Source organism: Acidovorax sp. BL-A-41-H1, from assembly GCF_051942715.1.
Genome location: NZ_JBPVJQ010000009.1, coordinates 1 through 114319, shown reverse-complemented (window position 1 = coordinate 114319; position 114319 = coordinate 1). Strand labels below are relative to the sequence as shown.

The following is a 114319-nucleotide window of genomic DNA, read 5'->3' as shown; positions in this document are numbered from 1 at the left end:
CCACCCCCTCCGCCACCACCTCCAGGTCCAGGCTCTTGGCCAGCGCCAGGATGGTCCGCACGATCGCCGCGTCGTTCGGGTCCGAGAGCACGTCCCGCACGAAGCTCTGGTCGATCTTCACCTGGTCCAGCGGCAGCCGCTTGAGGTAGGAGAGAGACGAGTACCCGGTGCCGAAGTCGTCCAGCGCAAAGCCCACGCCTTCGCTTTTGAGCTGCACCATGCGGGCGATGGTGTCTTCGATGTCTCCCAAGAGCAGGCTTTCGGTGAGTTCGAGTTTGAGTTTGCGGGGGTCGGCGTTGTGGTTCTTGAGGGTTTGCAGCACTTCGGCCACGAAGCCGGGCTGGCGGAATTGGCGTGCGCTGACGTTCACCGAGATGGACAGGTGGGCGGTGTTGTCGTGCTGGCTCCAGCGCTGCAGTTGTTCGCAGGCGGTTTGCAGCACGTATTGGCCTAAAGGGAGGATGAGGCCGGTCTGTTCTGCCAGGGGGATGAAGTCGCCGGGGCTGATCATGCCGCGCTGGGGGTGGCGCCAGCGCACCAGGGCTTCTGCGCCCATGAGGCGGGCGTGGTGGTCTACCACGGGCTGGTAGTGCACGAGCAACTCGCCCCGGGCCAGGCCCTGGCGCAGGTCGGCTTCGAGGTTGGAGCGGGCGTTGACCGCTGCCTGCATGTCGGGGTCGAAGAAGCGCTGGGTGTTGCGCCCTGCGGCTTTGGCCTGGTACATGGCCAGGTCGGCGCGTTTGAGGAGTTCGTCCACGGTGAGGCGTTCGTCGCCAAACAGGGTGATGCCGATGCTGGGGGTGCTGTAGTGCTGTGCGCCATCCAGGTCGAAGGGCTGGTTCAGGTTGGCCAGGAGTTTCTCGGCCACGGTTTCTGCCTGGGTGGCGGCGTTTTGCAGGTCGGGGGCCAGGGCTTCGAGCATGACGACGAATTCGTCGCCGCCAAAGCGGGCCACGGTGTCGGCTTCGCGCACGCTGCCCACCAGGCGGGCAGCCACTTGCGACAAGAGCTGGTCGCCCATGTCGTGGCCCAGGGTGTCGTTGAGGTCTTTGAAGTTGTCGAGGTCGATGAACAGCAAGGCGCCCAGGCTTTTGGTGCGCTGGCAGGCGGCGATGGAGCGTTGCAGGCGGTCCAGCAGCAGGCGCCGGTTGGGCAGGCCGGTGAGCGCGTCGTAGAAAGCCAGGCGTTCGATTTCCTGCTCTGCACGTTTGCGGTCGGTGATGTCGCGGCACACGCCCAGCACACCGGTCACGCGGCCGTGCAGGTCGCGGATGGGGGTCTTGATGGTTTCGAACTGGCCCTGGTAGCCGTCTTCGGCAAAGGTGAGCGTTTCTTCATACACCAGCGGCTGCCAGGCCTGCATGGCACGCTGGTCGTACTTGCGAAAGCGCTCGGCCTCGGCCGGGTTGGTCAGGTCGTAGTCGTTGCGGCCCACCACATCGCGTTCGGGCCGGCCCGCAAAGCGCTCGAACACGGGGTTGACCGACAGGTACACGCCCTCGGCATCCTTGAGAAACACCATGTCGGGCATGGCGTTGACCACGCGGGCCAAGTGTGCCTTCTGGTGCGCCAGCTCCTGCTCGATGCGCTTGAGCGCCGTGAGGTCGTAGGCGAAAACCACCACTGCCGATGCGCCTTGCTCCGTGACGGCCTCGGGCGCGATGGTGGTGTGGCGGTACTGCATGCCGTCGGGCCCGTCGATGCGGTTTTCAAACACTGCTGTCTCGCCCGCAAAAGCCTTGTCGAGGTGGGGCTGCATGCGCACAAACACCTCGGGCGGGATCACGTCCTGCAGCAGCCGGCCCAGCAGGTCCTGCGGGGTCTTGTACAGCCAGCGTGCCTGTTGCTCGTTGACATACAGAACCCGCAGGTCGCGGTCGAGCCGGGCCACCCCGCCCGGCACCAAGCGCAGCATGTTGGCCATGAGCGCATCCTTGGCGCGCGCGGCCTCTTCGGCCTGGTGGTGCGCCGTGATGTCGGTCTGCACCCCGTCCCACAGCACACGACCGTCGTCGAGCAGGCGGGGCGAGGAATTCAGGTGCATCCAGCGCACCTGGCCATCGGTGCGGCGCACGCGAAAAACCGCCTCCAGGCTGGTCATCGACAGGAATGAATGCCGCTCTGCCTCGCGCAGGCGGCCCATGTCTTCCTCCAGGATCTGGCGATACAACACGCCGGGGTCGTCAAGCACCTCTTGCACGCGCACGCCATTGAGGCGCTCGATGGCTTCGCCCATGTGCACAAAGTGCACACGGCCATCGAGTTCACGCACCACCTGAAACAACACGCTGTGGGGCAGATTGCGGCCCAGCAGCGACAGGCGGCCTTCGCTTTCGCGCAGGCGGCTCTCGGCGGTCTGGATGCGGGCAAAGGGCCGGCGGATGCCCGCATCGAACACCGCCTGGTACAGCAGCGCATAGGCCACCACCCGCAGGGCATGGGCCAGTGGCCCACCGACGGGGGAATGGCCGCCCAGCACCCCCACGGTGATTTCGCCACACACAAACGCCATGGCCGCCCAGGCAAACAGGCGGTCACGGGGCCGGTTTTCGTCCTCCGGGACCGCCTGGCCATCGCGGCGGCTCCGGCGGTACAGCACCCCGGCAATCACGGCCAGCGCCAGCGCCAACCCCGCCGCCAGCGCCTGGCGCAGCACCCCGCCAGCGGCCTGGGCAAACCAGCCCGGCAAGGGGCCCATGGCCGCCCCCACCACCAGCAGCGTGATCCCCCCGGAAACCGCCAGCCAGGCCTGGGGCGCCCCCGGCGCCGCCAGCCGCGTGGCCACGAGCCCCAGGGTGAGCACCTCGGCCAGACGCGCCCAACTGCTGAGCCACAGGGAGATATGGGCAGTACCCACCGGCATGTGCACCGGGCCGGAGTGCACCAGCACGCCATGCAGAAAATTGCAGGCCGCCGCAACCCCCACCCCCACCACCAGCACGTTGGCCCGCGCCTGTTCATGCGCTTCGAGCGCGTGCAGCGACACCGACACCACCAGCAGCCCCAGCAACACCGCCGCCATCTCCAGCAGCGGCTCCAGCCCGTGCTGCGCCCCGGCGCCGTCCCCCAGCAGCTGCACCAGCGGCAGGATCACCAGAGCCAGCACCGCCACCACCAGCACCACCGTGACAGCGGGCGCGTCCGACAGGTAGGAGCGCGCGGTCAGGGGGGGTGGGGAAGGGGCCATGGGCAGCGTGGAGAAGCGGTGCAGAAACGGGGCGGGGTGTGATTCCGGAAGTACGTCACAAGTGTATCGAGGCGTAAGGAAATGACCAGACCGCCGCCACCGGTCGCACCCTCCTGGGTCACCCAAGAAAAACGGGGCCGAAGCCCCGTTGTGCAGTCAATCTCTCAACCCTCCAGCAACTGCCGCAGCACAAAGGGCAGGATGCCCCCGGCGCGGTAGTAGTCCACCTCGATGGGCGTGTCGATGCGCAGCGTGACCACCACCTCGCGCACCGTGCCGTCGGCGCGGTGGATGACCAGCCGGGCATCGCTCTGGGGGGTGAGCGCGGGGTCGGGCAGCACGTCGATGACTTCGTTGCCCGTGAGGCCCAGCGTCTCCCACGAGTCGCCCGCCTTGAACTGCAGCGGCAGCACGCCCATGCCCACCAGGTTGGAGCGGTGGATGCGCTCAAAGCTGCGCGCCACCACGGCCTTGATGCCCAGCAGCTGCGTGCCCTTGGCGGCCCAGTCGCGGCTGGAGCCGGTGCCGTACTCCTCACCCGCAAAAATCACGGTGGGGGTGCCCTGGGCCATGTACTGCATGGCAGCGTCGAAGATGAACATCTTCTCGCCCTGCAAGGCACCCTCGTTCTGGAACACCGTCACCCCACCCTCCTCGCGCGAGCCGTCGGCCGTGGGCGGAATCATCAGGTTCTTGATGCGCACGTTGGCAAAGGTGCCGCGCACCATCACGTCGTGGTTGCCGCGCCGCGCCCCATAGCTGTTGAAGTCGGCCTTCTGCACGCCGTGCTGCCGCAGCCACTGGCCTGCGGGCGAGCTTTCCTTGATGGAGCCTGCGGGTGAGATGTGGTCGGTGGTGATGGAGTCGCCAAACAGCGCCATGATGCGGGCACCCAGCACCGACGGAAGTTGGGCATCATTTTGGCCTTCTCCGCCCGTCCCACTTGCCTTGTTAGCTCCTTTTTCAAGAGAAAACTGGGCAAAAAACGGCGGCTCGGCAATGTAGGTGCTGGCGGGCCAGGTGTAGGCCGTGCCGCTCACGCCCTGGATCTTCTCCCACAGCTTGCCGGGGTCGGTCGCTACCTTGGCGTAGTTGTCGCGGAAGGCCTTGCCCTTCATGGCGAATTTCAGCAGCGCGTGCACTTCCTCGCTGCTGGGCCAGATGTCGCCCAGGTACACGTCGCGCCCCCCCTTGCCTTTGCCCACGGGCTCGGTCATCAGGTCCTTGAGCACCGTGCCCGCAATGGCGTAGGCCACCACCAGCGGCGGGCTGGCCAGAAAGTTGGCCTTGAGGTTGGGGTGGATGCGCGCCTCGAAGTTGCGGTTGCCCGACAGCACTGCCGCGCAGACCAGATCGTTGCTGGTGATGGCCTCGTTCAGCTCGGGCGTGAGGTCGCCCGCATTGCCGATACAGGTGGTGCAGCCATAGCCCGCAATCGAAAAACCCAGCTTTTCCAGGTAGGGCAGCAGGCCGGTTTCAGTGAGGTACTCGGTCACGATGCGCGAGCCAGGCGCCAGCGAAGTCTTGATGTGCGGCTGCACCTTGAGCCCCGCCTCCACCGCCTTCTTGGCCAAAAGGCCCGCTGCCAGCAGCACGCTGGGGTTGCTGGTGTTGGTGCAGCTGGTGATGGCGGCAATCAGCACATCGCCATTGCCCACTGTGGGGTCGGCGCCCTTGGCGGGCAACGTGGCACTGCGGGCCTCGGCATGCGCGGTGGCCAGGGCCGGTTTGTTGGCCTCCATCTCCACCACCGAACGCGGTGCACCCGCCGGGGTGGGCTTGCCGTCGGGTGCTACCTCAGCTACCACCTCTGCCGCGCGGTGAATGTGGAAACGGGTGTGCAGCAGTTCGGCCGGGCGGTTAAAGCCGTTGTGCGCGGCGGGCTGGCTGAACAGGTCGGCAAACTGGCGGCTGACCTGGCCCAGCTCGATGCGGTCCTGCGGGCGCTTGGGACCAGCCAGGCTGGGGGTGACGCTGCCCAGATCCAGCTTCACTACCTGCGAGTAGTCCACCTCGCCCGCCAGCGGCACGCCGAACAGACCCTGGGCCTTGAAGTAGGCTTCAAAGGCTTCGATCTCGGCCTTGGTGCGGCCCGTGCCCTGGAAGTAGTCGATGGTCTTTTCATCGACCGGGAAGAAGCCCATGGTGGCGCCGTACTCGGGCGCCATGTTGCCGATGGTGGCGCGGTCGGGCAGCGCCAGGGTGCGGGTGCCTTCACCGAAAAATTCGACAAACTTGCCCACCACCTTGTGCTTGCGCAGCAGCTCGGTCACGGTGAGCACCAGGTCGGTGGCCGTCACGCCTTCGCGCAGCCGCCCCGTCATCTCGAAGCCCACCACATCGGGCGTGAGGAAGTACACGGGCTGGCCCAGCATGGCGGCCTCGGCCTCAATGCCGCCCACGCCCCAGCCCACCACGCCAATGCCGTTGATCATGGTGGTGTGGCTGTCGGTGCCCACCAGGGTGTCGGGGTAGTAAACGTTGTCCTTGCGCTTGTGCACGCCACGCGCCAGGTATTCGAGGTTGACCTGGTGCACGATGCCGAAGCCCGGGGGCACCACGCCAAAGGTGTCAAAGGCCTGCATGCCCCACTTCATGAACTCGTAGCGCTCGCGGTTGCGCTGGAATTCGAGCTTCATGTTCAGGTCGAGCGAATTCTTCTTGCCGTAGTGGTCGATCATGATGGAGTGGTCCACCACCAGGTCCACGGGCACCAGCGGCTCGATCTTCTTGGGGTTCTTGCCCAGTTTCGCGGCCACGCTGCGCATGGCGGCCAGGTCGGCCAGCAGCGGCACGCCGGTAAAGTCCTGCAGTACCACGCGGGAGACGACAAACGGAATCTCGTCGGTACGCGCGGCATTGGGCGCCCAGTGCGCAAGCTGTTGCACATGCTCGGCGGTCACCTTGCGGCCATCGCAATTGCGCAGCACCGATTCCAGCACGATGCGGATCGACACCGGCAGGCGCTTGATCTCTGGAAACTGTTTGGCCAGCGCGGGCAGCGAGTAGAACTGGCCTTCTTTGCCGGACGCTGTCCTGAAGCTCTTGAGGGTGTTGGCAAACGCGTGGCGGGCGGGCTGGGGCGACGACTTGCGTGAAGTGGCCATGGCGGACTCCTGTGAAAGGCAACACGACCTATTCTGGCAGTCCTGCAAGGCGGTGCAATCGTGGGGCCTTAGCGCCCCGGGGTGTGGCGGCGGCCTCCCGCCATGGGGCGGGGGGCATTTCTCAAGCAAAAAAGGCCGTTTCCGCCTGATAGACAAGCAAAGTTAGCTATATTTTGTATAGCAAACAAAGATGCGCCATCATGCTGCTGCCCACACACGCAAACGGCGCACGCCCCACCACTGCAGCTCGGCCAGCAGAGCCACCGACACCACATGCACCAGCAGATAGGCCTGGCCCAGCAGCGTGGGCGTGTGCGTGGAGCCCAGCAGCAGGGCCAGGCTGGCCACTGCCCAAGCAAAGTTGCCCGCGATCAGCACCCACAGCCAGCCCCGGGGCATGGGCTCGGACCGAGCAATCGCAATGGCCAGGGCGGCGTAGCCCAGCAGCATCACACCCGTGACCTGCAGCAGCCCAGCAGGCAGACCCAGCCATTCGGCCAGCGGCGCCGTGAGCAACAGGTGCAACGCGCCCAGCAAAACCCCCGTGGAGGCATCGAACCAGACCACGGCACGCAGGAATCGGGGGGAGGACATCAGGTTGGTGAACATGGAAAGCTCCTTGGTGGATGAAACAACGGTTGAAAGAGGGCTCCATCGTTCCCGCCCCGGCGCATGCCGTCGATGACCTGGCAGGTAATGGCCCGTGCGCGGTTTGCACCTAGGATGCGGCACATGACCTCCACCAACTCCACACCGCACCGCCCCCCGCGCCATCCACTGCCGCACCGTGTGGCAACGGCGGGGCCCGCCTCGTTTGGCGACCACCTGCGCACCTGGCGCCAGCAACGGCACCTGAGCCAGCTGGAGCTGGCCGACGAGGCAGACATCTCCACCCGGCATGTGAGCTTCATGGAAACCGGCCGCACCAACCCCAGCCGCGACATGGTGCTGCGCCTGTGCGAGCGCCTGGCCATCCCGCTGCGCGAGCGCAACGCCTTGCTGGTGGCCGCAGGCTACGCCCCCATGTACCGCGAACGCGCGCTGGACGACCCGGCCCTGGCCGCCGCCCGCCAGGCGGTGGAGCTGGTGCTCAAGGGCCACGAGCCCTGCCCCGCCATCGCGCTCGACCGCTGCTGGAACGTGGTGGCCACCAACCGCGCCGCGCTGGCGCTGCTGTCTGCCCATGTCAGCCCCGAGCTGCTGGCCCCACCCATCAACGTGTTTCGCCTGAGCCTGCACCCAAAGGGCCTGGCACCTCGCATTGCCAACCTGGCGCAATGGCGCGCGCATCTGTTCGAGCGCCTGCGCCAGCAAATCCAGGCCACGGCCGACCCCACCCTGATCGCCTTGCAGGCCGAGTTGCAGCAATACCCCGCCCCCGAAGAAACCACGCCGCTAGTATTGGCCGGCGAAATGCTGGGCGTGGTCATGCCGTTTTGTTTTGAGAGCGTGCACGGCATGCTGTCGCTTATCAGCACCACCACGATATTCGGCACCCCAGTGGATGTGACATTGCAGGAGTTGGCCGTGGAGTCGTTCTTTCCGGCCGACGATTTCACCGCCAACGCACTGCGCGAACTGGCCCGGCAGCAAAATACTGGTGGCTGAAGCCCACAAACCCGCAGATACAGATCTGCAGATACAGGCAGATCGCAGCTATGCACGCCTTGGGGACGGCGGCTTGAGGCCATGCCTTAACCCTCTGCGCACACCCATAAAAAAAGCCCGCATCAGCGGGCTTTTTTGTGGTGGGAGTTGTAGCCCATCAAATGGCGAACTTCTCGCGGTTTTCATTTTGAATCCACTTGGGCGCCTTGCCACGGCCGGTCCAGGTCTGGCCGGTTGCGGGATCGCGGTACTTAGGTGCCACCTTGGAGCCTGCCGTGGAGCTGCGGCCGGTTTTGCCTGCGGCCTTGCCGGCAGGGAATACATCCTGGGCGGTCAAACCATATTCGGCGACCAGTGCACGAACCTGGGACACAGCATCCGACAACTCCCGGCGCCGTGCTTCGCTGATTTGTTGCTCAAGGGCTTCACGCTGCTTCAAAAGTTCTTTGTAGCTGGTCATGGTGTCAGAATAAGGAGTGTGAGGTTGGTGACGGACCGATTATAGGAATAATCCCCCAACATGGAAGCAAGGCCTGCAAATTTTCCCCGAGAAAACCACAAATAACAGGGGTCTATATTCATCCAGCGCGAATACCAAGGCCTCGCATTGGGGAGTGTTTGCCTTTTTCAAGTCCCTGGGACGGGTACTACGGCACCTTTTCATGAATATCCCCAGCACCAAACTGGGGCCTCGCACGGACAAGGGCGCCAAGAGACGCGTGCCGACTTGTAGGGCCCTGCTGCGCCCCTGGTGTAATCCTCCACCGTCTCGGCAGAAAATCCACGCTCCATCCCACCCACACCACACCATGGCTATTTATTGCATCGGCGATATCCAGGGCTGCGACAGCGCCCTGGGCCGCCTGCTGGACACCATCGGCTTTTCCGCCAGCCGCGACACCGTCTACCTGCTGGGCGACCTGGTCAACCGGGGGCCCGATTCAGCCGCCGTGCTGCGCCGCAGCATGCGCCATGGCGACGCCATCCGCTGCCTGCTGGGCAACCACGACCTGCACCTGCTGGCCGCCGCCGCAGGGGCGCGCAAGCCTTCGCGGCGCGATACGCTGGCCTCCGTGCTGGACGCCCCCGACCGCGAGGCCCTGCTCGCCTGGGTACGCCAGCAGCCCCTGGCCCGCGCGCACACACATGCCGGGCAGACCTTGCTGATGGTGCACGCCGGTGTCTTGCCCGCCTGGTCGGTGGCCGACACGCTGGCCTATGCCGATGAGGTGCAGGCCGTGTTGCTCAGCCCCGAGCTGCCCGCCTTCTTACAGGCCATGTATGGCAACACCCCCGACCGCTGGAGCGACCCACTCACCGGCACCGACCGGCTGCGCGTGATCGTGAACGCCCTCACCCGGCTGCGCTTTTGCTCGGCCGACGGGGTGATGGATTTTGAAAGCACTGAAAGCGCCAGCGCCGCCCCGCCCGGGCTCATGCCCTGGTTCGACGTACCAGGGCGCCGCACAGCAGGCACCGTGATGGCCTTTGGGCACTGGTCCACATTGGGCTGGCTCAACCGCAGTGACCTGCTGGGGCTGGACACCGGCTGCGTCTGGGGTGGCTGCCTGAGCGCCGTGCGTTTTGGCTCCACGCTGGCCGAGCGGGAATTGCTGCAAGTGCACTGCGAACAGGCGCAACAGCCCGGCGGGTAAATCCGGGCTACGCCTGCTGGCAATAATTTGCTATCTTCTCGATAGCTTGCAGCGCTTAATCAGAAGGCGCTAGAGCGCAATTTGGCTCCAAAAAAATCCAATCAGGACTGTGCCGTCGTCTCTGGCTGGGCTGCGGCTTTGAACAGTGCGGCCACCTTGCGCTTGGGCTTGATGTTGGCCGAGATGCTGCTGCGCGGCGCAGACTTGGTGGCGGCCTCCCAGGCGGGGGCGGCATCGGAGGCCGCGCTGGCCTCGTAGGGTTTCTCGAAGAACGGGTCGCGCGAGATTGCGGCGGGACGGAAGCCCCGGTGCTGATCGCGCGGATCGCGGGACTCACGCCCCCCCCGGTAGTCACGATCACGTTCGCGGCGGGGAGCCGATGCACCCAAGGCATCGCGGCCATCGCCCGTCTCACCCGCTTCGCGCCAGGCGCGGCGGCCGTCGTTGATGCGGCCCCGGGGCTGGTCTTCGTCGTACTCGACGGCTTCCAGCTCGATCTTCTTCTTGATGAGCTTCTCGATGTCCGCCACCAGGCGGGCATCGCTGCCCGACACCAGCGTGACGGCCAGGCCGGAGGCGCCTGCACGGCCCGTGCGGCCGATGCGGTGCACATAGTCTTCGGCGTTGAAAGGCACGTCGAAGTTGAACACAGCGGGCACGTCCTTGATGTCCAGGCCGCGCGCGGCCACGTCGGTACACACCAGCAGGTCCACTTCGCCCTTCTTGAAGGCTTCGAGCGCCTTGAGGCGCTCGTCCTGGCTCTTGTCTCCGTGCAGGGCCGCCGTCTTGAGGCCTTCGCGCTCCAGGCTGCGCGCCAGGCGGGCGCAGCCGAGCTTGCTGTTCACGAAGATGAAGGCCTGCTTGATGCCGCGCGTCTTGAGCACCTGGTGGATGGCGCGGCGCTTGTCGTCGTCATTGGCGCTGTAGAAGCGCTGCTCCACCGTGGAGGCCGTCTCGTTCGGGCGGGCCACCTCGATGGTGATGGGGTTCTGCAGGTAGCTGCTGGCCAGGCGCTTGATCTCGGGCGAGAACGTGGCGCTGAAGAGCAGCGTGGTGCGCTGCTTGGGCAGGTAGCTCAGGATGCGCTGCAGGTCGGGCAAAAAGCCGATGTCCAGCATGCGGTCGGCCTCGTCGAGCACCACGTACTCGACCTGGTTGAGCACCGCGTTCTTGGCCTCGATGTGGTCCAGCAGGCGGCCCGGCGTGGCCACCAGCACCTCGACGCCTTTTTTCAGCTCGATGGTCTGGGGCTTCATGTCCATGCCGCCAAACACCACGGTGCTGCGCAGCTTGGTGTGTTTGGCGTACAGCGCGATCTGCTGCGCCACCTGGTCGGCCAGTTCGCGCGTGGGCAGCAGCACCAGGGCGCGCACCGGGTGGCGCGCGGGCGAGGTGGAGCTGTTTTCGTGCTTGAGCAGGCGCTGCAGCAGGGGCAGCGAGAAGGCGGCGGTCTTGCCGGTGCCGGTCTGGGCGGCACCCATCACGTCCTGGCCGGTAAGCACGACCGGAATGGCCTGCTGCTGGATGGGCGTCATGGACTCGTAGCCCATTTCGGCCACGGCACGTGCCAGCGGCTCGGCCAGCGATAGATTGGAGAAGGAACTAGTCATTAAAAGCGTGTTTGTAGGCGACGCTGAATTTATGTCTGAGCAATGTGGCACGCCCTTGGGAGGGGGCTGGCTGCAAGGCGCAAACCGCAGCCGGGCTGGTGGCCCGGCGAGGAGTGCAACGCCGCAGAGAGGGCCCCAGCGGGCAATGTGCCGTGCGCCGGGGACTGTTGGGGCGTTGCGCTAGAACCTGCTCACGATCTCCCGCGGCATCGGGGGCCGCGCGAGGTCATGAACAGGCTCGCAGCCCTCTATTGTCGCACCGGTGGCCCAAAAAGCGATTTTTTGCGGTACGGAGCGGCACGCCACACCGGCCCGCGGGCGGTGCGGGGTACATATTTACTACTCTTTTGATAGCTAAAAAGACTTATCCATTGCGCGCAGAGGCCGATTATTGTTTATAAAAATCATTCCAGCACGGCCCGCAGCTGGCGCGTGGTCACCGCCAGCCGCCTCGCCCCGATCTGCGCGAGGTTATTCATCACCGTGAGCGCGGCCTCGGGGTATTGCCGGGCCCAGGCGTCAAAGTGCGCGCGCGACAGCCGCACCAGGTGTGCGGGGCCGCGCTCGGCCCCGGCGCAGGCGCTGCGGGCCGCGCCGTTGAGGAAAGCCATCTCGCCAAAGGCCATGCCCGGCCCCACGGTGGCCAGGCGCAGGCCCTTGTCGGGCGGCCACAAGGTCACCAGGGTGATGTGGCCCGACTTGACCACCAGCAGGTCGTGGTCGGTGTCGCCCGCGCGGAAGACCACGCCGTGGGCGGGCACGTCCAGCGGCTCCAGCAGGGCCATGAGCGCGTCGGCGGCGGCGCGGGGCACGCCTTCGCCGATTTCGCCCAGCAGGTCGCGCTCGGGGCGCGCGGGGCGCTGCTCAATGGGGCGTTGCGCCAGGATGCCGGCCTCGGCCCATTCCAGCGCACGGTCCAGGTCGGCAAAGGCGCGCACCTGTTCGCCCGCGTGTTCGGCGGCCAGGGGGTCGAGCGCTGCCACGGCGGCGGCAATGCCCTGCTGGCCCAGGTCGCGCACCAGGGCGCGCAGCTGGGCCAACGCCGTGCTGTCCCAGGCGGGCACACGGCCCGCGTCCAGAATCACCCAGCGGTGGCGCGGCTGCAGCAGCATGCGCACCTGCTCGGCCAGATGGGCCGCCACACCAAACGACATCACGCCCTGCAGCTCGAACACGGCCACCTGGTTCATGCGCGGCGCCAGCCAGGTGTCTGACCCCGCCCGGCGCAGGCGCCGCGAACGCAGCTCGCCATCCAGCCGCACATGGCGCAGCACCGTGGCGGCCGAGTCGTGCAGCAGCACAAAAGTGGCCACCACCAGGCCCGCCACCAGCGCACCCACACCACCCATCACCGCAAACACCAGGGCCACCAGCCAGCTCTGCGCCCAGGTCACGCGCGAGCGGCGCGCGTAGCCCAGCGACCACATCAGCCCCGGCACCTGCATCAGCCCGGCCAGCACCAGCCCCCCCGCCAGACAGGCCATGGGCACCCAGTGCAACCACCACGGCCCTGTGACGGCCACGCCCAGCATGATGGCGGCGTGCCAGCGCGGGGCGTCGCGCGATGCACCAGCCTGCGCCAGCACGATGCGCGAGCGCGACGCGCTGGTCGATGCCGGGATCATGCCCGCCAGGCCACACAGCGCGCCCAGCAGGCTTTCGCGGCGCAGGGCCAGGTTGGCGTCGCCACGCAGGCCGTGGTCCAGCTCCAGCTCCTGGTTGAAGACCAGGATTTCCAGGCTGTTGACCAGCGCCATCAGGAGCGCGAGCACCACCAGGGCCGAGCCCTGCTGCTGCGCCAGGGCCATCCAGGGGATGCCGCTCCAGTCGGGCAGCGGCGGCCAGGCGAATGCGCTGGGCTGCACGGCGGGCACAAAAACGGCCCCCAGCCCGGCGCCCCAGAAGCCCGCCAAAGCCACGGCCAGCGCCACCACGGCCACCGCCGTCAGCAGGCCGGGCATGCGGGGCCAGCGGCCCCGCAGCCACCAGGCCAGCCCCACCACGGCCCCGGCCGCCAGCGCATGCCAGCCCAGCTGGGCATCCCAGGGTGCGGCCGCCCCCGCGCCAAAGCCGTTGCGCACCTGGCCCAGCACCATCGACAGGCCCACGCCCGCCGCAAACCCGTGGGTGACTGAAATGGGCAGGAACCGAGCCACCGAAGCCAGCCGCAGCACACCCAGCAGCCACTGGAAGACAAACGCCAGCGCCACTGTGGCCCCGCTCACGGCCAGCACCTGCCGCGCGCTCAACCCCAGCGCGGGTGCCGCACCATGGGCAGTGGCCAGCACCGCAGCAAACAGCAGCGCCACCACCGTGGTAGGCGCATACACCACGCCCGCGCGGGGCGCCAGCAGGGTGAGCAGCAGGCCCGGCAGCGCAGCCGACCACAGGGCCAGCGCCGCCAAGGAGTAGTCGCCCGCCAGGGGCGCAAAGGCCAGCAGCCCCAGGCCCACCGCATGGGGCACGGTGACCGCCGCCGCCGACCACGCCGCCGCAGTGCCCGAGGGCTGCGTTGCCGGGTCAGGCGCCCGCTGGGAAGGCGCCGCCAGGGGCGCTGCGGAGGACATGGGCCGTGGCTTTCAAAACCCGTGCGGGCTGCGGTGGCCTGCAGCCTACAGGCTGCGCGCAGCGAAGGTGTCGCAGGCCTTCACGCTGCCGTTCTGCAGGCCGTTGTGGAACCAGCGCTGGCGCTGGGCGCTGGTGCCATGGGTGAAGCTCTCGGGCACCACGGCGCCGCCCTGGGCGCGCTGCAGCGCGTCGTCGCCAATCTTGGCGGCCGCGTTCATGGCCTCTTCCACATCACCCTGCTCCAGGATCTGGCGCGCATTCTGCGCATGGTGGGCCCACACGCCCGCAAAACAGTCGGCCTGCAGCTCCAGCCGAACTGACAGTGCGTTGTATTCGGCCTTGCTCACGCGGCCACGCATCTGGTCCACCTTGCCGCTGATGCCCAGCTGGTTCTGCACATGGTGGCCCACCTCGTGGGCAATCACATAGGCCTGTGCAAAGTCGCCAGGTGCGCCCAGTCGGTTCTTGAGGGTTTCGTAAAAGCCCAGGTCGATGTAGACCTTCTGGTCGGCCGGGCAGTAGAACGGGCCCATCGCCGCCTGGCCTGTGCCACAGGCCGTGGGCGTGGCACCCCGGAACAGCACCAGGCGCGGCTCCTGGTAGCGGCCGCCCCCCTGGCGGAACACCTGGCCCCACACGTCCTCGGTGTCAGCCAGCACGGTGGACACAAACCGGGCCATGGTGTCGTCTGCGGGCGGGCGCTGCGCAGGCCCCGGCTGCTGCACATGGGCCGGTGGCCCGCCACCGCTGAGCAGCCCCAGAATCGTCAACGGATTGATGCCCAGCACCCATCCCCCCAGCAGGGCGATGACGATGGTGCCGATGCCAATGCTGCGCCCGCCGAATACCGGCGATCCGCCCCCTCCACCGCCGCCATCGCTGCGGCGGTCTTCCACGTTGTCGGATTCGCGATTGCCTTCCCATTTCATGCCAGATCTCCTGGGCCCTCCTGCGGGTGGAAGGCCAATGCTGGATATTACGCGCCGTGCAGGCGCAGCCCGGGCGAACTACGATGCACGCCTGCCACAGGTCCGCCCCCACCGCCCATGATCAACGACACCCGCCACCTCACGCCCGCACCCGACCAGGTGATCCTGCTCACCGGCTTCGACCCCTTCGGCGGTGATCCGCTCAACCCCAGCTGGCTGATTGCCCAGGCACTGCACGGCCAGCGGATTGGCGGCCACCGGGTGGTGGCTGCGCAGCTGCCCACGGTGTTTGGGCTGTCGCTGCAGCGGCTGGCTGCGCTGGTGCACACGCACCAGCCTGCACTGACCGTGTGCCTGGGCCTGGCGGGCGGTCGCAGTGCGCTGTCGCTGGAGCGCATCGGCATCAACATCAACGACGCCCGCATCCCCGACAACACCGGTGCCCAGCCCATCGACACCCCTGTGGCGACCGAGGGGCCCGCCGCCTACTTTGCCAGCCTGCCCATCAAGGCCATGCTGCGCGCCGTGCAGCGGGCGGGCCTGCCCTGCGAGGTGTCGCAGACGGCTGGCACCTTCGTATGCAACCATGTGCTGTATGGCCTGCTGCACCTGCTGGCCCAGGGTGCGGGCCCTGCCGGGGCAAGGGGAGGCTTTGTGCATGTGCCCTGGCTCACCGGGCAGGGCGCGCCCCACCTGCCGCTGCGCGACATGGTGCGCGGCATCCACGCCGCGCTGTGGGCCGCTGTGCTGGCGCCCCAGGACATCAGCTTGCAGGCTGGCGCCACGCACTGAGCCAACCCGGGATCCAGCGCCCCGGGAATGCCCTGAAAAACGGGGAAATGCACCCGCCAAACAGCCCGGAAACGCTGGCCGCTGTGTACAGTCAGGCCATGTCTTTTGCCCCCTCTACCCTGGTCGCTGGCACCCTGGATGCCGCCGCCACCGCGCAGCGCTTGCCCTGGTCGGCCCTGGCCGACGAAATTGCCAAGCTGCTGCACGACAGCACCGTCTCGGTGCCTGCCCGCAGCGTGCTGCCCCTGGCCCAGGGCGGCAGCCTGTTCCTGATGCCTGCCACCGACCGCAGCGTGGCCATGACCAAGCTCATCACCTTCACGCCCGCCAACGCGGGCACCGGACGCCCCTCGATCCAGGGCGACGTGGTGGTGTTCGACATTGCCACCGGCGCACGCCAGCTGGTGCTCGACGGCCCCACCGTCACGGCCCGGCGCACGGCTGCAGTCTCTCTGCTGGCGGCGCGGCACCTGGCACCCGCACCGCAAGGCCCGTTGCTCATCGTGGGCGCCGGGGTGCAGGGCCTGGCCCATGCCGAAGCCTTTGTGCTCGGGCTCGGTGTGAAGGAGGTCTGGATCGCCTCGCGCAGCGCCGCCAGCGCCAACACCCTGGCCGAGCAGGTGCGTTCACTGGGCGCCCAGGTGCGCGTGGTGGCCGACGCCGATGCCGCCCTGCCCCACTGCCCCCTGGTGGCCGTCTGCACCACGGCCAGCAGCCTGGTGCTGCACGCCACGCCCCGGGCCGATGCGTTCATCACGGCGGTGGGCGCCTTCACCCCCGCCATGGCCGAGCTGGCGCCCGCGCTGTGCCAGCACGTGGCAGGGCACGGCAGCATCGTGGTGGACACGGCCGACGCCAGCCACGAGGCGGGCGATCTGCTGCAAGCGGGGCTGGACGTGGCAGCACTGCCCGTGCTGCGGGACGTGGTCTGCGGCCCCTGGACGCCCCGTGCCCCCTCCGGGCCGGTGCTGTTCAAGAGCTGTGGCTGGGCCGGCTGGGACCTGGCCGCCGCACGCCTGGCCCTGCGCCAGGGCGCTGCACAGCCCCCCGCCACCTGAGAGGCCCGCCCATGGCCCTGCTCGCACGCTTTTCCGACCACAGCCTGCGCATGCAGATTGCGCTGGTGTTCGGCACGCTGGTCATCCTGCTGGCGGTGCTGCTGTCGCTGGGTTTTGGCGAGCTGCTCAAACACCACATCCGGCGTGACGCGGGGCTGTCGCTTCAGACCGTGGCCGACAACGCGAGCAAGCTGCTGGCCAATGGTCTGATGCAGCGCAGCCTGGAGGCCGAGGTGCTGGCCAGCGCCGCAACGATCTGGTCCGCAGGACTGGATTCGCCCGAGGCCCAGCACATGCTGGCGCGCAGCCAGGCCATGGAGCCGAGCAACCTCTGGATCGGCGTGGCCGACGCTCAAGGTGTGGTGCGCAACGCCACGGGCGGCCTGCTGCAGGGCCATAGCGTGGCGCAGCGCCCCTGGTTCCAGCGCGGCTTGCAGGAGGTACATGTGGGCGATGTGCACCCTGCCCAGTTGCTGGAGAGCCTGCTGCCTCCCACCGCTTCGGGCGAGCCGCACCGGTTTGTCGATTTCGCAGCCCCCATCCGCATCGGTCCGACCACCGTGGGCGTGCTGGGCATCCACGGCAGCTGGGAATGGACGCGCGAGGTGCTGGAAGGTCTCGCGCCGTCCACCTCGGCAGAAAACGCGGTGGAACTTTTCATCTTCGACCGCCAGGGCCAGCTGATCCTGGCCCCCCGGCGGCACAGCACCACGCTGCAAGCCACTGGCCAGCGCCTGCCCGAAGGCGTCCACGTCAACAACAACCGCGATGGCGGACGCCTGCAGACTGCCGTGGTGCCCTGGCTGGACGGCAAGCAATACCTCACGGCCGCCACGCAGCTGCAGGCCCGCAATGCTGCCAGCGACCTGGGCTGGCGCATCGTGGCGCGCCAGCCGGTCGAGCTGGCGTTTGCCGAGGCCGACGGCACCGTGCGCCTGGCCCTGGCCATCGGCCTGGCCGCAGCGCTCATGGCGTCGGGCCTGGCCTGGATGGCCGCACGCCGCCTGAGCGAGGACCTGTATGCGCTGGCCGACGCCGCCAGCGCCGTGGAGGCGGGCCGCCCCGGCAGCAACATCCCGGCCATGGACAGCAACCGCGAGGTGCACCAGCTCTCCCAGGCGCTGGGCCGAATGACCCACCGGCTGCTGGCCGCGCGCGAGGCCATGGAAGAAAAGGTGCGCCTGCGCACCCTGGAGCTGGAGGCCGCCAACCGCGCCCTCGACTTGCAGGCCCGCACCGACGCCCTCACCGGGCTGCTGAACCGGCGTGGTTTTGAATCGCAGATGGCGTTTGCACTGGCGCTGGCCCGGCGCAGCACCCGGCCATTGAGCGTGATCGCCGTGGACGTGGACCATTTCAAGCGCGTGAACGACACCTACGGCCACGAGGCCGGGGACGAGGTCTTGCGCCAGCTGGCGCGCACGCTCGAAACCCGGCTGCGCGGCTCGGACGTGATCGCCCGGCTGGGGGGCGAGGAATTTGTGGCGCTGCTGCCCGACACCGATCTGGAAGGCGCACGCGCGATTGCCCAAACCCTGGTCACCGCCATGGCCCAGCAGCAGGACCCGGTGGTGGGCACCATCACCGTGAGTGCTGGCGTGGCCAGCATGCGGGGCGCCGACGACAGCGGCGCGGCCATCCTGCGGCGCAGCGACATGGCGCTCTATGAAGCCAAGGGCCAGGGCCGCAACCGGGTGTGTGTGGAGGCCTGAGTACCCTCAGCCGCTTGGCTAAATAGCAGGCCATCGGCCCCCAGCTACCCCGGCCGGGGGCTGTCGAAGTAGGCCTGTAACTGGGCGGCCAGGTGGTGCAGTTCGCCATCTGCCGCCCCGCGCGCCAGCGCCAGCTGCTCCAGCGCATAAGGGCGGTGGCCCAGCATCATGGACATGTTCACGCAGTGGCCGCTCGCGGCCATCTTCAGCGCGAACGCATTGAGCAGCTCGCAAGGCCAGTAGGTGGCCGGTGGGCCCCCGGCAGCCAGCCCCGGGCACGGGGCCTCGGCCTGGGTGGCGGGCGCAGAAGGTGCAGCAAAGGTCAGCATGGCAAGGCTCCATCCAGCCGCCAGACCGCGCGGCGGCATGGGTTCATGCTAAAAAAAACACTGTGGCCTGCCATTCAGCCAAGCGGCTGAGGCCACGTAGGACGAAAGCCCGGGGCCAGGCCGTACACCCTACCGAATCAGGCCTTGGGCAGCGTCACACCCACCTGGCCCTGGTACTTGCCGCCCCGGTCGCGGTAGCTGACCTCGCAGACATCGTCCTTGTCGCTCTCGAAGAACAGCACCTGGGCACAGCCCTCGCCCGCGTAGATGCGTGCGGGCAGCGGCGTGGTGTTGCTGAACTCCAGCGTCACATAGCCCTCCCATTCGGGCTCGAACGGGGTCACGTTGACGATGATGCCGCAGCGCGCGTAGGTGCTCTTGCCCAGGCAGACGGTCAGCACGTTGCGCGGGATGCGGAAGTATTCGACCGTGCGCGCCAGCGCAAAGCTGTTGGGCGGGATGATGCAGCTCTCGCCCTCGAAATCCACAAAACTCTTCTCGTCGAAGTTCTTCGGGTCCACCACCGTGCTGTGGATGTTGGTGAACACCTTGAATTCGGGCGCGCAGCGGATGTCGTAGCCGTAGCTGCTGGTGCCGTAGCTGATGATCCTGCGGCCCTCCGCCTCGCGGACCTGGCCGGGTTCGAAGGGCTCGATCATGCCGTGCTCGGCCGCCATGCGGCGGATCCATTTATCGCTCTTGATGCTCATAGCAGAACTCCCTGCGCAATGGCCTGGCGGCTTTTCATGAAAACCGCCGGGCGCTATTAAATGTGTAGCTGCCAGCGCTTGATGATCAGGCGCGGGAGCCGTATTTTGCTTGAGAAATCACGGTTTGCTCCACCACCCGGTCGTCGCCGAGCACGATCAGCGCAAAGAGCAGCTCTTCCAGGTTGCGCGCTTGGCTGCTCTTGCGCGCCAGCAGCGGCGTGGCCGCCGGGTTGAGCACCACAAAATCGGCCTCGCAGCCGGGCTGCAGGTTGCCCACCACGCCCGCAAGGCCCAGCGCCCGGGCAGCGCCCGCCGTGTGCTGCCACCACAGCTGCTGGGGCGACAGGCTCAGACCCTGCTTGGTCTGGCCCTCTCGCCCCACATAGTAGGCCGCCATCATGGTGTGGAAGGGGCTGAAGCTGGTGCCACCGCCCACGTCACTCGCCAGACCATAGCCAAAGCCCACGCGGTCGGCGCCGGCGTAGTCAAAAAAGCCGCTGCCCAGGAACAGGTTGCTCGTGGGGCTGACGGCCGCCGTGGCGCCTGTGTCGCGCATCAGCGCCCGGTCGTCGTCGTCAAAGTGGATGCAGTGGGCGTACACCGCGCGCTCGCGCATCAGGCCGAAGTCGTCGTACACGCCCAGGTAGCTGCGCGAGGCCGGGAACAGCTCGCGCGCCCAGCGGATTTCATGAAGGTTTTCGGCCACATGCGACTGGATCCACACATCGGGGTAGCGCGCGGCCAGCTCGCCCGCGCCGCGCAGCTGCTCGGGGGTGCTGGTGGGCGCAAAACGCGGGGTGATGGCATAACCCAGGCGGTCCACGCCGTGCCAGCGCTGGATCAGCGCCTCGGTGTCGATCAGGCTCTGTTCGGTGTCATCGCGCACGCCGTCGGGCGAGTGGCGGTCCTGCAGCACCTTGCCGGTGATCAGGCGCATCTGCTGGCGCTGCGCCTCGGAAAACAGGGCATCGGCCGACGCGGGGTGCGAAGTGGAAAACGCCAGTGCCGTGGTCACGCCGTTGCGCAGCAGCTCGGCCACAAAAAATTCGGCCACCTGCTGGCTGTAGCCTGGGTCCGCAAACCGCGACTCGTGGGGGAAGGTGTAGTTCTCCAGCCAGGGCAACAGGCCGTCGGCAGGGGAGCCGATTACATCGGTCTGCGGAAAGTGGATGTGCATGTCCACAAACCCCGGCGCCAGGATGCGCCCCGGCAGGTGCACCACGGGCTCGCCTGCAAATTGCGGCGCCAGGGCCTGCCAGGCACCCGCCGCCAGCACACGCTGACGTCCCCGGGCATCGGGACCCACGGCCAGCAGGCCATCTTCGTCATACAGGGCGCGGTCGTCGTCGGCAAAGCGCAAAAGGGCAGATCGGTATACAGGCATGGGGGCGAGCTTAGCGGCAGGGGGCGCTGCTTGTATACGGCGCGCCCCATAGTGGCTATGGGGTTGGCGGCAAGCGCGTGGTGGTGATGGCCGCTGCTAGCGCGCCAGCTTGCCCACAACGCCCTCCACCAGCCAGTTCATCTGCAGGATCTGCGCGTCCGCCAGCGCCTGGCCGGGGGCAATGCGCTCCTGCCCTTCGTTGTCGCGCACCGGCGCCTTGCCCGCACGGAAAGGCTGGAGCTTGCCGCTTCCGATGGTCTTTTGCGCGGCCAGCACCTCCTGCTGCACGGAGGCAGGCACCTTGGTGCCGAAGTCACCGACACGGATCATGCCCTCGCGCACGCCGCCCCACACATTGGCGCTTTTCCAGCTGCCGTTTTGCACGGCGCGCACGCGCTCGGTGTAGTAGGCGCCCCACTGGTGCGTCACTGCCAAGATCTGAGCATCCGGCCCGGTCTTGCGCATGTCCGAGTGGTAGGCCACCGCCATCTTGCCGCGCTCCTGCGCAGCCGCCATCACGGCGGTGGAGCCGGTGTGGAACGCAATCACATCCACATCCTGGTTGAACAGCGCCATGGCGGCGTCACGCTCCTTGGGCGGGTCGAACCACACGTTGAGCCACACCACCTTGACGGTGGCCTGCGGGTTCACCGAGCGCATGCCCAGGGTGAAGGCATTGATGCCCTGCAGCACCTCGGGGATGGGGAAACCCGCCACAAACCCGGCCACACCGGTCTTGCTCATGCGGCCTGCCGCAATGCCTGCAAGGTAGCGGCCTTCGTAGTAACGCGCGTTGGCCGTGGCCACATTGGCGGTCTGCTTGTAGCCGGTGACGGACTCAAACTTCACGCCCGGGAAGTCCTGCGCCACCTTGAGCGTGGGCTCCATGTAGCCAAAGCTGGGCGTGAAGATGATCTGGTGGCCCGTGGCCGCCAGGTCGCGGATCACGCGCTCGGCGTCGGCACCCTCGGCCACATTCTCGACAAAGGTTGTTTTCACCTGCGGGCCGAGTGCTGCCTCGACGGCTTTGCGGCCTTCTTCGTGCTGGCGCGTCCAGCCCGCTTCGGTGATGGGCGAGACATAGACAAAACCGGCCTTGACGGGCTCGGCGGCGCTGCCCTTGGCGGGCGTGGTCTGGGAAAAAGCGGGGAAGAAAAAACAGGCGGCCACGAGCGTGGCTGCGAGGTTTTTGTACATGGTGGTCCTCTACATGGTCCCGAAAACAGAAAAAACAAAAGGCTGCCGGGACAGCAGCCTTTGTGGCGTATTTTACCGTGAAGGCCTCCAGGGCAGAGGCCTGCCGCAGGCTTCAGTAGTCGTGCTCCACGCACCGCTCAAAGGTTTCCTTGAGCTTGTGCTCCCACACCCGCTTGTCGGCATTGCCCGCAAAGCTGGCCTCGAAACTGTTGAACGCCAGCTGGTAGGCATGTTTGGCCGTGAGGCCCGTGGCGGCAAACACCTGGGTGAAGTTCTCGTTGATATAGCCACCAAAGTAGGCCGGGTCGTCGGAGTTGACTGTGGCGGCCAGCCCCGCATCGAGCAGTTGGCCGAGGTTGTGGTCGGCCAGGTTGGGGAACACGCACAGCTTCTGGTTGGACAGCGGGCACACCGTGAGCGCAATGCGCTCCTGCGCCAGGCGCTGCATCAGCGCAGCGTCGTGAACGGCCTGCACACCATGGTCGATGCGCTCGACCTTGAGCACATCGAGCGCGCTCCAGATGTAGGCAGGCGGCCCCTCCTCGCCCGCGTGGGCGACCAGGTGCAGGCCCAGTTCGCGGCAGCGCGCAAACACACGCGCAAACTTCTCGGGCGGGTGGCCTACTTCGCTGGAATCGAGGCCCACGCCCACGATCTTGTCGATGAGCGGCATGGCCTGCTCCAGCGTTTCAAACGCTGACTCCTCGCTCAGGTGGCGCAGGAAACACAAGATCAGCGTGGCACTGATGCCCAGCTCGGTGCGCGCATCTTCACAGGCCCGGTGCAGGCCGTTGATCACGGTCTCCATGGCCACGCCGCGTGCGGTGTGGGTCTGTGGGTCGAAAAAGAGTTCAGCATGCAGCACGTTGTCGCGCGCCGCGCGGCCCAGGTAGGCGCGCGCCATGTCATAAAAATCCTGCTCATGAATCAGCACGCTGGCGCCCGCGTAGTAGATGTCGAGAAAACTCTGCAGGTTGGTGAACGCATAGGCGCTGCGCAGGGCCTCCACGCTGGCATAAGGCAGCGTCATTTCATTGCGCTGCGCCAGAGCAAAGATCAGTTCGGGCTCCAGCGAACCTTCGATGTGGATGTGCAGCTCGGCCTTGGGCATGGCACGCAGCAGCCCGGGCAGGCGCTCGGCGGAGATGGGAGGGATCTTGAACATCAGCAGACTCCAAAGGTGATGCCACTCTGGCGCAAAAAGCGGCGGTAGGCAGATGATGCCTTGTCGGCGGCGGTATGCAACTCCGCACGCAGATCGAGCGGCAGGCACTGTGGCATTTGCGACTCCAGTACGGGCTGGTCCTGCGTGAAGATGGTGTGCTGGAAGGCCTGCAGTTTCTCGTCGGGTGAGTCGAAATCGGCCACGGCCAGGCGGAACCACACGCGGCTGCGTACCGGAGTGATCGGGCAGATGAAAAGCGCAATGGACTCGCGCCAGCCATCCACCGCCGTAGTGCCCGCCTCGGGCACCTTGGTCAGCACAGCCGCATACGGGGCCGTGACTTCGTAGGTGTACTCCACCTGCGCCGGGGCGGTCGAATGCAGATTGGACTGGGGTTGCCAGGCCTTGCAGCCCGTGGCCAGCAGGCCGGTGGCGGTGGGCTCCACGCGGTAGTCTTCGATGGCGGTGGCTTCGCGGCTGCCGAGCCAGCCTTCGTGCACAAAACCAAAGTGCGACATGTCGAGAAAGTTCTCGATGATGCGCGGCGCGCTGGCCGCCACGTCGTAAGGGCCGCAGTTGAGCTTGCGCAAGCGCACGTCCTCTTCGGCGGCGAATGGGGGCAGCGCTGCACTGCCTGGCGCAATGCGCACCCACACCAGGCCATGGGCCTCGCAGGCCTCGTGGCGCCGGGCGCAGTGCGTGGCGGGCGGCACAAACGCGGGCAGTGCGGGCACATGTGTGCACTGGCCCGAACCATCGAACTGCCAGCCGTGGTACGGGCACTCCAGCCGCCCCTGCACCGTCACCCGGCCCAGCGACAAGCGCGCACCCCGGTGCGGACACCGATCGGCCAAGGCCTGCACCCCACCCAGGCCATCACGCCACAGCACCAGCGGCTGGTCCAGCAACTGCACGGCCAATGGGCTGTTCCCCACATCACCCGCCAGTGCCACGGGGTGCCACAACGTCGATTCGACCATCGTCCCTGCTCCAAAAAAGCACTCAACAATGAAAAAGGGCCACCCTGGAAGGTAGCCCTTTTGAACGGGCAGCCCCAAGAGGCCGCCCGATGACGGGTGAGAAGTTCTTACTTCTTTTCGCCGCCAGGGATCTTGCCTTCCACGCCCTTGACGTAGAAGTTCACGCCGCCCAGGAACTTGTCATCGGCCACGGCGTCCTTAGCCAGCACTTCCTTGCCGTCCTGGCCCACGATCGGACCCTTCCAGATCACGAAGCTGCCGTCGGCCAGGCCCTTCTTGATGGACTCGACCTTGGCCTTGGTGTCGGCAGGCACGTCTTCAGCGATGGAGACGATATCGATCGCGCCTTCCTTTACACCCCACCAGCTTTGGCCCGAAGCCCACTGGCCTTCCAGCGCGTCCTTGGTGGCCTTGATGTAGTACGGCCCCCAGTTGATGACGGCCGATGCCAAGTGGGCCTTGGGGCCGTAGGCAGTCATGTCCGAATCCCAGCCGAAGGCGCGCTTGCCCTTCTCTTGCGCGGTCTTCAGAACAGCGGGCGAGTCGGTGTTCTGGAACAGCACGTCAGCACCGCCGTTGATCAGGCTGGTGGCGGCTTCGGTTTCCTTCGGTGGGCTGAACCATTCGTTCACCCAGACCACCTTGGTCTTGATCTTGGGGTTGACCGACTGCGCACCCAGCGTGAAGCTGTTGATATTGCGGATCACTTCAGGGATTGGCACCGAGCCGACCACGCCCAAAGTGTTGGACTTGGTCATGGCACCGGCGATCACGCCCGCCATGTACGCACCTTCGTAGGTGCGGCTGTCGTAGGTGCGCATGTTCTCGGCGGTCTTATAGCCGGTGGCATGCTCGAACTTGATGCCCTTGTTGTCTTCAGCGACCTTGAGCATGGATTCCATGTAGCCAAAGGTGGTGCCGAAGATCAACTTGTTGCCCTGACCGGCCAGGTCGCGCAGCACGCGCTCGGCGTCGGCGGACTCGGGCACGCTTTCCACAAAGCTCGTCACGACCTTGTCGCCGAATTCCTTCTCGATGGCCTTGCGGCCGTTGTCGTGGGCAAACGACCAGCCGCCGTCGCCCACCGGGCCGACATAAGCAAACGCGATCTTCAGTGGCTCGGGCTTGGGGGCCGGTGCTTCTGCAACGGGTGCCGGTGCAGGCGCGGGGGCCGGTGCCGGTTCTTCCTTCTTGCCACAGCCCACGAGGGCAGCAGCGGCCACGGCGGAGAGCGCTGCCACCTTGAGCATGGAGCGTTTCTGCAGATCAGTCATGTCGGTTTCCTTATCGAAGAAGTAAGACTTGCAAAGGTTGAGGGACGAAAACGGTGATTATGGTGCGATCTACCGCAGGGTAACCAGATTTTCACGCGGACAACCCTTTTCAGGAACCCGGATAAAACGGCTTGCCCAGCGATGCCGGCATATTGATGCGGATCCACGTGGGATTGCGCGAGATCAGCGCCAGCACCACGATGGTGGCCACATAGGGCAGCATGCTCAGCAACTGGCTGGCCACCTGCACCCCTGTGGCCTGCAAATGGAACTGCAGCATGGTCACGCCACCAAACAGATAAGCCCCAAGCAACACCCGTGCCGGGCGCCAGGTGGCAAAGGTGGTGAGCGCCAGCGCAATCCAGCCGCGCCCGGCCACCATGCCCTCGACCCACAGCGGGGTATAGACGGTGGAGATATAGGCACCCGCCAGCCCGCACAGGGCGCCACCCACCACCACGGCCAGCAGGCGAATGCGGCGCACCGGGTAACCCAGTGCGTGGGCCGACTCGGGCGATTCGCCCACCGAGCGCAGCACCAGCCCGGCGCGCGAGCGGTACAAAAACCAGATCAGCCCCGCCACCAGCAGCATGGTGAGGTACACCAGCGGGTGCTGCTGAAACAGCGCGGGCCCAAGCAGCGGCACGTCACTCAGCACGGGAATCGCGTACTTGGGCAGCTCAGGCAGCTTGGCCTGCACGTAGCTGATGCCCGCGAAGGCCGAGAAGCCCACGCCAAACAGGCTGAGCGCCAGCCCCGTGGCGTACTGGTTGGTGTTGAGCCAGATCACCAGCACACCAAAGATGGCTGCCAGCACGGCGCCTGCGGCCATGCCTGCAGCAAAGCCCAGCCAGGTGTTGCCCGTGTGCACCACAGTGGCGAAGCCCGCGATGGCGGCGCAGAGCATCATGCCCTCGGCCCCCAGGTTGACGATGCCGGCCTTCTCGTTGATGAGCAGGCCCAGGGCCGCGATGGCCAGCACAGTGCCCGCGCTGAGCGTGGCACCGATGAGGAGTGCGTAGGATTCCATATCAAGCCTCCCGCCGGGCCGCCCCAAGGGAGGCTTGCACCCCCATGGGGGGCAACGAATACACGAAGTGATGAGTGTGGGGGCTCATGTCTTTACCACCTTCTTTGTGCCCACCCAGCGGATGCGGTAGGCAATCAATGTGTCACAGGCCAGCAGCGTGAACAGCAGCAAGCCCTGGAACACGCCGGTCAGCGACTTGGGCAGGCCCAGGCGCGACTGCGCCAGCTCGCCACCGATGTAGAACATGCTCATGAGGATGGCCGACAAAATCATGCCCACCGGGTGCAACCGCCCCACAAAGGCCACGATGATGGCCGCGAAGCCGTAGCCCGCGGGCACATAGGGCGTGAGCTGGCCGATGGGCCCGGCCACCTCCAGCGCACCCGCCAGGCCCGCTGCACCACCCGAAATCAGTAGCGCCGTCCACAGCGCGCGGCGCGACGAGAAGCCCGCATAGCGCGCCGCCGCCGGTGCCAGGCCGCCCACCTGCTGGGCAAAGCCCGCTCGGGTGCGGAACAAGAACACCCATAGCGCAGCCGCCCCGGCCAGGGCCAGCAGCAGGCCGATGGACATGCGCGAACCCTGCATCAGGCGCGGGATCTGCGTGACCTTGTCGAAGGTCTTGGTCTGTGGAAAGTTGTAGCCCATGGGGTCTTTCCACGGGCCATAGACCAGATAGCCCAGCACCAGCGTGGCCACATAGACCAGCATCAGGCTGACCAGGATTTCGTTGGCGTTGAACTTGTCGCGCAACAGGGCCGTGAGCCCCGCCCACACCATGCCGCCAAGCACCCCGGCGAGCAGGATGGCGGGCACGATCCAGGGGCCGGTGGTCTTGTCGGCAAGCAACGCCGCGCCACCGGCCACCACGGCACCGATCACGAATTGGCCCTCGGCGCCGATGTTCCACACGTTGGAGCGGAAGCACACGGCCAACCCCAGCGCAATCAGCAGCAGCGGCGTGGCCTTGACCATGAGTTCGCCAATGGCGTATTGGGTCTTGATGGGCTCCCAGAAGAACACCTGCAGCCCGCGCACCGGGTCCTTGCCCAGTGCGATGAACAGGGCCACACCAATCAGCACTGTGAAGGCCAGCGCCAGCAGCGGCGAGCCATAGGTCCAGAGTTTCGACGCCTGGGGGCGTGGTTCCAGCTTAAGCATGCTGCACCTCCCCGGCCTGGTTCTGCTCAATTTGCTGCTGGTGCTGCTGCGCCAGATGGGCCTGCACGTCGGCATGCCACAGGCCACTCATCCATTCGCCAATACGCTCCACCGTGGCCTCGGCACGTGGCACAGACGGCGACAGATGCCCCTTGGCCACCACATGCAGCCGGTCGCAGATTTCAAACAATTCGTCCAGCTCCTCACTCACCACCAGCACGGCGCAGCCCGCATCGCGCAGCGCCAGGATGGAGCCCCGGATCTGCGCCGCCGCGCCCACATCCACGCCCCAGGTGGGTTGCGAGACGATGAGCAGCTTCGGGTTGGCGTCGATCTCGCGGCCCACGATGAACTTCTGCAGGTTGCCGCCCGACAGCGACTTGGCTGCCGAATGCGGGCCACCGGCCTTCACATTGAAGCGCTGGATGATGTCCCGGGCATGCGCTTCAAGCGCGCCCACCTTGATCCAGCCGCTGCCCGACACTGCGTTCTTGCGCGTGAGCAGCAGGTTGTGCGCCAGGCCCATGGTGGGCACGGCGCCCCGGCCCAGGCGCTCCTCGGGCACAAAGTGCAGGCCCAAAGCGCGGCGCTGACCGGGGCCCATGCGACCCGCGTTCTGGCCCGTCACCTGGATGCTGGCGGGCTCCGCGCGCTGGTCTTCGCCCGACAGCGCGTAGAGCAGTTCTTTTTGTCCATTGCCCGACACCCCGGCAATGCCCACCACCTCGCCCGCCTTCACTTCAAACTGCAGGTCGATCAGGTCCACCCCGAACTGGTCGGCGCGCGGCAGCGACAGGCCCTTGACGCGCAGCACGGTGGCGCCGGTCTGTACTGCGCGGTGTTCCAGCGCAGGCGGCTCGGCGCCGATCATCAGGCGCGACAGGGAGGCATTGGTCTCCTCGGCCGGGTTGCACACGCCCGTGACCTTGCCGCCACGCAGCACGGTGCAGGCGGTGCACAGCGCGCGGATCTCGTGCAGCTTGTGGCTGATATAGAGAATGCTGCAGCCCTCGCTGGCCAGCTTGCGAAGCACCACAAACAGCTTTTCAACCGCCTGGGGCGTGAGCACCGAGGTGGGCTCGTCAAGGATCAGTACCTCGGGGTTGGTGAGCAGCGCGCGGATGATTTCCACGCGCTGCATCTCGCCCACGCTCAGCGTGTGCACGGGGCGCAGGGGGTCGATGTCGAGGCCGTATTCGGCGGCCTTGGCGCTGATACGCTGCGTGACTTCGGCCAGCGTCAGGCTCTTGTCCAGGCCCAGCCACACGTTCTCGGCCACCGTCAGGGTGTCGAACAGGCTGAAGTGCTGGAACACCATGGCGATGCCCAGGGCGCGTGCCTCTTGCGGGTTACGCACCTGCACGGCCTGGCCGTTGAAGAACACGCTGCCCTCGTCGGGCTTGACCGAGCCGTAGATGATTTTCATCAGCGTGGATTTGCCCGCGCCGTTTTCGCCCAGCACCGCATGGATTTCACCCGGCAGCACGGTGAGCGAGACACCGCTGTTGGCCACCACGGCCGGGTAGCGCTTGGTGATGCCCACAAGCTGCAGCCGGGGCGGCGACGCCCCCGGGGCGGAGGGAATAGGAGGTGAACTCATGCGGGGATTGTCTCTCAGTTTTACAACTTGTTATAGGAACGAAAACACCTTCTTGCGCTTGTTCAGCATACCCAAGCAGCTATTCTTTTCGTAGCGAAGACGCGACAGCCTTCACACATTCGCGCAGCCACACGGCCGCCGCCGAATGGTGGGTGCGCGCGTGCCAGAGCTGGTAATACATGAGCCGGGGAAACGGCACCGGGCAGGGCAGGATGGCCAGCGGCAACTGCTCCACATACCGCTCGCAATACTGGCGGCCCGTGGTCAGCACAAGCAAGCTGGATGCCACGATGCTGGGGATGAGGCTGAAATGCGCGCAGCGCGCCGTGATGTGGCGCTGCATGCCCAGGCTGTCCAGGTGCACATCGATCACGCCGCGTGCACCCGGGTGGGTGGGCGTGGGCGCGATGTGCTCGGCAGCCAGCCAGCTTTCCACATCCCAGCCGCGCCGCACGGCGGGGTGGTCCTTGCCCACCAGGCACACCACCTCGTCGCCAAAGAGGCGGCCCATGTGCAGGTCGTCCGGCGGTTGCGGCCAGTTGCCGATCACCACATCCACCTCACCCTGCGCCAGATGCGCGTGGTAGTGAGCGTCGGCCGACAGCGGCAGTATCTCGATGGGGCACAGGGGCGCCTCGACCTTGATGCGGGCCACCAACTGGGGCAGGAACAGCGGGTCGAGGTAGTCGCTGGCGGCGACGCGGAAAGTGCGGGTGGCTGTGCGCGGGTCAAACCCGCGTGCATCCGAAAACAGCGCCTCTGCCGCCCGCAGGATAGCCCCTGCGGGCTCCACCATGCGCAGCGCGGCATCGGTGGGCATCATGCTGGCGCCGGAGCGCACCAGAAGCGGGTCGCCCGACAGGTCGCGCAACCGTTTGAGCGCAGCCGACACCGCCGGCTGGTGCATGCCCAGGCGGACGGCGGCCCTCGATACGCTGCGTTCTGTGAGCACGGTGTGCAAGACCCTTATGAGATGGAGGTCTATCTTGTCGAAAAGGGCGTGGTCTCTCATAGCAGTGCGTGCATTGATGTCATAAGCTTGTACTTATGCTGAAGGCCTCGGGGCGCCCTACCCTCTGATGAATTGAAGAATTGATAGCAATCGAAGAAGCGGTATCCGTCATGACCACCCAACCCTTGCAATTCCTGCGCCGAGGCCAGCCCGTGGCGCTGGGCAATGTACCACCCGACCGCACCCTGCTGGAGGTGCTGCGCGAAGACCTGGGCTGCACCGGCACCAAGGAGGGCTGCGGCGAAGGCGACTGCGGCGCCTGCACCGTGGTGCTGGGCGAAGAGCGCGGCGGCCAGCTGCACTACAGCGCCGTGAACAGCTGCATCCGCCTGGCGCATTCGGTGAATGGCATGGCGCTGTGGACGGTAGAGGACCTGGCGGAAGACCCGCTGATCCAGCCGGTGGGCGATCCCCCCGCTGCCCCACAAACGATCACGCTCCACCCCGCGCAGGAAGCGATGGTCCAGTGCCACGGCTCCCAATGCGGGTTCTGCACTCCCGGCTTCGTGATGAGCCTCTTCGGGATGTACCAGAACCACATAGCCCCCACGCTCCCCACTGCGTGTGGTTCGCTGCCCCCCGAGGGGGCCCTCACGCCTAGGGGCGGCCCGTCGGCGCTCGACCATGTCCGCCATGGTGAGCCCATCACCCGCGAGCTGGCCCAGGAAGAACTCTCGGGCAACCTGTGCCGCTGCACCGGCTACCGCCCCATCCTCGATGCCGCCCAGCAGATGGCTGCGCTGCCCGGCATGGCAGTCAATGAAGCCGAAGTGCTACAAAAACTGAAGCTTCTGGCGCAAGACCTGAGCGCGCAGGCAGCCAATTTTTCTTATATCGCCCCCACCAGCCAGGCCGCCCTGCTGGCCGCGCGTGCCGCCCACCCCGGCGCGCAGGTCGTGGCGGGTTGTACCGATGTGGGGCTGTGGGTGACCAAGCAGCACAAGCAATACACGCAGGTGATCGACGTGACCCGCGCGGCCGAGCTGCGCGAAGTCACGCAGCACGCTGAGGCCATCCACATCGGTGCGGCCGTGAGCCTGACCGACGCATTTGCAGCCCTCACCGCACAGTGGCCGCAGCTGCACCGATTTGCCACGCGGTTTGCTGGGCTGCCCGTGCGCAACTCCGGCACGCTGGGCGGCAACGTGGCCAACGGCTCGCCGATTGGTGACTCCATGCCGCTCTTGATCGCGCTGCGCGCCCAGGTGGTGCTGGCCAGCCAGGCCCGGGGCGAGCGCCAGCTGCCGCTCGAAGACCTCTACACCGGCTACCGGCAGAACGTGATGGCGGCGGATGAGTTGCTTGTGCGCATCGTGGTGCCCCGCCCCACCCCGCAAGAACAGCTCCGGGCATACAAGATTTCGAAGCGCTTTGACGACGACATCTCTGCTGTCTGCCTGGTGCTCAACCTCGACATCGCGGACGGCACCGTGCAGCGCGCCAGCATTGGCGCAGGCGGAGTGGCCGCCACGCCAGCCCGTGCGCGGCAGACCGAGGCTGCGCTGGCAGGCCAGCCCTGGACCGAGGCCACCGCACAGCGTGCCGCCGCCGTACTGCAGGCCGAATTCAGCCCCATCTCGGACATGCGCGCCACCGGCGCCTACCGCCGCCAGGTGCTGGGCAGCCTGCTGCAACGCTATTGGCTGGAGAGCCAGGGCCGCCCCTCGGTGAGCCTGGACACCTTGACGCTGGAGGCCACGGTATGAACGCCCCCGAACACATCCCCACCCAGGCCCTGCCCTCGCCCACACGGGCCGCGATGGGCCATTCGCACATCCACGAAAGCGCTCGCGCCCAGGTGGCAGGCGCCGCCCACTACATCGACGACCTGCCCGAGGTGAAGGGCACGCTGTATGCGGCGCCCATCCTCTCCACGGTGGCGCATGGCCGCCTGAACGGTGTGGATGCCAGCGCCGCGCTGGCCCTGCCCGGCGTGCGTGGCGTGGTGCTGGCGAGTGATGTGCCGGGCGACAAGATCCTGGCCGCCTTCGCGCACGACGAACCGGTGTTTGCCATTGATAGCGTGCAGTTTGTAGGCCAGGTGATCGGCTTGGTGGTGGCCGACTCGGTCATGGAGGCGCGCCGTGCGGTACGCGCCGTGAAGCTCGACATCACCCCCCTGCCTGCCGTGCTGACGGTGCAGGACGCGCTGAAAGCACAAAGCTATGTGCTGCCCCCCGTGTTTGTGCGCCGAGGCGATGCGGCCACGGGCCTGGCGCAATCCGCCCACCGCCTGAGCGGCGCATTCGAGGTAGGCGGGCAGGAGCATTTCTACCTCGAAGGCCAGATTGCCTACGCCATGCCGCTGGAGCAAAAACAGTGGTGGGTTTACTCCAGCACACAGCACCCGGGCGAGGTGCAGCACTGGGTCTCGCACGCCTTGGGCATCGACAACCATGCGGTGCGCGTGGAATGCCGCCGCATGGGTGGTGGCTTTGGCGGCAAGGAGACGCAGGCCGGGCACCTGGCCGTGTGGGCTGCCGTGGCCGCCCACAAGCTGGGTCGCCCCGTCAAGCTGCGGCTGGACCGGGACGAGGACTTCATGATCACCGGCAAGCGCCACCCGTTTGCGTACGAATACGACGTGGGCTTTGACGACACCGGCCGCATCACGGGCCTGAAGCTGCACATGGCGGCCAACTGCGGCTTCAGCGCCGACCTGTCGGGCCCCGTGGCCGACCGCGCCGTATTCCACAGCGACAACGCCTATTACCTGAGCGATGTTGAGATCGCCTCGTACCGCTGCAAGACGAACACCCAGAGCCACACCGCGTTCCGCGGCTTTGGCGGCCCACAGGGCGTGATCGTGATCGAGGCCATCCTGGGCGACATCGCGCGCGCGCTGGGCCTGGACGCACAGGACGTGCGCCTGGCCAACCTGTATGGCAAGGACGCGAGCAGCGGCCGCAACGTCACCCACTACCAGATGGCGGTGGAAGACAACATCCTGCACGAGCTGATGCCTACGCTGGAGCAAACCTCGGGCTACCGCCAACGCCAGGCCGAGATTGCGGCCTGGAACGCGCACAACCCGGTCATCAAGCGCGGCATCGCCATCACGCCCGTCAAGTTCGGCATCAGCTTCACCGCCACGCTGTTCAACCAGGCCGGCGCTCTGGTGCATGTGTACACCGACGGCAGCGTGCAGGTGAACCACGGTGGCACCGAAATGGGCCAGGGCCTGCACACCAAGGTGGCGCAGATCGTGGCCGACGAGCTGGGCGTGCCGCTGCACCGCGTGCTGGTCACGGCCAGCGACACCAGCAAGGTGCCCAACGCCAGCGCCACCGCCGCCAGCAGCGGCACCGACCTGAACGGCCGCGCCGCCCAGTACGCCGCACGCAACGTGCGCGACAACCTGGCCTCGTTCGTGTGCGGCCTGGACGGCTGCGGCGCAGGCGCGATCCAGTTCGCGGGCGGCCAGGTGATCTCGCCCAAGGCCGTGCGCAGCTTCGACGCCGTTGTGAAAGAGGCGTACGCCAACCGCATCCAGCTGTGGAGCGACGGCTTTTATCGCACGCCCAAGATCCACTACGACAAGGCCACGCTCACCGGGCGCCCCTTCTATTACTTTGCCTACGGCGCCGCCTGCACCGAGGTGGCCATCGACACCCTCACCGGTGAGAGCCGCGTGCTGAAGGTGGACATCCTGCACGACGTGGGCCACAGCATCAATCCGGCCATCGACATCGGCCAGATCGAGGGCGGGTTTGTGCAGGGCATGGGCTGGCTCACCACCGAGCAGCTGGTGTGGAACGACAAGGGCTACCTGGCCACCCACGCGCCCAGCACGTACAAGATCCCGGCAACGGGAGACATCCCGGCACACTTCAAGGTGGACTTGTGGCCCGAAGCCAACCGCGAGGACAACGTGGGCGGCAGCAAGGCGGTGGGGGAGCCGCCGTTCATGCTGGCGATCAGTGTGTATGAGGCGCTGCGCAATGCGGTGGCGGCTGGGCGCAGTGGCGTGGATGCTGCGGCGCCGGTGGTGTTGACGGCACCGGCGACTGCGGAGAATGTGTTGAGGGCGTTGGGGCGGGTGGGGGATTGAGGTTTTTTTGGCCTCTACCGCCTGCTGGTTATGCCTTTTTAGCTAGTATTTTTATAGCATTTTGATTTCTACTCGGCGTTCGGACTGAGCTTCTGTCTAAGTCTGGGCGCGAGCCCCATCCGTTCGGGCTGAGCTTGTCGAAGGCTTGGCGTGCTGGTTTGGAAGGTGTGCTTGGGTTCAGGGCGGAGGCCGGGGTGTGCGCCCGGCGGCGCAGTGGCTTTCTTTTGCTTCGCCAAAAGAAAGTCACCAAAGAAAAGGCGACCCTGCACGCTGCGTCCCTCCGCTTCGCTGCGGGCAACCTGCGGTGCTCGGACGTGGGGCGCGCCGTGGAACTCGCTTTGCGCTGCGCGCGCCGCTCGGACAACCACGGCGAGTCAGTGCACGAAGCACGGGCGCTTCGACGCCCGTGCCGCCCCACGCCCTGCGCTCCTCGGCGCATCGTGAAGGGGACCCGCGAATCGGACATCCACACGGGCCATTGCTGCGCTCGGCCCAGCCTGCGCAGCGCGAGGCGCTTGCGCCCGCGAGAGGGGGCCGAGCGTAGCAAAGGCCCGTGTGGCTGTTCGGCTGTTGGAGGTCCGGATGTCCAACCCCCTGCTGGCTGCGCCTGCGGCGGGGCGGTTGTGGGGTGGCATGGGCGTCGAAGCGCCCATGCTTCGTGAACTGACTCGCCGCAGTTGTCCGAACGAAGCTGCGAAGCAGCGCAGTGAGTTCTGCGGCGCACCCCGCAACCGCCCCGCCGCAGGTTTGCCCCTTCGCAACGCGAAGGGGTCGCAGACTGGGGGTCGCCTTTCTTTTGCTTACTTTTCTTTGGCGAAGCAAAGAAAAGTGAGTCGCCTGCCGGGGCGACAACCCGGCTCCCGCCCTCAACCCCAGCATGCATTTCAAACCAGCACGCCAAGCCTTCGACAAGCTCAGCCCGAACGGGTAGGGAAGCAGCGCCCGAGAGAAGACAAACGCGGCCCAAACAGGCAGGAATGATTCACTACAAAAACAATAGCTACCAAGGCATACCCATAAGGCGCCAGCAGCCAAAAAACCTCAAACCGGCCCCAACGCCATCCGCCCCGACGCCGACGCCGACACCGTCGCCTGGCTCGCATGCCGCGTCTCCACCCGGTTGCGCCCCGCCCGCTTGGCGTCATAACAAGCCATGTCCGCCGCATACAGCACCGACGGCACATCCTGCAGGCTCGCATCCAGCACCACCAGCCCGATGCTCACCCCCAGCGTGAAACTGCGCCCCTGGTACGACGGCTCCCAGGCATGCACCGCCACGCGCAGTTGCTCCGCCACCGCCTGGCCGCGTGCCAGGGCGCAGCCGGGCAGCACCACCGCAAACTCGTCGCCCCCCAGACGCGCCGCCCAGCCGATCTGGCGCACCTGCGATGCCAGCAGGCGGGCCACATGGCGCAGCACATCGTCACCCGCGTCATGGCCCGCAATGTCGTTGACCACGGTGAAATGGTCCAGATCGAGGAACAGCACCACCCCGTCGCCCTGCGGCTCGTTGCCATCCTCATCCTCTGCGGCACTGCGCTGGCGCGTGGAGCGCTCGGCCATCAGCAGGCCCAGGCGCTCGTCAAAAGCGGCGCGGTTGTAGAGCTGGGTGAGCGCGTCGTGCGTGCGCTCCCAGGCGTGCTGGACCTGGGCTTCGCGGGCGGCGGTGATGTCTTCCAGGATCCACACGGTGCCGCCGTGCATCTCGTCGGGCCGCACGCTGCGCCCCTGCACACGGGCCCACACAGGCGTGCCGTCCTTGCGCATGAAGCAGATGTCGCCGTCGAACGCGCCATGTGCCGCCATCTCGGAGCGCACGCGCTCGCCCACCTGGGCATAGTCTGCGTCGCTGGCGTACACGGTGCGTGCGGGGCGCCCCTGCAGCTCCTGCGCGGTGTAGCCCAGCATCACGCAGGCCTGGCGGCCCACCACGTCGAGCATGCCGTGGCGCGAGATGATGATGCCCACCGAGGCGCTGTCGAGCACGGCCTGGAACTGGCCATCGAGCGTGTCCTTGCGCTGCTGCTGCTGCTGGCCCTGCTGCACCAGGCCCTGGAACACGCGCACCAGTTCGCCCACCTCACCGCCCGCGCGGGGCCAGTCCTGGTCGGTCGGGGGCTGCTGGTGCCGGGTGCTGGTCTTGAGCAGCTGGCGCGCCTTGTGGGTGAGCTGCGCCAGGGGCTGGGCCATCCAGCCCATCAGGGCCACGGCCAGCAGCATGCACAGCAGCATGCTGGCCACGGCCAGCCACCAAGCCTCGCGCTGGGCGCCGCGCAGGGGTGCGAGCAATGCCTGCGAGGTGCTGACCCGCGCCACGATCCACTGCGGCAGGGGCATGCCCGCCATGCTCACGATGTGGTCGGGCTGCACATGGCTCATGCCCCGCCCCACCACGGGCTGGGCCTGGGTCAGCCAGCGCGCATACACCGGCGCCAGCCCGGCTTCGTCACGCACCTGGCCCAGGATGCGGGACGAGTCGGAGTGCGAGAGGATGGTGCCGTCGCGCGTGAACACGATGAGCTGCGAGTCCTCGCGTGCGGGCAGTGTCATGGACGGGGGCAGCAGGCTTTGCGACTGCAGACGCAAGGCCCCGGCCACCACGCCCAGCACGGTGCCGTCTTCGCGGTGCAACGGCATGGTGAACATCACACGCGGCTCGCCACCGCGCCCGGTGATCAACTCGGACACCAGGGGTTTGCCGTCCACCAGGGTGCGGCGCAGGGCATCGCGCTCGGCCGGGTCCAGGTCGGCGGCTTTTTGCTGCTGCCCGGCACGCAGGTTCAGGCGCAGCTCGCCGTTGTCGCGGGCCACCTGCATGGTGTCGAAGAACTGCACGGCGGGCAAACCCTGCTGCAGCAGCCATTCGAGCGACGAGGGGGATTCGAGCATGCCGGGCGTGATGCCTGCAGCCACGGTGCGCAGCACCTTCTGGCTTTGTTCGATCTTGCTGGCCAGCAGGCGGGCCACCACCTCGACTTCATCGGTCTGCTGGTTGACCACCCGGCGCACGGCCTCTTGACCCGATGCGCGCGTGACCAGCCAGGCCGCCACCGCCCCCGACAAGGCCACGGCCAGCGCCGCCACCAGCATGAGCCGCAGCACCAACGCACCCGGCACCAGCCAGCCGGGTGCGTCGTCGGGCGCAGCCGAGGGTGCGGGGGCCGTCATGGACACCCCGGCACAGGAGCGTCGCAGGCACGCGGAAGGTTAGGCATGGGGACGGGTCACAACAGACATGTCCCAACAAATATACGCAGCCCCCGGGGCCGGGGGCTTGGGTGGAACCCTTGGAAAAACGCAAGGAAAAACCCTGAGTGCGGCACCGCCCCGCTGAGCGGGGAAGGCGCGCCCTCAGCACCCCGCCATCGACTGCAACGCCCGGGGTTGGGGCAGGTTCAGCACGTTGCCGGTGCCATGAATGAGGCCCAGCTCCCGCAAATGGCGCAGCACGCGCGAGAAGGTCTCGGGGGCAATGCCCAACTGGGCGGCAATCAGGCGCTTGCGCTGGTGCAGCGTGACCTGCATGGCGCCCGAGGGGTCGGGTTCAGCGTGCTTGAGCAGCCATTGCGCACAGCGCGATTCCGCATCTTGCGCAAGGCGGCTTACCGCCAGTTCGGACTGCTGCCGGTAGCCTTGGGCCATGTCCAGCAGCAGGCCGCGCGCGCCTGCTGGCATGGCCGCCAGGCTGCGGCGGAATGCTTCAATCGGCAGGCGCCGCACCTGCAGGCGCGTGTCGGCCACCATGTCCACCGGAAAGGGCATGCCCATCAGGGCCGACGCGGCATCGAGCCAGAACGGCCCTTCCACCGCGCCCAGCTGGTGGCGCAAAAAGCCGTCATCCAGCACACCGCGCAGCACGCGGCCGCTTTCCAGATGCAACACGGAGGTGAGGACCTCGTTGCGCCTGCGCAGCACTTCGCCGGGGGCGATCACCTCGGTGTCAGCGGGCAGGGAGAAAAGGGTAGAGGGCAGCATGGAAGCCACTTTGCCGCGCCGCCGCGCCCGGGGCATTGAGCAAGATCAAAGGCCCACAACGTCGCAAGCCGCGTCCTGCCAGGGTTTGCGCAAAAACACAAGAAAGCTGCGCGCGGACCTGCTACCGCCCACATGGCCGCACCCTGCCCTGCTTGCACAGCGATGGGATGTGCAGCTGTAAGAACCTGTGTCAGCAGAGGCACGGAAATTGCGGATTCCTGCGTGCGGGCCCGCCGCTGCACCACGGTGCACACCGGGCCGCAATCCCCTCCTCCCAACGCCGGGCGTCCGGCATTTCACTCCAGGAAAATCCATGAAAAAAAACCTGTCCACACTGTCTCTGTCCCTCTCGCTGGGCGGCGCCCTGCTGCTGTGCACCACCGGGGCCCAGGCCCAAAGCTCGGTCCAGCTGATGGGGCTGACCGATGTGTATGTGGGCTCCATGAAAAATGCCGGTGATGCGGGCCGCAGCGCTGTAGTGGGCAGCGGCGGCATGACTACGTCGTGGTTTGGCGTCAAGGGCACGGAGGACCTGGGCGGCGGGCTCAAGGCCAACTTCGCGCTCACCTCCTTCATCAAGGTGGACAGCGGCATCCAGGGCCGCTTCGCCAACGACACCTTCTTCTCGCGCGACGCCAACGTGGGCCTGTCGGGCGGCTTCGGCAGCGTCACTGTGGGCCGGGGCTTGGCGCCCAACTTCCTGCCTTCCATCCTGTCGAACCCGCTGGGCGACTCATTCACCTTTGCGCCCGTGATCCTGCACATGAACGTGCCGCTGTTCAACGGCACCGGCTGGGGTTCCACCACGCCATCCGACACCGGCTGGGCCAACGAGATCATCTACAGCACGCCCAACTTTGGCGGGCTCTCGGCCAACCTGCACTACCAGTTTGGCGAGATCGCGGGCGACAGCGGCAAGAAGAACGTGGGCATCAACGCGCTGTACTTCAACGGCCCCATCACGCTCACCGGCTTTTACGAGCGCGACCAGATGAGCAACCCCGCCGTGCCCAGCACCTACCTGGGCACCACCAAGACCGACTGGATGCTGGGCGGCGCCTACGACTTCACGATGGTCAAGGCCTTTGCCAGCTATGGCCAGGCCAAGGCCGACAACACCGCCATCAAGGCCAAGACCACGCAGCTGGGCGTTTCAGTGCCCGTGGGCGCCACCGGCAAGGTGCTGGCATCGTGGGCACAGACCACGCTGAGCGCCACCGACATCTCGCGCAAGACCTTCACCGTGGGCTACGACCATTTCCTGTCCAAGCGCACCGACCTGTACGTGATGGCCATGGCCGACCGCATCACCAACCAGGCCAAGGGCAGCAGCGTGGGCGTGGGCGTCCGCCACCGTTTCTGAGGCTCTTGAGCGGGCCTTTCGTGAACAAAAAAGGCCCTCTCCGCTCTACAGACATGCCATGCAAGCTATTAAAAATATAGCGACCTGGATTCTGTAACCAAACCGTCACGGCGGCTGGGTATCTTTGCGTCCTTGCTCAGGGACCACAACGCGATGCAGAACACCCAATGGAGCCGGCTGGAGGCGATGATGGCGCTGCTGTCGCCCGCTGCACGCCATGGCACCGGCCCGCTGGCCCGGCTGATGCAGGCGGGTGGGCTGCACTGCGTCTTCCAGCCCCTGGCCGATCTGCGCGAGGGCAACATCCATGCCCATGAGGCCCTGATCCGGGGCCCCCAGGACTCACCCCTCCACACCCCCGACGTGCTGCTGAGCCTGGCGCGGCAGGAGGGCATCCTGCAGGACTTCGAGCTGCTGTGCGTGTTCACCGCACTCGCCCAATGGGGCCAGCACGACGCGCCGGGCCGCCTGTTCGTCAACATCAGCGCCGATGCACTGGTGCACGGCGTGGCGCTGGTGGGCGCCGAGATGCTGGGCGAGACCGTGCGCAGCTTTGGCCTGAGCGCCCGCATGCTGGTGCTAGAGATCACCGAACACGAGCGCGTGAGCGACATGCCCGTGTTGCGCCAGGCCATCAAGGCCGTGCACGCCTGCGGTGCGCGCGTGGCGCTGGACGATTTTGGCGACGGCCGCTCCAGCCTGCGGCTGTGGTCCGAGGTCAAGCCAGACTTCGTGAAGATCGACAAATACTTCATCCACGACATCAGCGACCACCCCGAGAACCTGCAGATGCTGCAGGCCATCAAGGGCATTGCCGATGTGTTTGGCACCAAGCTGATTGCCGAAGGCATCGAAACCCGCGACGACCTGCGCGCGCTGCGCGACCTGGACATCCCCTACGGCCAGGGCTGGCTGCTGGGCCGCCCGGCACGCGAGCCACGCGACACGGTGGAGGGCCCCGCGCTGGAAGTGATGCAGGACCGCCGCGTGGCCGTGCTGCCACACCTGGGCCAGACCGCACGCCCGGGCATCCTGCGCAGCCTGCTGGTGGTGCAAGCGCCCACCGCATCGCCCGCCACCAGCAACGATGCGGTGGCCGCGATCTTCCACCAGCACACCGACCTGCACGCGCTGGCCGTGGTGGACGGCACACGCCCCGTGGCGCTCATCAACCGCCAGCAGTTCATGAACCACTACGCCACGCTGTACTTCCGCGAAGTGCACGGCCGCAAATCGTGCCTGGCATTTGCCAACCAGGCGCCGCGGGTGGTGGAGCTGGACTGCGACGTGGACCAGCTGGTGGGCATCCTCACCTCGCAGGACCAGCGCTACCTGAGCGACGGCTACATCGTGACCGACAACGGCCGCTACCTGGGCCTGGGCACGGGCGACCAGCTGGTGCGCGCCGTGACCGAGACCCGCATCGAGGCCGCGCGGCACGCCAACCCGCTGACCTTTCTGCCCGGCAACATTCCCATCAGCCTGCACATGCAGCGCCTGCTGGAAAGCGGCACCGAATTTGTGGCCTGCTACGCCGACCTGAACAACTTCAAGCCCTTCAACGACCACTACGGTTACTGGCGCGGCGACCAAATGATCCGCCTGGTGGCGCGCCTGGCCACGGCCCACTGCGACGCACGCCGCGACTTCGTGGGCCATGTGGGCGGGGACGATTTCATGCTGATCTTTCAGAGCAGCAACTGGCTGCAGCGCTGCAAGAACATCGTGGACGAATTTGCGCGCGAGGCCGTCACGCTGTTCGACGACGGCGCCCGGCTGGCGGGCGGCATCCACGCAGAAGACCGGCACGGCGTGCGGCGGTTCTTTCCGTGCACCACGCTGGCCATTGGCGCAGTGCGCATCACGCCCGGGCGCTTCCGGCACGCCGAAGAGGTGGCGAACCTGGCCGCCGTGGCCAAACACGAGGCCAAGCTGGCCGCCACCGGCGTGGTGCTGCACGGCGGCTTCACCGAATCCAGCCTGGGCGCGCTGGCCGCCACGCGGGCGCTGCAGGATGTGCTGGCGACGTAGGGGGTGGAGGGAGCAGCGCAGGTTCAGTCAGGTACAGGGGCCGTGCGATTCACGCTGCAAGCCAGTTCGCCTCGGTCCCAGGCGCGCCGAGGAGCGCCTAGGAGCACCGTCCCATCTGTTCATGGGTTCTGTGCGCGGCTCGAATTGGAGGTGTGATTACCTTGCCTTTCAACTTCGCAAGCTATAGTTTGTACGGCTGGGGCAAGCGTGTTTCGCAGAATTTTTGAACGCAAAGACCTAAGGCTACGAGTTCCTCCACGACCCCAAATCTGAACGCAGAGGTGATGATGAAATTGAAGGCGCCATCTATCGATCCAGCGGTTGGCTAGCCTTCGAGAATGGCAGCATCCAGCCCCACCTAGCTGCTCTTGAGCGTTGGATGGGAAAGCGGGTCCGAGTGCAGGGAATAGTTCAAACCAAAAACACCATGCCCATCGCATCCCGTGAGTTCCATCATCACTGTGGCTTTGGTCCCCCTGGTTTCTGGCCTGCGCGATTGGAGCCGTATTCGATTCAGCGTGTTACTTCGGAAATCCGTCGTGAAGAAATCGTCTGACCCTGCAGTCGAGCGGGACAGCCACCAGCTGAGCTTGTGGTTCCCACCCCTTCGCGCCAACGGCCCCTCACTTCCACATCAGGCCGTAACCCAACCTATGTCCGTCCCCCCACACCTTCTTCCGTTCTGGAACGAGTTCCTTTTTGCCACAGGGACGGCCGATCATGGCCGCTACTACGACGTCTGCATCTTTGGCGACAGCGAGGAGCTTGCCGACGAACTGGCCGACCTGGTGCTGCGCGGCGTCAAGCGTGCAACCGCAGGCTCGTTGTGGTCCTACGAAGACCAGGGAATACGGCCCCCAAGGCCGGGAGACCTCAGCATCGTCACAGCCTGGTCAGGCCAGCCGCTCTGCGTCATCGAGACGCAAGCCGTCGATGTTGTGCCCTACAACGAAGTCACCGCAGAGTTTGCGGCCGTCGAAGGTGAAGGCGACGGGTCTCTCGCCTACTGGCTTGAGGGCCATCGACGGTACTTCGAGCAGGAGTGCGCCAGAGCCGGGCGACAGTTTGACGAGAGGATGTTGCTCGCCTGTGAGAAATTCAAAGTCATCTATCAACCTCAGCCCCGCACGGCCTAGCCCGTCGTTGGGCAACACGGAGTCCGTTTTCATGAGTACCAACCATGGCTCAGTCACACTGCGCCTCATGACCGAGCAGGACCTTCCCATGCTCCATGACTGGCTGAACCGGCCTCACATCGTGGAGTGGTGGGGCGGAGAAGAAGCACGGCCGACACTCGCTGAAGTGCAGCAGGAGTACCTGCCAAGCGCTCTGGCGAAAGAGTCTGTCACGCCATACATCGCCATGCTGGACAACGAACCGATGGGGTACGCGCAGTCATATGTCGCACTTGGAAGTGGTAGCGGGTGGTGGGAAGACGAAACCGATCCTGGAGTCCGTGGAATAGACCAATCCCTGGCAGATCCATCGCAGTTGGGGAAAGGCCTTGGAACCAAGCTGGTTCGGGCGCTTGTTGAGATGCTGTTCAACGACCCTGAGGTAACCAAGATTCAGACCGACCCGTCTCCGGACAACCTGCGAGCCATCCGCTGCTACGAGAAGGCGGGGTTCGTGCCGCAACAGACGATAAACACCCCCGATGGGCCAGCTGTGTACATGGTTCAAACACGGCGGGCATTCGAGCTGGCGCGCGGTGCTGTCTAGCCCCCCATGCGACCCATCCTGAACTTCGCAAAAGCCATCGCGCTTGCGAGCGTCCTTGCAATCCTGCTCGCCTGCACCACGGCCAAGCCAGCAGGTGAGTTCAGCACAGCCCTCGGAAAGCTGGTTCGATCCGGGAAAGTCCATGAGGTAGATCTGGCAAACGTACTCCCACTGGACTGGCATGAACTGTTCGCCTTTGGCCCGTACTCAACCCGCGACAGCAACTGCCAGGCGTTGCAACTTGGCTGGCTCCAATGCCGCATGACGCTGCCTGCCGAGGTGAATGAAGGCGAATTCGTCCTGGTCTTCCGATCAAGCTCCAAAGTCGTGCACGTGGAGCACCATCGACGGTGGAATGGCGACTTCAGCTCGCGGACTAGTCCGCGACCCCAACCGATACTGCGGTCAGCTGCAAAGTTCTCTGTCAGTCTGGTGTCCAACCGGGCGCCAGAGGGTGAGCAGTGGTACCAACTTGAGCATCAGGCCCATGACTGAGCACCTGCAATGACGAGGCCTGAGTCTCATGCCAAACGCTAGGCGTCACAAAAGAACTCGCGCCACATCTCCCTCTGCACCACCCATGAACGAAGCCGAAACCGCCGCAGGCCTGCCAAGCACACCGCACTATCAGTACGCGCAGCGCGTGGGGAGCCAGCTCTTCCTTGCAGGCCAGGTGCCGCAGGCCACCGATGGCTCGATCGTGGCGCCCGGAAATCCGTGCGCCCAGGCATCGCAGTGCCTGGCGAATCTGAGCAAGGTTCTGTCGATCCACGGGTTTGCCGCTCCAGACATTCGCCGCGTTGTTGTCTACGTCGTCGGCGAACAGGCCGATCTTTCAGCCGCCTGGGGCGCCGTGACCGAGTACTTTGGCGGGCAAGTACCTCCGGCAACGCTCCTGGGTGTCGCCCGCCTGGGATACCCGGGGCAGGTGGTGGAGATCGACGCCACCGTCGTCAAGGGCTAGGCCTCGCTTAAGCGCAGAGTGACGCCGCACTGAGCACTCCACACTACGCGGCCTCAAGGCCCCGTGGGCGCCCCTGCCTCGAACCAGCGCTTGACCAGCGCACGCTCGGCATCCGTCATACCCGTGGCGTTGTTCATGGGCATGAGCTTTTGCACCACCACCTGCTGGTAGACGGCCTGGGCATGCTGCTGGGCCAGCGCGGGCGAATCGAGCCGCAGGTTCTTCATCTGCACCTGCTCGCCGTGGCACATGTAGCAGCGCTGCTCCAGCACGGCCTGCACCGATTTGAAGTCAATTGGGCCGCCTGCGCCCGCTGTGCCTTCCCCGGTAGCTCCTGAAACAGGAGCAACACCCGTAGCGGGCGCGGGGGTGGCCACGGCTGCAACAGCGGCGACGGGTGCCGGGCGCATCCAGGCGATGGCGCCCACGATCACCGCCACGCCCACCAGCGCATAGGGCAGCGGGTTGCCGTTGCGGCCCAGCTTGTAGCCGTGGCGCATCACGAAGAACTGGCGGATGGCCGCGCCCGCAAACATCATCAGGATCAGCACCAGCCAGTTCTGCGGGTGGCTCCAGGTAAAGCTGTAGTGGTTGCTGAGCATGGCAAACAGCACGGGCAGCGTGAAGTAGGTGTTGTGCACGCTGCGCTGCTTGCCGCGCTTGCCGTGGATCGGGTCCACGGGCTCGCCCGCCTTGATCTGCGCGATCACGGTGCGCTGGCCTGGGATGATCCAGAAGAACACGTTGGCGCTCATGGCCGTGGCGATCATCGCGCCCACCAGCAAGAAGGCCGCGCGGCCCGCAAACCAGTGGCAGGCCAGCCACGAGGCAATGCACACCAGCACCAGCACCAGCGCGCCCACAATGGCGTCACCGTTCTTCCTCTGGCCAAAGATGCGGCAGATGGCGTCGTACAGCAGCCAGAACACCACAAAGAACGCGAGCGCCACGATGATGGCTGTGGCGGGCGCCCAGTCCATGCGCGACTTGTCGATGAGGTAGGTACTGGCGCTGTAGAGGTAGGACACCGTGAACAGCGCAAAGCCGCTGATCCAGGTGCTGTAGCTCTCCCAGAAGAACCAGTGCAGGTGCCCAGGCAGCTTGGGTGGTGACACGGCGAACTTGACGGGGTGGTAAAACCCGCCGCCGTGCACGGCCCAGAGTTCGCCGCTCACGCCCTGTTTCTTGAGGTCGTCGTCCTCGGGCGGCGTGAGGCTGCTGTCGAGAAAGACGAAGTAGAACGACGAGCCAATCCAGGCGATGGCGGTGATGACATGGACCCAGCGCAAGAGCAGGTTGGCCCAGTCGAGAAGGTAGCTTTCCATAGTTCTCAACCTTGGCGGCGTGCGGGCGAATGTGCCGCGCATGCCGCTTGTACAACCTGCTCACCACTGCGGGCGCTCTGAGCAGAAGAAGGGGGTCGCGCACCTGGGCAGAGAGAATCTGCTGGGCACCGCTGCGACCGGTGAATCAAAGTGTATGCAGAAATTGTTCCCGATTCCAGCCCTAGTCTGGTGCCTGCGGGGCGGGAATTACCCGCATTCAAGCTGTTGTGACGGCAGGTGCATGAATCGTTCCAGCCATAGGTTCTCAGGCCACCTTCAGACTGAGCAGCAGCTGCGCCGCCACTGCCACGGCGATCACCTCAGGCTCCTTGCCCCCGATGCCGGGGATGCCGATGGGGCAGGTCACCTGGGTCAGCTCGTCCTGGCTGAATCCCCGGCTGCGCAGGCGGCTGCCGAAGGTGGCCCACTTGGTCTGGCTTCCAATGAGACCGATGAAGGGCAGGTCCCGCTGCTGCCGCTGGCGCTGCAGGCAGGCGGCCACCACGTCCAGGTCTTCGGCGTGGCTGAAGCTCATGATCAGCACGCGGCTGCCCGATGCCAGGCCTGGCACGGCCCCCTGCACAGGGTCGGAATGCTCGCAGACCGCGCCGTCGGGCGGCGGTTCGGGGAAGATGCCGTCGCGGCTGTCGATCCAGGTCAGCGCAAACGGCAGCGGCGCCAGCACACGGGCCAGCGCATGGCCCACATGGCCGCCGCCAAACAGTGCCACGGGGTGGTGGCGGGGCGCCAGGCGAGTGGCGAGGCCTGGGGTATCGGCCGCTGTAAGCAGCGCAAATCCCAGGTGCACCACACCGCCGCAGCATTGACCCAGCGCAGGGCCCAGCGCGTACCGCACGGGCGCGGGGTTGTTGACGGCCGTGCCTGCCAGCCGCAGGCGCGCTTCTGCAATGGCCTGCAGCTCCAGGTGCCCCCCGCCGATGGTGCCCACCAGGCGGTCGGCAAACACGGCCATCCAGGCCCCGGCCTCGCGGGGCACCGACCCTTGGGTAGACTCTACGGTTACCAGGCATGCTGGCCCGGCGGTCAAACCGTCCAACAGCAAACGCAAATTTGTCACCGCCATTCCTTTGTCGTTAACGCCCCTGGCCGCTGGCACCGCTGGCGGCCCCTGCCACACCCACACCATGCCCGACACGCCCCCCCACCGCTCCCCCGGCCCGCGCAGCCACTGGCTGCTGGCAGGCATCATGGCCCTTGGCGCCGCCCTGGTGTCCGCCTGCAAATCGCCACCTGAACCCGCCCCGGCGCCTGACAGCGTGCCGTCCACCAGTGCGGAGCCCGGTGGCGTGAAGGGCCCGGTCCCCGCGGCGGCCGGGTCGGCACGCCCCTCGGCCGCCGCCACGCCCCAGGCCTACCGGCAGGATGCGGCCACGCACCTTTATGGGCTGAACCGCGAACGCATCTTCAAAGGCAAGCTGCCCGCCCAGTTGTACGCCATCGGCGTGCTGCAGGTAGACATCGACCGCAGCGGCAAGGTCACCCGCCTGCACTGGATGCGCGCCCCGCGCCACGCGCCCGAGGTGGTGGCCGAAATCGAGCGCACCGTGCGCGCTGCGGCGCCCTTCCCAGCGCCCACGCGCATGGGCAAGGTCACTTACACCGACACCTGGTTGTGGGACAAGGGCGGGCACTTTCAGCTGGATACCCTGACTGAAGGACAGTTGTAAGTACATCCCTCCGAGCGGCTTCGTCGCTCGGCGCGGCCGCGATGCCTACGAACCTCGGTAGGTCGAATAGCTCCACGGGCTCACCAGCAGGGGCACGTGGTAGTGCTGGTCGGCATGCGCAATGCCGAAGTCCAGGCTCACCTGGTTCAAAAAGTTGGGTTCGGGCAACTGCACGCCCCGGGCCTTGAAGTAGCCCGCCACATCAAAACGCAGCCGGTAGGTGCCGGTGCGGAGGCTGGCGTTGTCGAACAGCGGCGCATCGGTGCGGCCATCGTGGTTCAGCACCAGGCGCTTGATGAGGGTGGCGTTGTCGCCATCGGTGGCATACAGGGCGACCTCCATGCCAGCGGCGGGGCAGCCGTTCATGGTGTCGAGAACGTGGGTGCTCAATCCCATAGGGAATCTCCTGAAGTGGGGACCACGGCCGATCGGCGAGGATTGCCAGATCGCAGCGTGTAGACCAAAAGTGTATACACTTTTCGCCATCCAACGTATCATGCCACCATGGAATCTTCATCCACCAGTGCGATTGTCGAGGCGCTGACCCGCGCCATCGTGGAGCACCGCCTGCAGCCAGGCACCAAATTGGCCGAGCAGAAACTGGCAGACCACTTCGGCGTTTCGCGCACCCTGGTGCGCCAGGCGCTGTTCCAGCTCGCGCAGAACCGCCTCGTCACGCTGGAGCCCGCGCGCGGCGCTTTTGTCTCCACGCCTTCCGTCGAAGAAGCCCGCCAGGTGTTTGCCGTGCGCCGCATGCTCGAAACCGAGATGACGCGCGCCTTTGTACAAACCGTGACCCCCGCCAAGATCAAGGCCCTGCGCGCCCATGTGGCCAGTGAGAAGGCCGCCATGGGCACGGCCGACGCGAGCAGCCGCACCGAGCTGCTGGGCGACTTCCATGTGCGCATGGCCGAACTCATGGGCAACGAGGTGCTGGCGCAGATGCTGGGCGACCTGATCTCGCGCTGCGCGCTGATCACGCTGATGTACCAGTCCGCCAGCGCCGCCGAGCACTCGCATGAAGAGCATGGCGACATCGTGGCGGCGCTGGCCGCGCGTGACGAGGCGCTGGCCGTCTCGCTCATGCAGTCGCACCTCGAACATGTGGAAGCCAGCCTGACGTTTGACCGCAAACGCCCGGCCAGCGACCTGGCCGCCGCACTTATGCCGTGACCCTTTGAACCCCTGACGCCCATGATCTACGACTCCACCCAGCATTACCCCCGCGACCTCATCGGCTACGGCCAGAACCCGCCCCACGCGCAATGGCCAGGCGGCGCGCGCATTGCCGTGCAGTTCGTGCTGAACTATGAAGAAGGCGGCGAGAACGCCGTGCTGCATGGCGATGCGGGCAGCGAGCAGTTCCTGTCTGAAATGTTCAACCCCGCGAGCTACCCTGAGCGGCACATGAGCATGGAGGGCATCTACGAATACGGCTCGCGCGCTGGCGTGTGGCGCATCCTGCGCGAGTTCGAAAAGCGCAAGCTGCCCCTGACTGTGTTCGGCGTGTCGAGCGCGCTGCAGCGCCACCCCGAGCTGACGCAGGCCTTCGTGCAGCTGGGCCACGAGATCGCCTGCCACGGCCTGAAATGGATCCACTACCAGCACATCCCCGAGGAAGTCGAGCGCGCCCACATGGCCGAGGCCATGGAAATCATTGAGCGCATGACGGGGCACCGTGCGCTGGGCTGGTACACCGGCCGTGACAGCCCCAACACCCGCCGCCTGGTGGCCGACTTCGGCGGCTTTGAATACGACAGCGACTACTACGGCGACGACCTGCCGTTCTGGATGGACGTGAAGAAGAGCAACGGCGCCACCGTGCCCCAGCTCATCGTGCCCTACACGCTGGACTGCAACGACATGCGCTTTGCACTGCCGCAGGGCTATTCGCACGCCGACCCATTCTTCCAGTACATGAAGGACACCTTCGATGCGCTGTACGCCGAAGGCGACCCGGCGGGCGATAACGCACCCAAGATGATGAGCATCGGCATGCACTGCCGCCTGCTCGGGCGCCCTGGCCGCATCACGGCGCTGCAGCGCTTTCTGGACCACATCCAGCAGCACAGCGACGTGTGGGTGTGCCGCCGCATCGACATCGCGCGCCACTGGAAACAGACGCACCCCTACCCTACGCAGAAAGCAGGCTGAGCATGGCCCTGACCCTGGAACAACTCAACGCCGCCAGCGCTGCCGAGGCATTGCAGCTGCTGGACGGCCTGTACGAACACTCGCCCTGGATAGCAGAGCAGGCGCTGGCGCAGCGCCCCTTCCGCTCGCAGGCCCACCTGCAGCATGCGCTGGCCCAGGTCGTGCGCACGGCGGGGCAGGACGCGCAGCTCGCGCTGATCCGCGCCCACCCCGAACTGGCGGGCAAGGCCATGGTGGCAAAAAATCTCACGGCCGAATCCACCAATGAGCAGAGCAAGGCGGGCCTCACGCAGTGCACGCCCGATGAGTTCGCACGCATCCAGCAGCTCAACGCCGCGTACAACGAGCGCTTCGGCTTCCCGTTCATCCTGGCGGTGCGCGGGCCGCGCGGCACCGGCCTGCCCAAGCAGGAGATCATCGACACCTTTGCGCGGCGGCTCGACAACCACCCCGAGTTCGAGCTGGCCGAGGCCCTGCGCAATGTCCACCGCATCGCCGAGATCCGCCTGAACGACAAGTTCGGCGCCGAGCCCGTGCTGGGCAATGACGTATGGGACTGGCAGGAAAAGCTTGCCGAGCACTCCGACCCCGGCTTTGCCGAAAAAGGCCAGCTCACCGTCACCTACCTCACCGACGCGCACCGCGCCTGCGCCCAGCGCATCAGCCACTGGATGCGCGACTGCGGCTTTGACGAGGTGGAGATCGACGCCGTGGGCAATGTGGTGGGGCGCTACCACCCCGCCACAGAAGGCGCGCGTTATCTCATGACCGGCAGCCACTACGACACCGTGCGCAACGGCGGCAAGTACGACGGCCGCCTGGGCATTTTTGTGCCCATGGCCTGCGTGCGCGAGCTGCACCGCGCCGGCAAACGTCTGCCTTTCGGCATCGAGGTGGTGGGTTTTGCCGAAGAAGAAGGCCAGCGCTACAAGGCCACCTTCCTGGGCTCGGGCGCGCTCATTGGCGACTTCAACCCCGCCTGGCTTGACCAGAAGGACGTGGACGGCGTGACCATGCGCGCGGCCATGCAGCACGCGGGCCTGTGCATCGACGACATTCCCAAACTGCAGCGCGACCCCGCGCAGTACCTGGGTTTCATCGAAGTGCACATCGAACAGGGCCCGGTGCTCAACGAGCTGGACCTGCCCCTGGGCGTGGTCACCTCCATCAATGGCAGCGTGCGGTTTCTGTGCGAGATGATCGGCACCGCCAGCCACGCGGGCACCACCCCCATGGACCGCCGCCGCGACGCGGCCGTGGCCGTGGCCGAGCTGGCGCTGTATGTGGAGCAGCGCGCCGCGCAGGACGGCGACTCGGTGGGCACTATCGGCCAGCTGCAGGTGCCCGCAGGCTCCATCAACGTGGTGCCCGGCCGCTGCCAATTCAGCCTCGACCTGCGCGCGCCCACCGACGCCCAGCGCGATGCGCTGGTGAGCGATGTGAAGGAGCAGCTCGCCAAAATCGCCGCCCGGCGCGGCCTGCGCTACACGCTGGAAGAATCCATGCGTGCCGCCGCTGCGCCCAGCGCGCCCGCCTGGCAACACCACTGGGAGCGTGCTGTGGATACGCTGGGCGTGCCCGTGTTCCGCATGCCCAGCGGCGCGGGGCACGACGCGATGAAGCTGCACGAAATCATGCCGCAGGCCATGCTCTTTGTGCGCGGGCTGAACTCCGGCATCAGCCACAACCCGCTCGAATCCACCACCAACAACGACATGCAGCTGGCCGTGGACGCCTTCACCCAGGTGCTGCGCCAACTTGCAGAGGAACAACAACCATGACCACCCCTAACCAATACGCCGCGCTGGACGCCTGGATCGACCAGCACTTTGACGAGGAAGTGCGCTTTTTGCAGACCCTGGTGCGCGTGCCCACCGACACGCCACCCGGCAACAACGCCCCCCACGCCGAACGCACGGCCGAGCTGCTGAAGGAATTTGGCTACGAGGCCGAGAAACATGCCGTGCCCGCCGCCGACGTGTTGGCCTATGGCATGGAATCCATCACCAACCTCATCGTGCGCAGACCCTACGGCAGCGGCGGCAAGACCATTGCCCTGAACGCCCACGGCGACGTGGTGCCGCCCGGCGAGGGCTGGACGCACGACCCCTACGGCGCAGAGATCGAAGGTGGCGCCATGTACGGCCGCGCCACCGCCGTGAGCAAGAGCGACTTTGCGAGTTTCACCTTTGCGGTGCGCGCGCTGGAAGCCGTGGCCAGGCCCGCCCGGGGCGCGGTGGAACTGCACTTCACCTACGATGAAGAATTTGGCGGCGAACTGGGCCCCGGCTGGCTGCTGCAAAAGGGGTTGACGAAACCCGACCTGATGATCGCCGCCGGCTTCAGCTACGAAGTGGTCACCGCCCACAACGGCTGCCTGCAGATGGAAGTGACCGTGCACGGCAAGATGGCCCATGCCGCCGTGCCCCACACGGGTGTGGATGCACTGCAGGGCGCGGTGCACATCCTGAACGCGCTGTATGCGCAGAACAATGAGTACAAGAAGGTCACGTCCAACGTGGCGGGCATCAAGCACCCGTACCTGAACGTCGGCCGCATCGAAGGCGGCACCAACACCAACGTCGTGCCCGGCAAGGTGATGTTCAAGCTCGACCGCCGCATGATCCCCGAAGAGAACCCTGTCGAAGTCGAGGCCGCCATCCGCCGCATCATCGAGCAGGCAGCGGGTGAGCGCGACGGCATCCGCGTGGAGATCAAGCGCCTGCTGCTGGCCAACGCAATGACCCCACTGCCAGGCAACAAACCGCTGGTCGAGGCCATCCAGAAACACGCGCAGTCCGTGATCGGCGAGCCCGTGCCCGCCGTGGGCACGCCGCTGTACACCGACGTGCGTCTGTATGTGGAGCGCGGTATTCCCGGCGTGATCTACGGCGCGGGCCCGCGCACCGTGCTTGAGTCGCACGCCAAGCGCGCCGACGAGCGCCTGCAGCTGGAAGACCTGCGCCGCGCCACCAAGGTGATTGCGCGCTCGCTCAGCGACCTGCTCGCCTGACGCGGTTTCGTGCTCAGGCGCTGCGGTATGCCCGCTGCGCCTGCGCCAGCCGCGCAAGCCGCTGCACCAGGGCCGGGTACTGCGACTCGGACGTGTTGCCGTAGCCCAGCACCAGGCCGTTGTCTTCGGGCTGTGCGCGCAAGGCAAAGCGTGACAGCGGCGCGGGCGCCATATCGTAGGCGCGGGCCGCCTCGGCAATGGCCTGGTCGGGGTATTCGGGCGGCAGGCGCACCGTGAGGTGCATGCCGCTGTCGCCCCCCAGCACCGTGTGGGGCACGGCCAGGTGCTGCGCCAATGCATCGCGCAGCAGCGCCTGTCGGCTGCGGTACAGGCGCCGCATGCGCCCCAGGTGCCGGCTGAATTGCCCGCTCTCGATGAACTCTGCCAGCGCCAGCTGCTCATGGCGATGCCCACCGCGCAGGGTCTCCTTGAGCAAGGGTGCGGCCACGGCCGCCAGGGCCTGTGGCAGCACCACAAACCCGAGCCGCAACGACGGGAACAGCGTCTTGCTGAACGTGCCCACGTACATCACCGGCGCTTCAGGCACCAGGCCCTGCATGGCGCCGATCAGCTCGCCCGCGTGGCGGAATTCGCTGTCGTAGTCGTCCTCGATGATCCAGGCACCGCAGGCCTGGGCCTGGCGGATCAGCGCCAGCCTGCGGGCCACGGGCAGCACCCCGCCCGTGGGGTACTGGTGCGACGGCGTGGTGTAGATGAGCCGGGGCGGCGTTGCCGTCCAGGCATCGGCAGGCACCACCAGGCCCGAGCCATCCACCCGCAGGGCTTCGACCTTGAGGTCCCCGCACTGGAAGGCGGTCTGCGCCCCCCGGTAGCCCGGGTCCTCCACCCAGGCCGTGTCACCCGGGTTGGCCACCAGCCGCACACACAGGTTCAGCGCCTCCTGCGCACCTTCGGTGATGACCACCTGCTCCGCCTCGCATCGCACACCCCGTGCCACCGCCAGATGCCGCAGGATGGCGCCGCGCAAGGCAGCTTCACCCGCAGGGTGGCCGTAGCCCAGAGCCGACACGCCCGCCGTTTTGAAAGCGCGGTCGAAACAGCGCTTCCACGCACTCACCGGAAACCGCGCCAGCGCAGGCACGCCCGGTTTGAAGGCCAGGGTGTCGGCGGCATCGGCAAAGCGGCTGGCCACCTGCGCACTGCGCTCGGACAGGCGCGGCGGCGCCGCGCGGGCCGCGTCCGCACGGCTCCGAGCGCGGCTGCGGCCCAGCGCGGCCACCTTGGTGCCCCGGCGGTTCAGCTCGATGTAGCCCTCGGCTCCCAGCTGCTCGTACACCGCCGTCACGCTGTTGCGCGACACCCCCAGGTCCGCCGCCAGATCCCGCGACCCGGGCAGGCGGCAGCCCGAGGGGAAACGCCCATCCAGGATGGCGTCGCGGATGCGGGCCAGGAGCTGGCGCTGCAGCGAATCGCCCTGCCGCCCCCGCACCAGCGGGGCCTCCAGCAGGACATGGCGGACAGGGTCGGTGACGGGGGTGGATGGTGTCATGGGGTACCTGCAAAAAAGCCCCTGGTTGGCAAACTCAGTGGCACCATCAGATTGTGCCCTGGTGGATCTTCTTGATGATCCACAAGCCCCCTAAAGTCACACGCTCCATTTCTTTCTTTCCGCTTCAACTGCACGATCCATGTCCACCTCGATCAACGACTTCGCCCAGCCCATCGGCGCCCCCGTGCCCGGCTGGACGTCCCGCCCCCAACCCACCGGCGTGACCCTGGCGGGCCGCCACTGCCTGCTGGAGCCCCTGCAGGCCGAGCGCCACGCGGCCGACCTGGACGCCGCCTACCGGCTCGCGCCCGACCCGCGCGCCTGGACCTACATGTTCACCGGCCCGTTCGACACGCCGCAGGACTACCTGCGCTACGCCCAAGGCGCGGTGCAGAGCACCGACCCGCGCCACTTCGCGGTGGTGAACCGCAGCACCGGCAAGGCCGTGGGCACGCTGGCACTGATGCGCATCGACCCCACCCACGGCGTGATCGAGGTGGGCAACGTGATGTTCTCGCCCCTGCTGCAGCAGACCCCCGCGTCCACCGAGGCGCAGTTCCTGCTCATGGCCTATGTATTCGACACGCTGGGCTACCGCCGCTATGAATGGAAATGCGACAGCCTCAACGCCCCCTCGCGGCGCACCGCAGCGCGCCTGGGTTTCCAGTTCGAGGGCATCTTCCGCCAGGCCGTGGTCTACAAGGGCCGTAACCGCGACACCGCCTGGTTTTCCATCATCGACACCGAATGGCCGCTGCTGCGGCAGGCGTTCGAAGCCTGGCTGTCGGACGACAACCACGACGCCCAGGGGCGCCAGCGACGCTCGCTGACGCAGGTGCGCGAATCCCTGCCACGTTGAGCAGGGCGTGTGCCCGGGCCTGTGCACGCCGCGCAGCGATGACACACGCGCATGGGCTGAATACGCAATGGCAGCACTGCCGCCTGCAATGGGGCAAGCGCCCCCTACACTTGCTGCGGCCCCCCCAGCGGGGCGGCATTCCCTTTCTTTTCCTTCCAAGCAAAAAACCAAGGAGCTGCTTCCATGAACATCCGACACACGCTGCTGGCCTCCAGCCTGGCGCTGGCCCTGGCCAGCCTCACGGCCTGCGGCAGCGCCCCCACCACGGCAGCCGCGCCCGCCGTGCAGCAGACGGCCGCCGCGCAGGCCGCCAGCGCAGCCTACGACTTCAGCATGGACGTGTTCCACCCCGTGGTGGCGCGCAATGGCATGGTCGCCACCGAGCAGGAGTTGGCCTCGCAGATCGGCCTGGACATCCTCAAGGCCGGTGGCAACGCGGTGGATGCAGCCGTGGGCATCGGCTTTGCGCTGGCCGTGGCCCTGCCCAATGCGGGCAACCTCGGTGGTGGCGGGTTCATGGTGGTGCACGATGCCAAGAGCGGCAAGAGCGTGGCGCTCGACTTCCGCGAAGTGGCTCCATCGAAGGCCACGCGCGACATGTACCTGGACGCCAAAGGCAATGTGGTGGACGGCAAGTCGCTCTACACCCACTACGCCGTGGGCGTGCCTGGCACCGTAGCGGGCATGGAGCATGCACTCAAGACCTGGGGCACCCTGCCCCTGTCGCGCGTGATCGCCCCCGCTATCGAGTTGGCGGACAAGGGCTTCCCGGTGAGCGAAACACTCGCCAAGATCCTGCAACAAGAGAAGAAAAACATGGGCAAGTGGCCTGCCACCCAGGCCATCTTCTGGAAGAACGGCGAGCCCTTGAAGGTGGGGGACCCGCTGGTGCAGAAAGACCTGGCCCAGTCCATGCGCCTGATCGCCCAGCAGGGCGCCAAGGCGTTCTACGAAGGCGAAATCGCCCAGAAGATCGCCGCCGAGATGGCCCCCCACGCGGGCGCCATCAGCCTGCAGGACCTGCGCGAATACAAGGTGGCCGAGCGTGTGCCCACGCGCGGCACCTACCGGGGCTACGAGATCGTGACCATGCCGCCACCCTCTTCCGGCGGCCCGCACCTGGTGCAGATCCTGAACATGCTGGAGCCCCTGCCGCTGGCCCAATGGGGCCCCAACAGCGCACAGACCATCCACTACATGGCCGAGAGCAGCAAGCTGGCCTACGCCGACCGCTCCGAATACCTGGGCGACCCAGACTTCGTGAAGATCCCGCTCAAGGGCCTGACCTCCAAGCGCTACGCCGAATCGCTGGCCAAGGGCATCGACCCCAACCGCGCACGCCCGGCCAAGGAGATCAAGCCCGGTCAGCCCCAGCCGTATGAGAGCGACCAGACCACCCATTACTCGGTGGTGGACAAGGCGGGCAACGCCGTGGCTGTGACATACACGCTGAACACCAACTTCGGCAGCGGCATCGTGGCCAAGGGCACGGGCATCCTGCTCAACAACGAGATGGACGACTTCTCGGCCAAGCCCGGCGTGGCCAATGCCTACGGCCTGGTCGGTGGCGACGCCAACGCCGTGGCCGCCAAGAAGCGCCCCCTGTCGTCCATGACGCCCACCCTGGTGCTGAAGGACGGCAAGCCCACCCTGGTGACCGGCAGCCCCGGCGGCGCGCGCATCATCACCACGGTACTGCAGACGGTGGTCAACACCATCGACTTCGGCATGAACCCTGCGGAAGCCGCAGCCGCGCCGCGTGTGCACCACCAATGGACGCCGGACGAGCTGCGCGTGGAAAAGGGTCTCTCGCCCGACACCCTGGCCCTGCTCAAGCAGCGCGGCCACAACATCGCCGTGAAGCCCTCGATGGGCCGCACGCAGACCATCCAGATCCGGGGCGGCGCGCTGTATGGCTACTCGGACCCGCGCAACCCGGATGGGAAAACGCTGGGGTATTGATTGCTACCTAATTGATAGCTACCAGCGCTTGATGAACGCGCGGTAGCGGCCATTCAAACCGCGAATCCCGCTCGCCGAAAGGCCAGCGGGATTTTTCATGGCGGCCTGGTCAGGCTGGCGATGCCTGCCCCATCTCAAAATTCGCCATCTTCTCCAGCGCCCGCACCATCGCCGAGTGGTCCCAGCCCTGCCCGCCATGGGCGACGCAGGCATTGAACAGCTCCTGCGCCATCGCAGTATTGGGCAGCGGCACGCCCAGCGCCCGCGCGCTCGACAGCGCGAGGTTCAAATCCTTCTGGTGCAGCCCGATGCGAAAGCCCGGCTCGAATTTGCGTTGGATCATGCGCTCGGCATGCACCTCCAGGATCTTGGACGAGGCGAAACCGCCCAGCAGCGCCTGGCGCACACGCGCCGGGTCGGCGCCCGCGCGGGCGGCAAAGAGCAGCGCCTCGGCCACGGCCTCGATGTTCAGCGCCACGATGATCTGGTTGGCCACCTTGGCGGTCTGGCCGTCGCCGTTGCCGCCCACCAGGGTGATGTTCTTCCCCAGGCGTTCGAACAAGGGCCTGATGCGCTCGAACACCGCCTCGGGGCCACCGACCATGATGGACAGCGTGGCGTTCTTGGCGCCCAGCTCGCCGCCCGAAACGGGGGCATCCAGGTACTGCGCGCCAGCGGCCTCGATGCGGCGCGCGAAGTCCTTGGTGGCCACGGGCGAGATGGAGCTCATGTCCACCACCACCTTGCCCACACTCCCTTTCAAGCCTTGCGCCACGCCATCGGCGCCGAACAGCACCTTCTCCACATCGGGCGTGTCGGGCAGCATCAGAAAGACGATGTCGGCCCGCTCGGCCACGCCGCGCGCCGTGGTGCACTGCGTGGCGCTGCTCTCGGCAATCTGCGGCGCCACGCGGCCCCGGGTGTGCACATACAGCTGGTGGCCCGCAGCGATGAGGTGGCCGCACATGGGCGCGCCCATGATGCCCAGGCCGATGAAACCGAGTTTGAGGGGGGTGTCGGTCATGTTCTTGTTCTCCTTGTGTGGTGGTGATTCGTCGATTCGTGGGTTGTGGCTCATGCGGTGAGCGCCGTGCGCCACCCCAGGCCGATTTCCGTGGTGCGTGCAGGCCGGTACTCGCAACCCACCCAGCCGTCGTATCCGATGCGGTCCAGATGCGCGAACAGGTAGCGGTAGTTGATCTCGCCCGTTCCCGGCTCGTTGCGGCCGGGGTTGTCGGCCAGCTGCACGTGGCCGATGCGTTCCAGGTGCTTTTGCAGCGTGGCCGCGATTTCGCCTTCGGTGCGCTGCGCGTGGTAGATGTCGTACTGCACAAAGGCGTTGCTGGCATCCACTTCGTCCAGGATGCCCAGCGCCTGGTCCGTGCGGGTCAGGTAGAAGCCCGGGATATCGAAGGGGTTGATGGGCTCGATCAGCAGGCGCAGCCCGGCCGCCCTCAACTCCGTGGCCGCGAAGCGCAGGTTCTCGACCAGGGTGCGGCGCAGCACCGCAGCATCCACCCCCGCAGGCGCCTTGCCCGCCAGGCAGTTGAGCTGCGGCACGCCCAGCGCCTGGGCATAGGTGATGGCCTGTGCCACACCGGCGCGAAACTCCACAATGCGTGCCGGGTCGCAGGCAATGCCGCGCTCGCCAGCAGCCCAGTCGCCTGCGGGCAGGTTGTGCAGCACGATCTGCAGTTGGTGTTTGTCAATGCGCGCGCGGATGTCCTCCGCCGCAAACTCGTATGGAAAGAGGAACTCCACAGCCTCGAAGCCGGTGCGCGCGGCGCGCTCAAAGCGGTCGAGAAAGGGAACCTCGGTGAACAGCATGCTGAGGTTGGCAGCAAAACGGGGCATGAAAAGTCTCCGGTAACACGAGGGGGAAAATGCGGCTCGCCTCAGTCCAGCAGGGCCAGGGCAGTGGGTGCGTCGGTGGGCTGCGTGGCCAACTCCTCAAACTCGACGATGTTGTCGATCTCGGTGCCCATGGCAATGTTGGTCACCCGCTCCAGGATCACCTCGATGACCACGGGGGTGCGGTGCTCGGCCATCCAGGCCTCAGCCTGGGCGAGGGCGGGCGCGAACTCCTCGGGGCGGTGCACGCGGATGGCCTTGCAGCCCAGGCCCTCGACCACCTTCACGTGGTCCACGCCGTAGCCACGCGCCACCTCGCCTTCGGCCATGTTCACGTTGTCGAACGCGAGCTGCACGCAGTAGTCGATGCTGAAGGTGCGCTGCGCCTGGCGGATCAGACCCAGGTAGCTGTTGTTGACCAGCACGTGGATGTAGGGCAACTTGAACTGCGCGCCCACGGCCAGCTCTTCGATCATGAACTGGAAGTCGTAGTCGCCCGACAGTGCCACGATCTTGCGCGCCGGGTCGGCCACGCGCACGCCCAGGGCGGCGGGCACCGTCCAGCCCAGCGGGCCGGCCTGGCCGCAGTTGATCCAGTGGCGCGGCTGGTACACATGCAGAAACTGCGCGCCCGCGATCTGCGACAGGCCGATGGTGGATACGTAGCACACGTCCTTGCCCAATGCGCGGTTCATGCACTGGTACACACGCTGCGGCTTCATGGGCACGCTGTCGAAGTGGGTCTTGCGCAGATAGTCCACGCTGTTCTTGCGGCCCTGGCACTCGGCCGCCCAGGCGCTGCGGTCGCGCAGCTGGCCCACGGCCTTCCATTCACGCGCCACCTCCACAAAGAGCTTGAGCGCAGCGCCCGCGTCGGAGACGATGCCGAAGTCGGGCGCAAACACGCGGCCGATCTGCGTGGGTTCGATGTCCACATGTACAAACTTGCGGCCCTTGGTGTAGACATCGACCGAGCCCGTGTGCCGGTTGGCCCAGCGGTTGCCGATGCCCAGCACGAAGTCGCTGGCCAGCAGGCTGGCATTGCCATAGCGCTGGCTGGTCTGCAGGCCACACATGCCGGCCATGAGCGGGTGGTCGTCGGGGATGCTGCCCCAGCCCATGAGCGTGGGGATCACCGGCACGCCCAGCACCTCGGCAAACTGCACCAGCAGGTCCGACGCATCGGCGTTGATGATGCCGCCCCCCGCCACGATGAGCGGGCGCTCGGCGGCATTGAGCATGCTCAGTGCCTTCTCGATCTGTGCGCGCGTGGCGGCGGGCTTGTAGGGCACCAGGGGTTCATAGGTGTCGGGGTCAAACTCGATCTCGGCCAGCTGCACGTCGATGGGCAGGTCGATGAGCACCGGCCCGGGTCGGCCGGAGCGCATGAGGTGGAACGCCTGCTGGAACGCCTGCGGCACCTGCGCGGGCTCCAGCACGGTGGTGGCCCACTTGGTCACGCTCTTGGCGATGCTCGCAATGTCCACAGCCTGGAAGTCTTCCTTGTGCAGGCGGGCGCGCGGCGCCTGGCCGGTGATGCACAGAATGGGAATGGAGTCCGCACTGGCCGAGTACAGGCCAGTGATCATGTCGGTTCCTGCGGGGCCGCTGGTGCCGATGCACACACCGATGTTGCCAGCCACAGCACGCGTGTAGCCCTCGGCCATATGGCTGGCGCCCTCCACATGGCGCGCCAGGATGTGGCCGATGCCGCCATGTGCCTTGAGCGCCGCATACAGCGGGTTGATGGCCGCGCCGGGCACGCCGAACGCGACGCTCACGCCCTCTTTCTCCATCACCTTCACGGCGGCCTCGATGGCCTTCATTCTTGCCATTGCACATCTCCTTCGGTTTGCGGTCGGTTGAATCGGTTGGATGGGGCAACTCTAGGCAAGCACCCTCTGCGGCGGAAGGCGGCGGCAGACCATAAAATTTATTCCACACAGGAATAAGCCATGGCGCACGCCCGCGCCACCATGCACAACACAGGAGACAACCACGATGGACCGGCTCGATGCCATGGAGATGTTTGTGCGTGTGGTGGAGACCGGCAGCTTCACCAAGGTGGCGCAGGAGTTCGCCACCACGCAGCCCACGGTGACCAAGCAGGTGGCAGCGATGGAGGCACGCCTGAAGGTGCGGCTGCTCAACCGCAACACGCGCGGCGTGAGCCTGACCGAGCCCGGCGCGCTGTACTACGAGAAGTGCAAGGCCATCGTGACCGACGTGGCCGAGGCCGAGAGCGTGGTGCGCGTGCGCCAGACGCAGGTGCACGGGCAGCTGCGCGTGGGCAGCTCGGTGGCCTTCGGGCGGCGCGTGGTGGTGCCGCTGGCGCTGGAGTTCATGGCGCAGAACCCGCAGGTGCAGCTGGACCTGAGCTTCGAGGACCGCTACACCGACCTGGTGGCCAATGGCATCGACGTGGCGATCCGCCTGGGCAAGCTGGCCGACTCGGCCCTGGGCGCGCGCACGCTGGGCATGAACCCCTGGGTGCTGGTGGCCTCGCCCACCTACCTGCGCCGCCACGGCACACCGCGCAGGCCGTCGGACCTGAAGGACCATTCAGCGCTGATCTACAGCAGCGTGCAGGGCAACGACCTGTGGCGGCTGCGCAATGCGAGCGGCGAGGCGGTGTCGGTGCCCGTCACGGGGCGGCTGCGGTCCAACAACCTCTCTGCGCTGCTGGCGGCGGCGCGCGCCCACATGGGCATCGCGGCGCTGCCGCACTATGTGGCGGTGGATTCGCTGGCGGCCGGGCGCGTGGTGGAGGTGCTCAAGACCTGCCGCCTGCCCGAGCAGGAGATCCACGCCGTGTACCCCTCGCCCCGCCTGGTGCCGCAGAAGGTGCAGGCGTTCGTCGCGTTTCTGCAGGGGCGGTTTGCCAAGGACTGGTGGGAGGAGAAGCGGCCATCGCCCTGAGCCGGACACCACCGGGCGTGGCCCGCCCCAGCGGCGTGCCTGGTGCTACAGAAGAAGAATCCCAATAAAAACAGGCGTCATCGCTTATCCACTATGGATTTACAGCTACAAAATCAGTAGTGCACGAAAGTCATTGACGTTGGTGTGCGTGGGCCCCGTGACGACCAGGTCGCCCAGCGCATCGAAGTAGCCATAGGCATCGTTGCGGTCCAGGTGGTCCGCGATGGACAGGCCCTGCGCCGCAGCACGCGCCAGGGTGTCGGGTGCCACGCGGGCACCGGCGTTGTCTTCCACGCCGTCGATGCCGTCGGTATCGGCCGCCAGCGCCCACACGCCCGCCTGGCCTTGCAGCGCCTGCGCGAGCCCCATGCAGAACTCCCCCGCCCGGCCGCCCCGGCCCTTGGCGGCACCGGGTGCGCGCGGGCGGATGGTGACGGTGGTCTCGCCGCCCGAGAGGATCACGCAGGGCCGCGCAAACGGCTGGCCATGCCGCGCCACGGCCCGTGCCAGCGCGGCGTGCACCTTGCCCACCTCGCGCGACTCGCCTTCGATCTCGTCGGAGAGGATGTACGCCGCCACACCGGCCGCACGAGCGGCCTCGGCGGCGGCCTGCAGCGACTGCTGGGGTGTGGCCGTCATGTGCACCACATGGTTCGCAAACACCGCGTCGCCGGGTTTGGGGGTTTCCAGCGTGCCTGCCTCCAGTGCAGCGCGCACTGCGGGGGGCACGTCGATGCCATAGCGCGCCAGGATGGCCAGTGCTTCGGCGCAGGTGGTGGCATCGGACACGGTGGGGCCACTGGCGATCACCGAGGGGTCGTCGCCCGGCACGTCACTGATGGTGAGCGTGACCACGCGCGCAGGGGCACAGGCCGAGCCAGCCGCCCGCCCTTGATGCGCGAGAGGTGCTTGCGCACGCAGTTCATTTCGTCGATGGCGGCGCCGCTCTCCAGCAAGGCCTTGTTGATGCGCTGCTTGTCTTCGAGCGTGAGCCCGTCTGCCGGGAGCGTGAGCAGGGCCGAGCCCCCGCCCGAGATCAGGCACAGCACGAGGTCGTTTTCGGTGAGGCCCTCGGTGAGCGCCAGGATGCGCTCTGCGGCCGCCAGCCCCGCCGCATCGGGCACCGGGTGCGCGGCCTCGACCACCTCGATGCGCTGGTGCAGCCCCTCGGGCCGGGGCGGCGTGTGGTGGTAGCGCGTGACGACCAGGCCCGACAGCGGCGCATCGGCCGGCCACAGCGCCTCCACGGCCTGGGCCATGGCGCCACCGGCCTTGCCTGCGCCCAACACCAGGGTGCGGCCGCCGCTTTCGGGGCTAGGCGGGGCAGGCAAGAAGGCTGCCGTGTTGTGCAGCGGCAGTGCGCGCCGCACGGCCACGCGGTAGAGGTATTCGAGGAAATCCCCGCTCTGGCGAACAGGGTCGGGCACGGCGTCGGTGATGGTCATGGGAAGGTCTCCGCGGGCGATTGTGGGGCCATGGCCACCCGCACAGCAGTGCACCAAAGTCAAAACTACTTCAACCCATGCAGGGGATGGCAACACGCCACGGCGGCGACCAGCACGGGATAACCCCATGTTCTGGCCCTCAACATTTGTCTACATTTCTTGTATGCAAGATTGGTTGCAGCGCACCTCCATCCTTTTTCTCAGCAAAGGGTTCCCATGCTCCGCTTCTTCAACTCCCTTTTCGGCCGGGTGATCCTGGCCTTGATTGCCGGCGTGGCCATCGGGCTGCTCTGGCCTGACACGGCCGTGCAGCTCAAGCCACTGGGCGACGGTTTCATCAAGCTCATCAAGATGCTGATCCCGCTCATCGTGTTCTGCGTGGTGGTGCATGGCATTGCGGGCACGGGTGACTTGCAGCGTGTGGGGCGTGTAGGGGTCAAGTCGCTGATCTACTTCGAGGTGGTCACCACCATCGCGCTGGTGCTGGGCCTGGTGCTGGCGTTCTGGTTCGAGCCCGGCGTGGGCATGAACGTGGACCCCAAGGCGCTGGACCCCAAGGCCATGGGCGCCTATGCCGAAAACGCCAGCAAGCTCACCGGTGGCGGCTTCAGCGACTTTTTGCTCAAGCTCATCCCCACCACGGCCGTGAGTGCGTTTGCCAACGGTGATGTGCTGCAGGTGCTGCTGTTCTCCATCGTGTTCGGCTGCGCACTGGCGCTGATGGGCGAGCGCGGGGCGCGGGTCACGGGCCTCATCGAAGACCTGTCGCATGTGCTGTTCAAGACCATGGGCCTGATCATTAAGCTGGCGCCGCTGGGCGTGCTGGGTGCGATCGCGTTCACGGTGGGCAAGTACGGCATCGGCTCGCTCAAGCAGCTGGGCATGCTGGTGGTGCTGTTCTATGCGGCGGTGGTCATCTTCGTGGTGGTGGTGCTGGGCCTGATCATGCGGTTCTCGGGCTTCAGCCTGTTCAAGCTGCTGCGCTACCTGCGCGAGGAGCTGGCCGTGGTGTTCGCCACCACGTCGTCGGACAGCGTGCTGCCCCAGATCATGGCCAAGCTCAAGCACATGGGCATCCGCGATTCGACCGTGGGCCTGGTGATCCCCACGGGCTACTCGTTCAACCTGGACGCGTTCTCGATCTACATCACGCTGGCGGCCGTGTTCATCGCCCAGGCCACCAACACGCCCATCACGATGACCGACCTGCTGACCATCCTGGCGATCTCGCTGGTCACCTCCAAGGGCGCGCACGGCGTGCCGGGCTCGGCCATCGTGGTGCTGGCCGCCACGCTGCACGCCATTCCGGCCATCCCCGCCATCGGGCTGGTGCTGGTGCTGTCGGTGGACTGGTTCATGGGCATTGCCCGCGCATTGGGCAACCTGATTGGCAACTGCGTGGCCACCGTGGCCATTGCCGCGTGGGAGGGCGACATTGATCGCGACCGCGCCCATGCAGTGCTGGACGGGCAGAGCCTTCCCCCCTTGCAGCCCCCGCTGCAACCATCGCCTGCGCAGCCACAACCCGCGCCACAATCGGCCGCATGAGCACCAACCAGACCCAGATCGCCCAGCAGGTGGTGGAATCCATCCTTGCGCAAAAGCTCTCACCCGGCGAGCGGTTGGGCGAGCAGGAATTGGCCGACCTCTTCGGCGTGAGCCGCACCCTGGTGCGCGAGGCGCTGATGCAGCTGCAGGCCCGTGGTTTTGTCGAAGTGCGCCCGCGCCGGGGCTGGTATGTGGTGGAGCCCTCGGTGGACGATGCGCGCGATGCATTCTCGGCCCGGCGCATCATCGAGTCGGGCATCCTGGCCGATGCCGGGCGCCCGCTGCAGGCGGTCATCCCCCGGCTGCGCGCCCACATTGCCGACGAGCAACGCGCCATCGAAGGTGCTGATGCCGCCACGCGCGCCTTCCTGCTGGCCGACTTTCATGTGTGCCTGGCCGAGGCCATGGGCCACCGCAGCCTGAGCGACATCCTGCGCGACCTCACGGCGCGTACCACGCTGGCAGCATCGCTTTACCAGTCGCGCCACGAAGCCAGCCAGTCGTGCGCGGAGCACGAGTCCATCGTCGAGGCGCTGGAGGCAGGCAACGCGGCCTTGGCCCGCGAGCGCCTGCTGGCCCACATCGGCCATGTGGAAGCCGCACTCAACCCCGGCCAGCCGCTGGTGCGCGACCGCCTGCGCGAATCGCTGGCCCCTTTGGCGGCGCCACGCGGCCCCACCTGACCTACCCGCAGGCACCGAGTCGGCCCCAGCGCCCCTGGTCTTCCCCTCTACCGCCTGGCGCGCTGGAGGGCGCTGCTGCTGCACCTAGGGTTTACCGGGATAAGCCGTTTCGCATATTTTGTATACGATTTTTGTATGGACTGCTGTGCACCATATTGCACACAGCTCGCCGCCCCCTCCCTCAGGCCCCGTACAAAAGGAATTCCCATGACCCCACCCGTGCATCCCGTGGACGAACACCTGCCCCTGGGGCGCCTCACGGCGCTGGGCCTGCAGCATGTGCTGGTGATGTATGCCGGTGCGGTGGCCGTGCCACTCATCGTCGGGCGCGCGCTCAACCTCACGCCCGACCAGGTGGCAAAGCTGATCTCGGCCGACCTGTTCGTCTGCGGCCTGGTCACGCTGATCCAGGCGCTGGGCGCTTCGCAGTGGTTCGGCATCCGGCTGCCGGTGATGATGGGCGTGACCTTTGCATCGGTGGCGCCCATGGTGTCCATGGCGCAGAGCACAGGGGGCACGGCCGGGGCCGGGCTGATCTTTGGCTCGGTGATTGGCGCGGGGGTGATCTCCATCCTCATCGCGCCCCTGGTCAGCCGCATGCTGCGGTTCTTCCCGCCGGTGGTCACCGGCACCATCATTGCGGTCATCGGCATCAGCCTGATGCGCGTGGGCATCAACTGGATTTTTGGCAACCCCGTGGGGCCGACCGCGCCCAATGTGGTGAACCCCGAACACATCAAGTGGCTCAGCGAGATGCAGTCTGTGGCCGGGGCGCCTGGCTCGTCGCTGCCGCCCGTGCCCAAGGGTTTTGCGGTGGTGCCCACGGTGCCCAATCCCAAATACGCCGACCTCACGGGCGTGGGCATCTCGGCCGTGGTGCTGGTGTCCATCCTGCTGATCGCCAAGTTTGCCAAGGGCTTCATCGCCAACATCTCGGTGCTGCTGGGCATCGTGATTGGCGCGGTGATTGCGGTGGCGATGGGCCTGATGTCGTTCGAGAAAGTGGCCAAGGCCCAGTGGTTTGACCTGGTGCTGCTGTTCGAGATCGCGGGCCCGGTGTTCGACCCCATCCTGATCCTGACCATGACGCTGGTGATGATCGTGGTGATGATCGAATCCACCGGCATGTTCCTGGCCCTGGGCGAGATGACCGACCGCAAGATCGAGCAGGCCGACCTCACACGCGGCCTGCGCACCGACGGCCTGGGCACGCTGCTGGGCGGCATCTTCAACACATTCCCATACACCAGCTTTTCGCAGAACGTGGGCCTGGTGGCCGTCACGGGCGTCAAGAGCCGCTTCGTGTGCGTGGCCGGTGGCGTGATCCTGATCGTGCTCGGGGTGCTGCCCAAGATGGCGGCGCTGGTCGAATCACTGCCCACCATGGTGCTGGGCGGCGCAGGCCTGGTGATGTTCGGCATGGTGGCCGCCACCGGCATCCGCATCCTGGGCGGGGTGGACTTCAAGCACAACCGCTTCAACGCGATGATCGTGGCCGTGTCGATTGGCGTGGGCATGATCCCGCTGATTGCGCCCAACTTCCGCCAGTGGATGCCGCATGCGATCCACCCCCTGATCGAATCCGGTATCCTGCTGGCCTCGATCACGGCCGTGGCCCTGAACGTTTTCTTCAATGGCGCCAGCCGCGACACCTCCGCCGCTGTCAACGCCGCACGCCAGGCCGACGCCCACTAGCATCCCGCCTGCCCGCTGCCTTGAGAAACCCCTGCCACGCCCGCGTGGCCCTGCCCCCTGCATGCATGCCGACTTCCCCCGGCTGCCAGGGGGTTTTGGCTTCATGCCGCATCCGCATAAACCGGCATGCCAGCCCCCCACGCCATCGGGTACCCTTGTTTTGCATTCCGCCGAGGACTTCCAGGATTTCCGTATGACCCAGAAACTTTCCGCCGCCGAAGAATCGCTGCGCGACGCTGCGCGCGAATACCACCGCAACCCCGGCCGGGGCAAGATTGCGGTGACACCCACCAAACCTTTATCCAACCAGCGCGACCTGTCGCTGGCCTACTCGCCCGGCGTGGCCTACCCCTGCCTGGACATCCAAGCCGATCCGTCCAAGGCATTCGACTACACCTCGCGCGGCAACCTGGTGGGCGTGATCACCAATGGCACGGCCGTGCTGGGCCTGGGCGATATCGGCCCGCTGGCGGGCAAGCCGGTGATGGAAGGCAAGGGCTGCCTGTTCAAGAAGTTCGCGGGCGTCGATGTGTTCGACATCGAACTGGCCGAGCGCGACCCGGACAAGCTCGTGGAGATCATCGCGGCCATGGAGCCGACGCTGGGCGGCATCAACCTCGAAGACATCAAGGCGCCCGAGTGTTTCTACATTGAGCGCGAACTCTCCAAGCGCATGAACATCCCGGTGTTCCATGACGACCAGCATGGCACGGCCATCATCAGCAGCGCAGCGCTGCTCAATGGCCTGGAACTCGTGGGCAAGCAGATCGACCAGGTCAAGATTGCGGTGTCGGGCGCAGGGGCTGCGGCCATTGCCTGCCTGAACGTGATGGTGGGCCTGGGCGTGAAGGTGGAGAACATCTTTGTGTGCGACTCCAAGGGCGTGATCTACGAGGGCCGCCCCGGTGGCTACGACGAATCGAAGGCGCGCTATGCCCAGAAGACCGACGCCCGCACGCTGGCCGATGCGGTCAACGGCGCCGACGTGTTCCTGGGCTGCTCGGCCCCCGGCGTGCTCACGGCCGAGATGGTCAAGACCATGGGCCCCAAGCCCATCATCCTGGCGCTGGCCAACCCCGAGCCTGAAATCCGTCCCGAGCTGGCCAAGGCCATTCGCCCCGACTGCATCATCGCCACGGGCCGCTCGGACTACCCCAACCAGGTCAACAACGTCCTGTGTTTCCCTTACATCTTCCGCGGCGCGCTGGACTGCGGCGCGACCAAGATCACCGAAGCCATGAAACTGGCCTGCGTGCGCCAGATTGCGGACCTGGCCAAGGCCGACATCAGCGAAGAAGTGGCCAGCGCCTATGCAGGCAAAGAGCTGACTTTCGGACCCGACTACCTCATCCCCACGCCGTTCGACTCGCGCCTGATCCTCAAGATCGCACCCGCCGTGGCCAAAGCTGCAGCGGAATCGGGCGTGGCCACGCGCCCCATCGAGGACATGGAGGCCTACAAGGAGACTCTGTCGCGCTTCGTGTACCAGACCGGCATGCTGATGCGCCCCGTGATCAACGCGGCCAAGGCCCTGCCCGATGCGAAAAAGCGCGTGGCCTATGCCGACGGCGAAGACGAGCGCGCGCTGCGCGCCGCACAGATGGCGATCGACGACAAGATCGCCCAGCCCATCCTCATCGGCCGCCCCGCCGTGATTGCCGCACGCATTGCCAAGGCCGGCCTGCGCATGCAGCTGGGCAAGGACGTGGAAGTGTGCAACCCCGAGGACGATCCACGCTTCCGCCAGTACTGGGAGCATTACCACAGCCTCATGAAGCGCAACGGCGCCACCCCTGAGGTAGCCAAGGCCGCAGTGCGCCGCTCCAACACCATCATCGCCTCGCTGATGGTCACGCTGGGCGACGCCGACGCAATGATCTGCGGCCTGGTGGGCACGTATGAGACGCACCTGGAGCGCATCCACAGCATCATCGGCCGCCAGGAGGGCGCTCGCGACTACGCCGCGCTCAACGCGCTGATGACCAACCGGGGCACGCTGTTCATTGCCGACACCTATGTGAACGAAGACCCAACTGCGCAGCAACTGGCCGACATCGCCTGGATGTCGGTGCAGGAGGTGCAGCGCTTTGGCCTGCCGCCCAAGGTGGCGTTTCTGTCGCACTCCAGCTACGGCTCGTCCAAGCGCGCCTCGGCCCGCAAGATGCGCGAGGCACGCGATCTGTTCGTGGCCGCCCACCCTGAGATCGAGTGCGATGGCGAACTGCACGGCGACGCCGCGCTGGAGCCCAACATCCGCAACGCCTACATGGCGGACTCCACGCTCACCGACTCGGCCAACCTGCTGATCTGCCCCAACCTGGATGCGGCCAACATCCTCTACAACGTGCTCAAGACCACCACCAGCGGCGGCGTGACTGTGGGCCCCATCCTCATGGGCGGCGCCGCCACGGCGTACATCCTGACCCCTGCGGCCACCGTGCGCCGGGTGTTCAACATGACGGCCCTGGCCGTGGCCAGCGCTGCTGCACGCGCGGGCTGACGGATAGCGTTCATCGCGCTATGCAAAAGAAAGGCCCCTCGGGGCCTTTCTTTTTGGGTGAGACGGCTTTAACGAACAGAGACATCCACATAGTCAGCCACCGGCGGCAGGTGCTCGGCCAGCCAGTGGGAATCGAGCTGCAGCGCCTTCTTGATCTCGGCGGGCAGGCTGGCAATGGTGTCGGCGGGCGACATGGGCTCTTCCAGCCCGATCTCGGCCAGCAGCGTGGCCACATGCAGGATCCCGCCCAGGCGGCAGAACGGGGTGGCGGCCACGGGGTCTTCGGCCGTCTCCAGCGCCCGGGTGATGGTGTCGGGGAAGCGCCAGCGCCGCGCCAGCTCGGCCGTCACCTGTGCCTCGGTAAAGCCCAGCAACGTGCGTTCACGCTCCCAGCGGCCGCCCGCGTGGTGGGGCAGCTGTTCGATGGCCGGAATCTGCTCGGGTGCCTTCTGGGCAATGATCAGCTCACCGAGCCGCACCAGGAAACCTGCGAGCCACGACTCCTGCACGTTGGAGCCCAGCGTGCGGGCCAGCCACTGCGAATAGCCCGCAATGGCCATACTCTCCTTCCAGAACGCATCGGCATCCACCCCGGGCGCGTCCTTGAACACGCCCGACATGCACGACGCCAGCGCCAGCGTGCGCACCTGGTTGAGCCCCACCATGGTGATGGCATCGTCCAGTGACGCCACCTGCCGGGGCAGGCCAAAACGCGCGCTGTTGGCCAGCCGGATCAGCTTGGCCGTGAGGGCCGGGTCTTTGGAGATCGCCGCCCGCACCCTTTCGAAAGGGATGTCATCGTCCTTCATGGTGGCGATCAGCTCGCGCGCCACGTCGGGGATGGTGGGTAGTTGCACGTTCTCGAAAAAAGCCTGGATGTCCGCCATGAGAAGCCCTCCCAAGTGCTGGTATGGATATGGATGTGGATGCCGGTGAATCGATCGCCAAAAAATGGGTACAGGGCAGTTGTTGTACCACCGGCGCACAGGCCTGACCTGCGCGTTTGCACCTAGGCGCGGCACCGATGGGCTGCGGCGTTGCCGCGCCCACTGCAGGCAACGGCCACAGCCCCCATGACGCTATCGCCCAACGCCCCCGCCCACCTGCCAAAACCCCTTTGCACCATTTCGGGAAAGCCTGTAGAACCGCATGCACCAAACTGGCGAACAATAGCCCGCACTCTCTCCCCGCCGCAGTGAAACCAGGCATCGTTTTTGCTGACTGGATCACCATAGCGTGGTAACGAACCATTGGGGCGCCCCGTGCTTCGGCTTTTGCTTTCGCCTGTGCCCCCGCTGTCTGTTGCTCCCACTTTTCCCGCCGTCTTCTGACAGGAACCTATCCATGAAAAAACGCACCCTCCTGCAAGCCGCCCTTCTGCTCGCCACCGCCAGCACCTTCAGCACGGCCCAGGCCCAAGCCACCACGCCCATCAAGTTCCAGCTCGACTGGCGCTTTGAGGGCCCCTCCGCCCTGTTCCTGCAGCCCGTGGCCAAGGGCTACTTCAAGGCGGCGGGCCTGGATGTGGCGGTAGACGCAGGCAACGGCTCCGGCGGCGCGGTGCAGCGCGTCGCCTCGGGCACCTACGACATGGGTTTTGCCGACCTGGCCGCCGTGATGGAGTTCCATGCCAACAACCCCGACGCGCAGAACAAGCCCGTGGCGGTGATGATGGTCTACAACAACACGCCCGCCTCGGTCATGGCGCTCAAGAAGAGTGGCATCGCCAAGCCCGCCGACCTGGCCGGCAAGAAGCTGGGCGCCCCCGTGTTCGACGCAGGCCGCCGCGCGTTTCCCATCTTTCAGAAGGCCAACGGCATTGGCGCCGTGACCTGGACCGCCATGGATCCCCCGCTGCGCGAAACCATGCTGGTGCGCGGCGATGTGGACGCTATCACCGGCTTCACCTTCACCTCGCTGCTGAACCTGGAAGCGCGTGGCGCCAAGGCCGCCGACGTGGTGGTGCTGCCCTATGCCGACTTCGGCGTAAAGCTGTACGGCAACGTGATCATCGCCAGCCCCAAGCTCATCAAGGAGAACCCGGCCGCCATCAAGGCCTTCCTGTCGGCCTTCGCCAAAGGCGCCAAGGAGGTGATCGCCAACCCCGCCGCCGCCATCGAGCATGTGAAGGCGCGCGACGGCATCGTGAACGTGCCGCTCGAAACCCGCCGCCTTCAGTTGGCCATCGACACCGTGATCAACAGCCCCGACGCGCGCGCCGAAGGCTTCGGCAAGGTGGTGCCCGGCCGCCTGTCGCTGATGGCATCGCAGGTGTCTGACGCGTTCAACACCAAGACCCGCGTGAACGCCGACGATGTGTGGAACCCCAGCTTCCTGCCCAGCACAGCCGAGCTGAACATTCTGCCGAAGAAGTGACACCCCCTGAGTCGCTTCGCGCCTTCCCCCTCTCTCGACTCGCTGCGCGAGTCGGGAGGGGGACGCCCCCGGTGCACGCCAGCGAAGCGCCGCCTACGCGGCAGGGCGGCCCTTGCACGGGGGCGCTGGCCTGGGCCGCGCCCAGCATCAACCTCGGTGCACCAACACTACTCACTACGGACCTCTGATGCAGGCTGCTGATTCCTACTTTGTGGACTTCCGTGATGTCTGGCTCGCGTACAACGACGAGCTGCGCGCCAAGAACCAGTTTGCGGTCGAAGCCATCGACCTGCAGGTGCGGCGCGGCGAGTTCATCGCCATCGTCGGCCCCTCGGGCTGCGGCAAGTCCACCTTCATGAAGCTGGCCACCGGTTTGAAGATGCCCTCCATGGGCAAGATCCTCATTGACGGCCAACCCGTGACCGGGCCGCTCAAGGTGTCGGGCATGGCCTTCCAGGCGCCGTCACTGCTGCCCTGGCGGACCACGGTAGACAACGTGCTGCTGCCGCTCGAAATCGTCGAGCCCTACCGCAGCCACTTCAAGCAAAAACGCAAGGAGTACGAAGAACGCGCCCGCAAGCTGCTGCAAAAGGTGGGCCTCGCGGGCTACGAAGACAAATTCCCCTGGCAGCTCTCTGGAGGCATGCAGCAGCGCGCCAGCATCTGCCGCGCGCTGATCCACGAGCCCAAGATGCTGCTGCTCGACGAGCCCTTCGGCGCACTCGACGCCTTCACCCGCGAGGAGCTGTGGTGCATCCTGCGCGACCTGTGGACCGAGCAGCAGTTCAACGTGATCCTGGTCACGCATGACCTGCGCGAATCGGTCTTCCTGGCCGACACGGTGTATGTGATGAGCAAGAGCCCCGGCCGGTTTGTGGTGCGCAAAGAGATCGAGCTGCCCCGCCCGCGCGACCTGGAGGTGACCTACACCAAGGAGTTCACCGACATCGTGCACGAGCTGCGCGGCCACATCGGTGCCATCCGACAAAGTGCAGGCAAAGCCGGCGCGCCCATCCCGCAATAAGAACAAAGAAAGCGCCTCATCCCCATGCACAAGAAAACCGTGGAGCGCTGGTCCCCCTGGATCCTGCTCGTCGCCACCATCCTGCTGTGGCAAATCATCTGCTCGGCCTTCAGCATCCCCGAGTACCTCTTTCCCAGCCCCTGGGCCATTGGCGTGCAGCTGGTGGAGTTCAGCGGCGTCATCGCAGGCCATGCCTGGCGCACCTTCTGGGTCACCATGGCGGGCTTTGGCATCGCCATCGTCGTGGGTGTGCTGCTGGGTTTTGTGATCGGCAGCTCACGCATCGCCTATGCCGCGGTCTACCCGCTGATGACGGCCTTCAATGCGCTGCCCAAGGCCGCCTTTGTGCCCATCCTGGTGGTGTGGTTCGGCATCGGCGTGGGCCCGGCCATCCTCACCGCGTTTCTCATCAGCTTCTTCCCCATCATGGTCAACATCGCCACGGGCCTCGCCACGCTGGAGCCCGAGCTGGAAGACGTGCTGCGCGTGTTGGGCGCCAAGCGCTGGGACGTGCTGACCAAGGTGGGCCTGCCCCGCTCCATGCCGTACTTCTACGGCTCGCTCAAGGTCGCCATCACGCTGGCCTTTGTGGGCACCACCGTGTCGGAGATGACCGCTGCAAACGAAGGCATCGGCTACCTGCTGATCAGCGCGGGCTCATCGATGCAGATGGGCCTGGCGTTTGCGGGCCTGATGGTGGTGGGCGCCATGGCCATGGTGATGTACGAGCTGTTCAGCTGGATTGAAAAGCGCACCACGGGGTGGGCGCACCGGGGTTCTCAGGGTGAATGAGTATCGCGTGATCGACAGGCGGCCCGTTTACGAATCACGGCCGACGGTGCCTCAAGGAAAGGACTTGCGCGAGGGAAACTCGCCATCTGACTCCCAAAGCCCGGGTTGAGACCGTTCGACGAAGCGCCAACCGCCGGACTGAGGCAGGTAACGGCGATAGCTGATGACGAAGTCACCATCCGTTGCCTGGCTACGGACCGCCAGAAGCTGGTCCTTTCCTCCAACCCGCCATTTTTTCCAGGCCGCTTTGCCAGTCAGCGGTAGCAAGATGGCTTCGATATCACCCTTTTGCGCTCGGGCCTGCACGGGTTGCAGCTGGTTTCCCTGGATTTCAAAAGGTCTGGTTAGCGGGCCGTTGTAACTACCCGCCGCCGCCGTGAGGTCCACCGTGACAAGAACTGTTGGGTGGGGTGCGCCGCGCAACGCCGCTGGGTCCAGCTTTGCAAGTGGCCCTTCCAGCGTCACTGCGTCCAATACCTTGCCTTCGCAGCTGCGTAGCTGCAAAACAGCCGGCGAAGCCGCTACTGCCTCCCCGCTGGCCCACAAACGGTTCAGCTCAGCTGTGTTCACGCGCTCGTCCAATGTAATCTGCACACTCTTGCACCCCACCATCACGGCATCGGTCGCTTGCGCCAGCAGATGGACAGTAGCCAATCCAACTGCCAAGATGCCGCGCCTCATGAGCGTGGCACCTCAATACCTGCGATGACCCCTTCGCTCAGCGCCACTGCAGGCATCAGTACATCAATCTGCGAGTTGACATCCTTGTCCAGATCGACCCCCGCTTTCTCCAGCTCTTTGAGATAGCGCTCGGTATCGTTTTCGCTAGGAGGAGTGAGCTTGGCAATCGCCTCGCGCACCTTCGTTGTGCCGTATTTTTTGATGTACAGCGCTTTCTGCGCAGCATGACCGTCGTCCATAGTTGCGAATACAGCAAAGACACCTACCGCCCCCGTTACGTTGCCAATCTTGAGGGGCGAATCACGCAAATTACCCGGATTGTTGGCACGCCAAGCCAGCGACCCACCCACCTTGACCAACGTGGCGTATGCAACGAAACGGCGCCACTGCGCCGGAGTTTTCGCGGCCGCCTGATTCACGGCAAGGATGGTAGATTTGCTCAATTCGCCGCCAGCGATGATGGCTCCAGGGATAACAGGTTTGACCATGGGGATTAATAAGCGGCAGGGCGCGACAGAAAAAGGTGGCAGTTTAAGTAACCGTCACCTCTCCACTTTGGCACTTTGTGAAACAGTCACGACATACTGTGCAACACGCGTTGACCTGAATCACTGGGGTGCTCACCATAGGTCGAAGCAACATCTCCGCTTGGGATCTCCTGTGGCACCTTTGGGTTGTCTGCCTTGAAGGCAAATCAGCGTCTTTGAACAGCACATGCAACACCACGCCGCCCTCACCCCCGACCTGATCAAGCGCCTTCTGCGCCGCGCCAATGCCGTGGTGCAGCGCGCCAAGGACATGGGCCGCCACCCCTTCGGCGCCCTGCTCGTTGCGCCCGATGGCGAAACGGTGCTGGCCGAGCAGGGCAACATAGACACCGTGAACCACGCCGAGAGCACGCTGGCGCGCACGGCGGCGGCCAACTACCCCGGCGCCTATCTGGCCCAGTGCACGCTGGTCACTACCTTTGAGCCCTGCGCCATGTGCGCAGGCACGATCTACTGGGCGGGCATCGGCCGCGTGTTGTATGGCGCCGAGGAAACCGCCCTGCTCGCCCTGACGGGCGACCATCCCGACAACCCCACGCTGGCCCTGCCCTGCCGCACGGTATTTGCCAGCGGCCAGCGCAGCACCGAAGTGCTGGGCCCGGTGCCCGCACTGCAGGACGAGATCACCGCCTTGCACCGCGATTTTTGGCAATAAGCGGCCCTGCCGCGCGCCCACAAAGCGCGTATCGCTCCTTTTTTAGGAGCAATCACCCCCACAACACCGGCCGCAGGCACCCTGCCGCTATACTGCCCGCCCCGTTTGGACGACAGCAGGATCACCCGGCATGCGCTTGACCATTCTTTTGCGACTTCTGGCCCTTGGGGCCGCAGCAGGTTTGGCCGCATGTGGCGGCACGGCCCCGACCCAGGCGGGCGCAGGCAGCGAAGCCGCGCCCCTCGCCACGCCCTCCACGCCCGCAACGCCCCCCATCCGCATCGGCATCGCCCTGGGCGGCGGCGCGGCCAAGGGCTTTGCGCACATTGGCGTGATCAAGATGCTGGAGGCCAATGGCCTAGCCCCCGCCGTGGTCTCGGGCACCAGCGCAGGCAGCGTGGTCGGCGCGCTGTATGCCAGCGGCATGAACGCGTTTGAAATGCAGGAAAAGGCCGTGGCGCTGGACGAAGCCAAGATCCGCGATCTGCAGCTCTCGTCCGGCGGCCTGGTGCTGGGGCAGAAGCTGGAAGACTATGTGAACGAGCAGGTGCGCCGCAAACCGCTGGAGCAGATGGCCAAGCCCTTTGTCGTCGTCGCCACGCGGCTGGAAGACGGCGAGCGCACCGTGTTTGCACGCGGCAACACCGGCCAGGCCGTGCGCGCATCCAGCAGCGTGCCGGGCGTGTTCCAGCCCGTCACCATTGGCAAGTACCACTTTGTGGATGGCGGCATCGTGAGCCCCGTGCCGGTGGATGCCGCACGCCAGCTGGGCGCGGATATCGTGATTGCCGTGGACATCTCCAACAAGGCCCGGGGCCAGACGCCGGGCAACATGCTGGGCGCGCTCAACCAGTCGATTGCCATCATGGGCCAGAAGCTGGGCCAGGCCGAGCTGGCGCGCGCCGACGTGATCGTCCGCCCGCAGGTGCTGGACATTGGTGCCGCCGACTTCAGCCAGCGCGCCAATGCCATCGTGGAAGGCGAAAAGGCCGCGCTGGCCGTGATGCCGCAGATCCGAAAACGTGTGACCCAGCTGCAGGCCGAGCGCGCACGGGCTGCACAACTGGCGCAGGAGAAGCTGCGGGAGGCGGAGTACAAGGACTGCATGGACAAGCGCAGCCGCTTGCAGCGGCTGGCGGGCATGGCCGGGATGGGCGAGGCATGCGCGGCGTCGGCGGCCGCCAAGTAGGAGCGGTCCGGCGGATCAAAGCAGGCTGAAGAGGCTAGACAGGTTAGAAAGGCGGGCCAGAAGACCGCGATGGGCACGCCAGCACCGATGCCCGACGGATATCTTGCACTGGGCGGATGAATCCGCCAGGGCTTGCGGCTGTTATCCGGCCTTCTCTCGCTCCGCATTGGCAATCAGTCCGCGCAGGAACGCCATGATGAGGCTCCCCGAAGGATCGGGACGTGTGCTCATCCGCTGCAACGCCAGGCCATGCGACAGGGCCATGAAGGCGGCGGCCAGCTCGGCAGGCTCGGCAGGAGGAATCCTTCCGAGCTTGTGGAACAGCTGGCCAATCACCTGGCCCAGGTCGCTGCGGTGCCGATCCCACACCTTCTGGTACTCCACCGCGAACGTCTGACTGCGGTTGGCGTGCAATTGCAGTTCGATGGAAAGCATGCACCAATCCGCGTCGTGATTGAGCGTGGAAGCCCAGGCATCCAGCTCGGCAAATATCTGTTCGGAATCGTCTCCGTCACCCGACATGACCCGGGACAGGTGCGTTGCCTCTGCCGTCATGTGGCGCCGCAGCAGCTCCAGCAGCACGTCTTCCTTGCTCGCAAAGTTGGAATAGAACGCGCCCTGGGAGTAGCCCGCCTTGTTCGCAATGTCGCGGATGGACGCGCCCCCATACCCGTTCGCAACAAACAACTGCTGCGCAGTGTCGATGAGGCGTTCGCGTGTTTGCGCCTGGCTTTCCTCTCGGCTCAAGCGCTTTCTTGCTGTCGTGGGGCTCATGCCCAAAGATATCACATGAACTTTCGAGATGGACCTGGGGCCCGTGCCGGTGCAGCCAGGCTGGGCCAGATTTCAAATATCACTTGATATTTAGTTTGCCTGCCGATAAACTGAAAGATCATTTGATTTTTGAAGTTCAATCGACATGAAACAATCCATGGGCTTGCGGGCCGCTTTTGTCACCGGCGCTACCGGCCTCCTCGGAAACAACCTTGTGCGCGAACTGGTCGAGCGCGGCTTCCGCGTCAAGGCACTCGTCCGCTCCAAGGCCAAGGGCCAGCAGCAGTTTGCAGGGGTGGAAGGGGTCGAACTGGTGTTGGGCGACATGGCGGACGTGCCCGCCTTCTCCCGGGCGCTCCAGGGCTGCGACGTGGTGTTCCACACCGCCGCGTTCTTTCGGGACAACTTCAAGGGTGGCAGCCACTGGGCAGAACTCAAGCGCATCAATGTGGACGGAACGAAAGACCTCATCGAGCAGGCCTATCACGCGGGCATCCGGCGCTTCATCCAGACCTCGTCCATTGCAGTGCTCAATGGCGAGCCCGGCTTGCCCATGGACGAGACCTGCCTGCGCGACCTGGCGGATGCCGAGGACGACTACTACCGCAGCAAGATACTGGCCGACCAGGCCGTGTCGGCCTTTCTGGCGGCGCACCCGAACATGCATGCCAGCTTCGTCTTGCCGGGATGGATGTGGGGACCGGCGGATATCGGCCCCACCTCCTCCGGGCAGTTTGTCAACGACGTGGTGCTGGGAAAACTGCCGGGGCTGGTGCCCGGCAGCTTTTCCGTTGTGGATGCCCGCGACGTAGCGAATGCGCAGATTGCGGCTGCAGAACAGGGGCTGCGGGGCGAACGCTATCTGGCAGCCGGGCGCCACATGACGATGCAGGAACTGGTGCCTTTGGTAGGAAAGATCGCGGGCATCAAGACGCCGACACGCCACCTGCCCTTTCCGCTCCTGTATCTCCTGGCGAGCGTCCAGGAGCTTTACGCACGCATCACCGGCAAGCCCATCCTGCTCAGTCTGGCTACCGTGCGGCTGATGCGCAAGGAGGCGGGACGCAGCCATTTCAACCATGCCAAGAGCGAGCAACAGCTTCAGCTGAAGTTTCGCCCGGTTGAGCAAACCGTGGCCGACACGCTGGCCTGGTACCGCGGCCATGGCTGGCTGCCCAGCATGCCGAACCGATAGAGCCCGGCGCAAGGCTGTGTCGCCCTGGTACAGAGCGCGAGCAGCCAACCCCCAACGCGTGCAACGCACCCCCGGCAGCCGTTCATCGGCCTTGTGCCACGTGTCCCGTGCCTTGCCACGGTCCCACCGCATTACCACCCTGAAGGAAAGATTGTGACGAACAGACTGGCTTGGAAACTATGGACGACCTTCGGCGCTGCCTTGCTGGCAGTCGCCGCACCACAAGAGTCCGCTGCGCAGGGAATTCCTGCGGCCCGGACTGCGAACAGCATGGCCGAATTCTGCGCAAAGGGGCAGGCCGAGTACCCGGGCGGCATCGCTCGCATGCACCCCTCGTTCAAATTCAACATCTGCTGGTGGCTGGAGGATGCCGGGATCGAAGCGCGTACCTTTGACGAGGTCATCGGAGCGCTGCCAGAACACGCGGGGCCATCGCAGCCGGTCTGGCAGGCAACGTTCAGCAAGCCCGCGCAGATGTATGCGGAACGGGCACGCGCAGCCGCCGAGCAAGGCGACGCCCTGGCGGCATCGGCCGCCTACAGAAAGGCGGCTTTCTATTGGCGGATGAACCGGATTCCCAAGCGACTCCCGGCGGCAGACCTGCGCGCGACCGAACAGGCCTATGCCGCCCTGGGCAAACCGCTGCAGCGGATTGCCTTCAAGGCCGGCGGCAAAGAGTTCATTGGCTACTTCCGCGCCCCCTCCACACGGCCCAGCGGCGATGCCAAGCTGCCGACCTTGGTGATCCTTGGCGGCCTGGACAACCTGAAGACAGAGATGATCCGGCACAGCGACTACTTCGCAAGCCGGGGGTTCGCAACCATCGTTGTGGAGAACCCGGACACCGGGGAGAACCAGCTGGCGTTCCACCCCGACGCCCATGTGATGTTCGACGCCATTGCCGACTACATCCAGCAACGCAGTGATCTGGATGCCAGCCGGGTGGCGGTGTATGGCTGGAGCATGGGCGGCTATCTGGCAACGCTGGGCGGGCTGAAGAACGACCTCTACAAAGCGGTTGTCAACATCGGCGGCCCCAGCGATTCCAGCTTTGGAAGCGCGCATTGCATGGTGGCTCCGGCATGGATCGTCGCGCCCTACACCATGTTTGCGAACATGGATCCACGGACCACACCCCGGCAGACGATGTGCAACTACTACGAAACCTTCCAGCTCTCCCGCCAGTTGAAGACGCCGACGAAGGGGCAGTTGCAAAAACCCATTCTGATGGTGAACGGGATCCACGAAGACCTGGTGTCCAAGGAGGAACCGTCTTCTCTGGCAGCGCTCGGCTTCAACGTAACCCAGCTGGTCTATGGGGACGATGGACACACAGCGGAGCTGCACATGCGGGAGCACTTTGATTTCACGGCGAACTGGCTGGTGCAGCGGCTCAGGGTGGCGAATTGATCTGACCAGGCGCGACGGGGGGCCTTCGGCACGGCGCCTTGCGCCGACGCTTGGGGTACAGTCGGCCGTCCCTCGGGACTGCTGCCGCCACCTCTGTCCGCTTCGCCCATGACGTCACCTTTTTCCGCCATCAAACCCAGCATCAAGCTGTCCGACCAGGTCGCCAGCACGCTGGAGGCCGAGATCCGCGCGGGCCGCATCCAGGCGGCGCAAAAGCTGCCTACCGAGGCCGTGCTGGCGCAGCAGTTTCAGGTCAGCCGCACGGTGGTGCGCGAGGCGATCTCGCGCCTCAAGTCGCTGGGGCTGGTGGACTCACGGCAGGGCAGCGGCGTGTATGTGCTGGCGCCGGGCATCGAACCGCTGCAGTTTGATGTGCCCCTTGCGGCATCTCGCGAGGCGGTGATGCAGATTGTGGAAGTGCGCCGAGCGCTCGAAGCCGAGGTGGCCGAGCTGGCAGCCCTGCGCCGCACCGATGAAGACATTGCCGCCATCCGCGCCGCCATGCAGCGCATTGCCGATGCCGTGCGTGCAGGCCGCGACGGGGTGGAGGAAGACGTGCTGTTCCACCGCGCCATTGCGCAGGCAGCGGGCAACCCGTTCATGATCAGCACGCTGGACTACCTGGCCCAGTTCCTGAAAGGCGCGACCCGCGTGACCCGCGCCAACGAGGCACGGCGCGAAGACTTTGCCGACGCCGTGACCCACGAACACACACAGATCGTGCGCGCCATCGAAGCGGGTGACCCGGTGGCAGCACGTGCAGCTGCCGCGCAGCACATGAAAAACGCACTGGCCCGTATTGAACAGGCCGATCTCACGTTCTGGGCACAGGACGGCGCGCGGCTGGCGCAGCCATTGGTGGCGGCGTCCGCACCGCTGGTGTTCTGAACCCGGCGGTGACCTGGGTCCCGCAGCACACAGCCGCTGCGCAGGCGGGTCAGAGGCTGCATCTCCTCGCCAAAAGCTATTAAATTTATAGCTTACATCTCTTACCAGTCGCGCGCAGAGGGCCAAAAACCTTCAAATAGCGCCGCCCAACCCGCCTCTCTAGTCCGTGCATGCGGGTTAACCCGAACCACAATGGTGCGCAAGAATTTGTATGATGACCATATAAACATATCAACCAAGGTGCAACCAGGCACCAAAACCAGGCCGTCCCAGGGCCTGCTTTTTTGGGCTGCCTGGGCCTGCCCCCTTCCATCCCGGAGATACCCCGTACATGTCCACCCTCGCACTTCTCGGCATTGGCGCCGGCAGCATTGGCCTGCTCCTGTTACTCATCATCCGCTGGCAGGTCCACGCCTTCGTGGCGATGATGCTGGTGAGCTTTCTGGTGGCGTTTGCCACCGGCATGCCCATTGGGGACATCATCAGCACGCTGATTGCGGGCATGGGCGGCACGCTGGGTTCGGTCGCCATCCTGGTGGCGCTGGGCTCCATGCTGGGGCGCATGATCGAGGTCTCGGGCGGTGCGGCCAGCCTGGCCAACCGCTTCACGCAGCTGCTGGGCCCCACACGGGTGCCCATGGCACTCACGGCCGCCGCGCTGGTGCTGGCCATCCCGGTGTTTTTTGATGTGGGCTTCATCATCCTGGTGCCCATCGTCTACGGCTTTTGCAAGGCGGCGGGCGTCAATCCCATCAAGTTCGGCCTGCCGGTGGCGGGCATCATGCTGGCCGCGCACGTGGTGGTGCCACCGCACCCCGGCATCGTGGGCGGGGCGGCCATCGTCAAGGGCGACATTGGCTGGATCACCATCATTGGCCTGGCCATCTGCATCCCGCTGGCGGCGCTGTCGCAGGTGGTTTCGGGCTGGCTCAACCGCAAGGGCTACCCCATGCTGCCCACCACGGCAGAGCAGTTTGCGGCCTTTGGCAACAGCGAAGGCAGCACGGCATCCAAGGCCCGCAGCGCACCGGGCGTGGGCACCATCATGGCGCTCATCCTGATCCCGCTGGCCCTCATCATGGCCGGCACCACCGGCGCCACGCTGCTGCCCAAGGGCGACAGCCTGCGTAACGTGCTCGGCTTCATCGGCTCGCCCATCTTTGCGCTGATGGTGGCCGTGGGCCTGGCGATGTTCCTGCTGGGACGCAGCCAGGGCTGGAACCGCGAGCGCACCAACGCCATCATGGAATCTGCCCTGCCCCCTGCCGCCACCGTGATTTTGGTGACGGGCGCAGGCGGCGTGTTTGCCAAGGTGCTCACCGCCAGCGGCATTGGCGCGGCGCTGTCGCAAAGCCTCACTGCCACACACCTGCCGCTCATTCTGCTGGCGTTCATCATTGCGCTGGCCCTGCGCGCCGCACAGGGCTCGGCCACCGTGGCCATCATCACCACCTGCGGCCTGCTGGCCGATGCGATGGCGGGCGGCGGGTATTCCCCCTTGCAAGTGGCGCTGCTCACGGTTGCCATTGGCTTTGGCAGCCTGGGCCTGTCGCACGTCAACGATTCGGGCTTCTGGATCGTGACCCGCTACCTGGGCCTGAGCGTGGGCGATGGCCTGCGCACCTGGACCGTGCTGACCACCGTGCTGGGCATCGCTGGTTTTGCGATGACCGCTTTGCTCTGGGTTCTGGTCGCCTAAGCGCCCTATTTGAATTTCTTTGAAGGACTGACAACATGACAAAACCCACCGTCGGCATCATCGGCCTGGGCGCCATGGGCGCTGGCATTGCCAAGACCCTGCGCAACAACGGTTTCACCATCCACGTGTGTGACGTGCGCCCCGGCGTGGCCGATGCCTTTGTGGCCGACGGCGGCACGGCCCACGCCACCACCGCTGCATTGGCGGCGGTGAGTGATGTGGTGGTGTCGGTGGTGGTCAACGCGGCGCAGACCGAGAGCGTGCTGTTTGGCGACGATGGCCAAAGCGGCGCAGCCAGCACCATGCACCCCGGCAGCACCTTTGTGATGTGCTCCACCGTAGACCCCAACTGGTCGGTGGCGCTGGAAGCGCGCCTGAACGCGCTGGGCCTGCACTATGTGGACGCGCCCATCTCCGGCGGCGCCGCCAAGGCCGCATCGGGCCAGATGACCATGATGACCTCGGCCAAGCCAGAGGCCTATGCCGCTGCAGGCGCTGTGCTCGACGGCATGGCCGGCAAGGTGTACCGCCTGGGCGACAAGGCGGGTGCGGGCAGCAAGGTCAAGATCATCAACCAGCTGCTGGCCGGTGTGCACATTGCCGTGGCCGCCGAAGCCATGGCCCTGGGCCTGCGCGAAGGCGTGGAAGCCAGTGCTTTGTATGAAGTGATCACGAACAGCGCAGGCAATAGCTGGATGTTTGAAAACCGCATGGCCCACGTGCTGGCTGGCGACTACACACCGCTTTCAGCCGTCGATATTTTCGTGAAGGACCTGGGCCTGGTGCTGGACACCGCACGCGCCAGCAAATTCCCCCTGCCGCTGGCCGCCACCGCGCACCAGATGTTCATGCAGGCATCCACCGCAGGCTTTGCCAAGGAAGATGACAGCGCCGTGATCAAGATCTTCCCCGGCATCACCCTGCCCGAAGCCAAGGAGAAAAAGGCATGACACGCGCACGAGCCCTGCTGGGCTGCATTGCTGACGACTTCACCGGCGCGACCGACCTGGCCAACAACCTGGTGCGCGCAGGCATGCGCGTGGTGCAGGCCATGGGCGTGCCCACGGCACCGTTGGATACCGAGGCAGATGCCATCGTGGTCGCACTCAAGTCGCGCACCATTCCCAAAGACGAAGCGATTGCCCAGTCGCTTGAGGCACTGAAGTGGCTGCAGGCGCAGGGTGCCAAGCAGATCTACTTCAAATACTGCTCCACCTTTGACAGCACGGCCGAAGGCAACATCGGCCCCGTGACCGATGCTCTGATGCAGGCCCTGGGCACCGACTTCACCATCGCCACGCCCGCGTTCCCCGACAACAAGCGCACCGTGTTCAAGGGCTACCTGTTTGTGGGCGATGTGCTGCTGAACGAGAGCGGCATGCAGAACCACCCGCTCACGCCCATGACCGACCCCAACCTGGTGCGCGTGCTGCAGGCGCAAACGCCCAGCCGTGTGGGCCTGATCGACCACAGCGTGGTCGCACAGGGCGAGGCCGCCATCCGCGCGCGCATCGACCAACTCAAGGCCGAGGGCGTGCGCATGGCCGTGGTGGATGCGGTGGCCAACGCCGACCTGCTGCGCCTGGGCCCGGCCCTCAAGGGCATGCCACTGGTCACTGCAGGCTCAGGCGTGGCCATTGGCCTGCCGGGCAACTTTGGCGTGGCCCCCAGCAACGAGGCCGCACGCTTACCCGCCGCGCAAGGCCTGCAGGCCATCGTGTCGGGCAGCTGCTCGGTGGCGACCAACCAGCAGGTGATGGATTTCATCAAGGCAGGCAAACCGGCCCTCGCCATAGACCCGCTGCGCATCGCCGCCGGCGTGGACGTAGCCGCCGAAGCGCTGGCCTGGGCGGAGGGCCACATCGGCCAGGGCCCGGTGCTGGTGTATTCCACCGCCGAGCCATCGGCCGTGCGCGCCATTCAGGGCAAGCTGGGCTCCGAGAAAGCCGGTGCCATGGTGGAAGACACCATTGCCGCCATTGCACGTGGCCTGGTGCGGCGCGGTGTGCGCCAGCTCATCGTGGCAGGTGGTGAAACATCCGGTGCCTGCGTGCAGGCCCTGGGCATCACGCAGATGCGCATTGGCGCGCAGATTGACCCCGGCGTGCCGTGGTGCCATGCCGTGGCCCCTGATGCCAAGGACGGGCTGCACATCACGCTGAAGTCGGGCAACTTTGGCAGCACCGACTTTTTCACCAAGGCTTTTGCACAATTGTTGGCATGACCTCTACCCCCGCCTTCATGGACGAGAGCCAGGCCCGCGACGAGATCTGCCGCGTGGGTCGCAGCCTGTTTGAGCGGGGCTATGTGCACGCCACCGCCGGCAACATCAGTGTGCACCTGGCCGACGGATACCTCATCACCCCCACCGATGCCTGCCTGGGCACCCTGCAGCCCGAGGGGCTGGCGCGCCTGGACGCCCAGGGCCAGCAGGTGGCGGGCGACCGGGCCAGCAAGACCATAACGCTGCACCGGCAGATTTATGAAGCATCGGCATCGACAGCAGCCCCCGCGCGCTGCGTGATCCACACGCACAGCACGCATCTGGTGGCCTGCTCGCTGCAGGCCGACACGGCTGCAGCTGGCCAGCTGGCGCCCGATGCGCAATTGCTGCCCCCCATCACGCCCTACTTCGTCATGAAGGTGGGCCGCGTGCCGCACATTCCCTACCACCGCCCCGGTGACGCCGCAGCGGCCGCGCTGGTGGCGCAGACCATTACCCGCTATGCCGCCGAGGGCAGCCCCGTGCGCGCCGTGATGCTGGCGCGCCTAGGGCCCAACGTGTGGCACGACACGCCCGCCGCCGCGATGGCCGTGCTGGAGGAGCTGGAAGAAACCGCGCGCCTGTGGCTGCTGTGCCAGCCCCGCCCCACGCCGCTGACCGAGCCCCAGATTGAAGAACTGCGCCAGACCTTTGGCGCGCAGTGGTAACGCCACGCCTTCACCCAAGACAGAAAGACACCCATGCCCCGCTTTGCCGCCAACCTGTCCATGCTCTACAACGACGTGGACTTTCTCGACCGCTTTGCCGCCGCCGCGCGCGATGGCTTCAAGGCGGTGGAGTACCTCTTTCCCTACGCCTACCCGGCGCAAGAACTGGCCGCGCGCCTGCAAGCCAACGGCCTGCAGCAGGTGCTGTTTAACGCGCCCCCCGGCAACTGGGACGCGGGCGAGCGCGGGCTGGCCTGCCTGCCCGGGCGCGAGGCCGAGTTCCGTGAAGGCATTGCTAAAGCCATCGAATACGCCCAGGCCCTGCAATGCCCCCGCATCCACGTGATGGCCGGGCTGGTGCCCCAAGGGGCAGACGCAGCCACCGTACGTGCCACCTACATCGCCAACGTGCGCTACGCCGCCGAGCAGGCTGCGCCGCACGGCATCCAGATCCTGCTGGAGCCCATCAACGGCCGCGACATGCCCGGCTTCTTCCTGAGCCGCCAGGACCAGGCCCACGCGCTGATCGCCGAGATTGGCGCCGCCAACGTGAAGGTGCAGATGGACCTGTACCACTGCCAGATCGTGGAAGGCGACCTGGCCATGAAGGTGCGCCAGTACCTGCCAACGGGCAACGTCGGTCACTTCCAGATTGCTGGTGTGCCCGAGCGCCACGAGCCCGATGTGGGCGAGCTGAACTACACCTACCTGTTCAAGTTGCTGGACAGCCTGGGCTACGACGGCTGGATCGGCTGCGAATACCGCCCCGCACGCGGCGCCGCCGACCACGCCACCAGCGACGGGCTGGGCTGGCTCCAGCCCTGGCTGTAGGACCGATCATGGAGCAACGCTCCATATTTGATAGCTTCTAGCGCTTTCCAGATAAGCGCCAGAGCCTATTTTTTTCAATATTTATTGGAAAAATTGGCGCTGATGCGCTGGCGCAGGTACTCGGCGCCGGTGATGGGCGGGTACTTCTTCGCTGGGCCTTCGATGACCGCGTCTTCATTGGCCTGGCAGAAGAACGCCAGGCTGTAGCGTGCGCCCTGGTATTCGTGCGGCAAGGGGTTGCGCACGCGGTGGAAGTTGCTGGGCAGCACATCGTCGCTCCAGCGCATGAGCATGTCGCCGATGTTGCAGGTGATCACGCCCTCGGCGGGTTCCACGCTGGTCCATTGTCGGCCTTCCGCCTCCTTGCCAGGCAGCACCTGCAGGCCGCCCTGGCCGGGGCGCTGGAACAGCAGGGTCAGACAGTCGAAGTCGGTGTGGGCACCGGCGCGCCACAGGCCCAGCTCGTCCTTGAGTGCAGGGTCCACCGCAAAGTAGTGCAGCATGCGCAGCGTGCTCTGGTAGCTGGGCAGCTCAGGGTTGTGGGCGCGGGTGAAGAAGTCCGCATCAAAGCCCAGCTTGTACGCAAAACACGACAGCAGGCGCATGCCCACCTCCCAGCACTGGCGCTCAAAAGCCAGCGTGGCGGCCTGAAAACCCGGCAGCTCGGCCTCGGTAGGCCACAGGCCCGCCATGCGCGGGCGGGTGACCTGGTAGGACTCCTTCTGGTCTTGCGTGCGGGTGGAGGGGCGGATCTGCGCCTTGTGCTCCCAGCCCGCGTTGCGCGACAGGGGCCACTGGGCCTTGGTGTCTTTGGGTTGGTCGAAAAAGGCCTCGGCGCGCGCAAAGGCGGCGCGGATGTCTTCGACGGGAATACCGTGGTTCGTCACCTGGAAGAAGCCGATATCGACGGAGGCGCTCCACAACTGCTCGGCGATCTCGTGCTTGCGCGCTTCGAAGTTGGAGACGTCGATACAGCGCACTTCTCGCGTGGAGGTCTCGCCGTCCATCGCGCCGCCCATGCGCGATTCTTTCTCCAGCTCGCCCAGCACATCGGGGGCGACGGTGGGTTCATAGACGGGGGTCGCCGGGGAAGTGGCGGGGGTAGCGATGCTTTGCATGGTGTCTGTGTCCTCGTTGGATCAATGGCAAACAAGGCACACGGCAGGCCGCAAGGAATAGCGAAGCAGCGGCACGGCGCCATGTGGTCTTGAAGGGAACAATGGCAGCGGCCCGCTGGCTGCGCAGGCCCTCCAAAGAAAGGCACACGCGCCGCACACAGACCGCCACCGGCTTCAAGAGCAATGACCCGCCAGCTGCTTTGCGCAACGCAAAAGGGGCTGGGCTGAACGCTTCTACTCTTGGCGTAGTAGCAAGCAAACGGCGGGCCAGGGGAAGCACACAGGGCGTGCGCCGCGAACGCGCACCTTTCACCAAACCGGGGCAAAACCGCACCAGGGCAGCGCGGCGTCAGTGCACCACCGCATGGCACCAGCCGCCGATGCATGGATGCATCCATCCATGCACACAAGGCGCGCCACAGGCTTGCGCCAAGGCAAAACCTTCGCAAACAGATGCCGTCAGGCCGCACGTTGCCGCACTTTCGCTACACCGGGCACGCATCCTGCATCGGCCGCTGCCGAGTAGAAGCGTTCAGCGCTGCCACCCAATGGATGGTGGCGCCCGGAAATTGCTCAGTTCAACCCGGTCCTGCGGCGGCGCACGCCTGCGGGCCCGGTGCCTTCCACCGAACCTGGGCCTCCACCATGCTGATGCAACGCCGTCGCTTTCTCTCCACCACCCTCGCCTCGTCGATCGCTGCCACGTTGGGCGCACCCGCCGTGCATGCGCAAAACGCGCTCACCCCACTCAAGTTCACGCTCGACTTCCGCGTGACCAGCCAGACCTCGCCCTTCTTCCTGGCGCAGGCCAAGGGCTACTACAAGGAGGAAGGCCTGGACGTGAGCATCGACGTGGGCGCAGGCTCGGTCGCCTCCATCACGCGCGTGGCCAGCGGCGCCTATGACATCGGTCTGGGCGACATCAGCTCGCTCGCTGAGTTCCACGCACAGAACGCCGAAACGCCGGTGCAGGCCATCTACCAGTACTACAACCGCGCGCCGTTTGTCATCATCGGCCGCAAGGACCGAGGCATCACCACCGACTTTGCATCGCTCAAGGACAAGAAGGTGGCCGCTGCGGCAGTGGAATCCACCCGCCGCAGCTGGCCCATGGTGGCCCGCGCGCTCAAGACGTCGCCCGAGCTGTTCAGCTGGGTCACCACCGATTTCAGCGCGCGCGACAACGTGGTGGTGCGCGGTGATGTCGATGCCGCCACCTACTTCCACGACTCGGCCGTGTCGCTGTTTGCACGCGTTCCATCCAAAGACCTGTCGGTGCTCGAATACCGCAAGGCCGGCCTGCACCTGTATGGCAATGCCATCCTGGCCGGCAGACTGCTGCAAGAGAAGCCCGAGGCGGCCAAGGCCTTCCTGCGCGCAAGCAACCGCGCATTGCGCGAGACCCTGGCCAACCCCGAGGCCGCATTTGCCGCCATCAAGGCCCGCGAGGCCATCCTGAACATGGATGTGGAGCGCGAGCGCTGGGCCATCACGCGCCAGTACCTGCAGACGGCTGAATCGCAGGCCGTGGGGCTGGGGGGCGTGCAGCCTGCCGTGCTGGCACACCAGATCGAGGAGGTGAACACCGTGTTCAACCTGGCGCGCAAGCCTGCGCCGGAGCGGGTATTCAACCCCACCTTCCTGCCCGCCCTGGCCGACCGCAAGGTGGTGGCATGAACAACCTCACCGCACACCAGGAACTGCTGCCGCAGGAAGCGATGCTGGACGAGCACGACGGCAAGTACCTGCGCCATGCCATTTCCCTGGCCGACAAGGCCCGCGCACGGGGCAACCGGCCCTTTGGCGCGCTGATTGTGGGGGCCGATGGCCGCGTATTGGCCGAGGCCTGGAACTCGACCGGTGAGAACGGCGACTGCACCGCACACGCTGAGACATCGGCCGTGCGTCTGGCGAGCCCCGCGCACTGTCGCGAGGTCTTGTCCGGCGCCACGCTGTACTCCTCGGCTGAGCCCTGCGTGATGTGCGCGGGCGCTATCTACTGGGCCAACATCGGACGCGTGGTCTACGGCATCGACGCGATGCGCCTGCGTGTGTTTCGTGGCGAGCGGCTGGACCAGCGCGACGCCGAGCTGTCCTGCCGCGATGTATTCAACAGCTCGCCCCATCCCATCCAGTGCGTGGGCCCGGCATTGATTGAGGAGTCGTCCACCTCACACCAGGGCGCATGGAAAACATGAGGATGCGTGCATGCCGAAAGGCATGCATACATGTCACACATTGTTCATGGCATGCCAAATGCATAGCGGTGGCGACAGCAACCAATCACCCTGACGGAGACACCCCATGCATGCCCTGCTGGCCGCCGTGCCACACCACCCGTTCGACGAGCCAGCCGACCTCGACGACACCGATGGCACCTACCTGCGCAAGGCCATCGCCTGGTCGTGCACGGCACGGGCACGCGGCAACCGGCCCTTCGGCGCGGTCGTGGTGAGCGCCGATGGGGAGTTGCTGGCCGAGGCCTATTGCAATGCCACTGAAACGGGCGACTGCACCGGCCACGCCGAGACCAATGCCGTGCGCCAACTGAGCCCGCGAGTGGGTCGCGATGCCCTGGCCAAGGCCACGCTGTATTCATCGGCCGAGCCCTGCGTGATGTGTGCGGGCGCCATCTTCTGGTCGGGCATAGGGCGCGTGGTGTTCGGCATTGATGCCGAGCGCCTGCGTATGTTCCGGGGCGAGCGGGCCGAGCAGCGCGACGCCGAGCTGTCATGCCGCGACGTGTTTGCCGCCTCGCCCCACGCTATCGAATGCATCGGTCCGGCGCTGGTCGAAGAAGCCAGCGCACCCCATATCGGGTTCTGGAAACTCTGACCCGTTGCTGCGCGGGCAGAATGTGCAGCGCGCACTCTGCCATCCCACGTCCCCCATGCCTCGCACCAAAGCCATGACCGAATCCGAAGCCGAAGCTGCCTCTGGCGCACTGCTGAGCCGCGCCAAACAAGGCCGTGAGCGCATCCTGGGTGCCATCCGCGATGCCGCCATTGCGGAATTCAGCCGGCACGGCTTCAAGGGCGCATCCACCAAGGCGATCGCGGAGCGCGCGGGCCTGACCAAACCCCAGCTTCACTACTACATCAGCAGCAAGGAAGAGCTGTATGAAGAACTGCTGTATTCGGTGCTCAACGGCTGGTCGGGTGCTTTCATCTTTGATGCCAACAGCAACGACCCCAAGACGGTGCTGAGCAACTACGTGCGCAAGAAGCTCGACTACGCGCTGGACAACCCGGGCCTGTCGCGCATCTTCACCACCGAGGTGCTGGGCGGTGGGCGCAACCTGGGCAAATACTGGCCGGTGGCCGTCAAGTCCACCCAGCAGAAGGTGGACCTCATCAACCGCTGGATTGACGAAGGCCGCATGCGCGCCGTCAACCCCACGCTACTGCTCATGCAGATCTGGGGCATGACGCAGCACTACGCCGACTACGGCGTGCAGGTGCACATCATGCTGGGCCTGGCGCCCGATGAACCCATCGACCGCGAGCCCATCGTGCGCGAACTCACCAGCTTTGTGCTGCTGGGCTGCGGCCTCGCACCAGACTAAAGCCCAATGCCCATTTCTGGGCATGGTCTACGCGCCAGAGGGCCTGCGGGGCGTGATGCGCACCAGCACGCGGCGCAAATCTGCCGCGATGAGGCCGCGTTGATCCACCACAAAGACGTTTGACGGGTTTTTGTGGCTGGCACAGCCTTTGCAATAGTTTGACCAATCGATCAAATCACATGGTCAAACAATGCAGCAAGCCCCTGACACCGCCAGCGCCGCCCGCACAGAACACACGTTCGAGCTGATCCTGCAGCGCAGCCAGATGCGCTTGCCGGTTGGCCCCGGCGAGAGCATGGCCGACGTGCTGCAGCTCGCTGGCGTGCCGCTGGAAACCCTGTGCGAGCAGGGCGTGTGCGGTACCTGCGTGACCCGCTGGCTGGACGGCGAGCCCGACCACCGCGACAGCTGCCTGAGCGCGGCAGAGCAAGCCACCCACGTCGCCGTGTGCTGCGCACGCAGCCACGGGCCCACGCTCACGCTCGACCTCTGAACTTCAACAACCCGGAAGCCCCGCCATGCGCATCCTCGTGATCTATTGCCACCCGGTAGAGACCAGCTACAACGCCGCCCTGCACACCGAGGTGGTGCAGCAGCTGCGCGGCGCGGGCCATGAGGTGGACGACTGCGACCTGTACGCCGAGGGCTTCAACCCCGTGATGACCCGCGAGGAGCGCCTGGGCTACCACGAGGTGCCCAGCAACCAGTTGCCCGTGCAGGGCTATGTGGACCGCCTGCGCTGGGCCGAGGCGGTGGTGTTCTGCTTTCCCACCTGGTGCTTTGGCATGCCGGCGATGCTCAAGGGATTTTTCGACCGCGTGCTCATGCCCGGCGTGGCCTTTGACATCAGCGACCCGCACAACGTCAAACCGTCGCTCACGCACATCAAGCGCATCTCCGCCGTGGTCACCTACGGCCGCCCCCGCTGGACGGCCCTGTTCATGGGCGACCCGCCACGCAAGTCCATCACCCGCTACATGCGCCTGCTCACCGGTGGCAAGGCGCGGGTGGACTACCACGCCTACTACCACATGAACGTGGCCACACCACCCCGGCTGGCGGCCTTCAAGGCCCGCGTGGGCCAGGCGATGGCGCGCTTTGCATAAGACCAATTTCCAAGGGCCACGGCATGCACGCATCCAACACCCCCGACCACATCCTGCGCGCCCGGCTGCCGCGCTGGCTGCTGCCCGCCGCCTGGCCGCAGCAGGGCCACCAGCCCGCGCTGGCCGACCTGCAACTGGCCCAGGGCCGCATCGTGCAAGTGCTGCCCCACGGCACATCCCCTGCACCACATGGCGCGGTGTGGGACGTGGCGGGCGCGCTGCTGCTGCCCGGCCTGGTCGATGCGCACACCCACCTGGACAAGGCCTTCACCCTGCCGCGCATGGGCGTGGTCAAACCCGGCCTGCTGGGTGCCATCGAGGCCATGATGGTGGACCGCCAGGGCTGGACCGAAGCCGACATCCACGCCCGCGCCAGCCGCGCGCTGCAATGGGCCTACGACGCGGGCACCGTGCACCTGCGCACCCACTGCGACTGGTGGGAGCCTGATGCTCAGCCACTGGCCGGGAACGTGCTGCGCGCACTGGCACATGACTGGGCAGACCGCATCATGCTGGAGCGCGTAAGCCTGATCCCCTTGCACCTATACACGGACCGCAGCGCCGCCATGCAGCTAGCCGCCACCGTGGCTGCGAGCGGCGCCGGCGCCTTGCTGGGCGGCTTTGTGCATTCCACCAACTGGGACCCGCAGGCGCTGCGCCACCTGTTCGAAGCCGCACAACACCACGGACTGAACGTGGACCTGCATGTGGACGAAGAACTGCACCCCGGCGCTAGCGGTTTGGCGACCACCGCCGCACTGCTCAAGGAGCTGCGCTTTGAAGGCCATGTGGTCTGCGGCCACACCTGCGCGCTGGCCGCACAGGACGAGGCCACCGCCCTCGCCACGCTCGACGCGGTGGCGCAAAGCCCCATCACCCTGGTCACGCTGCCCATCACCAACCTGCTGCTGCAGGACGCCACCACCGGCCGCACACCGCGCCAGCGTGGCCTGACGCTGGTGAAGGAGGCCCGTGCACGCGGCATCCCGGTGCTGGTGGCCAGCGACAACGTGCAAGACCCGTTCTGCCCTGTGGGCAGCTTCGACCCGCTGGAGGCCCTTGCCACAGGGGTGCTGGCTGCGCAGCTGGATGCACCGTTTGACCAATGGAGCGAATCGCTGTGCCGCGCCGACTGGCTGCGCACAGGCCGCACTGGCACCACCGCGCTGCCCCTGCAGCCTGGCACGGTGGCCGACCTGCTGGTCTTCACCCAGGCCGACCACTGGGGCTTTCCGTCCCGCACGCAAGGCGCGCAGGGCCGCGTGGTACTGCGCCAGGGCCGCGTCGCCAGCGGCCATGCACCAGCCGCCTGGCATGTGCCCACCACTGAATCCGCAAGGAGCCTTGCATGAGCCCCGCATCTGCAGCCACGCCCGCGCCGGGCATCGCCCAGCCCCTGGCCCGCTACGCCGCGTGGCGCCGCGCAGGCGACTTCATATACCTGAGCGGGATCATCGCCGTGGACCCTGCCGCCAGCCGCATCGTGCGTGGCTACGACGACATCCCGCATGAAGCCGCCACGCTGATTGGCCGAACGGGCGAGTTCAGCAGCGACATCAAGGAAGGCCCCATCCTCGCGCAGAGCTGGTACGTGCTCGACCGCATCCGCCTGACCATCGAGGCCGCAGGCGGCCAGATGTCCGATGTATTCAAGCTGGTGCAGTACTTCAAGAACCTGGACCACTTCCCGCAGTACAGCCGCGTGCGCAAGCTGTTCTTCCCCGGCGAGCCCCCCGCATCCACCGTCGTGGAAGTGAGCGGCATGTTGCCCACGCCCGACATTCTGATCGAGGTCGAAGCCACGGCCTATCTGCCACAGCGCTGATCCACCCCCAACACCTTCACGAAAGCCTTTCATGCTGCACGGCTACAACCCGCCCCACCGTTACCTGCCCTACCTGAGCTGGACCGAGATCGCCGACCTGCCAGACAAGGAAAACACCGTCATCGTGCTGCCCACCGGCGCGACGGAGCAGCACGGCCCGCACCTGCCGTGTGCGGTGGACACCGTCATCAGCGCCGGCGTGGTGGGCCATGCGCTGGCGCGCCTGCCGGCTGATGTGCCCGCGTTTGCGATGGCCCCCATCACCTACGGCAAGTCCGAAGAGCACCTGCACTTCCCGGGTACCGTCACGCTGAGCGGCGAGACCCTGCTGGCCACCATGAACGAGGTGGGCGAGTCGGTGTACCGCGCGGGCTTTCGCAAGCTGCTGTTCGTCAACGGCCACGGCGGCCAGCCGCAGGTGATGGAGATGTGCGCACGCGAGCTGCGCCTGCGCCATGGCGACTTCATCGTGGTGCCCAGCTTCACCTGGCGTGTGCCGCATGTGGCGGGCAAGTTCCTCTCCGACAAGGAGAAACGCCTGGCCATGCACGCGGGCCACGGTGAAACCGCACTGATGCTGGCCCTGGCCCCCGACACCGTGCACATGGAGCGCGCGGTGGTCAACTACCCGCCCGTATTTGATTCGCCCCTGCTCTCGCCCGACGGCCGCCCGGCCTGCGCCTGGAGTGCGCGCGACTTCGGCCCCAGCGGAATCATTGGCGACCCGCTGCCTGCCACGGCCGAGCAGGGCCACGCCATCCTCGACTCGCTGGCCGCGAGCTGGGCCGCAGCCATCACCGAGCTGCACAAGCTGCAGTGGGCGCCCCGCGCTGAGCCCACCTGGGGCCGTGCCCATCACACCGGGCACATCGAGCACCCGTCTGCGCTGGCCTGAAACCTGCGAACGCAATCACCAATCCTTTTCGCCTTTCCCTTCGTTGTCCCTTCGTTCCACCTCCACCCCCTACCGGAGTACCACCATGATGAAGACCGCCTCCCGCCTTTCCAAACTTGGTGCAGCCGCGCTGCTCGCTGTTGGTGCCGTCGGCACCATGTCGAGCACGGCCCACGCGCAGGAAAAGTTCACCTACATGACCAACTGGTACGCGCAGGCAGAGCATGGCGGCTTCTACCAGGCGGTGGCCACGGGCCTGTACAAAAAGTACGGGCTGGATGTGACCATCAAGATGGGCGGACCGCAGGTCAACATCGTGCAGATGATGGCCGCTGGCCAGGCCGAATGCGTGATGGGATCGAGCGACCTGCAGATGATCCAGATGCGTGAAGGCGGCGTGCCGGTGGTCAATGTGGCCGCTGTGTTCCAGAAGGACCCGCAGGTGCTCATCGCCCACGAGGACGTGAAGAAGTTCGAAGACCTCAAGGGCAAGACCATCCTGATCGCCTCGTCGGCCCAGCGCGGCTACTGGCCCTGGCTCAAGGCCAAGTACGGCTTCACCGATTCGCAGACCCGCCCCTACACCTTCAACATCCAGCCCTTTGTGGCTGACAAGAACAGCGCCCAGCAGGGCTACCTGACCTCTGAGCCGTTTGCGATTGCCAAAGCGGGCGTCAAGGCCAACACGCTGATGTTCAGCGACCAGGGCTACCCCGCGTACGCCACCACCATCTCGTGCATGGAAAAGACGGTGAAGGACCGCAGCGCCGCCGTGGCCTCGTTCGTGAAGGCGTCGATGGAAGGCTGGAAGAGCTACCTGGCCGACCCGGCCCCCGCCAACGCGCTCATCAAGAAAGACAACCCCAACATGACCGACGAGCAGCTCGCCTACAGCGTGGCCAAGCTCAAGGAGATGGGCATGGCGACCGGTGGCGACGCAGCCACCATGGGTATCGGCATCATGACCGACGCGCGCGCCAAGGCCAGCTACGACTTCCTGGTGGACGCCAAGCTCATCGACCCCGCCAAGGTCAAGCTGACCGAGACCTACACCACCGCCTTCGTCAAAGACCTCAAGGTTCTGCCCTGAGCCCTGACAGCCCTGAAACAGCGGCCGGTGCGCTCCCTCGCACGCCCGGCCGCATCCATCGAAAGGCGACCATGACATCCCCCGCTGAATCTCCGCCGCTGGCACACGCCCAGGCACCGCTGCCCCATTCCACGCCCGCAGTGGAGGTGCTCTCCGCTGAAAAAACCTACCCCAATGGCACGCAGGCCCTGTTGCCGGTGGACCTGACCATTGAGGAAGGCGAATTCGTCACCCTGCTCGGCCCATCGGGCTGCGGCAAGAGCACGCTGCTGAAAATGGTGGCGGGCCTGCTGGAGCCCACCGACGGCCGCCTGCACCTGTGGCGGAAGCCCGTGGCGCAGCTGGACGAAAGCGGCAAGAAGATGGCGTTTGTCTTTCAGTCACCCACGCTCATGCCCTGGGCCAGTGTGCAGACCAACGTGCGCCTGCCGCTGGATCTGGCGGGCGTGCCGCGTGCCGAGGCCGACGCGCGTGTGACCGAAGCGCTGGCGCTGGTGGGCTTGTCCAAGTTTGCCAACGCCCTGCCCCGTGCGTTGTCCGGTGGCATGCAGATGCGCGTATCGATTGCGCGCGGCCTGGTCACCCAGCCCGACCTGCTGCTGATGGACGAGCCCTTTGGCGCGCTGGACGAAATCACGCGCCACAAGCTCGACGCCGACCTGCTCGACTTGTGGCGCAAGAAGAAGCTCACCGTGATCTTTGTGACGCACTCGATCCACGAGGCGGTGTTCCTCTCCAGCCGCGTGGTCATGATGGCCGCGCGACCTGGCCGCGTGGTCGAAGAGTTCCGCATCGACGCGCCCTACCCCCGCACGGCCGACTTCATGGTGTCGCCCGAATTCAGCCGCTACGCCAAGCTGCTGCAGGACAGCCTGCTGCGCGCCAGCGTGGACACCGAGGAGACCGTGGCATGAGCACCCCCTTCCCTTCCGCACCCATGGCGTCGCCCGTGGTCACCGGCCACCCCGCAGCCGCCCCGCGCTCGGCGCCTGCACCAGTCGCTGCAAAACCTGCCACCAAGACCACACCCAAACGCCCGCCGCTCATGGCCCAGCCCCGCGTGCAGCGCGTGGTCTACCCCGTGCTGGTCGGCCTGGTGCTGATCGCACTGTGGCAGGGGTTGGTCACAGCCATGGAGCTGCCGCCCTACCTGGTGCCCTCGCCCATCCTGATGATGAAGACGCTGTTCACCGACTGGGCGGCCCTCGGCGGCTCGCTGTGGGTCACCGTCAAGATCACGGTGCTAGCCTTTGTGGTGGCCACGGTGGCGGGCGTGCTGATCTCGTTCCTGTTTGTGCAGAGCAAACGCATCGAGACGGCGCTGTTCCCCTACGCCGTGCTGCTGCAGGTCACCCCCATCGTGGCCGTAGCACCGCTCATCATCATCTGGGTGAAGGATCCGACGGCATCCATGGTGATCTGCGCCGCACTGGTCGCCCTGTTCCCCATCATCAGCAACACCACGCTGGGTTTGCGCAGTGTGGAGCCCGACCTGCAAAGCTACTTCCAGCTCAACCGCGCCACGCGGCTGCAGACCCTGCTGCGCCTGCGCATCCCCAGCGCACTGCCCTACTTCTTTGGCGGGCTGCGCATCTCCAGCGGCCTGGCGCTCATCGGCGCTGTGGTGGCGGAGTTTGTGGCGGGCACCGGGGGCCAGGGTGCGGGGCTGGCGTACCAGATCCTGCAGGCAGGCTTTCAGCTCAACATCCCGCGCATGTTTGCTGCGCTGCTGCTGATCTCGCTCACTGGCGTCGCCTTGTTCGTGCTGATGGCCTGGCTCACACGCGTCGCCCTGGGCGGTTGGCACGCCAGCGAAACGTCGCACGACTAGCCCTTTCAACCCCATCGCCAACACACCGCGCGCAGCCACTGGCGCGCGGCAAGGGCTTTCTTTTGCCCAAAACGGCCACCAGCGGCCAAGGAGATACCGACATGACCACCACCGCCCATCAACTGCCCGACCTGCTGCCCGGCCTCGACTGGATCGCCGACCCGCTGCGCGTGGGCCGCCTCTCACAGGACTTTGCCTGGTTCAGCCCCGTGCTCAAGCGCGACCTGGCGGGCAAGCGCGGCGACATCGCCGTGCGCCCGCGCACCGAAGCAGAAATCCGCCAGGTGGTGGCCGCCTGCGCCAGCGCGGGCATTCCCCTCACCGTGCGCGGCAGCGGCACTGGCAACTACGGGCAAAGCACGCCGCTGCACGGCGGCGTGATCCTGGACCTGTCGGGCTACAACGCATTTGGCTGGGTGCGCGGCGGAGTGGGCCGCGCGCAGTCGGGCATCCGGCTGGCAGACTTTGATGCGCAGGCCAAGCCCCATGGGCAAGAGCTGCGCTGGCTGCCCAGCACCTACCGCAGCGCCACGCTGGGCGGGCTGTTTGGTGGCGGCTTTGGCGGTGCGGGCTCCATCAACCACGGCCCGCTGGCCGCGCCCGGCAACGTGCTGGCAGTGCGCGCGATGACGGTGGAGCCCGAGCCCCAGGTCATCGAACTGCGTGGCCCCGAGGCCATGCTGCTGCACCACACCTACGGCACCAACGGCATCGTGCTGGAGCTGGAAGTGGCCCTGACCCCTGCCGTGGAGTGGACCGAATGCATCGCCACCTTCGAGCAGTTTGACGCTGCGCTGGACTTTGCCGACCGCTTTGGCAGCGCCCCCGGACTGGAGAAAAAAGAGGTGTGTTTTGTAGCTGCCCCCATCCCGCAGTACTTCACCAGCCTGGCCGAGCACCTGCCCGCCGACCAGCACGCGGTGCTGCTGCTGGTGGCCCCACACTCCGAAGCGGGCATGCGCGACATGGTGGCGCAGCACGGCGGCCAGGTCACCTACCGCAAGACCGCCGATGAAGTGGCCAGCAGCCACAAGACGCTTCTCGAATACACCTGGAACCACACCACCCTGCATGCCCTCAAGGTGGACAAGGGCCTGACCTACATCCAGAGCGGCTTCAATCCCATGCACCGCCTCAAGCAGGTGAAGGCGCTGGAGGCCGCGCTGAAAGGCGAGGTGATGATGCACCTGGAATTCTTGCGCACCAAGGAAGGCGCCTTCAACTGCAGCGGCCTGCAGATCATCCGCTACACCACCGAAGAGCGCCTGAACCAGATCATGCAGATCTACCGCGACCACGGCGTGCAGATCAACAACCCGCACGTGTACATCGTGGAAGACGGCAAGCAGAACAACCTGGACCCCGCCGTGGTGGGCATGAAGCGCCGCTTTGACCCGCAGGGCCTGCTCAACCCCGGCAAGTTGCGCAGCTGGTACTCGGCCGGGCAGTCGGCCCCCATAGCAGCGCCCGCACGACAGACCGCCTGACTATTCACAGCCCACGCCACGCGCCTCCGGTATTCCCCCCTCGCCCCTCGCGGGAGAGGGCCGGGGAGAGGGGGCAGGTCCCCACGTAGCGCACAACCCCCTCTCCCCCCGCCCTCTCCCACAAGGGGCGAGGGAGCCGCCCCCCCCACCGCATCAGGCCCAGCGCAAACATGCAGTAAAAAAGCCCCCTCCCGCGCATCCACAGGGCATAATCAGCTACTCATTTAATAGCAGACCATCCGCACCATGCCTTGGCACGCCCGCCTGCAGCTCGACTACACGGCAGAACATAACGCCCGCACGGTGGCCCGCTACGAGCACAACGGCCCGCTGCGCATCCTGCAAAGCCTGTACCCCGAGGGCGACGCCATCTGCCACAACGTGCTGGTGCACCCGCCCGGCGGTCTGGTGGGCGGCGACACGCTGGACATCACCACCACCGTGGGCCCCGGCGCCCACGGCCTGGTCACCACGCCCGGCGCCACGCGCTTTTACCGCTCCACCGGCCCGCTGGCGCTGCAGCGCAGCCACCTCACCCTGGCCGAAGGCGCACGCCTGGAATGGCTGCCGCTGGAGGCCCTGTGCTACAGCGCCTGCCACGCTGAAAACCACCTCACGCTGAACCTCGCCCCCGGCGCCGAATGCATCGCGTGGGACGTGACGGCGCTGGGCCTGCCGCACGCGGGCCAGCCGTTTGAACAAGGCCGCTTCACCCAGCACCTGGAAGTGCCCGGCCTGTGGCTGGAGCGCGGCGTGATCGACGCCGCCGATGACCGGCTGCTGAGCAGCCCCTTGGGCTTGGCGGGCCACCGCTGCATGGCCAGCATGTTCTTTGCCGCAGGCACTTCCCTCGACCGCACGCGCCGCGACGCTGCGCTGGACGCGGCCCGTGCAGTGGTGGATCAACACCCCCAGGTCAAAGCCACCGCAGGCGCCACCAGCCCCAACGACCGCATGGTGGTGGTACGCGTGCTGGCGCCGCAGGTGGAGCCTGCGATGAAGCTGCTCAAGGCCGTGCGGGTGGCTTGGCGGGAGGTGTTGTGGGGGTTGGAGGGGGAGGCGCCCAGGATTTGGGCGATGTAGCCCCATCGATGCGCTCTCACAAAGTCAATCTACATTCCGAGAATGGACACTGACAAGGCTTCAACGCGCGCTTTTAGGGTCAATCACATTGCCATCATCGAATCCCTGCCGTCCCGAGAATTTCAAACTGGTAGAGAACTGGCAGGCTACCTCAGCGGCCAGCTTGAAGATTTACAGACGCCAATTACCGTGTCGCATACTGACGTTGCGACGCCTCATGAATTCCGAGCTGTCATTGCAAATCTAGCGACGCGGGCTGCTCAGGAAGGTCTGCGCCCGATCGTCCACATAGAGGCTCACGGAGAAGACGATTTCGGGCTTCACTTCCGGGGAGGAAAAATCCACTGGCGGGAGATATGCGATGCGCTGATTCCGTTAAACCGAGCCAGCGGATTCAACCTGCTTCTATCTGTCTCTGCGTGCTTTGGCGTGAGCTGTATCTCAGGAGTTTCATTGCGCAGAGGAGCGCCCTGTTACGCGTTACTTGGTCCCTCGAAAGACCTCTCACCGAGCGATCTATTGAACAGGTTCAGGAGCTTTTATCGCGAAATCATCCACTCGCAGGACTTGGACCTGGCCTTGACCACAATGAACAAAAACAAGCTTGAACGTGGGCAAATGGTGTTTGTTTCTGCGGAAGGCTGGTTCGAGGAATTGATGCTGGAGTATTTGACGAACGCAGCGCATCCAAAAGAGCTGAAAGCAGCGGCTATGCGCATCTTTCGCAAGTCAAGAAGTGAGGGCGCCACATTGACCCTCGGGGAAACAAAAAGACAGCTCGTCAAGAACAGGCCGCAGATTGCACGAGGCTATTTTTCTGAGTTTTTTATGGTTGGCCACATTCCCGAGAACGCACAGCGTTTTGGTGTTCTGCTTAGTGCCATGGAAGTCACAATCAAGAAAACCACTCCGTGCTAGCCCGGTGAACTCATAGGGCAACTGAGCTGCAGAAACGCTGGCACGACAACGATTGCGCCGCTGAGCTAAAAGCATCACAAGAGGCGGATCACCACTCACAAGCACCAGCAAACCCCTACGAGTTCCGCAGAGGTTTTCTAGCAGCAATGATCCACCCATTGTTCGATGTGTGATCCCCTTTTAGGAGGCGGGTGCTGCAGGCACCTTCAACAATCCATCCGCCTTAAACATCCCCCGAATCCCCCGCACCGCCTGTCGAATCCGCGCCTCGTTCTCGATCAGCGCAAAGCGCACATATTCATCCCCCTGGTCCCCAAACCCGATGCCTGGCGACACACACACCTTGGCCTTGTCCAGCAGCTGCCGCGCAAACTCCAGCGAGCCCAGCGCGCGATACGGCTCGGGGATGCGGGCCCAGATGTACATGCTGGCCTTGGGGCAGTCCACGGCCCAGCCCGCTTCGGTGAGACCCTTGTAGAGCACGTCGCGGCGGCGCTGGTACTGGGCGGCGATGTCTTTCACGCACTGCTGGTCGCCCTCCAGCGCGGCAATGGCGGCCACCTGCAGGGGGGTGAAGGTGCCGTAGTCGTGGTAGCTCTTGATGCGGGCGAGTGCGGCCACCAGGTCGGGGTTGCCCACCATGAAGCCCACGCGCCAGCCGGCCATGTTGTAGCTTTTGCTCAGGGTGAAGAACTCCACCGCCACGTCCTTGGCGCCGGGCACTTCCATGATGCTGGGGGCGCGGTAGCCGTCGTACACGATGTCGGCATAGGCCAGGTCGTGCACCACCAGGATGTCGTGCTTCTTGGCCAGGGCGATCACGCGCTCGAAGAAGCCCAGCTCCACGCACTGCGCCGTGGGGTTGCTGGGAAAGCCAAAGATCATCATCTTGGGCTTGGGGTAGCTGCCGCGGATGGCCTTTTCCAGCTCGGCAAAAAAGTCCACATCGGGCGCCACGGGCACGCTGCGGATGTCGGCACCGGCAATCACCGCGCCGTAGATGTGGATGGGGTAGCTCGGGTCGGGCACCAGCACGGTGTCGCCCCTGTCCAGCGTGGCAAGCATGAGGTGGGCCAACCCTTCTTTGGAGCCGATGGTGACGATGGCCTCGGTGTCGGGGTTGATGTCCACCGCGTAGCGGTCTTTGTACCAGTGGCTGATGGCGCGGCGCAGGCGCGGGATACCTTTGCTGGCGCTGTAGCCGTGGGTGTCGGGCCGCTGGGCCACTTCGGTGAGCTTGGCGACGATGTGCGGCGGCGTGGCCCCGTCGGGGTTGCCCATGCTCATGTCGATGATGTCTTCGCCCCGGCGGCGGGCCGCGAGCTTGAGCTCGGCCGTGATGTTGAAGACGTAGGGAGGGAGGCGATCGATGCGCGCAAAACGGCGCTTGCCCTGCGATGCAGACATGCGGTGTGACTTTCACGTAAGCGCCCGGAACCGTCCGAGCGACGTGGCTGGCAGAAAGGCCAGCCCGCAGCCAATGTAACGCACAAGACAGCGCGAGCCCGCCAACCTGCGCGCGGCTGTCGCAAAGCCGCTACAGAGCGGCCGACCCGTGGGGTTGGGCTATGCGGTGGCCGAGGCGCGTGCGGCCGTTGCCTTTTCGGTGCCCATCGACCACGCAAAAATGGCCACACCACCCAGGCCCAGCACCACACCCACCCAGCCGGTGGACGTCCAGCCCATGCCTGCCGAGATCGCCACGCCACCCAGCCAGGCGCCGAGCGCGTTGGCGGCATTGAAGGCCGAGTGGTTGAGCGCGGCGGCCAGGGTCTGTGCGTCGCCCGCCACGTCCATCAGGCGGATCTGCAGCGCGGGGCCAATGGCCACCACGGTGCCCAAGAGGAACGTGGCCAGCGCGGCGCTGGCGGGGTGGTGTGCGGCGGGCACAAACAGCGCCATCACCACGATGGACCACAGCAGCACCTTGCCGATGGCGGGCATGAGCGCCTTGTCGGCCATGCGCGAGCCCACCAGGTTGCCCGCTACCATGCCCAGGCCAAACAGCGACAGCACAAACGGCATGAGTGCAGACGGCATGCCCGCCACCTCCAGCAAGGTGGGCTTGATGTAGCTGAACACCGCAAACATGCCGCCAAAACCAATGGCCCCGATGCCCAGCGTGAACCACACCTGCTTGCGCGCCAGCGCGCCCAACTCGCGCAGCGGGCTGGCGCCGTGCGATGCGGGCATGGCGGGCACCCACAGGCGCACCATGACGACGGCGGCCACGGCAATGAGCCCCACAAACACAAAGGCCGCACGCCAGCCAAACGCCTCGCCCAGCGCGGCGGCTATGGGCACGCCCACCAGCGTGGCAGTGGTCAGCCCCAGCATGACCCAGCCCACGGCGCGTGCGCGGCGGCCGGGCGGGGCCAGCGCTGCGGCCACCAGTGCGGCCACGCCAAAGTAGGTGCCATGGGGAAGACCGGTAAACAACCGCATGGCAGTGAGCGAGCCATAGCCCGGCGCCAGCGCCGATGCGAAATTGCCCAGCGCATACACCACCATCAGCGCCATGAGCAGCGCGCGCCGCCCCCAGTGGGCGCACAGCACGGCCAGCACGGGTGCACCCACCACCACGCCCAGGGCATAGGCGCTGATGACGTGGCCCGCCTGCGGAATGCTCACGCCAATGTCGCGCGCCACCTCGGGCAGCAGGCCCATGATGACGAACTCGCCGGTGCCGATGGAGAAACCGCCCACCCCCAGGGCCAGCACGGCGCGCACCAGGGTGCGGTCGTCGGTGGGGGTGGAATCGATGGGCGTGGAGGACAGGGGCGCAGTCATGGCAAGGGCAACAACAGGGGCAAGCCGCTGCGGCAGATGATGGCGCAGCGCAAGAATCAGTAAGGGTTCTGGGGCGGGAACGGGCCCAAAGAAGAAACGCAGTTACGGGGGTAAACCCGAATTTGGTAACCATAACATGCCCTGCGCGGACTTGCTGGTGCGGGGGCATGCCTTGCACTGAACACATGCCCACCACCAGGGCTGTTAGGCTGACCCCTCCTTACTCGCCCCCTCCCCCTTTTTTGCAAGGACAGCCAATGAGCATCAGCCCGAGCACAGCAGACACCATCGCCCGCACCGTCCAGGTGCTGGCCTTCGACATCTTTGGCACCGTGGTGGACTGGCACGGCAGCATCGTGCGCGAGATGCAGGCGCTGTACCCGGCGGTGGATGGCGATGCGTTTGCGCTGGCCTGGCGCGCGGGCTACCAACCCGCCATGGCGCAGGTGATGCGGGGCGAACGGGGCTGGACGCTGGTGGACGACCTGCACCGCAGCATCCTTGACGAGATCCTGCCGCGCTTTGGCCTGGCACACCTGCCCGAGGCCGAGCGCCGCCACCTCAACCGCGTGTGGCACCGGCTGGATGCCTGGACCGACAGCGTGGAGGGGCTGACGCGGCTAAAAAGGCGCTTCACCATCACCACACTGTCGAACGGCAACATCGGGCTGCTGACCAATATGGCCAAGCGCGCTGGCCTGCCGTGGGACTGTGTGCTGAGCGCCGAGGTCTTCAAGGCCTACAAGCCCCACCCCGACACCTACCTGGGCGTGGCCCGCGTGTTTGATGTACCGCCCGAGCAGGTGGCGCTGGTGGCCACCCACCATGACGACCTGGCCGCCGCGCGGGCCTGCGGCCTGCGCACCGCCTACATCGAGCGTCCCCTGGAGCTGGGCGCAGCCCGGCCCAAGGACGGCACGCCACAGCCGGGCAACGATCTGCACGCCAAAGACCTGAACGATCTGGCGCAGATGCTGGGCTGTTGAATGTGCCCCGGGGCACACCCGCGCCGGTCAGTGCGCTACCAATAGCTGCACAAACATCTGCACCTTGGCATGGCATTCGGCGCTGATGGAGGTGAACTCCAGCCCGGCCACCCACTCGTCGCCTTCCGGCTTGAGGGTGATGACCCGCGCATACACATCGGCCACGCGGTAGTCCACCAGCGGCAGCTCAAACTCCAGCTTGACCTCGCTGTGCGGCTCCAGCGGCTCGATCAGCTCCACCAGCAGGCCGTGGTAGCCGATGTCGCGGATGGCGCCGTGCACGATGTGGGGCACGACGATCTTGTCCTGCATGCGCTGGCACAGGCAGGGCAGGCGTGCGTCCACGCGGTGGCTGCGGCGAAACTCCTGGCGCGGCACCTTGAGCTTGTGCGAAGGAATGGCGATCAGCTCGCGCAGGCTCACAGGCTGCGTGCGGCCTTTGACATAGACCTGCATCGGCGCCGACGCGGACACCAGGCCCCAGCAGCGCTGGTAGGTGGAGTCGCTGATGAGCACCTGGCCACGCAGGCTCAGCGCCTCGATGCGCGAGGCCAGGTTGACGGCCTCGCCGATCACGGTGTATTCGGAATACACGTCCGAGCCAAAACGCCCCGCCATCACCGTGCCCGTGTTCACGCCAATGCCCAGAAAGACCTCGGGCAGCCGCTCGCGCAGGTGCGCCAGGTTCAGCTCGCGCATGGCGATCTGCATCTCTACGGCGCAGAGCAGGGCGCGGTCCACATCGTCGTCGCGCGCCACGGGTGCGCCGAACAGCACCATGATCGAGTCGCCCATGAACTTGTCGATGCTGCCCTGGTACTTGAACACCACTTCGGACAGCCGCGCCAGGCAGCGGTTGAGCGCCGCAATGACCACGGCTGCGGGCTGTGAGCCCGACAGCGCGGTGAATCCGCGCAGGTCAGCCAGCAGGATGGTGACCTCGCGCGGCACCACGTCCAGGCCCTCGCTGGCCACGCCATCGGGGCTTTGCATGCCGTGCAGGATGCTGGCCATCTCGGCCTGCGCCGCGTCGGAAAGGGTCGTCCCGGTCTCGCGCTCGATCAGCAACTGCAGGCGGCGCACGGCGTCGTGGTGGAATTCTTTGTGCATGGCGCGAGGGAGGTGGGGAGTGTGTTGGTATGGGGGCATCACGGGCCTCCTGTCAGCCAGAATAGGCGCCGCCCACCGGCTGGTCAACCGGTGAAAACACCCCGGGGCCGTGTGGCAGAAGCTGACTTGGCACGCCCCTCCCCCCAACCCTCTCCCGCAGGGGGAGAGGGGAAAGACCCGGCACTGCGGGCCATGGAAATAGAGGCGGCCAACCCAAGGCCGGGTGGGCTGGAGTGCCAAAAAATACAAGGCTTTTTGGCCTCTACCGCTCGACCATCATGCCCCAACAGCTATCAAATCAGTAGCATTCTCAATACTCATCCGCTCCGGGCCAGCAGCGCCGCACGGCACCACCATCTGATCGATCACGCCAAACGGCGCGGGCTGGTCCTGCCCGTCCAGCGCCACCATGCGCACCCGCTCGCCAAAGCGCAGAAATGGTGTGTGCGGCGCGCCGTCGGCCAGCGCCTCGACCATGCGGCGCTCGGCGATGCAGGACGAGCCCACCGCCACATCCGCATTCGACACGGTGCCCGAGCCGATCAGGGTGCCTGCTGACAGCCTGCGCGTGCGCGCTGCATGGGCGATGAGCTGGCCGAAGTCAAAGTGCATGGCACCGCCGTGCGGGTGGCCAAACCATTCGCCGTTGCGCTGCGTCTGCAACCGCAGGTGCACGCGGCCGCCGGTCCACGCTGCGCCCAGTTCGTCGGGCGTGACGGCGATGGGCGCGAATGCGGTGGAGGGCTTGGCCTGCACAAAGCCGAAGCCGCTTTTGGCCTCGCGCGGGCCGAAGGCGCGCAGGCTCCAGTCGTTGATGAGCACGATGAGGCGCACATGCTGCAGCGCCTCTTCGGCGGTGACGCCCAGGGGGGTTTCGCTGAGCACCACGCCAAATTCGCCCTCAAAGTCGATCTGGTCGGCTTCGGACGGCAGGGCCACATCGTCGTGTGGGCCCAGAAAGTCGTCGGCCGCCCCCTGGTACATGAGCGGAATGGTCTCGAAGTCGGCCACCGGCGGCACCTTGAAGGCCCGCTCCATGAGGTGGCCGTGGTTCAGAAAGGCCGAGCCGTCCAGCCATTGCCAGGTGCGCGGCAAAGGGGCCAGGCACTGGCGCACATCGATGGGCATGGTGCCCAGGGCGGTGGGCGCGTTCACGGTGCGGGACAAATCTTGCAACGCGGGCTCCACCACGCTCCAGCGCTCCAGGGCATCGAGCAGCGTAGGGGCCACCGGGCTGGCATCGATGCAGCGGCGGGCATCGGCCGACACGACCACCAGGCGGCCATCGCGCTGGCCGTTTCGCAGTGTCGCGAGTTTCATGGCGCCACTCCGGCCGCAGGCTGCAGCGGCAGCACCGGGTCAAAAATAGCCACGGCCCGCGTCCAGCCCGCAGAGGCACCGCGCACCTTGACGGGAAAGCACGAGATGTAGAAGCCACTGGCGGGCAGCGCCTCCAGGTTGTGCAGTTTTTCGAGGTGGCAATAGCCGATATCGCGCCCGGCCTTGTGGCCCTCCCAGATCAGCGATGCGTCGCCGCTTTCCGCATAGCGCTGCGCGGTGTAGGCGAAGGGGGCGTCCCAGCTCCAGGCGTCGGTGCCGGTCAGGCGCACGCCGCGCTCCAGCAGGTACATGGTGGCCTCGTAGCCCATGCCGCAACCCGCTCGGGTATAGCCCGCCGTGCCGTATGCGCTGCCAGCGCGGGTGTTGACCACCACGATCTGCAGCGGCTGCAGCGTGTGGCCGATGCGTGCCAGCTCGGCCTCCACATCGGCGGCCTGCACCACGTAGCCGTCCGGCAGATGGCGAAAGTCCAGCTTCACGCCGGGTTGAAAGCACCAGTTCAGATCCACCTCGTCGATGGACAACGCGCGCTGCCCGCCGTCCATGGTGGACGCAAAGTGGTAGGGCGCGTCCAGGTGGGTGCCGTTGTGGGTGTTGAGCTGCACCTCCTCCACCGCCCAGGATTCGCCGTCGGGCAGGTCTTCCTTCTGGAGGCCTGGAAAGAACTGCGCCAGATCCGCAAAGCTCATCTGGTGGTCGATGTAATGGATGCGCGGGCCCAGGCCCGGCGGGTCAGAGACAACATCGTTTTCAAGGTGCATCGAGATATCGACGATGCGGCGCGCAGGTGTGGCGAGCGTGGTGGTCATGGCGGGGTCGGGCGGAAAGGTCGAAACAAGGCGATCAGGATTCGGCCGTGAAGCCGGTCTGCTTGATAAGGCCGCGCCACTGGTCGGCATCGGCCTTGAGCATCTGCGCCAGCTGCGCGGCGGTGGAGGGCTTGACCTCCAGGCCGTACTGCTTGCCGTACTCCACCACCTCGGGCTGGTTCAACGCAGCCTGCAGGGCATCGGATGCGCGCTTGATGGTCTCGGGCGTGGCCTTGCCAGGCAGAAAGAAGCCGTACCACTCGCTGACCTTGAGGGGGTAGCCCAGCTCCGTCAGCGTGGGCACCTGCGGCAGGAACGGCGAGCGCTTGCTGCCCGCAATGGCCAGCACGCGCAGCTTGCCGCCCTTGCCATGCTGCAGGTAGTCGCCAATCGGCCCCCAGAACGCAGGGATCTGCCCGCCCAGCAGGTCTTGCATGCCGGGCACCGTGCCCCGGTAGGCGATATGGCGCATGTCGATCTTGCTGAACTGCCCCAGCAGCACGCCCACCATGTGCGGCATGGAGCCCGCACCGGGGCTGCCGTAGTTGGCGCTGCCGGGGTTGGCGCGCATCCAGTCCAGCAGGTCGGCCAGCGTGCGCACGCTGTCGGGCACGCCGGGGCCTACGGCCAGGCCGTGGTCGAACATGGCGCCCAGTGACACGGGCGCCACGTCGTCGAGCGTGTAGCGCAGCTTGGGGTAGGTGTAGGGGTAGATGGACAGCATGGACGACGGCGTGATGAGCAGGCTGGTGCCATCGGCCGGGCTGTCGCGCAGGTTGAGGATGCCGATCTGCCCACCTGCGCCGGGCTTGTTGTCCACCACCAAGGATGCTGCGTAGTGGCCGCGCATGCGGTCGCCCACACGGCGCGCCAGCGCATCGGCCGTGCCCCCGGCCGGAAAGCCCGAGATGATGCGCGCCATGTCGGGCATGGCGTCCTTGCCCGCCTGCGCCCAGGCGGCAGGAGCACCGCCCAGGGTGGGCAGCAGGGCGGCAGAAAGCTGGGTAAAACAGCGGCGGGTGATCATGGTGTCTGTCTCCGGTTGGATTGGATGGAATTTGCAGCGAAGCCCCGCAAGCCCTGCATGAGCTGGCCTGCAGCGGGTGGCATGAAAAAATTATACGAACGTACAAATTCAAATCGACTGGGGTTTGTACGAGTGTTCAATAAATTTATACAGCCGTATAAATCAGCCTATGCCCAAATCCCGCTCCACCCCCCAGACTGCGGCCGCCGTGCCCGCAGCCCCTGCCGCGAAAGCCCCGGCGCGCAAGCGTGCTGCGGCCCGCAGCGCCACCAGCGAAGAAGAACTCGCCCCCAACCGCCAGGCCAACATCCTGCAGGCGGCCGAGCGGCTGTTTGCCACGCGCGGTTTTCATGGCGTGTCGATCCGCGACATTGCGGACGAGGCCGGTGTGCCGCTGGCGCTGGTGGGCTACTACTACGGCCCCAAGCTCTCGCTGTACCACGCCATCTTCCGCGCACATGCGGGCTACATCGATGTGCGGCTCAAGTCACTGGCCGATGCCCAGCAGAAGGCACCGCCCGGCCAGTTGCTGGACGAAATCGTCAAGGCCTTTGTGCTGCCCGTGTTGGAAGTCGCCAGCCAGCCTGCAGGCCACCACTTTCTGCGGCTGCTATCGCGCGGCATGAACGACCACCTGGAAGAAGACGAGCCCATCATCCGCGAGCTGTTCGACCCGCTGGCCCATGCGTTCATCGATGCCATTGCAGCCGCCCTGCCCCAGGCCACGCGCAGCCAGGCCGCGTGGTGCTACCAGTTTGCACTGGGGGCCCTTCTGCACCACGTGAACGACCAGCGCATCGAGCGCCTGTCGTACGGCCAAAACCAGCCCGGCGACGAAGCCACGGCAGGGCCGCTGCTGGTGCGTTTCATCGCACAAGGCATGCGCGGCGCCTGTGAAGGCGCAGTGCACTGACGCCAAGCAGCTGACATCCCCCGCTCCCACTACAGCACTGCCGCGCGAGCGCCGCATGCCTGGCACAGCCACGCCCATTTTCCTGGTCCCGGCCCACCGCCACCCCCGGTGGCTGGGGCCCTGCGCCGCCGCCCCACCCCAGGCGTCGGCGCGGCAGACCGGCGCGCCCTAGCCGCCGCGAACCGGCGCACACAACGCGCTGACGCCCTCCCCCGTTGAACTGCGTTTTCGGAACAGCCATGGCTGCGCCGTGGACCGGTTCGCCCTTCGCTTGTCCCTCCGTCATCGAAAGACACCATGAAACCTCGCACCTCTCCCGCGCCCCATCCCTTCCACTCTCGGGCCCGCCTGCATTGGGCACGCGCCCTGGGCACCGCCGCAGCCCTGTCTGCCATCACACTCGCCGCACAAGCCCAACCCGCCGCAGGCCCCGGCCTGCAGGTGTATGGCCTGGTCGATGCCGCCGTGGGCCGCTTCGCGGGCCCCGCCGCAGGCATCAATGCGCAAGACCGCGCCGTGACCAAGCTGGACGGTGGCGGCATGTCCACCAGCCACTGGGGCCTGCGCGGCACCGAAGACCTGGGCGGCGGGCTGTCTGCGCAGTTCGAGCTGTCGTCCTTTGTGCGCAACGACTCCGGCGCCACCGGCCGCAGCGACGCGCTGCCCGCGCCCGTGAATGTGGCGGCCGACCCGGTGTTCTCGCGCGCCGCCTGGGTGGGTGTATCGCACCGCGACTGGGGCCGCGTGCGGCTGGGCAATGTCACATCGCTGCTGTTCCTGAACGCCATCACCTCCAACGCGTTTGGCGACTCCACGGTACTGGGGCCGCTGAACCTGGTCACCTTCATCGGCAGCCCGCTCACCGGTGGCACGGCATGGGCCAACTCGGTGGTGTATGACAGCCCCAGCGTCGCGGGCTTCAATGCCTCGGTGGCGCACGCTATCTCTGAAGGCCAGGGCGGCGGCAACAGCGCTGCGCGCCTGGCCTACGCCCAAGGCCCGTGGGCCGCATCGCTGGCATGGCAGAGCGTGAAGAAGAACCCCGGCACCTTCGCCGACGGCACCTCGCCCAACGACACCCGCGCATGGCAGTTGGCCGCGTCGTACGACTTCGAGGTGGTCAAGCTGTTTGCCCACCTGGGCCGCATCGACAACCGGGGCACGGCTGCTGCGCCGCTCAACGTTTCATACCGCGTGTGGGACATCAGTGCATCCATGCCCGTGGGCGCAGGCCGCGTGCTGGCAGGCTACGCCGTGCGCCGCACCAGCGACACCGTGGGCCCCGTGCCTGCCACGGTGGCGGGTGGCAACGTGGAACGCAAGGTGTTCACCCTGGGGTACGACTATTTCCTGTCCAAGCGCACGGACCTGTACGCCATGGTGATGCGCGACAGCACCCAGACCCGCACGCTGCCTGCGCCACCATCGGTGGTCAGCGCTCAAGGAACCAGCTTTGCCGTGGGGTTGCGACACCGGTTCTAAGCCACATCACAACGGTTGTCTCCAAGTTTTAGGGCACCTTTGGTGCCCTTTTTTTGGGTGGCAGGACTGAAGACCGCTTCAACCGGGCATCACAGGCTGGCGCAGCACACAGGCGAACTCTCCGATGGTGCTGTCGTAATCCCAGCGCTCGGCCACCCGCAGACGCTGGCTGGGTGCCTCGCCCGACACTTCTTCGCGCAGCACCACAAGGCTGTTGGGGCAACCGTGCCGCAGGCGGCGCGACACCGCCGTGCCCGCGCGGCTGGCCCACAGACCAGGCAGGGGCTGCAGCACACCGGGCTCATGTACATGGCCCGACAGCAGCATCTGCGCACCGGCTGTGCGCCAGCGCTGCAGGGCCTCGTCGGCGCGGTGCGGGCGGTGGGCACGGTCGCTGGCATCGCGGGCCACCAGGGGGTGGTGGCTGGCCACGATGCGCCAGGCCTCGGGCGGGGCCCGCGCCAGCAGCACGGCCACGTGATCAATCTGTGCGGACGACAGGCTGCCACGTTCGTGCCGCCAGGCGCGTGTGGTGTTCACGCCCACCACATAGAAGGGGCCCATCTGGCGCACAGGCTCCTGGTCCACGCCAAACTGCTCGGCAAACCGCTCGTAGGCCCGGCCCCAGCGCAGCCACCAGGCAAACAGCGGCAGGTCGTGGTTGCCCGCCAGCACCAGCGTGCTGCGCGCATGCAGGCCCTGCACAAACCGCGCGGCCTGCGCAAACTGGCTGACGGTGGCGCGCTGGGTGAGGTCGCCTGAGACCACGGCCAGGGCCACACCCAGCCGCTGTGCCAGGCGCTGTGCAGCCGCACACACCTCGGGGTCGTGCGCCCCGAAGTGCAGGTCGGACAGGTGCATCAAGGCGGGCATGGCGTTGGGTGGTCAGACGGGTATCAGCCCAGGGGCAGGCGGTGCGCCGGTCTCGGCCACTGCTGCTGCCAGTGCAGGCTGCGCCGCATCATCGCGCACCAGCGGCGACGGCGCCACCAGCCACAGCGGCCGTTTGCCAACGCGAAAGTGCAGCGGCGGCGCCATCCACTCGCGTTCGCCATCAAACGCCACCTTGACCTGCGGCGGGCGCCAGCTGGTCGGGGCCACCGTCAGCTCGGTGCAGGCAATGCTGGTCACGGCACCGTCCTTGTCCAGCTGGCCGGTGGCGGCGTTCCACACCGTGCGGGCCGTAGCCCAGCGGCCCTGGGGCTTGAGCATCACCACGGCCAGGTGCCCGCCGTCGGCCACCTGCTGCGCCTGCGGCAGGCCCATGCGGTCCAGCTGCAGCGGGTTGTTGCCCACAAACAGGGTGGCAACCAGATGCTCCTCGTGCTGCACCTCGGCGCCGTGGTGGGTGGTCATCACCACGCGCCAGCGCCTGCCTGCTGCGGGGCGGAACAGGCTCCACACCGCCGATGCCACCGCCACCCAGCGCGAGCGGCCAAACCGCTTGGAGGCCCGCTCGCGCTCTGCCAGCAGCTTGGGGTACAGGCCCACGCTGGCGTTGACAACGAACATGCGGCGGTTGACATGGCCCACCTGCACGGGGCGCATGTCCCCCGCGTGCAGGGCCTGGAGCAGGTCTTGCACCGCCTGCTCCGGGTCCAGCGCCAGACCATGCTCGCGGCTGAAGTAGTTGAAGGTGCCCATGGGCACCACCCCCATGGGCACGCCCGCGTGCAGCGCGGCCGCCGCCACGGCGTTGATGGTGCCGTCGCCACCGGCGGCCACCACCAGGCCGCCATCGGTGCGCGCGGCCTCGGCAGCATCACGCGCCAGTTGCACGATATCGCCGCGCTGGTGGGGCACATGCCACACCACGTCGTGCGCCTGCAGCGCCGCCACGCCTTCGAGCTTGGCGCGCAGCAGGTCCAGGTCGGCCCCCGGCCGCTTGGGCACCACCAGGTGGATGGGGCCACGGGGTTTGGGAGGATGGGGGTGGTCGGAAGGGGTCATGCAAAACTCTGCAACAAACAAGAACAGCCCCACACCACAAAGGGGCAGGAGCCGCAGGGTCGCCCATGGTCGCAGCCAGGCGCGGTGCCCGCAGCCGGTCGCAGCGCCATCGCCGTGTCAGCCTGCGCCGACACATGCCTGCACCGTGCGCGCAATACACCCACCACGTCCCGGGATGCTGGGAACTTCGGTACAACCTTCGGCTTCTTTCCCTGGTGGTGCAGGCAACTGCATCTGCAAGACGTTGGAAACCGAAAGAGAAAGGACCACCCCGCACCATGACGACGACCGTCCCTGCCGCGCCATCCACTGCCTCCACCGCATCCGAGCTGGGCACCTTGCTGGCGCAGCACCCCGTGGGCTGGTGGCTGGCGGGCGTATTGGCCCTGGCGCTGCTGGGCGCCGCCGCACTGGCGGGTCTGCGCGCCCTGCGCCACCACGCGGGCCCGCCGCTGAACCGTTTCTTTCCTGCGCAGGCCCCCACCCTCATGCTGGTGGCCATGGCCGCATCGGCCTGCGTGCTGGTGCTGGCGGGCGCCACAATGGCCGAACTGGCCGAGAGCGGGCGCACCCAGGGCCCCTGGGGCGTGCTGGATGACACCATCGCTGCGGGCTTGCGGGCCCAGGCCGACACCGCCGTGCTGCAGGTGTTTGCCACCCTCACCCACCTGGGC

General features: G+C 66.2%; 96 protein-coding genes and 3 pseudogenes (1 of these 99 cut by a window edge). 57 read left to right on the top strand and 42 right to left on the bottom strand.

Annotation, left to right across the window (positions count from 1 at the left end; translation table 11 throughout):
- The 3 genes from ACTPOI_RS23400 to ACTPOI_RS23390 form a co-directional block, all read right to left on the bottom strand.
- Positions 1 to 3187: the 5' portion of an EAL domain-containing protein gene (locus ACTPOI_RS23400; protein ID WP_440113430.1), read on the bottom strand. The gene continues 161 nt to the left of window position 1, outside the view; only the first 3187 of its 3348 coding nucleotides appear in the window; it begins with the start codon at positions 3185 to 3187; the stop codon falls past the left edge of the window.
- Positions 3188 to 3351: 164 nt separating this feature from the next.
- Positions 3352 to 6294, bottom strand: coding sequence for an aconitate hydratase (locus tag ACTPOI_RS23395; protein ID WP_440113427.1), 2943 nt, complete (start codon positions 6292 to 6294; stop codon positions 3352 to 3354).
- Positions 6295 to 6492: 198 nt separating this feature from the next.
- Entirely contained in the window at positions 6493 to 6903 is a 411-nt protein-coding gene (locus ACTPOI_RS23390; protein WP_440113424.1) for a hypothetical protein, read from the bottom strand.
- 123 nt (positions 6904 to 7026) lie between these two features.
- On the opposite strand from ACTPOI_RS23390, the gene ACTPOI_RS23385 reads away from it, so the two are divergent.
- Entirely contained in the window at positions 7027 to 7902 is an 876-nt protein-coding gene (locus ACTPOI_RS23385; protein WP_440113421.1) for a helix-turn-helix domain-containing protein, read from the top strand.
- A gap of 157 nt (positions 7903 to 8059) precedes the next feature.
- Here ACTPOI_RS23385 and ACTPOI_RS23380 read toward each other — a convergent pair whose 3' ends face one another.
- Positions 8060 to 8362 carry an H-NS histone family protein gene (locus tag ACTPOI_RS23380; protein ID WP_063462523.1) on the bottom strand — a complete coding sequence of 101 codons (303 nt, stop codon included), beginning with the start codon at positions 8360 to 8362 and terminating at the stop codon, positions 8060 to 8062.
- Between the two features lie 349 nt (positions 8363 to 8711).
- Between ACTPOI_RS23380 and ACTPOI_RS23375 the strand changes: the two genes are divergently transcribed.
- Positions 8712 to 9557 (top strand): symmetrical bis(5'-nucleosyl)-tetraphosphatase, encoded by an 846-nt coding sequence (locus ACTPOI_RS23375; protein WP_440113417.1) that lies wholly within the window; start codon positions 8712 to 8714, stop codon positions 9555 to 9557.
- A 101-nt stretch (positions 9558 to 9658) separates the two neighbouring features.
- Here the strand turns inward: ACTPOI_RS23375 and ACTPOI_RS23370 are convergent, their stop codons facing one another.
- The 3 genes from ACTPOI_RS23370 to ypfJ all read right to left on the bottom strand — a co-directional run bounded on the left by ACTPOI_RS23370 (position 9659) and on the right by ypfJ (position 14664).
- Positions 9659 to 11167: a DEAD/DEAH box helicase gene (locus ACTPOI_RS23370; RefSeq protein WP_440113414.1), complete on the bottom strand. Its 1509-nt coding sequence runs from the start codon at positions 11165 to 11167 to the stop codon at positions 9659 to 9661.
- A gap of 404 nt (positions 11168 to 11571) precedes the next feature.
- On the bottom strand, positions 11572 to 13734 hold the full coding sequence (locus ACTPOI_RS23365; protein WP_440113411.1) for a SulP family inorganic anion transporter: 2163 nt from the start codon (positions 13732 to 13734) through the stop codon (positions 11572 to 11574).
- Positions 13735 to 13779: 45 nt separating this feature from the next.
- Positions 13780 to 14664, bottom strand: coding sequence for a KPN_02809 family neutral zinc metallopeptidase (ypfJ, locus tag ACTPOI_RS23360; protein WP_440113408.1), 885 nt, complete (start codon positions 14662 to 14664; stop codon positions 13780 to 13782).
- A gap of 117 nt (positions 14665 to 14781) precedes the next feature.
- Here ypfJ and pcp point away from each other — a divergent pair, with 117 nt between their 5' ends.
- The 3 genes from pcp (at position 14782) to ACTPOI_RS23345 (ending at position 18226) form a co-directional block, all read left to right on the top strand.
- The gene (gene pcp, locus ACTPOI_RS23355) at positions 14782 to 15456 is read left to right on the top strand and encodes a pyroglutamyl-peptidase I (protein WP_094286921.1); all 675 of its coding nucleotides are present in this window, start codon (positions 14782 to 14784) and stop codon (positions 15454 to 15456) included.
- Positions 15457 to 15554: 98 nt separating this feature from the next.
- The gene (locus tag ACTPOI_RS23350) at positions 15555 to 16514 is read left to right on the top strand and encodes a delta(1)-pyrroline-2-carboxylate reductase family protein (protein ID WP_252661065.1); all 960 of its coding nucleotides are present in this window, start codon (positions 15555 to 15557) and stop codon (positions 16512 to 16514) included.
- Positions 16515 to 16525: 11 nt separating this feature from the next.
- Positions 16526 to 18226, top strand: coding sequence for a diguanylate cyclase (locus ACTPOI_RS23345; protein WP_440113404.1), 1701 nt, complete (start codon positions 16526 to 16528; stop codon positions 18224 to 18226).
- Between the two features lie 44 nt (positions 18227 to 18270).
- On the opposite strand, the gene ACTPOI_RS23340 is transcribed toward ACTPOI_RS23345, so the two are convergent.
- The 11 genes from ACTPOI_RS23340 to ACTPOI_RS23290 form a co-directional block, all read right to left on the bottom strand.
- Positions 18271 to 18555, bottom strand: coding sequence for a hypothetical protein (locus tag ACTPOI_RS23340; protein ID WP_094288017.1), 285 nt, complete (start codon positions 18553 to 18555; stop codon positions 18271 to 18273).
- Positions 18556 to 18692: 137 nt separating this feature from the next.
- Positions 18693 to 19265, bottom strand: coding sequence for a dCTP deaminase (dcd, locus tag ACTPOI_RS23335; RefSeq protein WP_094286917.1), 573 nt, complete (start codon positions 19263 to 19265; stop codon positions 18693 to 18695).
- Between the two features lie 85 nt (positions 19266 to 19350).
- Complete coding sequence (gene guaD / locus ACTPOI_RS23330) at positions 19351 to 20649, bottom strand: guanine deaminase (RefSeq protein ID WP_440113399.1); 1299 nt, start codon at positions 20647 to 20649, stop codon at positions 19351 to 19353.
- 96 nt (positions 20650 to 20745) lie between these two features.
- Positions 20746 to 21846, bottom strand: coding sequence for a BMP family ABC transporter substrate-binding protein (locus ACTPOI_RS23325; RefSeq protein WP_440113396.1), 1101 nt, complete (start codon positions 21844 to 21846; stop codon positions 20746 to 20748).
- A 112-nt stretch (positions 21847 to 21958) separates the two neighbouring features.
- Positions 21959 to 23011 carry an adenosine deaminase gene (locus tag ACTPOI_RS23320; RefSeq protein ID WP_094286911.1) on the bottom strand — a complete coding sequence of 351 codons (1053 nt, stop codon included), beginning with the start codon at positions 23009 to 23011 and terminating at the stop codon, positions 21959 to 21961.
- A complete protein-coding gene (locus tag ACTPOI_RS23315; RefSeq protein WP_440113392.1) occupies positions 23011 to 23991 on the bottom strand; it encodes an aromatic ring-hydroxylating dioxygenase subunit alpha in 981 nt (326 codons plus the stop codon). The genes ACTPOI_RS23320 and ACTPOI_RS23315 overlap by 1 nt, the downstream gene beginning before the upstream one ends.
- 107 nt (positions 23992 to 24098) lie before the next feature.
- A complete protein-coding gene (locus ACTPOI_RS23310; protein ID WP_440113389.1) occupies positions 24099 to 25265 on the bottom strand; it encodes a BMP family ABC transporter substrate-binding protein in 1167 nt (388 codons plus the stop codon).
- A gap of 109 nt (positions 25266 to 25374) precedes the next feature.
- Positions 25375 to 26295, bottom strand: a complete 921-nt coding sequence (locus ACTPOI_RS23305) for an ABC transporter permease (protein ID WP_094286907.1) — start codon at positions 26293 to 26295, stop codon at positions 25375 to 25377.
- Positions 26296 to 26379: 84 nt separating this feature from the next.
- On the bottom strand, positions 26380 to 27456 hold the full coding sequence (locus tag ACTPOI_RS23300) for an ABC transporter permease (RefSeq protein WP_440113385.1): 1077 nt from the start codon (positions 27454 to 27456) through the stop codon (positions 26380 to 26382).
- Positions 27449 to 29056, bottom strand: coding sequence for an ABC transporter ATP-binding protein (locus tag ACTPOI_RS23295; protein ID WP_440113382.1), 1608 nt, complete (start codon positions 29054 to 29056; stop codon positions 27449 to 27451). The genes ACTPOI_RS23300 and ACTPOI_RS23295 overlap by 8 nt, the downstream gene beginning before the upstream one ends.
- Before the next feature lie 79 nt (positions 29057 to 29135).
- The gene (locus ACTPOI_RS23290; protein WP_094286901.1) at positions 29136 to 30068 is read right to left on the bottom strand and encodes a LysR family transcriptional regulator; all 933 of its coding nucleotides are present in this window, start codon (positions 30066 to 30068) and stop codon (positions 29136 to 29138) included.
- A 110-nt stretch (positions 30069 to 30178) separates the two neighbouring features.
- On the opposite strand from ACTPOI_RS23290, the gene xdhA reads away from it, so the two are divergent.
- Positions 30179 to 31774 (top strand): xanthine dehydrogenase small subunit, encoded by a 1596-nt coding sequence (gene xdhA, locus ACTPOI_RS23285; RefSeq protein ID WP_440113379.1) that lies wholly within the window; start codon positions 30179 to 30181, stop codon positions 31772 to 31774.
- Positions 31771 to 34119 carry a xanthine dehydrogenase molybdopterin binding subunit gene (xdhB, locus tag ACTPOI_RS23280; RefSeq protein ID WP_440113376.1) on the top strand — a complete coding sequence of 783 codons (2349 nt, stop codon included), beginning with the start codon at positions 31771 to 31773 and terminating at the stop codon, positions 34117 to 34119. Before xdhA ends, xdhB begins: the two co-directional genes overlap by 4 nt.
- Positions 34120 to 35160: 1041 nt before the next feature.
- Here the strand turns inward: xdhB and ACTPOI_RS23275 are convergent.
- Positions 35161 to 37287, bottom strand: coding sequence for a diguanylate cyclase (locus ACTPOI_RS23275; RefSeq protein WP_440113373.1), 2127 nt, complete (start codon positions 37285 to 37287; stop codon positions 35161 to 35163).
- Between the two features lie 183 nt (positions 37288 to 37470).
- Positions 37471 to 38094 (bottom strand): Crp/Fnr family transcriptional regulator, encoded by a 624-nt coding sequence (locus ACTPOI_RS23270; RefSeq protein WP_094288002.1) that lies wholly within the window; start codon positions 38092 to 38094, stop codon positions 37471 to 37473.
- A 313-nt stretch (positions 38095 to 38407) separates the two neighbouring features.
- On the opposite strand from ACTPOI_RS23270, the gene ACTPOI_RS23265 reads away from it, so the two are divergent.
- The 6 genes from ACTPOI_RS23265 to ACTPOI_RS23240 all read left to right on the top strand — a co-directional run bounded on the left by ACTPOI_RS23265 (position 38408) and on the right by ACTPOI_RS23240 (position 44174).
- Positions 38408 to 39457 carry a porin gene (locus tag ACTPOI_RS23265; RefSeq protein ID WP_440113369.1) on the top strand — a complete coding sequence of 350 codons (1050 nt, stop codon included), beginning with the start codon at positions 38408 to 38410 and terminating at the stop codon, positions 39455 to 39457.
- 153 nt (positions 39458 to 39610) lie between these two features.
- Entirely contained in the window at positions 39611 to 41488 is a 1878-nt protein-coding gene (locus tag ACTPOI_RS23260; RefSeq protein WP_440113366.1) for an EAL domain-containing protein, read from the top strand.
- A gap of 443 nt (positions 41489 to 41931) precedes the next feature.
- Entirely contained in the window at positions 41932 to 42624 is a 693-nt protein-coding gene (locus ACTPOI_RS23255) for an ASCH domain-containing protein (protein WP_440113363.1), read from the top strand.
- A 31-nt stretch (positions 42625 to 42655) separates the two neighbouring features.
- A complete protein-coding gene (locus ACTPOI_RS23250; RefSeq protein WP_440113360.1) occupies positions 42656 to 43210 on the top strand; it encodes an AacA4 family aminoglycoside N(6')-acetyltransferase in 555 nt (184 codons plus the stop codon).
- A 6-nt stretch (positions 43211 to 43216) separates the two neighbouring features.
- A complete protein-coding gene (locus tag ACTPOI_RS23245) occupies positions 43217 to 43705 on the top strand; it encodes a hypothetical protein (RefSeq protein WP_440113357.1) in 489 nt (162 codons plus the stop codon).
- An 85-nt stretch (positions 43706 to 43790) separates the two neighbouring features.
- Entirely contained in the window at positions 43791 to 44174 is a 384-nt protein-coding gene (locus ACTPOI_RS23240) for a RidA family protein (protein ID WP_440113354.1), read from the top strand.
- A 53-nt stretch (positions 44175 to 44227) separates the two neighbouring features.
- Here the strand turns inward: ACTPOI_RS23240 and ACTPOI_RS23235 are convergent, their stop codons facing one another.
- Both ACTPOI_RS23235 and xdhC read right to left on the bottom strand, forming a co-directional pair.
- Positions 44228 to 45499 (bottom strand): urate hydroxylase PuuD, encoded by a 1272-nt coding sequence (locus ACTPOI_RS23235; protein ID WP_440113351.1) that lies wholly within the window; start codon positions 45497 to 45499, stop codon positions 44228 to 44230.
- Between the two features lie 265 nt (positions 45500 to 45764).
- Complete coding sequence (gene xdhC, locus ACTPOI_RS23230) at positions 45765 to 46583, bottom strand: xanthine dehydrogenase accessory protein XdhC (protein ID WP_440113348.1); 819 nt, start codon at positions 46581 to 46583, stop codon at positions 45765 to 45767.
- A 61-nt stretch (positions 46584 to 46644) separates the two neighbouring features.
- Between xdhC and ACTPOI_RS23225 the strand changes: the two genes are divergently transcribed.
- Positions 46645 to 47187: a hypothetical protein gene (locus tag ACTPOI_RS23225; protein WP_440113345.1), complete on the top strand. Its 543-nt coding sequence runs from the start codon at positions 46645 to 46647 to the stop codon at positions 47185 to 47187.
- Between the two features lie 45 nt (positions 47188 to 47232).
- Here ACTPOI_RS23225 and uraH read toward each other — a convergent pair whose 3' ends face one another.
- Positions 47233 to 47583: a hydroxyisourate hydrolase gene (uraH, locus tag ACTPOI_RS23220; protein ID WP_252662169.1), complete on the bottom strand. Its 351-nt coding sequence runs from the start codon at positions 47581 to 47583 to the stop codon at positions 47233 to 47235.
- Between the two features lie 108 nt (positions 47584 to 47691).
- Here uraH and ACTPOI_RS23215 point away from each other — a divergent pair, with 108 nt between their 5' ends.
- Genes ACTPOI_RS23215 through ACTPOI_RS23200 form a run of 4 tightly spaced genes read left to right on the top strand, consistent with a single transcriptional unit; the run spans position 47692 to position 52354 of the window.
- The gene (locus tag ACTPOI_RS23215) at positions 47692 to 48360 is read left to right on the top strand and encodes a GntR family transcriptional regulator (protein ID WP_063462488.1); all 669 of its coding nucleotides are present in this window, start codon (positions 47692 to 47694) and stop codon (positions 48358 to 48360) included.
- A 21-nt stretch (positions 48361 to 48381) separates the two neighbouring features.
- Positions 48382 to 49341 carry an allantoinase PuuE gene (gene puuE / locus ACTPOI_RS23210; RefSeq protein ID WP_440113340.1) on the top strand — a complete coding sequence of 320 codons (960 nt, stop codon included), beginning with the start codon at positions 48382 to 48384 and terminating at the stop codon, positions 49339 to 49341.
- Between the two features lie 2 nt (positions 49342 to 49343).
- Entirely contained in the window at positions 49344 to 51122 is a 1779-nt protein-coding gene (gene uraD / locus ACTPOI_RS23205; protein WP_252662165.1) for a 2-oxo-4-hydroxy-4-carboxy-5-ureidoimidazoline decarboxylase, read from the top strand.
- On the top strand, positions 51119 to 52354 hold the full coding sequence (locus ACTPOI_RS23200) for a M20 family metallopeptidase (RefSeq protein ID WP_440113337.1): 1236 nt from the start codon (positions 51119 to 51121) through the stop codon (positions 52352 to 52354). The genes uraD and ACTPOI_RS23200 overlap by 4 nt, the downstream gene beginning before the upstream one ends.
- 13 nt (positions 52355 to 52367) lie before the next feature.
- On the opposite strand, the gene pdxR is transcribed toward ACTPOI_RS23200, so the two are convergent.
- Positions 52368 to 53864 (bottom strand): MocR-like pyridoxine biosynthesis transcription factor PdxR, encoded by a 1497-nt coding sequence (gene pdxR / locus ACTPOI_RS23195; RefSeq protein ID WP_440113334.1) that lies wholly within the window; start codon positions 53862 to 53864, stop codon positions 52368 to 52370.
- 139 nt (positions 53865 to 54003) lie between these two features.
- Between pdxR and ACTPOI_RS23190 the strand changes: the two are divergent.
- Together ACTPOI_RS23190 and ggt are read left to right on the top strand one after the other, a co-directional pair.
- Positions 54004 to 54711, top strand: a pseudogene (locus ACTPOI_RS23190) (GNAT family N-acetyltransferase); the annotation flags it as partial.
- Between the two features lie 195 nt (positions 54712 to 54906).
- Positions 54907 to 56685, top strand: a complete 1779-nt coding sequence (ggt, locus tag ACTPOI_RS23185; protein WP_440113331.1) for a gamma-glutamyltransferase — start codon at positions 54907 to 54909, stop codon at positions 56683 to 56685.
- A gap of 109 nt (positions 56686 to 56794) precedes the next feature.
- On the opposite strand, the gene glxR is transcribed toward ggt, so the two are convergent.
- Genes glxR through gcl form a run of 3 tightly spaced genes read right to left on the bottom strand, consistent with a single transcriptional unit; the run spans position 56795 to position 60371 of the window.
- Complete coding sequence (glxR, locus tag ACTPOI_RS23180) at positions 56795 to 57709, bottom strand: 2-hydroxy-3-oxopropionate reductase (RefSeq protein WP_440113328.1); 915 nt, start codon at positions 57707 to 57709, stop codon at positions 56795 to 56797.
- A 50-nt stretch (positions 57710 to 57759) separates the two neighbouring features.
- On the bottom strand, positions 57760 to 58539 hold the full coding sequence (gene hyi, locus ACTPOI_RS23175; RefSeq protein ID WP_440113325.1) for a hydroxypyruvate isomerase: 780 nt from the start codon (positions 58537 to 58539) through the stop codon (positions 57760 to 57762).
- A gap of 41 nt (positions 58540 to 58580) precedes the next feature.
- Positions 58581 to 60371: a glyoxylate carboligase gene (gene gcl, locus ACTPOI_RS23170; RefSeq protein WP_440113322.1), complete on the bottom strand. Its 1791-nt coding sequence runs from the start codon at positions 60369 to 60371 to the stop codon at positions 58581 to 58583.
- A gap of 166 nt (positions 60372 to 60537) precedes the next feature.
- On the opposite strand from gcl, the gene ACTPOI_RS23165 reads away from it, so the two are divergent.
- Positions 60538 to 61455 carry a LysR family transcriptional regulator gene (locus tag ACTPOI_RS23165; protein WP_094286849.1) on the top strand — a complete coding sequence of 306 codons (918 nt, stop codon included), beginning with the start codon at positions 60538 to 60540 and terminating at the stop codon, positions 61453 to 61455.
- 105 nt (positions 61456 to 61560) lie between these two features.
- On the opposite strand, the gene ACTPOI_RS23160 is transcribed toward ACTPOI_RS23165, so the two are convergent.
- A complete protein-coding gene (locus ACTPOI_RS23160; protein ID WP_440113453.1) occupies positions 61561 to 62094 on the bottom strand; it encodes an MOFRL family protein in 534 nt (177 codons plus the stop codon).
- Between the two features lie 120 nt (positions 62095 to 62214).
- Positions 62215 to 62900, bottom strand: a pseudogene (locus ACTPOI_RS23155) (DUF4147 domain-containing protein); the annotation flags it as partial.
- A 216-nt stretch (positions 62901 to 63116) separates the two neighbouring features.
- Between ACTPOI_RS23155 and ACTPOI_RS23150 the strand changes: the two are divergent.
- The 4 genes from ACTPOI_RS23150 (at position 63117) to ACTPOI_RS23135 (ending at position 69326) form a co-directional block, all read left to right on the top strand.
- Positions 63117 to 64448, top strand: coding sequence for a C4-dicarboxylate transporter DctA (locus ACTPOI_RS23150; protein WP_094286845.1), 1332 nt, complete (start codon positions 63117 to 63119; stop codon positions 64446 to 64448).
- Entirely contained in the window at positions 64445 to 65131 is a 687-nt protein-coding gene (locus ACTPOI_RS23145) for a GntR family transcriptional regulator (RefSeq protein ID WP_440113318.1), read from the top strand. The genes ACTPOI_RS23150 and ACTPOI_RS23145 overlap by 4 nt, the downstream gene beginning before the upstream one ends.
- A gap of 207 nt (positions 65132 to 65338) precedes the next feature.
- Entirely contained in the window at positions 65339 to 66826 is a 1488-nt protein-coding gene (locus ACTPOI_RS23140) for a nucleobase:cation symporter-2 family protein (protein ID WP_440113315.1), read from the top strand.
- 193 nt (positions 66827 to 67019) lie between these two features.
- Entirely contained in the window at positions 67020 to 69326 is a 2307-nt protein-coding gene (locus tag ACTPOI_RS23135) for an NADP-dependent malic enzyme (RefSeq protein ID WP_252661906.1), read from the top strand.
- A 68-nt stretch (positions 69327 to 69394) separates the two neighbouring features.
- Here the strand turns inward: ACTPOI_RS23135 and ACTPOI_RS23130 are convergent, their stop codons facing one another.
- The gene (locus tag ACTPOI_RS23130) at positions 69395 to 70213 is read right to left on the bottom strand and encodes an HDOD domain-containing protein (RefSeq protein WP_094286837.1); all 819 of its coding nucleotides are present in this window, start codon (positions 70211 to 70213) and stop codon (positions 69395 to 69397) included.
- Positions 70214 to 70670: 457 nt separating this feature from the next.
- Between ACTPOI_RS23130 and ACTPOI_RS23125 the strand changes: the two genes are divergently transcribed.
- The 3 genes from ACTPOI_RS23125 to ACTPOI_RS23115 all read left to right on the top strand — a co-directional run bounded on the left by ACTPOI_RS23125 (position 70671) and on the right by ACTPOI_RS23115 (position 73518).
- Positions 70671 to 71702 (top strand): ABC transporter substrate-binding protein, encoded by a 1032-nt coding sequence (locus ACTPOI_RS23125; RefSeq protein ID WP_094286835.1) that lies wholly within the window; start codon positions 70671 to 70673, stop codon positions 71700 to 71702.
- 187 nt (positions 71703 to 71889) lie between these two features.
- Positions 71890 to 72726, top strand: a complete 837-nt coding sequence (locus tag ACTPOI_RS23120; RefSeq protein ID WP_440113310.1) for an ABC transporter ATP-binding protein — start codon at positions 71890 to 71892, stop codon at positions 72724 to 72726.
- Positions 72727 to 72750: 24 nt separating this feature from the next.
- A complete protein-coding gene (locus ACTPOI_RS23115) occupies positions 72751 to 73518 on the top strand; it encodes an ABC transporter permease (RefSeq protein WP_060986854.1) in 768 nt (255 codons plus the stop codon).
- A gap of 51 nt (positions 73519 to 73569) precedes the next feature.
- On the opposite strand, the gene ACTPOI_RS23110 is transcribed toward ACTPOI_RS23115, so the two are convergent.
- Positions 73570 to 74199 carry a hypothetical protein gene (locus ACTPOI_RS23110; protein ID WP_440113306.1) on the bottom strand — a complete coding sequence of 210 codons (630 nt, stop codon included), beginning with the start codon at positions 74197 to 74199 and terminating at the stop codon, positions 73570 to 73572.
- Complete coding sequence (locus ACTPOI_RS23105) at positions 74196 to 74687, bottom strand: hypothetical protein (protein WP_440113303.1); 492 nt, start codon at positions 74685 to 74687, stop codon at positions 74196 to 74198. Before ACTPOI_RS23105 ends, ACTPOI_RS23110 begins: the two co-directional genes overlap by 4 nt.
- Before the next feature lie 226 nt (positions 74688 to 74913).
- On the opposite strand from ACTPOI_RS23105, the gene ACTPOI_RS23100 reads away from it, so the two are divergent.
- Together ACTPOI_RS23100 and ACTPOI_RS23095 are read left to right on the top strand one after the other, a co-directional pair.
- Positions 74914 to 75402: a nucleoside deaminase gene (locus ACTPOI_RS23100; protein WP_440113300.1), complete on the top strand. Its 489-nt coding sequence runs from the start codon at positions 74914 to 74916 to the stop codon at positions 75400 to 75402.
- A 130-nt stretch (positions 75403 to 75532) separates the two neighbouring features.
- Complete coding sequence (locus ACTPOI_RS23095) at positions 75533 to 76591, top strand: patatin-like phospholipase family protein (RefSeq protein ID WP_440113297.1); 1059 nt, start codon at positions 75533 to 75535, stop codon at positions 76589 to 76591.
- A 141-nt stretch (positions 76592 to 76732) separates the two neighbouring features.
- On the opposite strand, the gene ACTPOI_RS23090 is transcribed toward ACTPOI_RS23095, so the two are convergent.
- Positions 76733 to 77338, bottom strand: coding sequence for a TetR/AcrR family transcriptional regulator (locus tag ACTPOI_RS23090; RefSeq protein WP_440113294.1), 606 nt, complete (start codon positions 77336 to 77338; stop codon positions 76733 to 76735).
- 172 nt (positions 77339 to 77510) lie between these two features.
- Here ACTPOI_RS23090 and ACTPOI_RS23085 point away from each other — a divergent pair, with 172 nt between their 5' ends.
- The 8 genes from ACTPOI_RS23085 to otnI all read left to right on the top strand — a co-directional run bounded on the left by ACTPOI_RS23085 (position 77511) and on the right by otnI (position 86319).
- The gene (locus ACTPOI_RS23085) at positions 77511 to 78560 is read left to right on the top strand and encodes an SDR family oxidoreductase (protein WP_440113291.1); all 1050 of its coding nucleotides are present in this window, start codon (positions 77511 to 77513) and stop codon (positions 78558 to 78560) included.
- 153 nt (positions 78561 to 78713) lie between these two features.
- Positions 78714 to 79970: an alpha/beta hydrolase family protein gene (locus ACTPOI_RS23080; RefSeq protein WP_440113288.1), complete on the top strand. Its 1257-nt coding sequence runs from the start codon at positions 78714 to 78716 to the stop codon at positions 79968 to 79970.
- 108 nt (positions 79971 to 80078) lie between these two features.
- Entirely contained in the window at positions 80079 to 80858 is a 780-nt protein-coding gene (locus tag ACTPOI_RS23075; protein ID WP_440113285.1) for a FadR/GntR family transcriptional regulator, read from the top strand.
- A gap of 331 nt (positions 80859 to 81189) precedes the next feature.
- Positions 81190 to 82557, top strand: coding sequence for a GntP family transporter (locus ACTPOI_RS23070; protein ID WP_440113282.1), 1368 nt, complete (start codon positions 81190 to 81192; stop codon positions 82555 to 82557).
- A gap of 35 nt (positions 82558 to 82592) precedes the next feature.
- The gene (gene ltnD / locus ACTPOI_RS23065; RefSeq protein WP_440113279.1) at positions 82593 to 83507 is read left to right on the top strand and encodes an L-threonate dehydrogenase; all 915 of its coding nucleotides are present in this window, start codon (positions 82593 to 82595) and stop codon (positions 83505 to 83507) included.
- Entirely contained in the window at positions 83504 to 84781 is a 1278-nt protein-coding gene (gene otnK, locus ACTPOI_RS23060) for a 3-oxo-tetronate kinase (protein WP_440113276.1), read from the top strand. The genes ltnD and otnK overlap by 4 nt, the downstream gene beginning before the upstream one ends.
- Before the next feature lie 17 nt (positions 84782 to 84798).
- Positions 84799 to 85488, top strand: a complete 690-nt coding sequence (locus ACTPOI_RS23055; RefSeq protein ID WP_440113450.1) for a class II aldolase/adducin family protein — start codon at positions 84799 to 84801, stop codon at positions 85486 to 85488.
- A gap of 33 nt (positions 85489 to 85521) precedes the next feature.
- Positions 85522 to 86319, top strand: coding sequence for a 2-oxo-tetronate isomerase (gene otnI, locus ACTPOI_RS23050; protein ID WP_440113273.1), 798 nt, complete (start codon positions 85522 to 85524; stop codon positions 86317 to 86319).
- Between the two features lie 74 nt (positions 86320 to 86393).
- Here otnI and ACTPOI_RS23045 read toward each other — a convergent pair whose 3' ends face one another.
- Positions 86394 to 87437, bottom strand: a complete 1044-nt coding sequence (locus ACTPOI_RS23045; RefSeq protein ID WP_440113270.1) for an isopenicillin N synthase family dioxygenase — start codon at positions 87435 to 87437, stop codon at positions 86394 to 86396.
- A gap of 651 nt (positions 87438 to 88088) precedes the next feature.
- Here ACTPOI_RS23045 and ACTPOI_RS23040 point away from each other — a divergent pair.
- The 15 genes from ACTPOI_RS23040 (at position 88089) to ACTPOI_RS22970 (ending at position 101237) form a co-directional block, all read left to right on the top strand.
- Positions 88089 to 89114, top strand: coding sequence for an ABC transporter substrate-binding protein (locus ACTPOI_RS23040; RefSeq protein WP_440113447.1), 1026 nt, complete (start codon positions 88089 to 88091; stop codon positions 89112 to 89114).
- Positions 89111 to 89635, top strand: a complete 525-nt coding sequence (locus ACTPOI_RS23035) for a nucleoside deaminase (RefSeq protein ID WP_440113267.1) — start codon at positions 89111 to 89113, stop codon at positions 89633 to 89635. Before ACTPOI_RS23040 ends, ACTPOI_RS23035 begins: the two co-directional genes overlap by 4 nt.
- A gap of 106 nt (positions 89636 to 89741) precedes the next feature.
- Positions 89742 to 90272 carry a nucleoside deaminase gene (locus tag ACTPOI_RS23030; protein WP_440113264.1) on the top strand — a complete coding sequence of 177 codons (531 nt, stop codon included), beginning with the start codon at positions 89742 to 89744 and terminating at the stop codon, positions 90270 to 90272.
- Positions 90273 to 90345: 73 nt separating this feature from the next.
- Positions 90346 to 91002, top strand: coding sequence for a TetR family transcriptional regulator C-terminal domain-containing protein (locus tag ACTPOI_RS23025; protein WP_440113444.1), 657 nt, complete (start codon positions 90346 to 90348; stop codon positions 91000 to 91002).
- A 190-nt stretch (positions 91003 to 91192) separates the two neighbouring features.
- Positions 91193 to 91495 (top strand): 2Fe-2S iron-sulfur cluster-binding protein, encoded by a 303-nt coding sequence (locus ACTPOI_RS23020; protein WP_440113261.1) that lies wholly within the window; start codon positions 91193 to 91195, stop codon positions 91493 to 91495.
- 25 nt (positions 91496 to 91520) lie between these two features.
- Positions 91521 to 92108, top strand: coding sequence for an NAD(P)H-dependent oxidoreductase (locus ACTPOI_RS23015; protein WP_252661883.1), 588 nt, complete (start codon positions 91521 to 91523; stop codon positions 92106 to 92108).
- Between the two features lie 23 nt (positions 92109 to 92131).
- Positions 92132 to 93460 (top strand): amidohydrolase family protein, encoded by a 1329-nt coding sequence (locus tag ACTPOI_RS23010; protein WP_440113257.1) that lies wholly within the window; start codon positions 92132 to 92134, stop codon positions 93458 to 93460.
- Positions 93457 to 93933: a RidA family protein gene (locus tag ACTPOI_RS23005; RefSeq protein ID WP_440113254.1), complete on the top strand. Its 477-nt coding sequence runs from the start codon at positions 93457 to 93459 to the stop codon at positions 93931 to 93933. Before ACTPOI_RS23010 ends, ACTPOI_RS23005 begins: the two co-directional genes overlap by 4 nt.
- 31 nt (positions 93934 to 93964) lie before the next feature.
- Positions 93965 to 94828: a creatininase family protein gene (locus ACTPOI_RS23000; RefSeq protein WP_440113251.1), complete on the top strand. Its 864-nt coding sequence runs from the start codon at positions 93965 to 93967 to the stop codon at positions 94826 to 94828.
- Between the two features lie 85 nt (positions 94829 to 94913).
- Positions 94914 to 95918 (top strand): ABC transporter substrate-binding protein, encoded by a 1005-nt coding sequence (locus tag ACTPOI_RS22995; RefSeq protein ID WP_298449972.1) that lies wholly within the window; start codon positions 94914 to 94916, stop codon positions 95916 to 95918.
- Positions 95919 to 95989: 71 nt separating this feature from the next.
- On the top strand, positions 95990 to 96832 hold the full coding sequence (locus tag ACTPOI_RS22990) for an ABC transporter ATP-binding protein (protein WP_063463089.1): 843 nt from the start codon (positions 95990 to 95992) through the stop codon (positions 96830 to 96832).
- Positions 96833 to 96963: 131 nt separating this feature from the next.
- On the top strand, positions 96964 to 97749 hold the full coding sequence (locus ACTPOI_RS22985) for an ABC transporter permease (RefSeq protein ID WP_043566071.1): 786 nt from the start codon (positions 96964 to 96966) through the stop codon (positions 97747 to 97749).
- Between the two features lie 101 nt (positions 97750 to 97850).
- Positions 97851 to 99236 carry an FAD-binding oxidoreductase gene (locus tag ACTPOI_RS22980; RefSeq protein ID WP_440113246.1) on the top strand — a complete coding sequence of 462 codons (1386 nt, stop codon included), beginning with the start codon at positions 97851 to 97853 and terminating at the stop codon, positions 99234 to 99236.
- Positions 99237 to 99482: 246 nt separating this feature from the next.
- The gene (locus ACTPOI_RS22975; protein ID WP_440113243.1) at positions 99483 to 100319 is read left to right on the top strand and encodes an urease accessory protein UreD; all 837 of its coding nucleotides are present in this window, start codon (positions 99483 to 99485) and stop codon (positions 100317 to 100319) included.
- A 42-nt stretch (positions 100320 to 100361) separates the two neighbouring features.
- Complete coding sequence (locus ACTPOI_RS22970; RefSeq protein WP_440113240.1) at positions 100362 to 101237, top strand: hypothetical protein; 876 nt, start codon at positions 100362 to 100364, stop codon at positions 101235 to 101237.
- A gap of 180 nt (positions 101238 to 101417) precedes the next feature.
- Here ACTPOI_RS22970 and alaC read toward each other — a convergent pair whose 3' ends face one another.
- The gene (gene alaC / locus ACTPOI_RS22965) at positions 101418 to 102644 is read right to left on the bottom strand and encodes an alanine transaminase (protein ID WP_094286798.1); all 1227 of its coding nucleotides are present in this window, start codon (positions 102642 to 102644) and stop codon (positions 101418 to 101420) included.
- A gap of 159 nt (positions 102645 to 102803) precedes the next feature.
- Complete coding sequence (locus tag ACTPOI_RS22960; RefSeq protein WP_440113237.1) at positions 102804 to 104027, bottom strand: MFS transporter; 1224 nt, start codon at positions 104025 to 104027, stop codon at positions 102804 to 102806.
- A gap of 257 nt (positions 104028 to 104284) precedes the next feature.
- Between ACTPOI_RS22960 and ACTPOI_RS22955 the strand changes: the two genes are divergently transcribed.
- Positions 104285 to 105013, top strand: a complete 729-nt coding sequence (locus ACTPOI_RS22955; protein WP_440113234.1) for a haloacid dehalogenase type II — start codon at positions 104285 to 104287, stop codon at positions 105011 to 105013.
- Positions 105014 to 105040: 27 nt separating this feature from the next.
- On the opposite strand, the gene ACTPOI_RS22950 is transcribed toward ACTPOI_RS22955, so the two are convergent.
- From ACTPOI_RS22950 to ACTPOI_RS22935, 4 genes are all read right to left on the bottom strand, one after another.
- The gene (locus ACTPOI_RS22950; protein WP_440113231.1) at positions 105041 to 106123 is read right to left on the bottom strand and encodes an adenylate/guanylate cyclase domain-containing protein; all 1083 of its coding nucleotides are present in this window, start codon (positions 106121 to 106123) and stop codon (positions 105041 to 105043) included.
- Positions 106124 to 106399: 276 nt separating this feature from the next.
- On the bottom strand, positions 106400 to 107443 hold the full coding sequence (locus ACTPOI_RS22945) for a fumarylacetoacetate hydrolase family protein (protein ID WP_440113228.1): 1044 nt from the start codon (positions 107441 to 107443) through the stop codon (positions 106400 to 106402).
- Positions 107440 to 108273 carry a cyclase family protein gene (locus ACTPOI_RS22940; RefSeq protein ID WP_440113225.1) on the bottom strand — a complete coding sequence of 278 codons (834 nt, stop codon included), beginning with the start codon at positions 108271 to 108273 and terminating at the stop codon, positions 107440 to 107442. The genes ACTPOI_RS22945 and ACTPOI_RS22940 overlap by 4 nt, the downstream gene beginning before the upstream one ends.
- Positions 108274 to 108307: 34 nt before the next feature.
- Positions 108308 to 109300: a tripartite tricarboxylate transporter substrate-binding protein gene (locus ACTPOI_RS22935; protein WP_252661717.1), complete on the bottom strand. Its 993-nt coding sequence runs from the start codon at positions 109298 to 109300 to the stop codon at positions 108308 to 108310.
- A gap of 169 nt (positions 109301 to 109469) precedes the next feature.
- On the opposite strand from ACTPOI_RS22935, the gene ACTPOI_RS22930 reads away from it, so the two are divergent.
- Together ACTPOI_RS22930 and ACTPOI_RS22925 are read left to right on the top strand one after the other, a co-directional pair.
- Positions 109470 to 110213: a TetR/AcrR family transcriptional regulator gene (locus tag ACTPOI_RS22930; protein WP_094286787.1), complete on the top strand. Its 744-nt coding sequence runs from the start codon at positions 109470 to 109472 to the stop codon at positions 110211 to 110213.
- 297 nt (positions 110214 to 110510) lie between these two features.
- The gene (locus ACTPOI_RS22925; RefSeq protein WP_440113221.1) at positions 110511 to 111695 is read left to right on the top strand and encodes a porin; all 1185 of its coding nucleotides are present in this window, start codon (positions 110511 to 110513) and stop codon (positions 111693 to 111695) included.
- 78 nt (positions 111696 to 111773) lie between these two features.
- Here ACTPOI_RS22925 and ACTPOI_RS22920 read toward each other — a convergent pair whose 3' ends face one another.
- Positions 111774 to 112568, bottom strand: a complete 795-nt coding sequence (locus ACTPOI_RS22920; RefSeq protein ID WP_440113218.1) for a metallophosphoesterase family protein — start codon at positions 112566 to 112568, stop codon at positions 111774 to 111776.
- Between the two features lie 12 nt (positions 112569 to 112580).
- Entirely contained in the window at positions 112581 to 113645 is a 1065-nt protein-coding gene (locus ACTPOI_RS22915) for a diacylglycerol/lipid kinase family protein (RefSeq protein WP_440113215.1), read from the bottom strand.
- Positions 113646 to 113923: 278 nt separating this feature from the next.
- Here ACTPOI_RS22915 and ACTPOI_RS22910 point away from each other — a divergent pair.
- Positions 113924 to 114319, top strand: a pseudogene (locus ACTPOI_RS22910) (phosphatase PAP2 family protein); the annotation flags it as partial.

Excerpts from the sequence above, each read along its gene's own strand:
- ACTPOI_RS23395 (WP_440113427.1), bottom strand. The coding sequence starts at position 6,294 with ATGGCCACTTCACGCAAGTCGTCGCCCCAGCCCGCCCGCCACGCGTTT.
- ACTPOI_RS23390 (WP_440113424.1), bottom strand. The coding sequence starts at position 6,903 with ATGTTCACCAACCTGATGTCCTCCCCCCGATTCCTGCGTGCCGTGGTC.
- ACTPOI_RS23385 (WP_440113421.1), top strand. The coding sequence starts at position 7,027 with ATGACCTCCACCAACTCCACACCGCACCGCCCCCCGCGCCATCCACTG.
- ACTPOI_RS23380 (WP_063462523.1), bottom strand. The coding sequence starts at position 8,362 with ATGACCAGCTACAAAGAACTTTTGAAGCAGCGTGAAGCCCTTGAGCAA.
- ACTPOI_RS23375 (WP_440113417.1), top strand. The coding sequence starts at position 8,712 with ATGGCTATTTATTGCATCGGCGATATCCAGGGCTGCGACAGCGCCCTG.
- ACTPOI_RS23370 (WP_440113414.1), bottom strand. The coding sequence starts at position 11,167 with ATGACTAGTTCCTTCTCCAATCTATCGCTGGCCGAGCCGCTGGCACGT.
- ACTPOI_RS23365 (WP_440113411.1), bottom strand. The coding sequence starts at position 13,734 with ATGTCCTCCGCAGCGCCCCTGGCGGCGCCTTCCCAGCGGGCGCCTGAC.
- ypfJ (WP_440113408.1), bottom strand. The coding sequence starts at position 14,664 with ATGAAATGGGAAGGCAATCGCGAATCCGACAACGTGGAAGACCGCCGC.
- pcp (WP_094286921.1), top strand. The coding sequence starts at position 14,782 with ATGATCAACGACACCCGCCACCTCACGCCCGCACCCGACCAGGTGATC.
- ACTPOI_RS23350 (WP_252661065.1), top strand. The coding sequence starts at position 15,555 with ATGTCTTTTGCCCCCTCTACCCTGGTCGCTGGCACCCTGGATGCCGCC.
- ACTPOI_RS23345 (WP_440113404.1), top strand. The coding sequence starts at position 16,526 with ATGGCCCTGCTCGCACGCTTTTCCGACCACAGCCTGCGCATGCAGATT.
- ACTPOI_RS23340 (WP_094288017.1), bottom strand. The coding sequence starts at position 18,555 with ATGCTGACCTTTGCTGCACCTTCTGCGCCCGCCACCCAGGCCGAGGCC.
- dcd (WP_094286917.1), bottom strand. The coding sequence starts at position 19,265 with ATGAGCATCAAGAGCGATAAATGGATCCGCCGCATGGCGGCCGAGCAC.
- guaD (WP_440113399.1), bottom strand. The coding sequence starts at position 20,649 with ATGCCTGTATACCGATCTGCCCTTTTGCGCTTTGCCGACGACGACCGC.
- ACTPOI_RS23325 (WP_440113396.1), bottom strand. The coding sequence starts at position 21,846 with ATGTACAAAAACCTCGCAGCCACGCTCGTGGCCGCCTGTTTTTTCTTC.
- ACTPOI_RS23320 (WP_094286911.1), bottom strand. The coding sequence starts at position 23,011 with ATGTTCAAGATCCCTCCCATCTCCGCCGAGCGCCTGCCCGGGCTGCTG.
- ACTPOI_RS23315 (WP_440113392.1), bottom strand. The coding sequence starts at position 23,991 with ATGGTCGAATCGACGTTGTGGCACCCCGTGGCACTGGCGGGTGATGTG.
- ACTPOI_RS23310 (WP_440113389.1), bottom strand. The coding sequence starts at position 25,265 with ATGACTGATCTGCAGAAACGCTCCATGCTCAAGGTGGCAGCGCTCTCC.
- ACTPOI_RS23305 (WP_094286907.1), bottom strand. The coding sequence starts at position 26,295 with ATGGAATCCTACGCACTCCTCATCGGTGCCACGCTCAGCGCGGGCACT.
- ACTPOI_RS23300 (WP_440113385.1), bottom strand. The coding sequence starts at position 27,456 with ATGCTTAAGCTGGAACCACGCCCCCAGGCGTCGAAACTCTGGACCTAT.
- ACTPOI_RS23295 (WP_440113382.1), bottom strand. The coding sequence starts at position 29,056 with ATGAGTTCACCTCCTATTCCCTCCGCCCCGGGGGCGTCGCCGCCCCGG.
- ACTPOI_RS23290 (WP_094286901.1), bottom strand. The coding sequence starts at position 30,068 with ATGAGAGACCACGCCCTTTTCGACAAGATAGACCTCCATCTCATAAGG.
- xdhA (WP_440113379.1), top strand. The coding sequence starts at position 30,179 with ATGACCACCCAACCCTTGCAATTCCTGCGCCGAGGCCAGCCCGTGGCG.
- xdhB (WP_440113376.1), top strand. The coding sequence starts at position 31,771 with ATGAACGCCCCCGAACACATCCCCACCCAGGCCCTGCCCTCGCCCACA.
- ACTPOI_RS23275 (WP_440113373.1), bottom strand. The coding sequence starts at position 37,287 with ATGACGGCCCCCGCACCCTCGGCTGCGCCCGACGACGCACCCGGCTGG.
- ACTPOI_RS23270 (WP_094288002.1), bottom strand. The coding sequence starts at position 38,094 with ATGCTGCCCTCTACCCTTTTCTCCCTGCCCGCTGACACCGAGGTGATC.
- ACTPOI_RS23265 (WP_440113369.1), top strand. The coding sequence starts at position 38,408 with ATGAAAAAAAACCTGTCCACACTGTCTCTGTCCCTCTCGCTGGGCGGC.
- ACTPOI_RS23260 (WP_440113366.1), top strand. The coding sequence starts at position 39,611 with ATGCAGAACACCCAATGGAGCCGGCTGGAGGCGATGATGGCGCTGCTG.
- ACTPOI_RS23250 (WP_440113360.1), top strand. The coding sequence starts at position 42,656 with ATGAGTACCAACCATGGCTCAGTCACACTGCGCCTCATGACCGAGCAG.
- ACTPOI_RS23245 (WP_440113357.1), top strand. The coding sequence starts at position 43,217 with ATGCGACCCATCCTGAACTTCGCAAAAGCCATCGCGCTTGCGAGCGTC.
- ACTPOI_RS23240 (WP_440113354.1), top strand. The coding sequence starts at position 43,791 with ATGAACGAAGCCGAAACCGCCGCAGGCCTGCCAAGCACACCGCACTAT.
- ACTPOI_RS23235 (WP_440113351.1), bottom strand. The coding sequence starts at position 45,499 with ATGGAAAGCTACCTTCTCGACTGGGCCAACCTGCTCTTGCGCTGGGTC.
- xdhC (WP_440113348.1), bottom strand. The coding sequence starts at position 46,583 with ATGGCGGTGACAAATTTGCGTTTGCTGTTGGACGGTTTGACCGCCGGG.
- ACTPOI_RS23225 (WP_440113345.1), top strand. The coding sequence starts at position 46,645 with ATGCCCGACACGCCCCCCCACCGCTCCCCCGGCCCGCGCAGCCACTGG.
- uraH (WP_252662169.1), bottom strand. The coding sequence starts at position 47,583 with ATGGGATTGAGCACCCACGTTCTCGACACCATGAACGGCTGCCCCGCC.
- ACTPOI_RS23215 (WP_063462488.1), top strand. The coding sequence starts at position 47,692 with ATGGAATCTTCATCCACCAGTGCGATTGTCGAGGCGCTGACCCGCGCC.
- puuE (WP_440113340.1), top strand. The coding sequence starts at position 48,382 with ATGATCTACGACTCCACCCAGCATTACCCCCGCGACCTCATCGGCTAC.
- uraD (WP_252662165.1), top strand. The coding sequence starts at position 49,344 with ATGGCCCTGACCCTGGAACAACTCAACGCCGCCAGCGCTGCCGAGGCA.
- ACTPOI_RS23200 (WP_440113337.1), top strand. The coding sequence starts at position 51,119 with ATGACCACCCCTAACCAATACGCCGCGCTGGACGCCTGGATCGACCAG.
- pdxR (WP_440113334.1), bottom strand. The coding sequence starts at position 53,864 with ATGACACCATCCACCCCCGTCACCGACCCTGTCCGCCATGTCCTGCTG.
- ggt (WP_440113331.1), top strand. The coding sequence starts at position 54,907 with ATGAACATCCGACACACGCTGCTGGCCTCCAGCCTGGCGCTGGCCCTG.
- glxR (WP_440113328.1), bottom strand. The coding sequence starts at position 57,709 with ATGACCGACACCCCCCTCAAACTCGGTTTCATCGGCCTGGGCATCATG.
- hyi (WP_440113325.1), bottom strand. The coding sequence starts at position 58,539 with ATGCCCCGTTTTGCTGCCAACCTCAGCATGCTGTTCACCGAGGTTCCC.
- gcl (WP_440113322.1), bottom strand. The coding sequence starts at position 60,371 with ATGGCAAGAATGAAGGCCATCGAGGCCGCCGTGAAGGTGATGGAGAAA.
- ACTPOI_RS23165 (WP_094286849.1), top strand. The coding sequence starts at position 60,538 with ATGGACCGGCTCGATGCCATGGAGATGTTTGTGCGTGTGGTGGAGACC.
- ACTPOI_RS23160 (WP_440113453.1), bottom strand. The coding sequence starts at position 62,094 with ATGACGGCCACACCCCAGCAGTCGCTGCAGGCCGCCGCCGAGGCCGCT.
- ACTPOI_RS23150 (WP_094286845.1), top strand. The coding sequence starts at position 63,117 with ATGCTCCGCTTCTTCAACTCCCTTTTCGGCCGGGTGATCCTGGCCTTG.
- ACTPOI_RS23145 (WP_440113318.1), top strand. The coding sequence starts at position 64,445 with ATGAGCACCAACCAGACCCAGATCGCCCAGCAGGTGGTGGAATCCATC.
- ACTPOI_RS23140 (WP_440113315.1), top strand. The coding sequence starts at position 65,339 with ATGACCCCACCCGTGCATCCCGTGGACGAACACCTGCCCCTGGGGCGC.
- ACTPOI_RS23135 (WP_252661906.1), top strand. The coding sequence starts at position 67,020 with ATGACCCAGAAACTTTCCGCCGCCGAAGAATCGCTGCGCGACGCTGCG.
- ACTPOI_RS23130 (WP_094286837.1), bottom strand. The coding sequence starts at position 70,213 with ATGGCGGACATCCAGGCTTTTTTCGAGAACGTGCAACTACCCACCATC.
- ACTPOI_RS23125 (WP_094286835.1), top strand. The coding sequence starts at position 70,671 with ATGAAAAAACGCACCCTCCTGCAAGCCGCCCTTCTGCTCGCCACCGCC.
- ACTPOI_RS23120 (WP_440113310.1), top strand. The coding sequence starts at position 71,890 with ATGCAGGCTGCTGATTCCTACTTTGTGGACTTCCGTGATGTCTGGCTC.
- ACTPOI_RS23115 (WP_060986854.1), top strand. The coding sequence starts at position 72,751 with ATGCACAAGAAAACCGTGGAGCGCTGGTCCCCCTGGATCCTGCTCGTC.
- ACTPOI_RS23110 (WP_440113306.1), bottom strand. The coding sequence starts at position 74,199 with ATGAGGCGCGGCATCTTGGCAGTTGGATTGGCTACTGTCCATCTGCTG.
- ACTPOI_RS23105 (WP_440113303.1), bottom strand. The coding sequence starts at position 74,687 with ATGGTCAAACCTGTTATCCCTGGAGCCATCATCGCTGGCGGCGAATTG.
- ACTPOI_RS23100 (WP_440113300.1), top strand. The coding sequence starts at position 74,914 with ATGCAACACCACGCCGCCCTCACCCCCGACCTGATCAAGCGCCTTCTG.
- ACTPOI_RS23095 (WP_440113297.1), top strand. The coding sequence starts at position 75,533 with ATGCGCTTGACCATTCTTTTGCGACTTCTGGCCCTTGGGGCCGCAGCA.
- ACTPOI_RS23085 (WP_440113291.1), top strand. The coding sequence starts at position 77,511 with ATGAAACAATCCATGGGCTTGCGGGCCGCTTTTGTCACCGGCGCTACC.
- ACTPOI_RS23075 (WP_440113285.1), top strand. The coding sequence starts at position 80,079 with ATGACGTCACCTTTTTCCGCCATCAAACCCAGCATCAAGCTGTCCGAC.
- ACTPOI_RS23070 (WP_440113282.1), top strand. The coding sequence starts at position 81,190 with ATGTCCACCCTCGCACTTCTCGGCATTGGCGCCGGCAGCATTGGCCTG.
- ltnD (WP_440113279.1), top strand. The coding sequence starts at position 82,593 with ATGACAAAACCCACCGTCGGCATCATCGGCCTGGGCGCCATGGGCGCT.
- otnK (WP_440113276.1), top strand. The coding sequence starts at position 83,504 with ATGACACGCGCACGAGCCCTGCTGGGCTGCATTGCTGACGACTTCACC.
- ACTPOI_RS23055 (WP_440113450.1), top strand. The coding sequence starts at position 84,799 with ATGGACGAGAGCCAGGCCCGCGACGAGATCTGCCGCGTGGGTCGCAGC.
- otnI (WP_440113273.1), top strand. The coding sequence starts at position 85,522 with ATGCCCCGCTTTGCCGCCAACCTGTCCATGCTCTACAACGACGTGGAC.
- ACTPOI_RS23045 (WP_440113270.1), bottom strand. The coding sequence starts at position 87,437 with ATGCAAAGCATCGCTACCCCCGCCACTTCCCCGGCGACCCCCGTCTAT.
- ACTPOI_RS23040 (WP_440113447.1), top strand. The coding sequence starts at position 88,089 with ATGCAACGCCGTCGCTTTCTCTCCACCACCCTCGCCTCGTCGATCGCT.
- ACTPOI_RS23035 (WP_440113267.1), top strand. The coding sequence starts at position 89,111 with ATGAACAACCTCACCGCACACCAGGAACTGCTGCCGCAGGAAGCGATG.
- ACTPOI_RS23030 (WP_440113264.1), top strand. The coding sequence starts at position 89,742 with ATGCATGCCCTGCTGGCCGCCGTGCCACACCACCCGTTCGACGAGCCA.
- ACTPOI_RS23025 (WP_440113444.1), top strand. The coding sequence starts at position 90,346 with ATGACCGAATCCGAAGCCGAAGCTGCCTCTGGCGCACTGCTGAGCCGC.
- ACTPOI_RS23020 (WP_440113261.1), top strand. The coding sequence starts at position 91,193 with ATGCAGCAAGCCCCTGACACCGCCAGCGCCGCCCGCACAGAACACACG.
- ACTPOI_RS23015 (WP_252661883.1), top strand. The coding sequence starts at position 91,521 with ATGCGCATCCTCGTGATCTATTGCCACCCGGTAGAGACCAGCTACAAC.
- ACTPOI_RS23010 (WP_440113257.1), top strand. The coding sequence starts at position 92,132 with ATGCACGCATCCAACACCCCCGACCACATCCTGCGCGCCCGGCTGCCG.
- ACTPOI_RS23005 (WP_440113254.1), top strand. The coding sequence starts at position 93,457 with ATGAGCCCCGCATCTGCAGCCACGCCCGCGCCGGGCATCGCCCAGCCC.
- ACTPOI_RS23000 (WP_440113251.1), top strand. The coding sequence starts at position 93,965 with ATGCTGCACGGCTACAACCCGCCCCACCGTTACCTGCCCTACCTGAGC.
- ACTPOI_RS22995 (WP_298449972.1), top strand. The coding sequence starts at position 94,914 with ATGATGAAGACCGCCTCCCGCCTTTCCAAACTTGGTGCAGCCGCGCTG.
- ACTPOI_RS22990 (WP_063463089.1), top strand. The coding sequence starts at position 95,990 with ATGACATCCCCCGCTGAATCTCCGCCGCTGGCACACGCCCAGGCACCG.
- ACTPOI_RS22985 (WP_043566071.1), top strand. The coding sequence starts at position 96,964 with ATGGCCCAGCCCCGCGTGCAGCGCGTGGTCTACCCCGTGCTGGTCGGC.
- ACTPOI_RS22980 (WP_440113246.1), top strand. The coding sequence starts at position 97,851 with ATGACCACCACCGCCCATCAACTGCCCGACCTGCTGCCCGGCCTCGAC.
- ACTPOI_RS22975 (WP_440113243.1), top strand. The coding sequence starts at position 99,483 with ATGCCTTGGCACGCCCGCCTGCAGCTCGACTACACGGCAGAACATAAC.
- ACTPOI_RS22970 (WP_440113240.1), top strand. The coding sequence starts at position 100,362 with ATGGACACTGACAAGGCTTCAACGCGCGCTTTTAGGGTCAATCACATT.
- alaC (WP_094286798.1), bottom strand. The coding sequence starts at position 102,644 with ATGTCTGCATCGCAGGGCAAGCGCCGTTTTGCGCGCATCGATCGCCTC.
- ACTPOI_RS22960 (WP_440113237.1), bottom strand. The coding sequence starts at position 104,027 with ATGACTGCGCCCCTGTCCTCCACGCCCATCGATTCCACCCCCACCGAC.
- ACTPOI_RS22955 (WP_440113234.1), top strand. The coding sequence starts at position 104,285 with ATGAGCATCAGCCCGAGCACAGCAGACACCATCGCCCGCACCGTCCAG.
- ACTPOI_RS22950 (WP_440113231.1), bottom strand. The coding sequence starts at position 106,123 with ATGCACAAAGAATTCCACCACGACGCCGTGCGCCGCCTGCAGTTGCTG.
- ACTPOI_RS22945 (WP_440113228.1), bottom strand. The coding sequence starts at position 107,443 with ATGAAACTCGCGACACTGCGAAACGGCCAGCGCGATGGCCGCCTGGTG.
- ACTPOI_RS22940 (WP_440113225.1), bottom strand. The coding sequence starts at position 108,273 with ATGACCACCACGCTCGCCACACCTGCGCGCCGCATCGTCGATATCTCG.
- ACTPOI_RS22935 (WP_252661717.1), bottom strand. The coding sequence starts at position 109,300 with ATGATCACCCGCCGCTGTTTTACCCAGCTTTCTGCCGCCCTGCTGCCC.
- ACTPOI_RS22930 (WP_094286787.1), top strand. The coding sequence starts at position 109,470 with ATGCCCAAATCCCGCTCCACCCCCCAGACTGCGGCCGCCGTGCCCGCA.
- ACTPOI_RS22925 (WP_440113221.1), top strand. The coding sequence starts at position 110,511 with ATGAAACCTCGCACCTCTCCCGCGCCCCATCCCTTCCACTCTCGGGCC.
- ACTPOI_RS22920 (WP_440113218.1), bottom strand. The coding sequence starts at position 112,568 with ATGCCCGCCTTGATGCACCTGTCCGACCTGCACTTCGGGGCGCACGAC.
- ACTPOI_RS22915 (WP_440113215.1), bottom strand. The coding sequence starts at position 113,645 with ATGACCCCTTCCGACCACCCCCATCCTCCCAAACCCCGTGGCCCCATC.